This window comes from Streptomyces sp. NBC_01669, from assembly GCF_026339735.1.
Classification (GTDB): domain Bacteria; phylum Actinomycetota; class Actinomycetes; order Streptomycetales; family Streptomycetaceae; genus Streptomyces; species Streptomyces yanii.
The window spans coordinates 6,267,501-6,382,843 of the sequence record NZ_JAPEQG010000001.1; the positions used below are offsets into that span (position 1 = coordinate 6,267,501).

At 70.1% G+C, this 115,343-nt stretch carries 101 protein-coding genes, 1 tRNA gene, 2 pseudogenes and 1 riboswitch (2 of these 105 cut by a window edge); of the genes and pseudogenes, 43 read left to right on the top strand and 61 right to left on the bottom strand.

Going from position 1 to position 115,343, the window contains the following annotated elements:
• Positions 1-523, top strand: the 3' portion of a protein-coding gene (locus OG972_RS28055; RefSeq protein WP_266986021.1) for an aldo/keto reductase. The gene continues 491 nt to the left of window position 1, outside the view; the window shows 523 of its 1,014 coding nt (coding positions 492-1,014); the start codon falls outside the window, past its left edge; the stop codon is at positions 521-523.
• Between the two features lie 73 nt (positions 524-596).
• Here the strand turns inward: OG972_RS28055 and OG972_RS28060 are convergent, their stop codons facing one another.
• From OG972_RS28060 to OG972_RS28090, 7 genes are all read right to left on the bottom strand, one after another.
• Complete coding sequence (locus OG972_RS28060) at positions 597-1,805, bottom strand: acyltransferase (protein WP_266986023.1); 1,209 nt, start codon at positions 1,803-1,805, stop codon at positions 597-599.
• Complete coding sequence (locus tag OG972_RS28065; protein WP_266986025.1) at positions 1,802-2,848, bottom strand: alpha/beta hydrolase; 1,047 nt, start codon at positions 2,846-2,848, stop codon at positions 1,802-1,804. Before OG972_RS28065 ends, OG972_RS28060 begins: the two co-directional genes overlap by 4 nt.
• A 179-nt stretch (positions 2,849-3,027) precedes the next feature.
• Entirely contained in the window at positions 3,028-3,720 is a 693-nt protein-coding gene (locus OG972_RS28070) for a response regulator transcription factor (RefSeq protein WP_266986027.1), read from the bottom strand.
• The gene (locus OG972_RS28075; RefSeq protein WP_266986029.1) at positions 3,717-5,039 is read right to left on the bottom strand and encodes a sensor histidine kinase; all 1,323 of its coding nucleotides are present in this window, start codon (positions 5,037-5,039) and stop codon (positions 3,717-3,719) included. The genes OG972_RS28070 and OG972_RS28075 overlap by 4 nt, the downstream gene beginning before the upstream one ends.
• Positions 5,040-5,184: 145 nt before the next feature.
• On the bottom strand, positions 5,185-6,138 hold the full coding sequence (locus OG972_RS28080) for a DUF4429 domain-containing protein (protein WP_266986031.1): 954 nt from the start codon (positions 6,136-6,138) through the stop codon (positions 5,185-5,187).
• A gap of 85 nt (positions 6,139-6,223) precedes the next feature.
• The gene (locus tag OG972_RS28085; protein ID WP_266986033.1) at positions 6,224-7,435 is read right to left on the bottom strand and encodes an alpha/beta hydrolase; all 1,212 of its coding nucleotides are present in this window, start codon (positions 7,433-7,435) and stop codon (positions 6,224-6,226) included.
• Positions 7,436-7,662: 227 nt separating this feature from the next.
• Positions 7,663-8,355 carry a TetR family transcriptional regulator gene (locus tag OG972_RS28090; protein ID WP_266986035.1) on the bottom strand — a complete coding sequence of 231 codons (693 nt, stop codon included), beginning with the start codon at positions 8,353-8,355 and terminating at the stop codon, positions 7,663-7,665.
• Positions 8,356-8,471: 116 nt separating this feature from the next.
• Here OG972_RS28090 and OG972_RS28095 point away from each other — a divergent pair, with 116 nt between their 5' ends.
• Both OG972_RS28095 and OG972_RS28100 read left to right on the top strand, forming a co-directional pair.
• Positions 8,472-10,082 (top strand): MFS transporter, encoded by a 1,611-nt coding sequence (locus tag OG972_RS28095; protein WP_266986037.1) that lies wholly within the window; start codon positions 8,472-8,474, stop codon positions 10,080-10,082.
• A gap of 197 nt (positions 10,083-10,279) precedes the next feature.
• Entirely contained in the window at positions 10,280-10,702 is a 423-nt protein-coding gene (locus tag OG972_RS28100; protein ID WP_266986039.1) for a peptidase inhibitor family I36 protein, read from the top strand.
• A 56-nt stretch (positions 10,703-10,758) separates the two neighbouring features.
• Here the strand turns inward: OG972_RS28100 and aceE are convergent, their stop codons facing one another.
• Positions 10,759-13,491 carry a pyruvate dehydrogenase (acetyl-transferring), homodimeric type gene (aceE, locus tag OG972_RS28105; protein WP_266986041.1) on the bottom strand — a complete coding sequence of 911 codons (2,733 nt, stop codon included), beginning with the start codon at positions 13,489-13,491 and terminating at the stop codon, positions 10,759-10,761.
• A 481-nt stretch (positions 13,492-13,972) separates the two neighbouring features.
• Between aceE and OG972_RS28110 the strand changes: the two genes are divergently transcribed.
• The 6 genes from OG972_RS28110 (at position 13,973) to OG972_RS28135 (ending at position 18,634) form a co-directional block, all read left to right on the top strand.
• Positions 13,973-14,410, top strand: coding sequence for a DUF3052 domain-containing protein (locus OG972_RS28110; protein ID WP_037696857.1), 438 nt, complete (start codon positions 13,973-13,975; stop codon positions 14,408-14,410).
• Positions 14,411-14,585: 175 nt separating this feature from the next.
• Positions 14,586-15,044 (top strand): peroxiredoxin, encoded by a 459-nt coding sequence (locus OG972_RS28115; RefSeq protein WP_266986044.1) that lies wholly within the window; start codon positions 14,586-14,588, stop codon positions 15,042-15,044.
• Between the two features lie 170 nt (positions 15,045-15,214).
• The gene (locus OG972_RS28120; RefSeq protein ID WP_037696943.1) at positions 15,215-15,790 is read left to right on the top strand and encodes a TerD family protein; all 576 of its coding nucleotides are present in this window, start codon (positions 15,215-15,217) and stop codon (positions 15,788-15,790) included.
• Between the two features lie 178 nt (positions 15,791-15,968).
• Positions 15,969-16,544: a TerD family protein gene (locus tag OG972_RS28125; protein ID WP_266986046.1), complete on the top strand. Its 576-nt coding sequence runs from the start codon at positions 15,969-15,971 to the stop codon at positions 16,542-16,544.
• A gap of 71 nt (positions 16,545-16,615) precedes the next feature.
• Positions 16,616-17,758, top strand: coding sequence for a DUF475 domain-containing protein (locus OG972_RS28130; protein WP_266986048.1), 1,143 nt, complete (start codon positions 16,616-16,618; stop codon positions 17,756-17,758).
• A gap of 141 nt (positions 17,759-17,899) precedes the next feature.
• Positions 17,900-18,634: a Tellurium resistance gene (locus OG972_RS28135; RefSeq protein WP_266986050.1), complete on the top strand. Its 735-nt coding sequence runs from the start codon at positions 17,900-17,902 to the stop codon at positions 18,632-18,634.
• A gap of 24 nt (positions 18,635-18,658) precedes the next feature.
• Here the strand turns inward: OG972_RS28135 and OG972_RS28140 are convergent, their stop codons facing one another.
• Positions 18,659-19,531 carry a TerD family protein gene (locus tag OG972_RS28140; protein WP_266986052.1) on the bottom strand — a complete coding sequence of 291 codons (873 nt, stop codon included), beginning with the start codon at positions 19,529-19,531 and terminating at the stop codon, positions 18,659-18,661.
• 220 nt (positions 19,532-19,751) lie between these two features.
• On the opposite strand from OG972_RS28140, the gene OG972_RS28145 reads away from it, so the two are divergent.
• The 4 genes from OG972_RS28145 (at position 19,752) to OG972_RS28160 (ending at position 25,114) form a co-directional block, all read left to right on the top strand.
• On the top strand, positions 19,752-20,915 hold the full coding sequence (locus tag OG972_RS28145) for an HpcH/HpaI aldolase/citrate lyase family protein (RefSeq protein ID WP_266986054.1): 1,164 nt from the start codon (positions 19,752-19,754) through the stop codon (positions 20,913-20,915).
• Positions 20,916-20,925: 10 nt separating this feature from the next.
• The gene (locus tag OG972_RS28150) at positions 20,926-23,421 is read left to right on the top strand and encodes a phosphoribosyltransferase (protein WP_266986056.1); all 2,496 of its coding nucleotides are present in this window, start codon (positions 20,926-20,928) and stop codon (positions 23,419-23,421) included.
• Positions 23,418-24,281: an HAD family hydrolase gene (locus OG972_RS28155; protein ID WP_266986058.1), complete on the top strand. Its 864-nt coding sequence runs from the start codon at positions 23,418-23,420 to the stop codon at positions 24,279-24,281. The genes OG972_RS28150 and OG972_RS28155 overlap by 4 nt, the downstream gene beginning before the upstream one ends.
• A gap of 173 nt (positions 24,282-24,454) precedes the next feature.
• Positions 24,455-25,114, top strand: a complete 660-nt coding sequence (locus OG972_RS28160; protein ID WP_266986060.1) for an O-methyltransferase — start codon at positions 24,455-24,457, stop codon at positions 25,112-25,114.
• Between the two features lie 44 nt (positions 25,115-25,158).
• Here OG972_RS28160 and OG972_RS28165 read toward each other — a convergent pair whose 3' ends face one another.
• The 4 genes from OG972_RS28165 to OG972_RS28180 form a co-directional block, all read right to left on the bottom strand.
• Entirely contained in the window at positions 25,159-25,383 is a 225-nt protein-coding gene (locus OG972_RS28165; protein WP_266986062.1) for a zinc ribbon domain-containing protein, read from the bottom strand.
• 97 nt (positions 25,384-25,480) lie between these two features.
• A complete protein-coding gene (locus tag OG972_RS28170; protein WP_266990752.1) occupies positions 25,481-26,002 on the bottom strand; it encodes a DUF4383 domain-containing protein in 522 nt (173 codons plus the stop codon).
• 143 nt (positions 26,003-26,145) lie between these two features.
• Positions 26,146-27,513 carry a hypothetical protein gene (locus tag OG972_RS28175; protein ID WP_266986064.1) on the bottom strand — a complete coding sequence of 456 codons (1,368 nt, stop codon included), beginning with the start codon at positions 27,511-27,513 and terminating at the stop codon, positions 26,146-26,148.
• A 71-nt stretch (positions 27,514-27,584) separates the two neighbouring features.
• A complete protein-coding gene (locus OG972_RS28180; protein WP_266986066.1) occupies positions 27,585-28,373 on the bottom strand; it encodes a DUF4097 family beta strand repeat-containing protein in 789 nt (262 codons plus the stop codon).
• Positions 28,374-28,563: 190 nt separating this feature from the next.
• On the opposite strand from OG972_RS28180, the gene OG972_RS28185 reads away from it, so the two are divergent.
• The 3 genes from OG972_RS28185 to OG972_RS28195 all read left to right on the top strand — a co-directional run bounded on the left by OG972_RS28185 (position 28,564) and on the right by OG972_RS28195 (position 31,748).
• Positions 28,564-28,638, top strand: a tRNA-Val gene (locus tag OG972_RS28185).
• Positions 28,639-29,305: 667 nt separating this feature from the next.
• The gene (locus OG972_RS28190) at positions 29,306-29,542 is read left to right on the top strand and encodes a hypothetical protein (protein ID WP_266986068.1); all 237 of its coding nucleotides are present in this window, start codon (positions 29,306-29,308) and stop codon (positions 29,540-29,542) included.
• 766 nt (positions 29,543-30,308) lie between these two features.
• Positions 30,309-31,748 (top strand): NF041680 family putative transposase, encoded by a 1,440-nt coding sequence (locus OG972_RS28195; RefSeq protein WP_266977986.1) that lies wholly within the window; start codon positions 30,309-30,311, stop codon positions 31,746-31,748.
• Between the two features lie 36 nt (positions 31,749-31,784).
• Here the strand turns inward: OG972_RS28195 and OG972_RS28200 are convergent, their stop codons facing one another.
• The 4 genes from OG972_RS28200 to OG972_RS28215 all read right to left on the bottom strand — a co-directional run bounded on the left by OG972_RS28200 (position 31,785) and on the right by OG972_RS28215 (position 34,981).
• A complete protein-coding gene (locus OG972_RS28200) occupies positions 31,785-32,039 on the bottom strand; it encodes an HNH endonuclease signature motif containing protein (protein WP_323135900.1) in 255 nt (84 codons plus the stop codon).
• 75 nt (positions 32,040-32,114) lie between these two features.
• Positions 32,115-32,438: a hypothetical protein gene (locus tag OG972_RS28205; RefSeq protein ID WP_266986070.1), complete on the bottom strand. Its 324-nt coding sequence runs from the start codon at positions 32,436-32,438 to the stop codon at positions 32,115-32,117.
• 651 nt (positions 32,439-33,089) lie between these two features.
• Positions 33,090-33,887 (bottom strand): hypothetical protein, encoded by a 798-nt coding sequence (locus OG972_RS28210; RefSeq protein ID WP_266986072.1) that lies wholly within the window; start codon positions 33,885-33,887, stop codon positions 33,090-33,092.
• A 509-nt stretch (positions 33,888-34,396) separates the two neighbouring features.
• Positions 34,397-34,981 carry a flavoprotein gene (locus OG972_RS28215; protein WP_266986074.1) on the bottom strand — a complete coding sequence of 195 codons (585 nt, stop codon included), beginning with the start codon at positions 34,979-34,981 and terminating at the stop codon, positions 34,397-34,399.
• Positions 34,982-35,250: 269 nt separating this feature from the next.
• Between OG972_RS28215 and OG972_RS28220 the strand changes: the two are divergent.
• A pseudogene (locus tag OG972_RS28220) lies at positions 35,251-36,450 on the top strand (IS4 family transposase); the annotation flags it as partial.
• A 242-nt stretch (positions 36,451-36,692) separates the two neighbouring features.
• Here the strand turns inward: OG972_RS28220 and OG972_RS28225 are convergent.
• Positions 36,693-38,348, bottom strand: a complete 1,656-nt coding sequence (locus OG972_RS28225) for a transposase domain-containing protein (RefSeq protein WP_266986076.1) — start codon at positions 38,346-38,348, stop codon at positions 36,693-36,695.
• Positions 38,349-38,562: 214 nt separating this feature from the next.
• Positions 38,563-39,720, bottom strand: a complete 1,158-nt coding sequence (locus OG972_RS28230; RefSeq protein ID WP_266986078.1) for a hypothetical protein — start codon at positions 39,718-39,720, stop codon at positions 38,563-38,565.
• A gap of 523 nt (positions 39,721-40,243) precedes the next feature.
• Between OG972_RS28230 and OG972_RS28235 the strand changes: the two genes are divergently transcribed.
• Complete coding sequence (locus tag OG972_RS28235; RefSeq protein ID WP_266986080.1) at positions 40,244-40,834, top strand: hypothetical protein; 591 nt, start codon at positions 40,244-40,246, stop codon at positions 40,832-40,834.
• A 94-nt stretch (positions 40,835-40,928) separates the two neighbouring features.
• Here OG972_RS28235 and OG972_RS28240 read toward each other — a convergent pair whose 3' ends face one another.
• Entirely contained in the window at positions 40,929-42,974 is a 2,046-nt protein-coding gene (locus OG972_RS28240; RefSeq protein WP_266986082.1) for a SpoIIE family protein phosphatase, read from the bottom strand.
• 611 nt (positions 42,975-43,585) lie between these two features.
• On the opposite strand from OG972_RS28240, the gene OG972_RS28245 reads away from it, so the two are divergent.
• Entirely contained in the window at positions 43,586-43,714 is a 129-nt protein-coding gene (locus OG972_RS28245; RefSeq protein WP_266986084.1) for a hypothetical protein, read from the top strand.
• Between the two features lie 753 nt (positions 43,715-44,467).
• Here OG972_RS28245 and OG972_RS28250 read toward each other — a convergent pair.
• Entirely contained in the window at positions 44,468-45,157 is a 690-nt protein-coding gene (locus OG972_RS28250) for a hypothetical protein (protein ID WP_266986086.1), read from the bottom strand.
• A gap of 334 nt (positions 45,158-45,491) precedes the next feature.
• Positions 45,492-45,683, bottom strand: a pseudogene (locus tag OG972_RS28255) (transposase family protein); the annotation flags it as partial.
• Between the two features lie 34 nt (positions 45,684-45,717).
• Here OG972_RS28255 and OG972_RS28260 point away from each other — a divergent pair.
• Positions 45,718-45,912, top strand: a complete 195-nt coding sequence (locus tag OG972_RS28260; protein ID WP_266991060.1) for a hypothetical protein — start codon at positions 45,718-45,720, stop codon at positions 45,910-45,912.
• Positions 45,913-46,176: 264 nt separating this feature from the next.
• Here the strand turns inward: OG972_RS28260 and OG972_RS28265 are convergent, their stop codons facing one another.
• The 3 genes from OG972_RS28265 to OG972_RS49290 form a co-directional block, all read right to left on the bottom strand.
• Positions 46,177-47,361 carry an alpha/beta hydrolase gene (locus tag OG972_RS28265; RefSeq protein WP_266986088.1) on the bottom strand — a complete coding sequence of 395 codons (1,185 nt, stop codon included), beginning with the start codon at positions 47,359-47,361 and terminating at the stop codon, positions 46,177-46,179.
• A 1,095-nt stretch (positions 47,362-48,456) separates the two neighbouring features.
• A complete protein-coding gene (locus tag OG972_RS28270; RefSeq protein WP_266986090.1) occupies positions 48,457-49,041 on the bottom strand; it encodes a flavoprotein in 585 nt (194 codons plus the stop codon).
• Between the two features lie 259 nt (positions 49,042-49,300).
• Positions 49,301-49,735 (bottom strand): hypothetical protein, encoded by a 435-nt coding sequence (locus tag OG972_RS49290; RefSeq protein ID WP_323135901.1) that lies wholly within the window; start codon positions 49,733-49,735, stop codon positions 49,301-49,303.
• Between the two features lie 156 nt (positions 49,736-49,891).
• Here OG972_RS49290 and OG972_RS28280 point away from each other — a divergent pair, with 156 nt between their 5' ends.
• From OG972_RS28280 to OG972_RS28295, 4 genes are all read left to right on the top strand, one after another.
• Entirely contained in the window at positions 49,892-50,545 is a 654-nt protein-coding gene (locus OG972_RS28280) for an FxLYD domain-containing protein (RefSeq protein WP_266986091.1), read from the top strand.
• A 222-nt stretch (positions 50,546-50,767) separates the two neighbouring features.
• Positions 50,768-51,202 carry a hypothetical protein gene (locus OG972_RS28285; protein ID WP_266986093.1) on the top strand — a complete coding sequence of 145 codons (435 nt, stop codon included), beginning with the start codon at positions 50,768-50,770 and terminating at the stop codon, positions 51,200-51,202.
• Between the two features lie 161 nt (positions 51,203-51,363).
• Entirely contained in the window at positions 51,364-52,713 is a 1,350-nt protein-coding gene (locus tag OG972_RS28290) for a DUF1254 domain-containing protein (protein WP_266986095.1), read from the top strand.
• A gap of 46 nt (positions 52,714-52,759) precedes the next feature.
• On the top strand, positions 52,760-52,987 hold the full coding sequence (locus OG972_RS28295; protein ID WP_266986097.1) for a DUF2277 domain-containing protein: 228 nt from the start codon (positions 52,760-52,762) through the stop codon (positions 52,985-52,987).
• On the opposite strand, the gene OG972_RS28300 is transcribed toward OG972_RS28295, so the two are convergent.
• The 4 genes from OG972_RS28300 to OG972_RS28315 form a co-directional block, all read right to left on the bottom strand.
• A complete protein-coding gene (locus OG972_RS28300; RefSeq protein ID WP_266986099.1) occupies positions 52,974-53,651 on the bottom strand; it encodes a DedA family protein in 678 nt (225 codons plus the stop codon). The two genes, OG972_RS28295 and OG972_RS28300, sit on opposite strands and share 14 nt — an antisense overlap.
• 212 nt (positions 53,652-53,863) lie before the next feature.
• Complete coding sequence (locus OG972_RS28305; RefSeq protein WP_266986101.1) at positions 53,864-54,322, bottom strand: DoxX family protein; 459 nt, start codon at positions 54,320-54,322, stop codon at positions 53,864-53,866.
• A 113-nt stretch (positions 54,323-54,435) separates the two neighbouring features.
• On the bottom strand, positions 54,436-56,124 hold the full coding sequence (locus tag OG972_RS28310) for an alkaline phosphatase D family protein (RefSeq protein WP_266986103.1): 1,689 nt from the start codon (positions 56,122-56,124) through the stop codon (positions 54,436-54,438).
• A gap of 120 nt (positions 56,125-56,244) precedes the next feature.
• A complete protein-coding gene (locus tag OG972_RS28315) occupies positions 56,245-56,889 on the bottom strand; it encodes an HNH endonuclease family protein (RefSeq protein ID WP_266986105.1) in 645 nt (214 codons plus the stop codon).
• Between the two features lie 301 nt (positions 56,890-57,190).
• Here OG972_RS28315 and OG972_RS28320 point away from each other — a divergent pair, with 301 nt between their 5' ends.
• On the top strand, positions 57,191-57,925 hold the full coding sequence (locus OG972_RS28320) for an ABC transporter permease (RefSeq protein WP_266986107.1): 735 nt from the start codon (positions 57,191-57,193) through the stop codon (positions 57,923-57,925).
• A gap of 19 nt (positions 57,926-57,944) precedes the next feature.
• On the opposite strand, the gene OG972_RS28325 is transcribed toward OG972_RS28320, so the two are convergent.
• Together OG972_RS28325 and OG972_RS28330 are read right to left on the bottom strand one after the other, a co-directional pair.
• A complete protein-coding gene (locus OG972_RS28325) occupies positions 57,945-58,607 on the bottom strand; it encodes an HAD-IA family hydrolase (protein WP_266986108.1) in 663 nt (220 codons plus the stop codon).
• 188 nt (positions 58,608-58,795) lie between these two features.
• Positions 58,796-59,827 (bottom strand): peptidoglycan-binding protein, encoded by a 1,032-nt coding sequence (locus tag OG972_RS28330; protein ID WP_266986109.1) that lies wholly within the window; start codon positions 59,825-59,827, stop codon positions 58,796-58,798.
• A gap of 118 nt (positions 59,828-59,945) precedes the next feature.
• On the opposite strand from OG972_RS28330, the gene OG972_RS28335 reads away from it, so the two are divergent.
• Positions 59,946-61,988, top strand: a complete 2,043-nt coding sequence (locus tag OG972_RS28335; RefSeq protein WP_266986110.1) for an MFS transporter — start codon at positions 59,946-59,948, stop codon at positions 61,986-61,988.
• 63 nt (positions 61,989-62,051) lie between these two features.
• On the opposite strand, the gene OG972_RS28340 is transcribed toward OG972_RS28335, so the two are convergent.
• Entirely contained in the window at positions 62,052-62,528 is a 477-nt protein-coding gene (locus OG972_RS28340) for a GNAT family N-acetyltransferase (RefSeq protein ID WP_266986111.1), read from the bottom strand.
• Positions 62,529-62,609: 81 nt separating this feature from the next.
• On the opposite strand from OG972_RS28340, the gene OG972_RS28345 reads away from it, so the two are divergent.
• Positions 62,610-63,122, top strand: a complete 513-nt coding sequence (locus OG972_RS28345; RefSeq protein ID WP_266986113.1) for a serpin family protein — start codon at positions 62,610-62,612, stop codon at positions 63,120-63,122.
• Positions 63,123-63,155: 33 nt separating this feature from the next.
• Here OG972_RS28345 and OG972_RS28350 read toward each other — a convergent pair whose 3' ends face one another.
• Positions 63,156-64,271 carry a DUF2330 domain-containing protein gene (locus OG972_RS28350; RefSeq protein ID WP_266986115.1) on the bottom strand — a complete coding sequence of 372 codons (1,116 nt, stop codon included), beginning with the start codon at positions 64,269-64,271 and terminating at the stop codon, positions 63,156-63,158.
• A gap of 410 nt (positions 64,272-64,681) precedes the next feature.
• Between OG972_RS28350 and OG972_RS28355 the strand changes: the two genes are divergently transcribed.
• Positions 64,682-66,652 (top strand): bifunctional glycosyltransferase 87/phosphatase PAP2 family protein, encoded by a 1,971-nt coding sequence (locus OG972_RS28355; protein WP_266990756.1) that lies wholly within the window; start codon positions 64,682-64,684, stop codon positions 66,650-66,652.
• Between the two features lie 66 nt (positions 66,653-66,718).
• On the opposite strand, the gene OG972_RS28360 is transcribed toward OG972_RS28355, so the two are convergent.
• Positions 66,719-67,960, bottom strand: coding sequence for an ROK family transcriptional regulator (locus tag OG972_RS28360; protein ID WP_266986117.1), 1,242 nt, complete (start codon positions 67,958-67,960; stop codon positions 66,719-66,721).
• Positions 67,961-68,148: 188 nt separating this feature from the next.
• Here OG972_RS28360 and OG972_RS28365 point away from each other — a divergent pair, with 188 nt between their 5' ends.
• Positions 68,149-70,749, top strand: a complete 2,601-nt coding sequence (locus OG972_RS28365) for an alpha-N-acetylglucosaminidase TIM-barrel domain-containing protein (protein WP_266986119.1) — start codon at positions 68,149-68,151, stop codon at positions 70,747-70,749.
• Between the two features lie 341 nt (positions 70,750-71,090).
• Here OG972_RS28365 and OG972_RS28370 read toward each other — a convergent pair whose 3' ends face one another.
• Together OG972_RS28370 and OG972_RS28375 are read right to left on the bottom strand one after the other, a co-directional pair.
• Positions 71,091-72,059 (bottom strand): AEC family transporter, encoded by a 969-nt coding sequence (locus OG972_RS28370; protein WP_266986121.1) that lies wholly within the window; start codon positions 72,057-72,059, stop codon positions 71,091-71,093.
• A 127-nt stretch (positions 72,060-72,186) separates the two neighbouring features.
• Positions 72,187-73,437: a cytochrome P450 gene (locus tag OG972_RS28375; RefSeq protein WP_266986123.1), complete on the bottom strand. Its 1,251-nt coding sequence runs from the start codon at positions 73,435-73,437 to the stop codon at positions 72,187-72,189.
• Between the two features lie 292 nt (positions 73,438-73,729).
• Between OG972_RS28375 and OG972_RS28380 the strand changes: the two genes are divergently transcribed.
• Positions 73,730-74,908: a steroid 3-ketoacyl-CoA thiolase gene (locus OG972_RS28380; RefSeq protein ID WP_266986124.1), complete on the top strand. Its 1,179-nt coding sequence runs from the start codon at positions 73,730-73,732 to the stop codon at positions 74,906-74,908.
• Between the two features lie 94 nt (positions 74,909-75,002).
• Entirely contained in the window at positions 75,003-76,307 is a 1,305-nt protein-coding gene (locus OG972_RS28385; protein WP_266986126.1) for an alpha/beta hydrolase, read from the top strand.
• 143 nt (positions 76,308-76,450) lie between these two features.
• Here OG972_RS28385 and OG972_RS28390 read toward each other — a convergent pair whose 3' ends face one another.
• From OG972_RS28390 to OG972_RS28420, 7 genes are all read right to left on the bottom strand, one after another.
• On the bottom strand, positions 76,451-76,891 hold the full coding sequence (locus OG972_RS28390) for a transglycosylase SLT domain-containing protein (RefSeq protein WP_266986128.1): 441 nt from the start codon (positions 76,889-76,891) through the stop codon (positions 76,451-76,453).
• Positions 76,892-77,202: 311 nt separating this feature from the next.
• Positions 77,203-78,054 carry an ECF transporter S component gene (locus OG972_RS28395; RefSeq protein ID WP_266986130.1) on the bottom strand — a complete coding sequence of 284 codons (852 nt, stop codon included), beginning with the start codon at positions 78,052-78,054 and terminating at the stop codon, positions 77,203-77,205.
• Between the two features lie 17 nt (positions 78,055-78,071).
• Positions 78,072-79,781, bottom strand: coding sequence for an ABC transporter ATP-binding protein (locus OG972_RS28400; protein ID WP_266986132.1), 1,710 nt, complete (start codon positions 79,779-79,781; stop codon positions 78,072-78,074).
• Positions 79,781-80,950, bottom strand: a complete 1,170-nt coding sequence (locus OG972_RS28405; RefSeq protein WP_266986134.1) for an energy-coupling factor transporter transmembrane protein EcfT — start codon at positions 80,948-80,950, stop codon at positions 79,781-79,783. Before OG972_RS28405 ends, OG972_RS28400 begins: the two co-directional genes overlap by 1 nt.
• On the bottom strand, positions 80,947-81,633 hold the full coding sequence (locus OG972_RS28410) for an SCO2322 family protein (RefSeq protein WP_266986136.1): 687 nt from the start codon (positions 81,631-81,633) through the stop codon (positions 80,947-80,949). Before OG972_RS28410 ends, OG972_RS28405 begins: the two co-directional genes overlap by 4 nt.
• Positions 81,630-82,892, bottom strand: a complete 1,263-nt coding sequence (locus tag OG972_RS28415) for a prenyltransferase/squalene oxidase repeat-containing protein (RefSeq protein ID WP_266986138.1) — start codon at positions 82,890-82,892, stop codon at positions 81,630-81,632. Before OG972_RS28415 ends, OG972_RS28410 begins: the two co-directional genes overlap by 4 nt.
• 107 nt (positions 82,893-82,999) lie before the next feature.
• Positions 83,000-83,134: riboswitch (cobalamin riboswitch) on the bottom strand.
• 31 nt (positions 83,135-83,165) lie between these two features.
• Positions 83,166-84,203 carry an MBL fold metallo-hydrolase gene (locus tag OG972_RS28420; protein ID WP_266986140.1) on the bottom strand — a complete coding sequence of 346 codons (1,038 nt, stop codon included), beginning with the start codon at positions 84,201-84,203 and terminating at the stop codon, positions 83,166-83,168.
• 226 nt (positions 84,204-84,429) lie between these two features.
• Between OG972_RS28420 and OG972_RS28425 the strand changes: the two genes are divergently transcribed.
• Positions 84,430-85,911, top strand: coding sequence for an aldehyde dehydrogenase (locus OG972_RS28425; protein WP_266986142.1), 1,482 nt, complete (start codon positions 84,430-84,432; stop codon positions 85,909-85,911).
• On the top strand, positions 85,911-86,144 hold the full coding sequence (locus OG972_RS28430; protein ID WP_266986144.1) for a ferredoxin: 234 nt from the start codon (positions 85,911-85,913) through the stop codon (positions 86,142-86,144). The genes OG972_RS28425 and OG972_RS28430 overlap by 1 nt, the downstream gene beginning before the upstream one ends.
• A gap of 242 nt (positions 86,145-86,386) precedes the next feature.
• Here OG972_RS28430 and OG972_RS28435 read toward each other — a convergent pair whose 3' ends face one another.
• Positions 86,387-87,862, bottom strand: coding sequence for a PHB depolymerase family esterase (locus OG972_RS28435; protein ID WP_266986146.1), 1,476 nt, complete (start codon positions 87,860-87,862; stop codon positions 86,387-86,389).
• A 233-nt stretch (positions 87,863-88,095) separates the two neighbouring features.
• Between OG972_RS28435 and OG972_RS28440 the strand changes: the two genes are divergently transcribed.
• The 3 genes from OG972_RS28440 to OG972_RS28450 all read left to right on the top strand — a co-directional run bounded on the left by OG972_RS28440 (position 88,096) and on the right by OG972_RS28450 (position 92,077).
• Positions 88,096-89,082, top strand: coding sequence for an aldo/keto reductase (locus tag OG972_RS28440; RefSeq protein ID WP_266986148.1), 987 nt, complete (start codon positions 88,096-88,098; stop codon positions 89,080-89,082).
• Positions 89,083-89,242: 160 nt separating this feature from the next.
• Positions 89,243-90,049, top strand: coding sequence for a 3-hydroxybutyrate dehydrogenase (locus OG972_RS28445; protein ID WP_266986150.1), 807 nt, complete (start codon positions 89,243-89,245; stop codon positions 90,047-90,049).
• 42 nt (positions 90,050-90,091) lie between these two features.
• Positions 90,092-92,077, top strand: coding sequence for a GAF domain-containing protein (locus tag OG972_RS28450; protein ID WP_266986152.1), 1,986 nt, complete (start codon positions 90,092-90,094; stop codon positions 92,075-92,077).
• Positions 92,078-92,107: 30 nt separating this feature from the next.
• Here OG972_RS28450 and OG972_RS28455 read toward each other — a convergent pair whose 3' ends face one another.
• The 8 genes from OG972_RS28455 to OG972_RS28490 form a co-directional block, all read right to left on the bottom strand.
• Positions 92,108-93,013: an alpha/beta fold hydrolase gene (locus OG972_RS28455; protein WP_266986154.1), complete on the bottom strand. Its 906-nt coding sequence runs from the start codon at positions 93,011-93,013 to the stop codon at positions 92,108-92,110.
• The gene (locus tag OG972_RS28460) at positions 93,010-94,155 is read right to left on the bottom strand and encodes a branched-chain amino acid ABC transporter permease (protein ID WP_266986156.1); all 1,146 of its coding nucleotides are present in this window, start codon (positions 94,153-94,155) and stop codon (positions 93,010-93,012) included. The genes OG972_RS28455 and OG972_RS28460 overlap by 4 nt, the downstream gene beginning before the upstream one ends.
• A complete protein-coding gene (locus OG972_RS28465; protein ID WP_037694442.1) occupies positions 94,152-95,039 on the bottom strand; it encodes a branched-chain amino acid ABC transporter permease in 888 nt (295 codons plus the stop codon). Before OG972_RS28465 ends, OG972_RS28460 begins: the two co-directional genes overlap by 4 nt.
• Positions 95,039-95,791 carry an ABC transporter ATP-binding protein gene (locus OG972_RS28470; RefSeq protein ID WP_266986159.1) on the bottom strand — a complete coding sequence of 251 codons (753 nt, stop codon included), beginning with the start codon at positions 95,789-95,791 and terminating at the stop codon, positions 95,039-95,041. Before OG972_RS28470 ends, OG972_RS28465 begins: the two co-directional genes overlap by 1 nt.
• Entirely contained in the window at positions 95,788-96,579 is a 792-nt protein-coding gene (locus tag OG972_RS28475) for an ABC transporter ATP-binding protein (protein WP_266986161.1), read from the bottom strand. Before OG972_RS28475 ends, OG972_RS28470 begins: the two co-directional genes overlap by 4 nt.
• Before the next feature lie 3 nt (positions 96,580-96,582).
• Entirely contained in the window at positions 96,583-97,827 is a 1,245-nt protein-coding gene (locus OG972_RS28480) for a substrate-binding domain-containing protein (protein ID WP_266986163.1), read from the bottom strand.
• Positions 97,828-98,026: 199 nt separating this feature from the next.
• Complete coding sequence (locus OG972_RS28485) at positions 98,027-98,398, bottom strand: DUF4190 domain-containing protein (RefSeq protein WP_266986165.1); 372 nt, start codon at positions 98,396-98,398, stop codon at positions 98,027-98,029.
• A 180-nt stretch (positions 98,399-98,578) separates the two neighbouring features.
• Entirely contained in the window at positions 98,579-99,187 is a 609-nt protein-coding gene (locus tag OG972_RS28490) for a TetR family transcriptional regulator (protein ID WP_266986167.1), read from the bottom strand.
• A gap of 228 nt (positions 99,188-99,415) precedes the next feature.
• Between OG972_RS28490 and OG972_RS28495 the strand changes: the two genes are divergently transcribed.
• The 3 genes from OG972_RS28495 to OG972_RS28505 all read left to right on the top strand — a co-directional run bounded on the left by OG972_RS28495 (position 99,416) and on the right by OG972_RS28505 (position 102,668).
• On the top strand, positions 99,416-100,747 hold the full coding sequence (locus tag OG972_RS28495; protein ID WP_266986169.1) for a glycosyltransferase family 4 protein: 1,332 nt from the start codon (positions 99,416-99,418) through the stop codon (positions 100,745-100,747).
• 68 nt (positions 100,748-100,815) lie between these two features.
• Positions 100,816-101,583 carry a class I SAM-dependent methyltransferase gene (locus OG972_RS28500; RefSeq protein WP_266986171.1) on the top strand — a complete coding sequence of 256 codons (768 nt, stop codon included), beginning with the start codon at positions 100,816-100,818 and terminating at the stop codon, positions 101,581-101,583.
• Positions 101,580-102,668: a prenyltransferase/squalene oxidase repeat-containing protein gene (locus tag OG972_RS28505; RefSeq protein ID WP_266986173.1), complete on the top strand. Its 1,089-nt coding sequence runs from the start codon at positions 101,580-101,582 to the stop codon at positions 102,666-102,668. Before OG972_RS28500 ends, OG972_RS28505 begins: the two co-directional genes overlap by 4 nt.
• A gap of 39 nt (positions 102,669-102,707) precedes the next feature.
• Here OG972_RS28505 and OG972_RS28510 read toward each other — a convergent pair whose 3' ends face one another.
• The gene (locus tag OG972_RS28510; protein ID WP_266986175.1) at positions 102,708-103,001 is read right to left on the bottom strand and encodes a hypothetical protein; all 294 of its coding nucleotides are present in this window, start codon (positions 102,999-103,001) and stop codon (positions 102,708-102,710) included.
• Between the two features lie 150 nt (positions 103,002-103,151).
• On the opposite strand from OG972_RS28510, the gene OG972_RS28515 reads away from it, so the two are divergent.
• On the top strand, positions 103,152-103,703 hold the full coding sequence (locus OG972_RS28515; protein WP_266986177.1) for a hypothetical protein: 552 nt from the start codon (positions 103,152-103,154) through the stop codon (positions 103,701-103,703).
• A gap of 40 nt (positions 103,704-103,743) precedes the next feature.
• A complete protein-coding gene (locus OG972_RS28520; RefSeq protein ID WP_266986179.1) occupies positions 103,744-104,520 on the top strand; it encodes a maleylpyruvate isomerase family mycothiol-dependent enzyme in 777 nt (258 codons plus the stop codon).
• A 9-nt stretch (positions 104,521-104,529) separates the two neighbouring features.
• Here the strand turns inward: OG972_RS28520 and OG972_RS28525 are convergent, their stop codons facing one another.
• The 7 genes from OG972_RS28525 to OG972_RS28555 all read right to left on the bottom strand — a co-directional run bounded on the left by OG972_RS28525 (position 104,530) and on the right by OG972_RS28555 (position 112,304).
• Positions 104,530-105,543: an LLM class F420-dependent oxidoreductase gene (locus OG972_RS28525; RefSeq protein WP_266990758.1), complete on the bottom strand. Its 1,014-nt coding sequence runs from the start codon at positions 105,541-105,543 to the stop codon at positions 104,530-104,532.
• A gap of 116 nt (positions 105,544-105,659) precedes the next feature.
• Positions 105,660-106,448 (bottom strand): hypothetical protein, encoded by a 789-nt coding sequence (locus tag OG972_RS28530; protein WP_266990760.1) that lies wholly within the window; start codon positions 106,446-106,448, stop codon positions 105,660-105,662.
• A 242-nt stretch (positions 106,449-106,690) separates the two neighbouring features.
• Entirely contained in the window at positions 106,691-107,629 is a 939-nt protein-coding gene (locus OG972_RS28535) for an N-acetylmuramoyl-L-alanine amidase (RefSeq protein ID WP_266986181.1), read from the bottom strand.
• A 21-nt stretch (positions 107,630-107,650) separates the two neighbouring features.
• A complete protein-coding gene (locus tag OG972_RS28540; RefSeq protein WP_266986183.1) occupies positions 107,651-108,295 on the bottom strand; it encodes a class I SAM-dependent methyltransferase in 645 nt (214 codons plus the stop codon).
• Between the two features lie 354 nt (positions 108,296-108,649).
• A complete protein-coding gene (locus tag OG972_RS28545; RefSeq protein ID WP_266986185.1) occupies positions 108,650-109,978 on the bottom strand; it encodes a M20/M25/M40 family metallo-hydrolase in 1,329 nt (442 codons plus the stop codon).
• Entirely contained in the window at positions 109,975-111,351 is a 1,377-nt protein-coding gene (locus OG972_RS28550; protein WP_266986187.1) for a cytosine permease, read from the bottom strand. The genes OG972_RS28545 and OG972_RS28550 overlap by 4 nt, the downstream gene beginning before the upstream one ends.
• Positions 111,351-112,304: a DUF1177 domain-containing protein gene (locus OG972_RS28555; RefSeq protein WP_266986189.1), complete on the bottom strand. Its 954-nt coding sequence runs from the start codon at positions 112,302-112,304 to the stop codon at positions 111,351-111,353. Before OG972_RS28555 ends, OG972_RS28550 begins: the two co-directional genes overlap by 1 nt.
• Positions 112,305-112,457: 153 nt before the next feature.
• Between OG972_RS28555 and OG972_RS28560 the strand changes: the two genes are divergently transcribed.
• Together OG972_RS28560 and pepE are read left to right on the top strand one after the other, a co-directional pair.
• The gene (locus tag OG972_RS28560; protein ID WP_266986191.1) at positions 112,458-113,288 is read left to right on the top strand and encodes an IclR family transcriptional regulator; all 831 of its coding nucleotides are present in this window, start codon (positions 112,458-112,460) and stop codon (positions 113,286-113,288) included.
• 87 nt (positions 113,289-113,375) lie between these two features.
• The gene (gene pepE, locus OG972_RS28565) at positions 113,376-114,104 is read left to right on the top strand and encodes a dipeptidase PepE (RefSeq protein ID WP_266986193.1); all 729 of its coding nucleotides are present in this window, start codon (positions 113,376-113,378) and stop codon (positions 114,102-114,104) included.
• On the opposite strand, the gene OG972_RS28570 is transcribed toward pepE, so the two are convergent.
• A protein-coding gene (locus OG972_RS28570) for an MFS transporter (protein WP_266986195.1) crosses the window boundary here: on the bottom strand, positions 114,067-115,343 show its 3' portion. Its footprint extends 526 nt past the window's final position; 1,277 of the gene's 1,803 nt are visible here — the last part of the coding sequence; the start codon falls outside the window, past its right edge; the stop codon is at positions 114,067-114,069. The two genes, pepE and OG972_RS28570, sit on opposite strands and share 38 nt — an antisense overlap.

Here is a 115,343-nt window from a genome sequence, read left to right on the forward strand (position 1 = left end):
GGAGCTGCGCGAGGCGTACGCCGTGCACCCGATCGCCGCCCTGCAGTCCGAGTGGTCGCTCTTCAGCCGGGACGTCGAGCGCAGCGCCGTGCCCGCCGCGGTCGAGCTCGGGGTGACCTTCGTGCCGTACTCGCCGCTCGGCCGGGGCTTTTTGACCGGGGCGTTCACGGACGCGGCCAAGGACCTGTCGGACGGCGACTTCCGCAAGTACCAGCCGCGTTTCACCGGCGACAACGCGAAGACGAACGCCGCCCTGCTGGAGCCCGTCCACAAGATCGCGGCGGCGCACGGGGCGTCGGCCGCGCAGGTGGCGCTCGCCTGGGTGCAGCAGCGGGCCCAGGTGCACGGCCTGACCGTGGTGCCGATCCCGGGCACCCGCAAGAGCAGCCGGCTGCTGGAGAACGTGGCCGCCACCCGGCTCACGCTGACCGCGGAGGAGCTGGCACTGCTGGAGCCGATCGCGGGGCAGGTGGCGGGGGACCGGTACCCGGACATGAGCTCGACGTCCGCGGCGCGCGAGTAGTCGTTTCCGGGCGGCCGGGGCGCCCGGCAATCGCCCGGTCCTCAAGCGCCCCACGGGCTGGATGTGCGCCGCCCTACGCCAGCCCCAGCGCGAACAAGGCGAACCCCGCCGCGAGCAGCCCCGCCGCTGTTCGGCGGGCGTTCGCCGCCCGCGTTCCGGCCTGCCACGGTGCCTCGAAGCGGCGCGCGTACCGGGCGATGAGCACCAGCAGCCCGGCGAACACCGGCATCCACGCCAGCCGCGCCAGGACCCAGCCGATCGTGTCCGGCCCGGTCGTCAGCCCGGGCACCGCACCGGCGAACGACGCCGGGACGGCCGCGGCCAGCATCGCCGTCTGGTGCCAGCACAGGATCGTCATCGCGGACAGATTGATGACGACGACCGGCGCCCACACCGGTGGACGGCGCAGCAGCCGGCCGATCCGGTCGCGCAGCAGGATCGCCGCACCGCTCTGCGCGGCGGCCAGCGCGAGGACCAGCAGCGACGGCGGATGCGAATTGGTGCGAGCCTCGCCCGGCACGCCGACCATCGACGCCGGGTAGTGGAAGGCGAGCAGGAGCGCGGCGAACAGCACGGTCCCGCCGACAAGCAGGAACCGGGCGCCCCGCTTCCCGATCCGGTCCTCGCCCCACGAGACACCGAGCTGGTACGCGAAGAGCCAGCCCGGAAGGATGTTCAGCACGCTCAGCCAGGACGGCATCGCCTCGGCGTACGGTCCGTAGCGCAGGAAGTCGACGGCGGCGACCGCCCCGAGCAGTGGCGCGGCTGCCCAGCCGCCCAGCCGCCGCGCGATCCGCAGGCAGTACGGGGTGAGGGCGGTGACCACCGTGTACACCCCGACGAACCAGAGTGGCTGGATCACCAGCGTCGACCCGGTCCGCAGCGTGTCACCGGGTACCCCGAGCGTGTACAGCACGGGGATCATCGCCGCCCAGACGGCGGTCACCCCCAGCACCGGCCTGCCCAGCCTGGCCATCCGCCCGCGCAGCCAGGCTGCGGTGGTGGACTTCCTGCGCCGGTACGAGAGCACGGAGGCGTACCCGCCGACCAGGAAGAAGATGCCCAGCATCTGGAGGATCCAGCTGACCGGGGCGAGGAATCCGAAGGCGGAGAGCGGGCTGGCGTTGTGAAGAGCGCCGGCGCTGTCCAGCCGGAAGCCGCCGAGCAGCCAGTGCCCGGTCGGCACGGCGAGCAGGGCGAGGGCGCGCAGTCCGTCGACGGCACGGTCGCGGTGAGCGGGGGTACGGGCGTCGATCCGGGCCGCAAGCTGCTTCAGGCTCATCGGCCCGCCCCTTCCGCGATGGCCGCGAAGGCGCGCAGCGAGTCGGTGCCGGGGGCGAAGTAGCCGGTGTGGCCATGCGCGTCCTCGGCGGGCACCCGGCGGGCCCCGAACTCCGGATCGGCAGGATCGGGCCCGTGACCGAGCCCGGCCACCTCGACGTTCGGGACGTCGTCGATCCAGTCGGTGGCGTCCTTGGCCGCCCAGACCCGGGCGGCGGTGTGCAGATCGGCGACGTTGTCGGCGCGCATGCCGGGCGAGCCGAGGACGACCAGGTCGCCGACGTGCAGCCGGGACGCGGCGAGACCGCACACGACGGACCCGTAACTGTGGCAGAACACGGCGGGTTCGGTGATCCTGTCGGCCGCCAGCCCGTCCGCGAACCGGGTCAGCCGATCGGCGCCCGCCTTTGCGAGCGAACCGGTCGCAGCATCGACCCCGACGCCGACGGGAGTGGTGTAACCGGCCCAGGCGATCACCGCACTGCCCGTTCCGGTCTCCGCGTACAGCGACTTCGCCATGCCGGCCGGAGTGCCGTACACGTCATGTGTACGGTCGAAGGTCCCGGCGTCGATGTCCGAACCCGGCACCACGACGGAGACCCGGCTCGCGGTCCTCAGATCCCCGAACACCTCGGCGACCTGTCCGCGCCCGCGCGGATCGAAGGCCAGGATCCGCCGTCCGCGATCCACGGCCAGATGCGTGTACCGGGGATCGTGGCCGGCCTGCAGGGAAAGGGCGTTGGCGCGGTAGCGCAACTCGACGGGCACCCCGTCGAGATTGCCGACGACCGATGGATGCCGCACGACCAGCTGCTGCCGCTCGTCCTTGCTCAACCACCGGAAGAATTGCGCTACTTGGGCGGGTGTGGACCGCTCCGGATCCGGCAGCTTCCGCCCCAGCACATGATCCGACCGCCATGCGGCACTCCCGGGCGGCGGCCCGGTCACGGCCTGCTGAGCATTCCCGGATACCCAGCCGGCGGTCCCGGCCACCACGGTGGTCGCCAGTGCGACCGCGACCAGAGTCCTCGCGTAACGGCGCATCTCGCCCTCCCTCTTCGGCTCGTGCACGCCGTTCGGCGCGACGGGAGGGAAGGTAGGAAGAGGGTGGGTGAGAGGGCGTCACACCGGGGAGCCACGTTCGCAGTGGTACCGGGGTAGGGGGTGTACCGGGGGAATTCCCCACCCCACGCGGCCATTCGAGCCGGCTCGGGGGAAGGCCGTTACGCGCCCGGCGTCACCAACCCCGACTCATACGCAAAGATCACCGCCTGCGCCCGATCCCGCAGATCGAGCTTGGCCAGCACCCGTCCGATATGCGTCTTCACCGTCTGCTCGGCCAGCACCAGCCGCCCCGCGATCTCCTGGTTGGACAGCCCCCGGGCAATCAGCTCCAACACCTCCGTCTCCCGCGGCGTCAGCCCGTTCAGCCGCAGAGCGACGACATCGCTCCGCCCGCCCGCACCGCTTCCGCCCGGCCGTTGCCGCGCGAAGTCCGCGATCAGCCGTCGCGTCACGGACGGAGCCAACAGCGCCTCGCCCGCCGCCACCACCCGTACCGCCGAGATGAGATCGGCGGGCGGCGCGTCCTTCAGCAGGAACCCGGAAGCCCCGGCGCGCAGCGCCTCGTACACGTAGTCGTCCACGTCGAAGGTGGTGAGCATCAGCACCTTCGGCCGGTGGACCACCCCCACCGGCGGGTTCAGCAGCTCACGCGCGGCCGCGAGGCCGTCCATCTCCGGCATCCGCACATCCATCAGCACCACGTCCGGATGGACGTTCCGGCTGACCTCGATCCCCTGCCGCCCGTCCGGCGCCTCGCCCACCACATCGATGTCGCTCTGCGCCGACAGCAGCGCCGCGAACCCCGCCCGCACCATGGCCTGGTCGTCGACGATGATCACGCGGATGGTCACAGGTCCTCCAGGGACGAGGGGGAGGCGGGCGACAGCGGCAGCCGTGCGGCCACCCGGAACCCGCCGTCGGGCAGCGGCCCGGTGTCCAGGCTGCCGCCGGTCAACCGTACGCGTTCGCGCATCCCGACCAGCCCGTGTCCGGTCCCCGTCGGCTCCAGCGGCGAACCGGGCCGTTCCGCCCGGTCGTTGGCGACCACCACGGTCAGATGCTCGCCGTCCGACGCGATCGACACCCGGGTCCGCGCTCCCGGCGCATGCCGGACCACATTGGCCAGCGCCTCCTGCACGATCCGGTACGCGGACAGGTCCACCGCCTGCGGTACGTCGCCCAGGTCCGCGGCGAGCGACAACTCCGCGGGCAGCCCCGCCCGTACCGTCGCCTCGACCAGCTGCTGCACCCGGTCGAGCCCCGGCTGCGGCGCCCGGTCGCCCTCCGTTCCGTCGCTGCGCAGCACCACGAGCAGCCGCCGCATCTCGGCAAGCGACTCCCGGGCGCTCGCCGCGATCGAGCCGAACTCCTCGACCGCCTCCGCGGACAGCCCGCTGATCCGGTACGGGGCGGAGTCGGCCTGGACCGTGATCACCGACATGTGGTGCGCGACCACATCGTGCAGCTCACGGGCGATTCTGGTGCGCTCCTCAAGCAGGGTCCGCTGCGCCCGCTCCGCCTCGCTGATGGTCTCCTGCTCGGCCAGCCGCCGCTGCGCGTCGCCCCGTTCCCGAACCGCCGCGGCGATCACCAGCACCACCGCACCGAGGATGGGCAGCAGCAGGGCGCTGCCGTTGCTGCGCCCGGGCGAGATCACATGCAGCACCACACCGGCGGCTCCTGTGGCCAGCCAGACGGCGATCGAGGTCCGGCGGGTCTCGCGCAGCCCCAGGGCGAGGAGCAGGAAGAGATACCCGACGATGGCGGGTGGTGTCCACGGCCAGACGGTGTACGTCGCCACCGGATACCCCAGGAGCACCAGGGCACCGATGATGTCGGCGGGGAAGACGATCCACCACGCCTGCAACGGCCGGTGCGCCAGCATCAGCAAGGGCGCCGCCTGGGCGACACCGAGTGCGCCCGCCACGCCCCCGGGCACCCCGTACTCCGAGATCAGGAAGTTGATCGTGACCGGGATGAGGGTGGCGGCGAGGGCGAGGACGACACCGTACGGAAGCAGCCGCTGCCACCGTCTCGGTGCGTCGGCGAACAGCGGGGTCGGGGGGTGGGACGCGTGGGTCAGCCCGTGGGCCACCTCGCGCAGATTGCGGCGGGCTGCGCTGAGCAGGCCGTCGGCGGGCGGCGGAGGCTGGGGAAAGGAAGTCGGCATGGCCCGATCAGCGTAGGCAGCGGACCTGCTGCGGGGCGTCATACCGGGGTCTCGATCAGGACCCGGCGCCCCGTACGGGGGTACTACGTGCCCGCCCCTCACGGCCTGCCCACGACAGGGAATGGGGGAGACCGTCGACCCGCCGCTACAGCTCCGCGAGCAGCTGGGCCTTCTTCGCGCTGAACTCGTCGTCCGTCACGAGTCCCGCCCGGTGCAGCTCCCCGAGGTGCCGGATCCGCTCGGCGATGTCCGCCGGATCGCGGCGCCCCGCGCCCGCCAGGACGGCGGTTGCCGTCACGGGTGCGGACTGGTTCCTGCGTACGGACTCCAGGACGGCGGCGGCGAACGGCAGCGACTCGTGCACCGGGCCGTAGCCGAGTCCGAAGATCACCGCGGCCGGGTCCTGATCGGCCTGGGTGGGCCGCGGAGTCATTGCCTGCGGACCGGGTGCGGCGTCCGTACGGGGCGCCCCGCCCTCCGCGGCCGCAGCCGCGCCCGCCAGGGAACCCGCGCTCCCGGCGCCTCGCGGGACCAGCCGCAGGTAGCCGTCGAACGCCTCGGGCGACCGCCACTCGACCCCGCTCAGCTCGGTGACCGGAAACGTCTGGTCGCCCGCCTTCCACTTCGCCGTGGAGGCACCCGTCCAGAACCAGCGGAAGGAGATCCGGTCCCCGTCGAAGCTGGCCCGGCCGTCGTACGCCTTGAACTGCATCGGCGCCTCGGGGGCCGCGACCATGAAACGTTCGGCGGGCTCCCTCGCGTCCGCTCCGAGCAGTGCGCGCAGCTCGTCCGCGTAGTACTCGGCGAGCGTCTCGCGTTCGGCGGGCAGCACCAGCCGGTACGGATCGCAGCCGTCCTTCAGCTGCCCTGCCGCAGCCTCCAGCAGGGGATCGGCACCGGGTCTCGGCACCGCATGCAGCACCACCGTGCCCCGCTTGCCCGGGTTCAGCGTCACCGACGACAACGCCGCGTGCGGAATGCGGCGTTCACGCAGGCTCTGGAAGAGCTTCGGCGTGCGAATACCCCGTTCGAAGCGGATGAGCACGCAGTCGGTGTCGAACTCCCAGGTGGCATGAATTCCGGCCAGCACATCACCCATGTGCCTCATCGTATGCGGCACTTGCCCGCACGTCCCCCCTCGGCGTATGCCGCAATTCATGCTCCCTTGCGGCTCTTTACGCGCGTCACATGCCTTCGGCGCCGGAAATTCCCTTGTGACAGGCGCTGTCGGCGCTCGCACAGGTCACCGAGCCGTAGGCACCCACGCCGATGGCGGCGAAGTTGCTGAGGCTCTCGGTGCCCGGCACGAAATAGCCGCTGTGCCCGTTGGCGTCGCCCGCCGAGACGACACGCGCACCGAAGCCCCGGTCCACCGGATCGGCCCCGTGGCCGAGCCCGCCGACCTCCATGTTCGGTACGTCCTCGATCCAGTCGTTGCGGTCCCGCATGGCCCAGACCGCGGCCGAGGTGTGCAGCTGCGCGGCACGCTCCACCCGCATGCCGGGGCTGCCCGCGACCGCGATGTCGGTGACCCGGGACGGCAGTTCTCCCGCGGCGACACCGCACAGCACGGACCCGTAGCTGTGACAGAACAGCGAGACCTTTGACGTGCCGGGCAGCGCGCCGACGAGCGCACCCAGCCGGACCGCGCCGCGCTCGGCGAGGTTTCCCAGGGCCGCGTCCATACCGATGCCGGCGGGCGCGGTGTAGTCCGCCCAGGCGATGACGGCGGTCCGGGTGCCGGGGCGGGCGGCGCGCTCCGCCGCGTACAGCGACTTCGCCATGCCGACGGGGGCGGCGTTGACCTTCGGCCCGGTCCGCTCCAGCGTCAGCAGATTGGTATCGACACCGGGCACGACCATCGAGATCCGCTCGGCCTTGTCCAGGTCACCGAACACCTCGGCGGCGTGGCCCTTTCCGGATGGGTCGAAGGCCAGGAAATGCCGACCGTGGGCCAGCATCGACCTGAATCGCTCCATCCGGCGCAGCGCGTCGGCGCGGCCGTCCGGGGAGAGCCTGACGTCGTGCATGCGCCGCCGTTCGACCGCCCGCGCCTGAACCAGGGCCCGCCGGTTGGCGTGGTAGCGCAGGGTGACCGGGGCGCCGTTCAAATTGCCGACGACCAACGGGTATCTGTCGGCGAGCGCGGTCCGCTGCGTGGCGGTGAGCATGGCGAAGAACTGCGCCAGCCGGTACGGCGGTGCATCGGCGTCCGGCAGCGGGTGACCCGCTATCCGCCCCCGCGCCCAGGAGGCGAGTGCGATGTCGCGTGGCTCGTGGGAGGGTTGGTGACGTACGGCTGTCCAGCCGGTGGTCGCCAGCATCACGAACACGACCGCGACGGCGAGCAGCGCGCGCCATGCGGTGAGCGTGGGGGAGGAGTCGAAGGTAGTCACTCCGGCCCACACTAGGAGACGCGCGACGACCACCGTGAAGCGGGTGACACACATCACTCGGCTGCGGGGAATTGAGGTGGGTTTCCCTCACGCTCCGTGCGCGCTTCCGGTACGCTCCGACGGATTTCGCGCCGCTCCTGTCTCGCACGGGCCGGTTGTGGTACGGCAGTTGTGAAGTCTGTCATGTTCCGTTATGAGGCGTTCGGCACATGATGGGGTCGGAGCTGTCAGGCGGAAGGCGCAGGCCCTGCGATCACGGGTTCGACCGGCGCATGCCAGTTCCCCGCGAGCGCCGGGCCCAGTTGGTCCAGATAGTTCTCGGTCAGCGTGCGCAGCGACTCCATGCTCGTGTCCCGCCCCTGCCCCCACAGTTGCCCGGTCACCCGCATCACCCCGGAGAACGCGGCGACGGCGACCCGCGGTCGCGGATCCGTCCGGATGTCGAGGCCCTCGCGCCCGGCGATCACCTCGGCTATCTCGGTCTCCAGGTCGATGCTGCGCCGCAGGTGGGCCGCGAGCAGGGAAGGGGTCGACTCGATCATCCGGTACGTACGCATGTGGAGTTCGACCGTGACGGTCTTCTCGATCGCCTCACCGATACTGTTCCAGGCGCACAGGACCGCACTGCGCATTGCCTCGAAAGGGGCTTCTCCGGCGGGCCGTTGGCGCAGCTCGGAGAGGAAGCGCGACTCCACCATCTCCTGGACGGCGAAGGCGGTCTCCTCCTTGCTGGCGAAATAGCGGAAGAAGGTGCGCTGGGAGACCTCGACGGCGTCGACGATCTCGTCGACGGTGGTCTCGTCGTACCCCTGGGTGGTGAAGAGGTCGAGGGCGGCATGCAGCAGGGCGTCCCGGGTGCGTCGCTTCTTGCGTTCGCGCAGCCCGGTCGGTTGCTCTGCGGCGCGCCGGCCATCGGTCACTGAGCGGTCCTCTTTCGATCTCTTTGTCCAGCTCAGGGTACCTGTGAGCTACGTGACAGTTACCGGCTTGTGAAATGGTTTGTCAACTGTCAGTGACTGACACTAATGTCCCCGGCATGACTAGTCAGACCACCGCAGAAAAGGCGTTGCGGGAGCCGCAGGGCACCCCTGCTCCCGCCCCGGCCAAGGGGCTGCGCGGCCACCCCTGGCTGACGCTCTTCTCCGTGGCCATCGGCGTGATGATGGTCGCGCTCGACGGCACGATCGTCGCGATCGCCAACCCCGCCATCCAGCAGGACCTGCACGCCTCGCTCGCCGACGTCCAGTGGATCACCAACGGCTACATGCTCGCACTCGCGGTCTCCCTGATCACCGCGGGCAAGCTCGGTGACCGGTTCGGCCACCGCCAGACCTTCCTGATCGGTGTCGTGGGCTTCGCCGCGGCATCGGGAGCCATCGGATTCTCCAGCAGCGTGGCCCTGGTCATCGCGTTCCGGGTGCTGCAGGGCCTTTTCGGCGCCCTGCTGATGCCGGCCGCGCTCGGCCTGCTGCGCGCCACCTTCCCGGCCGAGAAGCTGAACATGGCGATCGGTATCTGGGGCATGGTCATCGGCGCCTCGACGGCGGGCGGTCCGATCCTCGGCGGCGTCCTCGTCGAGCACGTCAGCTGGCAGTCCGTCTTCTTCATCAATGTGCCGGTCGGAGTGATCGCGCTTCTGCTCGGCGTGGTGATCCTCAAGGACCATCGCGCCGAGAACGCGCCGCGCTCCTTCGACATCGGCGGCATCGTGCTCCTGTCGCAGGCGATGTTCTGCCTGATCTGGGCGCTCATCAAGGGGGCGGAGTGGGGCTGGGGCGACTTCAGGACGCTCGGCTTCCTGGGGGCGGCCGTGGCCCTGTTCGTGGTGTTCGCCCTCTCCCAGAAGAACGTCAGGGAGCCGCTGATCCCGCTGGCGATGTTCCGCTCGGTGCCACTGTCCGCGGGTGTGGTCCTGATGGTGCTGATGGCGTTCGCCTTCATGGGCGGACTCTTCTTCGTCACCTTCTACCTGCAGAACGTGCACGGCATGAAGGCCGTCGACGCGGGTCTGCACCTGCTGCCGCTGACCGGGATGATGATCGTCGGCTCCCCGCTCGCGGGCCTGCTGATCACCAAGCTCGGCCCGCGCGTCCCGCTCGTCGGCGGCATGGTGTGCACCGCGGTCGCCATGTTCGGGATGTCCCAGCTGGACACCGGCACCGGCACCCTGACCATGTCCATCTGGTTCGGTCTCCTCGGCCTCGGCCTCGCCCCGGTGATGGTCGGCGCCACCGAGGTCATCGTGGGCAACGCCCCGATGGAGCTCTCCGGCGTCGCGGGCGGACTGCAGCAGGCCGCCATGCAGGTCGGCGGCAGCCTCGGTACGGCGGTGCTGGGTGCGGTCATGGCCTCGCAGGTCGATGCGAAGCTCGCTGACAACTGGGCTGCCGCAGAGCTTCCGCCGCTCTCGCCGCAGCAGCTGGACCAGGCGTCCTCGGCCGTCGAGGTCGGGATCCCGCCGGTGGCGTCCGGCACACCGGGTCCGGTCGTGGAGAAGATCACGAGCGTCGCGCATGACACGTTCGTGTCGGGCATGGGCACGGCCTTCATGGTCGCCGGCGTGGTCGCGGTGATCGCGGCGCTGGTCGCCACGCTCACCAAGCGCGGTGCGAATGCGGAGGCAGGCGCGGGCGCGGGTCACATCTGAGCCCGCCGCCGGCCCTCGCCGACCCCTCGCGCCGAGGACGCCCGAGCGTCAACACAGAGCCCACGACAGCCCCGTCGGACCCCTTCGGCGGGGCTGTCGCCTATCCGGGTGGTCCGGCCCTGCGACCCTTCCCATGGCGCTGCCCCGCAGGTCAGGGTGCGTGCAAGTGATCCACACCACCACGGGGGTTGACTGATATGCGTACGACTGCGCTTGCCGCCGCACTGACCGCCACCGCGCTCATCCCGCCGGCCGTACAGGCCTCAGAGACCGCACCGGCCACACAGACCACCCGCACCACGCAGGTCGCATCGGCTCCGCGGGCCGCGCCGGTCCGGCTCGGGGCGTGCGGGACGGGGCAGCTCTGCCTCTGGGAGAAGCCGGACTTCACCGGGGCCCGGCAGGTCCACGAACTGTCCACCATCGACATCGAAAGCTGTGTCCCGCTGCCACCGGTCGGCCAGGCCCAGGCGCTCGCCAACCGCACCGGCCGCCCCGTCACCACCTATCAGTCGGCGGAGTGCGCCGAGACCGGCGAGTTCGAGACCTATCCGGGCGGTGGCACCTGGGTGCCGCAGTCCCCGTACCGGGTCAGGGCCTTCAAAGTCTGGGAGAACTGACGCCGAAGGGCGGCGGACCAGGAGGTCCGCCGCCCTTCGGATCTGTCCGGTCGTGCCTACGCGTCGCCGCCGGCCGCGCCCGGGTCGGCCGCGGTCACGTCCAGGAGTTCGTACCGGTCGATCGCCTGCTTCAGCAGCGAACGGTCGACCCGTCCCTCCTTCGCGAGCTCGGTGAGCACCGCGAGGACGATCGACTGCGCGTCGATGTGGAAGTACCGGCGGGCCGCGCCACGCGTGTCGGCGAAGCCGAAGCCGTCCGCGCCCAGCGACTGGTACGCACCGGGAACCCAGCGCGCGATCTGGTCCGGCACCGAACGCATCCAGTCCGAGACCGCCACGAACGGGCCCTCGGAGCCGGAGAGCTTCCGGGTCACGTACGGGACGCGCTGCTCCTCCTCCGGGTGCAGCAGGTTGTACCGCTCCACCTCGACGGCCTCGCGGCGCAGCTCGTTCCAGGAGGTCGCCGACCAGACGTCCGCCTTCACGTTCCACTCGTCGGCGAGGATCCGCTGCGCCTCGACCGCCCACGGGACCGCCACACCGGACGCCATGATCTGGGCCGGGACCGCACCCTTCTCGCCGCTCCTGTAGCGGTAGACGCCCTTGAGGATGCCTTCGACGTCCACGTTCTCCGGCTCGGCCGGGTGCTGGATCGGCTCGTTGTAGACGGTGAGGTAGTAGAAGACGTCCTCGCTGTTCTCGCCGTACATCCTGCGCAGACCGTCCTTGACGATGTGCGCGATCTCGTAGCTGAACGCCGGGTCGTACGCCACACAGCCGGGGTTCGTCGAGGCGAGCAGCTGGGAGTGGCCGTCCGCGTGCTGCAGACCCTCACCGGTCAGCGTCGTACGACCGGCGGTGGCACCCAGCACGAAGCCGCGCGCGAGCTGGTCGGCCATCTGCCAGAACTGGTCACCGGTGCGCTGGAAACCGAACATCGAGTAGAAGACGTACACCGGGATCAGCGGCTCGCCGTGCGTGGCGTACGCGGAACCCGCGGCGATCAGCGACGCCGTGCAACCCGCCTCGGAGATGCCGTCGTGCAGCATCTGACCGGTCGGCGACTCCTTGTACGCGAGCAGCAGATCGCGGTCCACTGCCTCGTACTGCTGACCGAGCGGGTTGTAGATCTTCGCGCTCGGGAAGAACGCGTCCATGCCGAAGGTGCGGTACTCGTCGGGTGCGATCAGCACGAAACGCCTGCCGATCTCCTTGTCCCGCATGAGGTCCTTCAGGATGCGGACGAACGCCATGGTCGTGGCGATCGACTGCTGACCCGAACCCTTCTTCGCGGTCGCGTACGTCTTGTCCTCGGGGAGAACCAGCGGCTTCGCGCGCACCACACGGGTCGGGACATAACCGCCCAGACTCTTGCGGCGGTCGTGCATGTACTGGATTTCTTCCGAGTTGCGGCCCGGGTGGTAGTACGGCGGGTAGCCCTCGTCCAGCTGCTTGTCCGTGATCGGGATGTGCAGCCGGTCGCGGAACCGCTTGAGGTCCTCGACCGTGAGCTTCTTCATCTGGTGGGTCGCGTTGCGGCCCTCGAAGTTCGGCCCCAGGGTCCAGCCCTTGACCGTCTGCGCGAGGATCACCGTCGGCTGGCCCTTGTGGGCCTTGGCCGCCGCGTACGCCGCGTAGACCTTCCTGTGGTCGTGACCGCCGCGGCCCAGGTGCAGGATCTGGTCGTCGGTCATGTCCTTGACCATGTCGCGCAGCCGCGGGTCGTCCCCGAAGAAGTGCTCACGGATGTACGCGCCCGACTCGGTGGCGTACGTCTGGAACTGGCCGTCCGGCGTGGTGTTCAGCTTGTTGACCAGGATGCCCGTGCGGTCCTGCGCCAGCAGCGGGTCCCAGGAGCGGTCCCAGACCAGCTTGATGACGTTCCAGCCGGCACCGCGGAACTGCGACTCCAGCTCCTGGATGATCTTGCCGTTGCCGCGCACCGGACCGTCGAGGCGCTGCAGGTTGCAGTTGACCACGAAGGTCAGGTTGTCCAGGCCCTCACGGGCGGCGATGGAGAGCTGGCCGAGCGACTCGGGCTCGTCCATCTCGCCGTCGCCCAGGTATGCCCAGACGTGGGACCGGGAGGTGTCGGCGATGCCGCGCGCCTCCATGTAGCGGTTCATCCGGGCCTGGTAGATCGCGCCGAGCGGACCGAGGCCCATCGAGACGGTCGGGAACTCCCAGAAGTCCGGCATCAGCCGCGGGTGCGGGTAGCTGGACAGGCCGTTCGGCGCCTTGGACTTCTCCTGGCGGAAGGCGTCGAGCTGTGCCTCGTTCAGCCGGTCGAGCAGGAACGCGCGGGCGTAGATACCGGGGGACGCGTGCCCCTGGAAGAAGATCTGGTCGCCGCCCAGACCGTCGTCCTTGCCCCGGAAGAAGTGGTTGAAGCCCACGTCGTACAGCGAGGCGGAGGAGGCGAACGTGGCGATGTGACCGCCGACGCCGATACCCGGGCGCTGGGCGCGCGACACCATCACGGCCGCGTTCCAGCGGGTCGCGTTGAGGACCTTGCGCTCGATCTCCTCGTCGCCGGGGAAGAACGGCTCGTCCTTCGTGGCGATCGTGTTCACGTAGTCCGTACTGCGCATCTCCGGCACGGCGACGCGCTTCTCGCGCGCGCGCTCGATGAGCCGGAGCATCAGGTAGCGGGCCCGCTCACGGCCGCGCTCGTCGACGGCGGCGTCGAGGGAGTCGAGCCATTCCTGGGTCTCTTCGGGATCGAAGTCCGGGACCTGGCTCGGAAGGCCGCCAATGATGATCGGGTTGCGATCGGATCCGGAAGCCACGCTGTTCCTTCGCTGTTCGGTGCTGCTCTACGGGGCCTGGTTTCGGGAGGCACGCCCCCGGGATGTATGCATGTACGCCAGCACCATCGTGTACCGCGACGACGCATACGTCATCTCTACCGAGGGGTAACCGCCAGGTGGTGAGACATCATGTCCGGTGCGCCAGGGCGGCCCGGCAGACGGGTTGGATCAAACCGCAACCATACGCCCAACCCGTCCAAGCGTTCCCAAAGGCTGTTCGACTCCGATTGGCGGACCGAAACGGCATAAGCTGTGGAAGGACGTAAAGGGTGTGGGCGGTCGTGTGGAGCCCAGTCAGGGACCTGCCGATCGTGCGGCGACGTGGCAGGGAACGTCACCGTTTAGGCGGTCTCGCACGCTGGGTACTTGCGCGATCCGCCGCGCCCGTGTGGACTACGGCCAACGCCCCGCGCACGCGCGTGGCTGAAGCATTTTCCGAAACATGATCAGGAGGCAACCCGTGAGCGCGACCGCGGACCACGCGGAGGAACGGACCAACTCGGCTGCACGGCTGGGGTTCGAGCCCGGACAGGTGGTCCAGGAGATCGGCTACGACGACGACGTCGAGCAGGAGCTCCGTGAGGGCATTGAGGCCACTACCGGCCAGGAACTCGTCGATGAGGACTACGACGACGTCGCTGACGTCGTCCTGCTGTGGTTCCGCGACGAGGACGGCGACCTTACGGACGCGCTGGTGGATGCCATTGGTCTGATCGACGAAGGCGGTGTGATCTGGCTGATGACGCCGAAGACCGGCCGCGAAGGCTACGTCGAACCGAGCGATATCAACGAGGCCGGCCAGACAGCCGGTCTTTCCCAGACCAAGAGCATCAATGCGGGCAAGGACTGGACGGGCAGCCGTTTGGTCACCCCGAAGTCGGCCAAAGCCAGGCGCTGAACCGCACTCACCACGAGGCCCCCGCCGGTCGTGCACCGGCGGGGGCCTTCGTATGCCCGTTCACATGTGCCCCGCCCGCGCACATCCCTGTCCGCGGGCCCGCCGAGGTCTCTGCGTAGGGTGGGAGTCCACCCGGACAGCCCAGCCCGGTGAAGCAGTGAAGGGACGCGTTTCCATGGCGATCGAGGTCGGTACCCAGGCCCCGGATTTCGAGCTGAAGGACAACCACGGCCGGACCGTGAAGCTCTCCGACTTCCGCGGCGAGAAGAACGTGGTGCTGCTGTTCTACCCGTTCGCCTTCACCGGCGTCTGCACGGGTGAGCTCTGCGCGCTGCGCGACGAGCTGCCGCGGTTCGAGAACGACGACACGCAGCTGCTGGCCGTCTCCAACGACTCCATCCACACCCTGCGCGTCTTCGCCGAGCAGGAGGGCCTCGAGTACCCGCTGGTCTCGGACTTCTGGCCGCACGGCGCGACCTCCCGCGCCTACGGCGTCTTCGACGAGGAGAAGGGCTGCGCGGTGCGTGGCACCTTCATCATCGACAAGGAGGGCGTGGTGCGCTGGACCGTCGTCAACGGCCTGCCGGACGCGCGCGACCTGAACGACTACATCAAGGCCCTCGACGCGATCTGATCCGGTTCCGGACGATCCCGCGTCGGTGTTCCGGAGGATCTCCCGGCGCCCCCGGCCAAAAGCCTGTTTTGGCCGGGAACCGGTCACTAGGATCCACTCGTTGATCCGATGCCAACGCAACGTGGAGGCGCCGGCAGTCGTCGGCCCCCAAGAAACCAATGGGAGGACTCGTGGGAGTCAGCCTCAGCAAGGGCGGCAACGTCTCGCTGACCAAGGCCGCGCCCAACCTGACCGCTGTCGTCGTCGGTCTGGGGTGGGATGCCCGTACCACCACCGGTGGAGACTTCGACCTCGACGCCAGCGCGCTGCTGACCAACGCCGAGGGCAAGGTCGGCAGCGACGGTAATTTCGTCTTCTTCAACAACCTCAAGAGCCCCGACGGCTCCGTCGAGCACACCGGTGACAACCTCACCGGTGAGGGCGAGGGCGACGACGAGGTCATCAAGGTGAACCTGGCCGGAGTCCCGGCCGACGTCGACAAGATCGTCTTCCCGGTCTCGATCTACGAGGCCGAGACCCGCCAGCAGAGCTTCGGCCAGGTGCGCAACGCGTACATCCGCGTGGTGAACCAGGCGGACAACAGCGAGCTCGCGCGGTACGACCTGAGCGAGGACGCCTCGACGGAGACCGCCATGGTCTTCGGCGAGCTGTACCGCAACGGCGCCGAGTGGAAGTTCCGTGCCATCGGCCAGGGCTACGCCTCGGGTCTGCGCGGCATCGCGCAGGACTTCGGCGTCAACGTCTGAGTACGGCCCAGAGAGCGCGACCGGGCCGTTCCTGAGAAGGCGCAGCCCGGGCCGCGCCCGAGGGTGTCCGGCCATGATCCGCCGTACACCCCCCAGCACGTCCCCGTCCGGCGCCGCACCCAGTGCGGCGCCGGACGCGCTCAACAGACGGTTCATCGACTCGGGGAGGACTCACATCATGGGCGTCACACTCGCCAAGGGGGGCAATGTCTCCCTCTCCAAGGCCGCACCCAACCTCACCCAGGTGCTCGTCGGCCTCGGCTGGGACGCACGATCCACCACGGGCGCCGACTTCGACCTCGACGCCAGCGCGCTGCTGTGCCAGTCGGGCCGGGTGCTCGGCGACGAATGGTTCGTCTTCTACAACAACCTCACGAGTCCGGACGGCTCCGTGGAACACACGGGCGACAATCTCACCGGTGAGGGCGAGGGCGACGACGAGTCGGTCATCGTGAACCTCAACCAGGTCCCCGCCCACTGCGACAAGATCGTTTTTCCGGTCTCGATCCATGAGGCCGACAACCGCGGGCAGACTTTCGGCCAGGTCAGCAACGCGTTCATTCGCGTGGTGAACCAGGCGGACGGCCAGGAACTCGCGCGCTACGACTTGAGCGAGGACGCCTCCACCGAGACCGCGATGATCTTCGGCGAGCTCTACCGGTACAACGGCGAGTGGAAGTTCCGTGCAGTGGGACAGGGGTACGCGTCGGGGCTGCGGGGCATCGCTCTAGACTTCGGGGTCAACGTTTCGTAAAGCCGCGCACGGCGCGGGGGAGCCCCGTACACATCCGGGGGAGACCCGTTACATACACGATGGGGTAGCCAGTGCTTCTGAAAACCTTCGGCTGGTCGTTCGCGATTACCGCGCTCGGCCTGGTCGCAGCGGTGCTCTACGGGGGGTGGGAAGCATTCGGTGTGGTCGCGATTCTTTCCGTCCTCGAGATCTCGCTGTCCTTCGACAATGCGGTGGTCAACGCCGGAATCCTGAAGAAGATGAATGCCTTCTGGCAGAAGATCTTCCTCACGGTCGGTGTACTCATCGCGGTCTTCGGTATGCGGCTGGTCTTCCCCGTCGTGATCGTGGCCATCACCGCCAAGATCGGGCCCATCGAGGCGGTCGATCTCTCGTTCAGCCAGCCCGAGCGCTACCAGGAACTGGTCACGGACGCCCACCCGGCGATCGCCGCCTTCGGTGGCATGTTCCTTCTGATGATCTTCCTCGACTTCATTTTCGAGGACCGTGACATCCAGTGGCTGCGCTGGATCGAGCGCCCGCTCGCCAAGCTCGGCAAGGTCGACATGCTGTCGGTCTGCATCGCGCTCATCGTGCTGCTGGTCTCGGCCATGACCTTCGCGACCCAGGCGCACCAGCACGGCGGCGCGCACGCGGACAAGGCGGAGACCGTCCTGCTCGCGGGTGTCGCGGGTCTGATCACGTACCTCATCGTCGGCGGTCTCTCCGGCTACTTCGAGAACAAGCTCGAGGAAGAGGAGGAGCGCGACCACGAGGCCGAGGAAGAGGCCAGGAAGACCGGCAAGAAGCTGTCCGCGGTGGCGCTCTCCGGCAAGGCCGCGTTCTTCATGTTCCTCTACCTCGAAGTCCTCGACGCGTCCTTCTCGTTCGACGGTGTCATCGGCGCCTTCGCCATCACCAACGAGATCGTGCTGATGGCCCTCGGCCTCGGCATCGGCGCCATGTACGTCCGGTCGCTCACGGTCTACCTGGTCCGCCAGGGCACCCTGGACGACTATGTCTACCTGGAGCACGGCGCGCACTACGCCATCGGCGCGCTGTCCGTCATCCTTCTCGTCACCATCCAGTACCAGATCAACGAGATCATCACCGGTCTCGTCGGCGTCGTCCTGATCGGCTGGTCCTTCTGGTCCTCCGTCCGGCGCAACAAGGCCCTGGAGGCCGGGGGCGGCGACGACTCGGATTCCAGGGCGGAGGTCCCGTCCGGGGTGTGACCCGGTAGGGATTGAGGAACGCTCTCAGCGGGGCGGTCCGTACGGCGACGGTTCTCCGGGAACACCCGGACCCGGCCCGGGGGCCGCCCCGCAGTGATGCGTGCGGGGCCTGGGCACTACCGAGACGTGTGGGGGTTGGGGATGGCGTTCTGGGACAGCCTGTGGCCGGGGCGGGAAGCACAGTTCGAGTCGGGCAACGCGGCGACCAACTCCATCGTGCTGTCCAAGCGGCACGCCACGGTCTCGCTCACCAAACAGGGCGCGCTGACCGGCAACCTGCGGGTCAACCTCTCCTGGCGGATGCGTACGTCCGACATCGAGGGCAGGTCACGGCAGAGCGGGCGGCTGCTGCGGCCGTTCAAACTCTTCCAGCCCGATGTGGTCCAGGCGCACACCCAGGGTGTGGTCAACGTCGACCTGGACCTGGGCTGCATGTACGAACTGAAGGACGGCACCAAGGGTGTGGTGCAGCCGCTCGGCAACCTGATCGGCGACCTGAACGCGCCGCCGTACATCAGGCTCAGCGGGGACGACCGCTTCGGGGCGCCGTCGGGGGAGACCGTGTACGTCAACCTCGACCAGCGGGACCAGATCAAGCGGCTGCTGTTCTTCGTCTACATCTACGACCAGACGCCGGCCTTCGACCGTACGCACGCCAAGGTGACGCTCTACCCGGGCAACGGCCCGCGGATCGAGATCGAGCTCGACGAGCGGGCCCCGCAGGCGCGCTCGTGTGCCGTGTTCACCGTGGAGAACGTCAAGGACGAGCTGATCGTGCGGCGCGAGGTGAAGTTCGTCTACGGCTTCCAGTCGGAGCTGGACCGGCTGTACGGCTGGGGAATGCAGTGGGGGCGCGGCTACAAGTCCCGGGCCTGAGCGGGCGCCCTGCCGCCGCGGCGGTCAGGAGCGGACGAACTGGGGGCCCTGCGGCGGCAGCACGAAATTCGGGTCCGGGGCGGGCGCGGCGGCCGCCGCGGGCTGCGGATAGCCGTATGCGGGCTGCGGCGCGGCCGGCTGCGGATAGCCGTAGGCGGGCTGAGGAGCAGGGGCGGCCGCTGTGGGCTGCGGGTAGCCGTACGCCGCCGGGGCGGCCGTGGGCTGCGGGTAGCCGTACGTGGGCTGCTGGTGCTGGACCGTGGCCTGCAGGTCGGGTCCGGGTGCCGGTGCCGGGGCAGACACGGGGGCGACCGTCGGCACGGCCGGGGCCGGATCGGGCTCGGCCGCGGCCTCCGCCTCGTCGACCGAGATACCGAATGCGGTCGCGAGCCCGACCAGCCCGGTCGGGTAGCCCTGACCGACCGCCCGGAATTTCCAGCCATCGCCGCGCCGGTAGAGCTCACCGCAGATGATCGCGGTCTCCTCGCCGGTCTCCGGCCGTACATCGAACACGGCGAGCGGGTCGCCGCCCGCCGACGCCGCGTCGTAGAGAAGTATGCGGAGATCGCGGACCTGCTGGAAGGCGGCCCCGTCGGAGGAAGCCGCGATGACCACCTGTTCGACCGACGGGTCGAGCGCGCCCAGGTCGGCCTCGATGGTGTCGGTGAGCCCCTCGGCGACACTGCGCTTCGGTAGCCGTCGTACCAGGCCGGAGGGGTGCCGGGGCTGGTTGTAGAACACGAAGTCCTCGTCCGAGCGCACACGGCCACCGGCGCCGAGAAGCAGGGCCGAGGCGTCCACATCGGGCACCCCGGCGCCCGGAGTCCAGCGCAGCACGGCTCGTACGGCCATGGCATCGAGGGGGACGTTCGAGCCCTTCAGCATCGCGTGCGTCATGGCGGTCATCCTGCCTGCTGGCTGCCTGCGCAGACAACGTGGGGGGCCCGACTCATGTCTCGGCAGCGCGTCGGAACCACGTCCTCCGGGCCTTGCGGAACCGTCGGGAAATGGACGAGTTACCCGAAATTCATGCACGTGGGGAACTGTCGACACCCGTCCATACGTACTATTACCGGCCACACGTTGTCAGGCCGGTCCAGCAGTACGGGGGAATCACATGCGTCATTTCGGGCACGTCTCGCCCGCTGCGCGGGAAGGCCTGTTCTTTCGGCAGCCGTGCGAATTCGGGGCGGACTCCCCCGCCCGGATACTTTCGGCCGCCCTCGGCGCCACTCTGTACTCCCCGGCCACCCGGCCGCGGCTCGCCGATGACGTCCTCAAGCAGGCCGGGCGCGGTGTCGTCTCGATGGTGCTGTGCCTGGAGGACTCCATCGACGACTCCGAGGTGTCGGACGCCGAGGAGAACCTGGTCAGGCAGTTCGCCGACCTCGCTGCGCGCGGCGCCGAGGTGCCGCTGCTCTTCATCCGGGTCCGCGAACCGGAGCAGATAACGGACCTGGTGCAGCGGCTCGGAAGCTCCGTCCGATTGTTGTCCGGTTTTGTACTTCCGAAGTTCACGGAAGAGCGTGGTCTTCCGTTCATGGAGGCGCTCACCAAGGCCGAGACGGCCGGGGGACAGCGCCTGTTCGCGATGCCCGTTCTCGAATCGCCCGAGCTGCTGCACCTGGAGACCCGCGCGGCGGCGCTCCAGGGAATCGTCCGCACCGTCCACACGTACCGGGACCGGGTGCTCGCCCTGCGGCTCGGGGTCACCGACTTCTGTTCGGCGTACGGGCTGCGCAGGGCGCCCGACATGACGGCGTACGACGTCCAGCTCGTCGCCGCGGTCATAGCCGATGTGGTCAATGTGCTGGGCCGGGCGGACGGGACGGGCTTCACGATCACCGGACCGGTGTGGGAGTACTTCCGGCTCCAGGAGCGCATGTTCAAGCCGCAGCTGCGCCGCAGCCCCTTCCTGGAGGGCCGGGCCGACGGGCTGCGTACGACACTGATCGAGCACGACCTCGACGGGCTGCTGCGGGAGATCGAGCTCGACCGTGCCAACGGGCTGCTCGGCAAGACCTGTATCCACCCGTCGCACGTCGCGCCGGTGCACGCACTGTCCGTGGTCAGCCATGAGGAGTTCAGCGACGCACAGGACATCCTGCGGCCGGAGCACGGCGGTGGCGGAGTGATGCGCTCCGCATACACGAACAAAATGAATGAAGTGAAGCCGCACCGCGCCTGGGCCGAGCGCACCCTGCAACGGGCCGAGGTCTTCGGCGTGGCGAAGGAAGACGTCGGCTTCGTGGATCTGCTGGCCGCGGGGCTCGCGGAATGAGCGCGTCTCGATGAGCGAGCGCGCAGCAAGGAAAGAGACGGCGAACGTGGTGTGGTCGGGTAGCTGGGTGGCGGAGCGACTGGGCGTCGAGCTCGTCGGCAACGGGAAGCCCGAAGGCGACGGCGAGCTCCGGGAGCTGCTGGGCCTCGCCCTGCGCCGCAACCCCAAGCGGGCCCATCTGCTCGTCTCCAATGTGCTGGGCAAGCATGTGCCGCAGCGGCCCTCCGTGGTGTACGGCGCGGGGGTCGAGCTCGGCCTGCGCGTGCGCGCGCTCCTCGGGGAGGCGGAGGCCCGCCGGGCGGTGGTGCTCGGGTACGCGGAGACGGCCACCGGCCTCGGTCACGCGGTTGCCGACGGGCTGGGCGTGGCCCCGTACCTCCACTCGACGCGGCGTCCGGTCGAGGGCGTGGCCCGGGCGGGCGGCTTCGAGGAGTCGCACTCGCATGCGACGTCGCATCTGCTGCTGCCGGAGGACCCCGCCCTGCTGGCGCGCGGGAGCGGGGCGCCGCTCGTGCTGGTGGACGACGAGTTCTCCACGGGCAACACCGTGCTCAACACGATCCGCGCGCTGCACGAGCTGTACCCGCGCGACCGATACGTCATCGTGGCTCTGGTGGACATGCGGTCGGCGGCCGACCGCGAACGGCTGACCGGGTTCGCCGCCGAGATCGGCGCCCGCGTCGACCTGGTGGCCAGGGGTACGGGCACCGTGCGCCTCCCGGACGGTGTTCTGGAGAAGGGCCAGGCCCTGGTCGCCGCCCACGAGTCGGAGCGGGAACCCGCCCGGGCCGGTGCGGCAGGGCCCGGCGGCCCGTGCACCCGGGTGGAGCTGGAGTGGCCCGCCGGCGTGCCCGACGGCGGACGGCACGGCTTCACCCCCGCCCACCGCGAGACGCTCGAATCGGCCCTTCCCGCCATGGCTGCCCGCATCGCCGGCGCCCTGGGCGCTGAAGCCCGCCGCATACTCGTCCTCGGCTTCGAGGAGCTGATGTACGCACCGCTCCGGCTGGGCACCGCCCTGGAGGAGCACACCGACGCCGAGGTGCGCTACTCGACCACCACACGGTCCCCCGTCCTCGCCGTGAACGACCCCGGCTATGCGATACGCAGCCGGCTGGTCTTCCCGGCCCACGACAACCCGGCCGACGGCCCCGGCGTCCGCTACGCGTACAACGTCGCGGATGCCGGTTTCGACGCCGTGGTCGTCGTCGTCGACTCCGCCGCCGACACCCCGGAACTGCACGCCGCGGACGGCCTGCTGGCGGAACTCGCCGCGCACACCTCCCACGTCCTGCTGGCCGTCGTCCCCTCGTACGTCCCGTCGTCCGCCCCCGCAACCACCCCCGAACGGCAGGAACCCCCCATGCTGTCCGAGCCCCTCCGCGGCCCAGCCTTCTCCTCCTACGCGCCGGAAGAAGTCGGCTGGCTGCTCCAGGACCTCTCGAACACCGAGCTGGAGGCGCCCACCGAGGAGCGCGAGGAGGCGATACAGAGCGGGGGTGCGCACTACGCCGAGTCGCTGCCCGTCGAGTACCAGCCGTCCGCCGAGTACCAGGACCTGTTCAAGGCGGCCCTGGACCTGTCGGCGGCCCGCATCGCACGGGCCGTCGGAACCGTCACCGAGACGGTCCTCGCCGAGCGCACCCCCCGCCCCGTCCTGGTCTCCCTCGCGCGGGCCGGCACCCCGGTCGGCGTGCTGATGCGCCGCTGGGCCCAGCACCGTCACGGGCTCGACCTGCCGCACTACGCCGTCTCCATCGTGCGCGGCCGGGGCATCGACGCGAACGCCCTGCGCTGGCTGGCCGCCCACCACGACCCCGCCGACGTCGTCTTCGTCGACGGCTGGACCGGCAAGGGCGCCATCACCCGCGAACTGGCCGCCGCACTCGGGGAGTTCGACGGCTTCGACCCCGAGATCGCGGTCCTCGCCGACCCGGGGGGCTGCGTCCGCACCTACGGCACCCGCGAGGACTTCCTCATCCCGTCCGCCTGCCTCAACTCCACTGTCTCCGGGCTGATTTCCCGTACCGTCCTCCGGTCGGACCTGGTCGGCCCCCATGACTTCCACGGCGCGAAGTTCTACCGCGGGCTTGCGGAAGCCGATGTGTCCGGTCACTTCCTCGACACCGTCGCGGCCCACTTCGACGAGGTCGTCGACGCCGTGGACGCCGAGGTCAAGGAGCTGCTCACGGCCGACCGCGCCCCCACCTGGGAGGGCTGGGCGGCCGTCGAGCGCATCAGCGAGGAGTACGGCATCCACGATGTGAACCTGGTCAAGCCGGGTGTCGGCGAGACCACCCGCGTACTGCTGCGACGCGTCCCCTGGAAGATCCTCGCCAAGCGCGGAGCCGGTGCCGACCTCGAACACATCCGGCTGCTGGCCGAGCAGCGCGGCGTGCCGGTCGAGGAGGTCGACGGTCTCCCGTACACCTGCGTCGGACTGATCCACCCGAAGTACACCCGCGGAGCGACGGGCGCGGACGGCAAGGCGGTGGCGTCACAGTGACCCACCCGGCCACTACGACCACCCCCACCACCCCGACCACCCCTGTGACGCTGGTCGCCAGCGACCTCGACCGCACCCTCATCTATTCGACGGCGGCACTCCAGCTCGCCATGCCGGACGCGGATGCCCCCCGGCTGCTCTGCGTCGAGGTGTACGGGAACAAGCCCCTCTCCTACATGACGGAGACGGCCGCCGCACTCGTCGACGAACTGGCCCGCACCACGGTCTTCGTACCCACGACCACCCGTACCCGCGAGCAGTATCACCGCATCCAGTTCCCCGGCCCCGCACCGAAGTTCGCCATCTGCGCCAACGGGGGACACCTCCTGGTCGACGGCGTCTCCGATCCCGACTGGCAGGACCGGGTGGCCCGCCGGCTCGCCGACGAGTGCGCCTCGCTCGCCGAGGTCCGCGCCCACCTCGTGGCCGCCGCCGACCCCGCCTGGCTGCTGAAGGAACGAGTCGCCGAGGACCTCTTCGCCTATCTCGTCGTCGAACGCTCGCTGCTGCCCACGGACTGGGTGAAGGAGCTGGCCGAGTGGGCGGGGCCCCGCGGCTGGACCGTGTCCCTCCAGGGCCGCAAGATCTACGCCGTGCCCAAGCCGCTCACCAAGAGCGCCGCGATGAACGAGGTCGCCCACCGAACCGGCGCCACCCTCACCCTCGCCGCCGGCGACTCGCTCCTCGACGCCGATCTGCTCCTCGCCGCCGACCTCGCCTGGCGTCCGGGCCACGGCGAACTCGCCGACACCGACTGGAGCGCCCCGCACGTCGACGTCCTGACGGAACGCGGTGTGGCGGCGGGCGAGGAAATCCTCCGCCGGTTCATTCGGGCCTCCGTCGCCCGGCGCGGCCTCTGACTCCTGCGCGGCCGTCGCCGAACGGCTGGACCCTGCGCGGAGAAACACGTCGACGCGATCTTCGACAAGCTCGGACCGACAGGGAACAGTGGCTGGCAGCCGACGCGTTCCCCCCGTACTCCGGTACGGGGGGACCTGACCAGCCTGCCCGGCACGCACAGAGAGAGTCTGCGATGTCCAAGGGAAACGAAACCAAGATCACGGACGAGTTGTACGCGTACATGCTGGCGCACAACCCCCCGCTCGACGCGGTGCAGCGGGAGCTCGTCGAGACCACATACGCGCGCCTTCCCGATCAGGCCGGCATGCAGTCCGCCGAGGAGCAGGGGCCACTGCTCGCCTTCCTCGTACGGCTGACCGAGGCCCGGCACATCGTCGAGGTCGGGACATTCACCGGGTTCTCCGCTCTGGCCATGGCGCAGGCGCTGCCCGCCGACGGGCGGCTGATCGCCTGCGACATCTCGGAGGAGTGGACCGCCTACGGCAGGGAGGCGTGGGAGAAGGCAGGCGTCGCCGACCGGATCGAGCTGCGCATCGCCCCCGCGCTCGACACGCTGAGGGCGATGCCGTCCGAACCGCACATCGATTTCGCCTATCTGGACGCGGACAAGGGCAACTACATCCCGTACTGGGAGGAGCTGGTGCCCCGCATGCGGCAAGGCGGCCTCGTCGTCACCGACAACGTGCTGTTCCACGGCGGCGTGACCGACCCGCAGGTGACCGGCGGGGCGGCGGCGATCAAGGAGTTCAACGAGCATGTGGCCGCCGACCCGCGGATGGACAGCGTGATGCTCACCGTGGCGGACGGGCTGACACTCTCCCGCAGGAGGTAGCGCCGCCCGCCCGCCGGGTCGAGCCGTTCGACGCCGCGGCCGGGTCAGCCGCAGCAACCCCCACCGCAGCAGCCCCCGCCGCCACCGCCACCCGACGGGGCGGCGGGCGCGTTCTTGGCCGAACCCCCGCCCACAGCCACGGTGGAGAGGAGCTTCACGGTGTCCTCGTGCCCGGCAGGGCAGGAGGCAGGGGCCGAGGAGTCGGCCATCGGACGGCTGAGTTCGAACGTGTCTCCGCAGGAGCGGCATCGGTACTCGTAACGAGGCATGACCCCAGGCTAACCGGCGGCGCCGGCCGGCAGTGGTATCCGGCAACAGGACCCAGGGGCGGTACGGGGAGGGCGCACCGCCCCGACGGCACCGCTCCTAAGACCGGGCAATCGGCATGGACTGCCGCCGACGGCGGCGCAGCTCCTGAGCTGCCTGTTCGGGATGGCGGGCCTGCCAGTACGGGTTGTCGTGCGGGAGCCCGCCACTGACCCTCCCGTACATCCCGAACATCATCAGCATCAGCCCGACGACAAAGCTGAACAGCACGTTCTGCAGGTGGAAGGCCAGGAAGTTGTAGTCCGTGTCGAGCAGCGCGAGATTGATGAAGCCACTGAGGATGAACGCGATCCCGAGGACCATGTTGAGCGTCGAGGCGAAGTTGCCGCCGATCACCATTCCGGTGAACAGGAGCAGGCCGACGCAGATGGACAGGACGCTGAGCGCGCCATTGGTGTTCAGGCCCGCGACGGTGGCGCCACCCGTGTCGAAAAAGCCGATCTTGTCGATGAGCCCCAGGATGCCGAAGGCGAGCAGCACCAGTCCCATCAGCCCTGCCCCGACACGGTAGACACTGCTGAGCCGGTGATCGACCGGGAGATGTTCGTCGAGCCGGGCCATTCTGCCGGGTCTTGCCGGTCCTCGCGCCGCTCGCTGCGGATGATGAGGGAGCTGCGGGAGACGCGGGGCATGAGTGTGGGCCATGGCGGCCTCCTTCGGACAACCACCATGATCCGCCCCGCCCCGGGCCCCGACAACTCGGCTCAGCCCCCGGCGCCACGCTCCTCCCGGATCTCGGAGACCACCCTCGCAGCTGTCTGCCGCACCGCTTCCGTCTCGGTCAGAAAGTGCCAGTAGTCGGGGTGGCGGCCCTCCAGTCCGGCGACGGCGCGCTCCAGCCTGGCCACTCCGTCGTCCAGCGGTCGGGCATGGCGCGGGTCGGGCGTGTTGCGGCCCGCCATGGCCAGACGCTGCGCGTCCCGGATCGCGAACCGGGTCCGCTGGATCTCCTGCTGCGGATCCTTGGCCACGGCGTCGAGCCGGTGCAGCCGGTCACCGGCCGCGGACACCGCCTCGTCCGTCGCGTTCAGCAGGGCCCGTACGGTGGAGAGCCGCGAGGTCGCATCCGCCCAGCGCTGCTCGTCCCGCGCCTTGGCCGCCTCCTTGAGCTTCTCCTCGGCCTGCCGCACATTGACCGCCGCCTGTTCCGGAACCGGCTGAAGGTCCTGCCAGCACGCGGCCGAGAAACGCCGCCTCAGCTCACTCAGCACCGGCTCCACCGAGCCCGCGCGGGTGGTCAGCGCCTGGGCACGGGTACGCAGCGACACCAGCCGGTGGTCGATCTCGGCGGCACGCTCGGGAAGCTGCGCCGCCTCCGCCCGTATGGCCTCCGCACTGCGCAGCACCTGATCGGCGCGGAGCAGCGTCTCCGGCACGCCGTGCCGGCCGGCGCCCTGGTTGAGTTTGGTCAGTTCGGGGGCGAGGGCCGCCAGGCGCGCGGCGAGATCGTCCGCCCGCAGCCCGGACGCGCGCACCGCGTCGAGAGCATTGCTCGCACCGAGCAGCGCCTGCCGGGCCCGCTCCACGGCGGGCGCGAGCCGGGCGAGCTGTGTCTCCGCGTTTCCCAGGAGCGGACCGAGTCCCTGGGCGAACCGGTCGAGCTCTCCCTTGACCCGTACGAGCTCGTCCTTGGCACCCGTCAGCTCCGTCCTGGCACGCGCCGCGATCGCCGGTTCGAGATCGTCCCGGTCCAGGTCGTGCGCGTCCACCGCCGTGATGTACGCATGGCTCGCCTCGTCGATCCGCCGCCCCAGAGCGGCGAAGTCGTCCACGACCTTGCGCGCGGCGGGCGAACTGTCCACCGCGGTGATCGTCTCGATCGAGATCTGCAGATCGCGCTGAGCGGTGTCCAGCTCGTAGAACGCCTCCGCGGCCGCATCCTTAGCCGCCTGCGCCTCGACACGCTGACTCTCCCCACGGCCGCCGAACCAACGCCGTGTACCTCCACCGGCGAAAGCGGCCGGCACCGTGGCGGCGAGCAACGGCACCGGAAGCAGCATCAATGCGAGGACGTCCCTGACGGCGGAAATGCCACCCGCTCCTGCCCGCGGCCGCGCGTGTGTCGCCGTCACATCCCTCTCCCGTGCCGTTTCGCCCTGCCCGGTTTATTCTCCCACCAGGTAAGGACGAACACACGGGCCGGTTAGTTCGCCGTTCGCACCGTGATCTGACCGTTGTCGCTGTGAGCCTTCACCACATGAGGACTGCCGTCGCTGCGCGGCACCTTCACCGAGGTGCGCCCGTTCCTCGCGGTGGCAGTCACCGCGTACGCCTCCGAACCGCTCGGCAGATCGATGGTCACCCGGCCGTTGTCGCTGACGGCGTCCACCAGATCCGGCACAGCGCTGAACCCGAGCCGGATCCCCCCGTTGTCCGAGCGCGCGGAGACGGACCTGCTGGAGATCCGCTCCGTGACAAGGCCCCCGTTGTCGCTCTCCAGCTTCAGCGGACCGCTGGAGTCACGGACGGTCACCCTTCCGTTGTCGGAGTGGAGCGTGAGCGGAGTGTCGAACCCGGACGCGACGACCCGTCCGTTGTCCCCGTTCACCGTCACCGCGACACCACGCGGCACCCTCACCTGGTGGCGCGACCCGCAGTTACTGATCAACGCGTCGCACTTCACCCGCAGCGTGAGCGTGTCGTCCCGCATGGACCACCGGGCATCGGGCCCGTTCCCGAGCACCACCCACCCGTCGACGCGCCGGGTCACCTCGACCTTGCGCACATCGGCCGGCACGAGCTCCACGGTCGTACCGCCGGATTCGATGGTCAGCGTCTTCCCGCTCAGCGCGAACGACCGGTGCTCGGCCGGCGCGTCGTCCACGTCCGCGCTGCCACAACCGGTGAGGGCCAGGGCGACGAGGACAGCTCCGCCGGACGCGACGAGCGCGCGGGGCCGGCTACGGGCGCCGGTGCGGGTGCGGAGTGCCATGGTGATCGATCCCCCATCCGGTCCGGCGGGCTGTCCCGCCGGTGTGGTTCCACCGTAGGGAGCGCGCCGGCCCGGGGAGAATCCGGGCGGCTACCGTAAGCGGGGTGGGGATATCCCCCGTCTCCCCGTCGGCCCGGACAACCGTTTGTGAGCATGGGCCCTGTGCCATGTACGCTGTTCCTTCATCCACGGGTGCGTAGCTCAGGGGTAGAGCGCTGCTCTTACAAAGCAGATGTCGGCGGTTCGAAACCGTCCGCGCCCACCAGCCATAACGCCCCCGCAGCGAGCCGCTGCGGGGGCGTTGACGGTAGTAGGTGACGGCAGTCCCTCGGGCACGTCGCGTCGCGCTGGATTGCGTGAGTGGAAATCTTCTCTACGGGTTCAAGCACCCGGCTGCGCTCCGCTCCGCCGGGCGGGCTTCCCGGCTCCGCTCGGGGCGCCGCTCCTGCCTTCGGCCCGCTCCGCCCCGGCTGCGCCGACGCCCGCCCACATGTGGATAGGCCCGGTGGCATGAGTCGAGCACCTGACGTACTCGCCCCACGGTCAAGGACGATGCCTCCGGCGGGGGATCGGCCGGCACCGGGATGGAGGGGGCGCCGTTCCCGGCCGCGGGCACATCGTGGCGAGCGTTGGGGGCTCCCATCCCGTCCACCATCGACCCAGGCAGAGCCGAGCAGACGCGGCCCATGGCGTCCAGGTCGTTCGTACAGTGGCGCGCTCCACCTGGACGCCATGAACCACGCCCGCTCCACAGACGTGTGGGCCGACGGCGGACGGGATGGGAGCTGGGGAGAGTGGTGGGTATGGCGAAAGTCAGGGTGCACGTCGCGATTCGCAGCTAATCTGCGTTCGATGCACGCTGGAGTGGCAGCAGTATTGGGAGCGCTGGCGGGGCGGTAGCCACGACGGGTTGTCCAGGCGGAGGGCGGGGAATGATCAACCTTGCGGAAGAAAGTAATACGCAAGTCTTGATGGGGGTTTCGGGGGTTTTCCTGGTACTGCTGGGATGCTTGTTCCTCGGCTTTGCCCTTCTTACTGCCAAAGTGATTCGCGAAGAGCGCGAGAAGGGGAATCACGATGCGGCTCAGAAAGTCCGCCGAACTAGAAAAGGATCGATTGTGATCGGGGTTCTTCTGATCGGCTTCGGCGGGTTTCTTTTCTTCTTCTAGGGAGCTCGTGCACGGTTGTGAGCTGACCCAGTCCCGTCGCTCGCCGTACAAGATCAACTGACCTCGCAATCGCGTTCGGGATCACCGTGCCCACGACTGTCGCCCCAAGCGTCGACCACCGCATGCGCTCCCCTGAAGTCCAGTGCAACCGGCTCTTCTTCTCAGCCAGCAGTACAGCAGCGAAGTACCGCAACTACAGCAGCCGTCAGCGACTTGCACCGCCTCTGTAGGACCTTGATGCAGCCGATATGACCACTGGCGACCGAGCTGCATAGAGCTACGGATCAGAAGGTGCCCGTGCCCGATCCGTGCCCGACTGAGCGGGGAACCACGGTCAACCACGGGGTGCTAAGGCCAGCTCCAGGGTTCCCCTTGGTACCCGTTCCCGCTGGTCAGCTCACCGATGGGGGCCCAAGGCCCGGTGATTCCCAAGCTCAGAGTGTGGGCTACCTGCCAGCGCCCTGCGACGCCGGGCCCAGAACGTGATCGACTTGGACTGGCCAGTCGTGGGCCATGTGTGGGCCAGGCGAGACGCCCGGGGTGCTGCCTCGGGCGTAAGCGCAGGTCAGTGCATCGTCAGTTACTCCCGCTGCCCGGTCTTGATACCCGTTCCCGTCGTGCACAGCCTCCTCGCACGACCTTAACTTGGCTTTAAACCCCACCAAGATCATTTCTTGGTGGGGTTTGTCGTTCGCCTGACAGCTGGGCGGCCTCTGCTTGATCATGTGTTTCCGCCAAGAGACACGTTGATCAACCAAAGGCCGTGATGGACAGTCTGCAAGACGGCGCCGTGCGCGTCGAGGCCCTGGCCGGGTTGTCCCGGTTTCGCCGTGAGCTGTACGAGTGCCTGACGTTGCGGGCGGATGCTCTGTTCGAGCTCATGGACGCGGTGCTGTGCGCCGACGGGCCGGTGACGTCCCTGCCGGAACTCTCGCTGTCGGGGGTGCATCGGCGCGGGCACGGAGCGATGTACGACGCGCTGGCCCAGGGGCACATCAACGTGTCCCGGCTTCGGATGGCCCTGGCGGGGCTCGTACTGCCGCGCGGGGCGGACGGGCAGCTGTCCATCGCGCTGGACGTCACTCCGTGGCCGCGTCCGGATGCCGAGTGTTCGCCCCAGCGGCTGCACTGCCACCGTCCGTGCCGGTGCGACGGGGTGCGTCAGACCATCCCGGGCTGGCCCTACCAGGTCGCGGCGGCCCTCGGCGGCGGCCGCTCCTCGTGGACCGGGCCGCTGGACGCGGTGCGATTGGGGCCCGAGGACGATCCCACCGAGGTCACCGCCGCCCAGATCCGCGACCTTGTCGCCCGCCTGGAGCGGGCCGGGCAGTGGCGACCGGGCGACTTGCCGGTGCTGTTCGTCCTGGACTCCGGCTACGACCTCGTGCGCCTGACCTGGCTGCTGCGCGAGGAGCCGGTGCGGCTGCTGGGCCGCATCCGCGCCGACCGGGTGATGCGCGCCCCGGCCGGCAAGCGCCGCGGAACGAACCCCGGGCGCCCGCCCCGACATGGAGCGGAGTTCCGCCTCGCCGACCCCGCCGCCCACCCGGCCCCGGTCCAGGAGTCGGCCGGCGTCCACGACCGCTTCGGCCAGGTCCTCGCCCGCTGCTGGGGCCGCCTGCACCCCAAGCTGGACCGGCGCGGCTCCTGGGCCCACCACGAAGGCGAACTCCCCCTCGTCGAGGGAACGTTGGTCCATCTGGCGGTCGAGCACCTGCCCGGCAACCGCGCCCCCAAGCCGCTATGGCTGTGGCACAGCGACCCCGACGCCACCGCGCACGACGTCGACCGCCTCTGGCGGATCTTCCTTCGACGGTTCGATATCGAGCACACTTTCCGCTTCTTCAAGCAGACCCTCGGCCTGACCCGACCCCGCCTGCGCACCCCCGAACAGGCCGACCGGTGGGTGTGGCTGATCCTCGCCGCCTACGCGCAACTCCGTCTCGCCCGCCCCCTGACCGAGGACCTCCGGCGCCCCTGGGAAAAGCCCCTGACACCGGATCGGCTCACCCCCGGCCGGGTCCGGCGCGGCTATCCCCGCATCCGGCGGATCCTGGGCACCCCGGCCCGCGCGCCGAAAGCCTCCCACCCCGGCCCAGGCCGCCCCAAGGGCCGCACCTCCACCCCCGCACCCCGCCACCCAGTCGGCAAGAAACAGCGCAAAACGGATATGCCTAGACGCGGCGGGGCCGAGCAGCAGCCTTAAAGATCAAGCTTAAGACAGGGGCCTCTTGCTTAGGCGCTAGCTGAGCTTCGCCGCGTGGAGGCGGCGTGCTGTAGCTGCGAGGAGGTGTCGGAGCTTTTCCCTGTTCTCGCCGTAGGTCTTGAGAGCGTGGCAGCTCGGGCACAGAGCGATCATGTTCCATGGGGCGTCGGGCCCGCCCTTGGCCAGGTCTTTGACGTGGTCGACCTGCAGGATTGGCAGGCCGGCGCTAGCTCCCAGGGCGAGCCCCTCGACCCCGGTTTCCAAGCGGAACTGGGGTCTTCTCGCGCCCACTGCTAGACGCTAGTGCGCAGCTCAACCCCATGATTCGCTACTAGCAGGGGCAATCCTGCGCCTTGCACGCTCTAACTAGCCCTGCTGCTGTTGCTGCTGGCCGCCCTGCTGCTGTTGCTGCCCATCGAAGAAGCACGGCAGGCCGCCCTGCTGTTGCTGCTGGCCGCCCTGCTGCTGTTGCTGCCCATCGAAGAAGCACGGCAGGCCGCCCTGCTGCTGTTGCTGCTGACCCGGGAAACGCGGTTGGTCGATGGTCGTGGGCGCTGCCTTCGCGGGGGCCGATGCCGCCACAGCGGCTGGGGGTGAGGCGCTGGCCGTTTCCGCGGCGAAACCTGCTGGGAACGCCAGAGAAGCGATGAGCAGTGGGCTGAGCCGGACGAGGTACCGCTTGCCACGCATGACTTTCTCCCTTCGACTACCGGAGCGAAAGACAGGCGCTCGTTCACAAACGGTGTTTCAGCACCTCGTAGGGCCGAACGCCGCTCCCAGCAGGAGCTTCACACTCGGCAGAGCGCGCATCAAAAGACCGGCCGTCCTAGGAGTGGAGGTCTCCAATAACAACCATCCACAATAGTCGCCGTGAGGAAGATCGGCTACCGGCAATCTTCGTGACGATCATCGGGGAAGCCGACGAAAAACGGGCTCTCGCCGTGGATCGAAACTACTGACGGCAGAGCGGTAGGCGGATGATGCGCACCTGGGAGAAATCGGGGAGAAGATCTTCTCCCCGCATCTTCCGCCCGCAGTGCCACACCAACTCATGCCAACGCGTTGACCTGGGCCGATGTGTGGCATGCCAGGTGCAGTTCTCGCTCGGACCTTATTCGGGGCGAAGGGGTCGTGGGTTCAAATCCCGCGGCGTTCCCGGGGCCCCTTCCCCCAGGTGTGCCCCAGGAGCATCTAGTGGCTCGGCTCGGATGGTTAACCCGAATTGATCCGCCATCCGTTGCCCGCCAGGCTGCCTCCAAGGGTCGATCTTGGAGATCGTCGTGGGGCGTCGTCCGGGCCGCGAACAAGCTTCGCCGTCGGCGCACTGATCCCGCCCGCCGCCTAAGACCCGCCTTCGAAGAAGCCGGACTTCAGGTCCCCGATGATGACGTCGAGTGGATGCCCACTCACGGTGAGCGGTCCACTCCAGGGCGCGGTGAGTGCGAAGAGCAACGCCAGGCTCAGCCCGACCACACTCGCAACGCCCAGAACGAGCAGTGACGTTCGCAGGCTGCTGCGGAAGGTGAGTGCGCCGGCGTTCACGATCAAGGCCAGTCCGCCGACCACAAGCGTGACAACGTAGAGCGCGGGTACGTCGCGCGAGGCAGCCGCAACGCGTGCGCGACGACTATTGGTGACGCTGTCCAGGGAAACCAGCAGCTCCGTGCTCGCCGGGGTTCCCAGCTCAGGCCGGGCCGCCTCGGCACGCACGCTCCGCTCCAGCCGCGTGATCGCGTGAGCGGTGGCCGGGTCGTCACCGGACGCCGCTGCCGCACCCTCCCATTCCCTGACACGCGTGGCCTGCAGGTAGTCCAGCAGTGCCGAATGGATCGGCTCCGACTGGACTCGCGGACTTGTCGCCGACCACGCCAGGCGGGAGGCTGCGGCCGCCTCGTCGCTCACCAACTGCTCTGCTGCGCGCAGGTAGCTGGCCTCGCTGGCCAGCGAGAGTGCCGCAAAGATCGCGAAGGCGGCGCCGAGTGTAGGCATCAGGGGCATGGCAATCTGGGGCACCCGATCCTGTTCCCCGACCGGTACGAGCGCCCGGACGCCGACCCGCGCCACGGCCGCGACCAGTAGGGCAAGGAAGAGCCAGCCAACAACCAATACCACCGTCGGCAGCGAGGCCAACCAGTTCACCACATCACCTACAGCGCGTTCCCGCGAGCGTCACACGGCGGCGCCCCACGACCTGGACCTTCAACGAACGCTCCATGATCACAGGTCGAAGACCTCCGATGCCCGCGACGCACGGCACCGGCACCTCGCTTCGTTGGCCAATCAGCCGAGTACGGCCCAGTGCGACGCTGTTCGGCCGCCTTGCGATGCACCGCACCGGACGCCTTTTGTTATCCGCCCAAGGTTGCGAGACGCGCTGTTAGCCCGGCCTCTGCCGCCTGTCGAATGCGTGCCGAAGGCCGGTCGACGAGACGCCAAGCACGGGAAGAGGAGCAGGTCAGCAGGGGTATGACACCCAACCCACCAAGCGCCTTCTAAGCGCTTGGCCTCATCGATCAGCAAGGTTGTGGTGACTGCAGTGTCTGACGGCAACGTCAGCGCACTCGATCGCTCCTGAGCGGCTCTTGGGCCACTCACCGTGCTGTGTCATCGGTTTGGCGCCCAGGCGGGCCGTTCAGTTGGTAAAACTCCTAAAGCGGGTGTCGAGCAGCCCTGGCCGTCACGTGCTGGATGGACTCCATGATCGCGGCCCAGGGCAGCTGTCGAACCGCCGGCCCTTCGCGGGGTACATAGAGCGGCCAGACGTCAGGACCGTGGATGAGCTCTACGTCCGCCTTCCGTAGGGCCGCGACATGCCCGTCCCACGCTGGGTGCCGTATGTGTGCTTCGTTGACCCGCGGGAACACCACGACGGGAACGTCGATCGTGCCGAGCGCCTCGCTCACTTGCGTCAGTGCTTGGTTGTCGGCGATGCCCATCGCGAGCTTGGCAACGAAGTTCGCGCTTGCGGGGGCGACGACGTAGCAGTTGGCGACCGGGTGGGGGCGAGCCTCGGTCGGTAGGCGAGGCGTATCCCGGACTGGCAGGCCGGTTACGGCTTCCAGTCGGTCCATCTCGCCATTTGCCCGCAGCCATTGGCCGGCATTCGGGGTCAGGGTCACGGCTACCTGCCAGCCGAGGGCGATTGCTGGCTCGACCAGGCCGGTGCGTAGTTGCTCGACTCCATCGGCTGCCGTGCCCACGACTCCCAGCACTCCGCGACTGCCTGCACTCACGGTTCCACCACCCCAGGTCGGTCCGTCCCCTTGGCCAGCAGTACAGCAGAGAAGTACCGCAACCACAGCGACTATCAGCAACCGCTGTTGGCCCCGAGAGCCCGCGTGGACAGGTCGGCAGCCCTCAGTGACCGTCGTGCCGATAGTTCGCATCGAGAGGCTTACAGTGCTCTACGTGTAGTCGGCGAGGAACTGCGGCCGGTACTGCTGCTGATATCGGTCTAGGGGCAATACCGTTCAGTTAAGTGCTTCTGGGTTATTGTAGGGGGATGCCGCGTTCTGGTTGGGTGAAGCCGTCTTCTGATGTCCGGTTGTCGGATTTGGTGTCTGTGGGGTTGCTGACGCGGGTGTTTCCCGCAGATGTGGTTGACGCGGTGATCGAGGAGGCGGGGCGTACTGAGCGGCGTCACCGGTCCTTGCCCGCGCGGGTGATGGCGTACTTCTCGATGGGGATGGCGCTGTATTCGGATGGCTCCTACGAGGATGTGTTCGCGCAGCTCACGGATGGGCTGTCGTGGGCGTCGGGGTGGTCGGAGTCGTTCACGCCGCCCTCGAAGTCGGCGATCTTCCAGGCCAGGGCTCGTCTGGGGTTCGAGCCGGTGCGGGATCTCTTCGCGCGGGTTGCGCGTCCGCTGGCGGGGCCGGACACGCCGGGGTCGTGGCTGGCCGGGCGTCGTCTGGTGGCGATCGACGGGACGTGCCTGGACGTGGCAGACACGGCAGCCAACGCAGAATTCTTCGGGCGGCCGGCTTCCAGCCGGGGGGAGCAGTCCGCGTTTCCGCAGGCCCGCCTGGTGGCATTGGCGGAATGCGGCACTCATGCCGTCTTCGACGCTGCCACCGGCCCGTGCAGCGTGTCGGAGATCGAGTTGTCCCGGCAGCTCGTCGATCGGCTGGAGCTGGGCCAACTGGTCCTGGCCGACCGGGGCTTCTACGGGTTCCGTCTGTGGCAGCAGGCCGCCGCCACGGGCGCGGATCTTCTGTGGCGAGTGAAAACGAACCTGCGGCCCCGGCATCTGGAAACACTGGCCGATGGGTCCTGGCTGGCCCGGATCGTCCCGACGTCGGGCACGAACCGGGCCACGACGCAGCCGCTCACAGTCAGAGTGATCGACTACACGGTCGATGACGGCCGGGACAACCCCGAGGAATACCGGCTGCTGACCACGATCCTCGACCCGGCCGACGTCGGCGCCGAGGACCTCGCAGCCGTCTATGCCCAACGATGGGAGATCGAGACAACCTTCGACGAACTGAAGACCCATCAACGCGGGCCCCGCGCGGTACTGCGCTCGAAAGCCCCCGACCTTGTCCAGCAAGAAATCTGGGGACACCTGTGCTGCCACTACGCCATCCGCACCCTGATGGCCGACACCGCCGCGCACACCGGCCAGGACCCCGACAGAGTCTCCTTCGTCAAAGCCCTCCGCATCGCCCGCCGTTCAGTCGCGCAGGGCGCATTTTCCCCTCCGAGCGCTGACACGGCCGACGCAGCATGGCGTCACGCCATCCGATGGCTCACCCAACACCTCAACCCACCCCGCCGAAAACGCTCACACCCGCGAGTCGTCAAACGCAAGGTCCTGAAATGGGCCGCGAAACGCTCCCACCACGCACACTGGCCCCAGCCCAAACACAGCCCCCACATCACCATCCGGGTCCACTAACTGAACGGTATTGGGTCTAGGGGGCTTCCCCCAAGGCCGGGTAGTTAACGTTCTCGCAGGTCATGCAAGGGAGTTGATCGGCTCTTGCGTAGCGGCTGTGTAGATGCCGGGGCCGTGCTTTCGGAGGTGGCCGTCCTTGGTCCAGCGGGAGAGTTGTCTGTACATGGTGCCGAGGGTGATGTCGCCGAGGTGCTGTGCGAGTTCGCGGGCGGGCCAGCGGCGTTCGGGGTCAGCCCGGAGCAGTTCCAGGACACGTTCCCGGCGGCTGTGTGGTGACCGGTGAGTGTGCCGGTCGTCTCGTGAGACATCGGGCAGGGGCGCTCTTCGGCAGCGGGTGCGAGGACGGTGACGTCGAGGTCGATGACGGTGCGACTGGTGTCGGGCCTGCCGTCGTCGAGGCGCTCGCTATAGCGGGAGACCGGTGATTTGACCTTGCGGGTGCTGACCCGCTGCCGCCGGGGCGGCAGCAAGGCGGCCAGAACCCGGCGTCCGATGAGACCGACCGGCTCGGCGGCCGTGGTGACAATGTCGGCGGCCTGGACGACCTGGTCACGGGCGGTCTGGAGGGCGATAGTGAACCCGCAGCGGTCCGGATCGGTGCCCGGGACGGATTCGGCAGCGTCGACCATGACCATCCGGAGCGCTTGGTAGAGCGTCAGCAGGGACCACATCTCCTGCTCGATACCGATCGGGTCACCCGAGCGCAGGAGGCGCCCGTCCATGATCGTGTGGCGGAGCGCGTAGTACGCCGATTCGTGTTCCCACCGCTGGTGATAGAGACCCGTCAGCACGGCCGCCGGGTAGCGGCGGGCGTCGGTCAAGGTCGTGACCAGCCGGTAGGACCCGGTGAAGACGGTGCCGTCCGCGCAGGTCACCGTGATCTGCGCGTCGATGACTCGCACCCTCACCGTGCCGATCACCGACAGATACGAACCGTCGAGGAGACGGGACCGGACCGGGGTGCGCCGGTTGTTGCGGAGCCGGCCCAGGACCTGGGCACGGGTAGCGGTCACCGCGGCGAGGAAGTCGTTGCCGTCGAACCCCTTGTCCCACAGTACGAGCATGTCCGGCCTCAGCAGATGCAGCAGACGGCCGGCATAGCTCGTCTCACCCTCGGCAGTAGGACCGAACACCGCGCCGATCAGGGCCCGGGTGCCGGTCTCGACCAGCGTCATCAACTCCAGCGTCGGATAGCCATGATGGGCGGTCCTCCCCAGCCAGGAACGGTTCCGCTCGGAGTCGGGGACCTTCTGCGAACTGCAGCCGTCGAACGACACCGTCCGGTACGGGCCGAACCGCACCCCCGGCGTCCCTGGCTGGGTCAGCGGCCCGGCCAGCACGTCGAACAACGCCCGCACCGGCGCACTACCGAGTCTCCGGCGCAGGTCACGCAACGCCTTCGCGGTCGGACAGACGACCGGCATCCCGACCAGGCCGGCGGTCAGCTTGTCCCAGACCAGTCGGTAGCCGACCTCGGGGAACAGGCACATCGCGAGCAGGAAGTAGACCCCGACCCGTGAGGGCAGATCACGCAGCCGCCGCTGCACGGTCCTCGTCTCCGACAAGACCGCGTCGACGAGCTCAAACGGAACGATCCGCGTCAACTCCCCCAAATGGCCGGGCGCGAACCGGCCCCCGGCCACAGTGACCGTACGGGTGATGGTCGCCAGCGCAGGCGGCAGGACACAATGAAAGGGCAACGGAGCTCCTTGCGGGACAAGCTGTCTTGGACGACTGCCTGTACCAACGAGCTCCGTTGCTCTACATCAGAAACCCGTTAACACCCCTTGCGTGACCTGCGAGAACGCTAACTACCCGGCCTTGGGGGGAGGCCCCGGTTTTCAAGATCGATCAGGGGTTAACTGGCCTATGGAGACCCCATCGACCTCACTGCAGCTCTGCAACGCGGCGATGTCATCCGTCGAAGCGAGACCACTCGACGGTGGCATCAGCCAGCAGAGCCAGAGCGCTGCGGTGAGTGGCACCGGCCCACGCCTCGAACTTGTTATCGCCTGCTTCGCAGACGTGCATGATGAGGCCCGGCGCCACATAGAAACGGGTGGGGCCCCAGGGCCAGAAGGGTCGCAGCGGAACCGGCTCAAGCCGCTTGGTGAGCTGGTCAACCTGGTGTGCCGTGAGTTCAAGGCTGCGAGGCAGCGCCAGGTAGTCCGCGCCCATGGCGGCCTCGAAGAGTGAGAACTGAAGGAGGAAGCCACTGAGCGGCTCCTGTTCGGCGATCGGCCTTTCGCTGTCGTCGCAGAACCAAACGGTCGGATCGGTCTCTCCACCGCCGAGCGTCCACAAGAGTGACCAGACGAATCCTCCTTGGTTCTCGACACCGAAAACCAGCATTTCTCCACGGTCGTCAGTGCGCAGGGCCGACTCGGGATGGATCCTGTTCTGCACTCCAAGAGCCGCCGGCCGCTGCACTGCCAGCCGGTAGAGCTGTCTCAAGCCATCGGGTATGGGTGCCAACGGCAGACCGGTGGAAGGCGTGTCGGCAGTGTCGGTGGTGGGGTACCAGTCCGTGACGAACTGCTCCAGCGCCACGGCACGGTCGCCATTCACGTGCCGGAGCCATTCCAGCCCTGGAAGATTCACCGCAGGCAGTGGCGGACGGACCCGGTCGAGCAGGAACCTGCTCAGGGGCACTTCAAGCCGCACCACGCAGCGGGTGAGTTCGTAGTCGGTGCAGCCGGGCCGCTTAGCCGTCGCAGCACTCACAGTACGGCTGACGCCCAGGTACAGGAGGCCGTCCTCGATACGGACCATGAGGTGCACGGGCAACACCTCGTCATCCGCGCCCCATTTCCATGCCCGCCCCGTGAGCCGTTCAGTGACCGGTGCCGGCGCCGGGCCGAACAGACGGACCTCCTCCGAGTTCCACACCCCGCTCCTGTCCGGGCCCCTGTCACCCGCGTCGGTGACGATCACGGTTCCCGCCGGACCGATCACGACCGTCGCGCCACCGAACGTGAAACGCTCGGTATCCTCAGCACCACCGACCAGCGCAAACGCCTGCGCCTCGTCGGTCAGCACCCCCAGCGGCATTGCAGGAACCTGATCAACCATCCCGATATCTTCCCTGGCCGCCACAACACCCAGCGGCCCGCCCCAGCAGCCGCCACAAGACCGACTGTCAGACCCGCCAGAACTTCGAGGCGGTCGGCGGGGGCAACGAGTACTGCGCCCAGATCCTTCTGGGGCTTCGTAGCGACCGGTATGGCCGTCGTCGAACGATTCGGCTAGAGCAACGGATCAGAGGGTGGCCGTGCCCGATCCGTGCCCGACCGGGCGGGGAACCACGGTCAACCACGGGCGCCAGCGCGGGCCCCAGAGTTCGCCTTGGCACCCATTTCAGCTGGTCAGCTAACCGATGCCGACGCACGGCGCGGTGATTCCCAAGCTCAGCGCTTAGGGGTGCCGGCCGAGCGGGCTAGCAGTCTCATCCGCGGATGTTCGCAGCCGGGCATCGCTCATGGCCAGGGGTGCGAGGCGGCGCGTGTGGAGTGAGGATGAAGAGGTGAGGGCGATGGAGCCTCATATCCGGGCGCTTGGCGACCCTCGGCCCTATCCGTGGCAGGAGAATCTCACGATGGCTGCGACGACAGGTGCAACCCAGCCAGCTCAGCCCGAGCGTCCGGGCAGGACGGATGGGGTGTGTGGCGAGTTCACCGTCTTTACCAAGATCAAGCCGGGCCATGCGGATGCACTGCGTGAGGATCTCGCCGCGCTCGCCAGCGGGTCGGATGACGTGGAGGCCCGTGCGGCGCTGCGCCAGATCGGCACCCTGCACGACGCACGGCACGTGATCTTCGATAACGACACCCGGTTTATGTTCGCCAGCGTCTTCGACGGCTCCTGGGACACCTACATCGACGACTTTGCCAGGACGGTAGTCGGGGCCCACTTCGACAGGGTCTTCTCGCACAGCGAAGGGTTCCCCGGCATTAGCGATCCAGGGGTGAAGGACTGGTTCGTCGCCCACCAGGCGCCCGCGGGGGTCTTCGTCAGCTCCTATCCCGAACTGACCGTTCAGCAGATCTGGAAGGACGAGCGCGTGGACGAGGCGTTCCAGGAGGTGCTGGACACCCCCGAGTTCCGGGCGGCGCTGGACAACCCGGCCAATGCCGAGTTGCTGGCCACGCCTGCCTTCCAGAAGCTGCTGGAGGAAGCCGCGGCCTAGTACTCCAGCGGAACAGCTCCGTCGTTTCCTGTTCTGAGCACAGCGTTACAGCAGCGCAGTACCGCGACCCCCAGCAACGCACGGTCGTGGAGCGTCAGGGCAGGGCCTGCTCAGTCCAGATGGTCTTGCCGCGTCCGGTGCGGCGGGCACCCCAGTGCTGGGCCAGTTGCGCAACCAGGTACAGGCCGCGACCGCCTTCGTCGTCGTCCTCCGCGTGTCGCAGCTGGGGGGCGGCATTGCTGTTGTCGGAGACCTCGCAGATCAGCGCACGGTCGTTGATCAGCCGGAGTTCTGCCGGCCCCGTGGAGTAGCGGACGGCGTTGGTCACCAGTTCGCTGGCGATCAGTTCGGTGCTGAAAGTGAAGTCGTCGAGGTCCCAGTCGGTGAGCTGGCCGGCGACCAGGCGGCGGGCTGCGGCGGCGCTCTCGGGTTCGTGGGGCAGCGTCCAAGAGGCCACCTGGTCCGGGCCGAGTGAGCGGGTGCGGGCCAGCAGGAGCAGGGCGTCGTCGGCGGGGTTGTCGGGGAGCAGTGAGGTCATCAGGGTGTCGCACATGTCCTGCAGGCTGCCGGTCAGGCCCGGGGGTGTACTGAAGGCGGTCTGGAAGGCGGGAAGCCGGTCCTGATCGGTGTCCTGCAGCAGTTCCGCGTTGTGGAGGGTGAGGATGCTGCCCTCGGGCAGGTCCACGCTGGTGGACCGGTAGGAGGCCACGCCGCGTCCCAGGTTCGGCCCCGCCGGGACGTCGATGACGTGGATGCTGCCGTCGGGCAGGGCCAGGACGGGCGCAGGATGTCCCGCCCGGGACAGGGTGCAGGTGCGGGTGACGGGGTCGTAGATCACAAAGAGGCAGGTCGCCGTCAGCTCCGACTGGTCGGAGTTCTCGACGGGCGGGTGTTCGCGGGCGAGCTGCTCGGTCAGGGCGTGGAGGCGTTCGAGGAGTTCGTCGGCCTGCAGGTCTATCGCGGCCAGGGCGCTGGTTGCCGTGCGCAGCCGGCCCATCGTGGTCACGGTGAACAGGCCGTGGCCGGACACATCGCCCGCGACGAGCGCGATGCGTGCACCGGAGAGTGGGATGACGTCGTACCAGACGCCGCTGGAGGTCAGAGGCAGGAAGGTGTACGCGGTCTCCGCAGCGGTGTACGAGGGCAGCCGGTCAGGCACCAGGGCGCGCTGAGTGAGGCGGGCGAGCGTGCGCTCACGGGTGTAGCGGCGGGCGTTGTCGACGCACACCGCGGCCCGGGCCACCACATCGGTGGCGACGCCAAGATCGGCGTCGCCGAAGGGCGGTGACCCGGGGCCGCGGTAGAAGGTCGCCATGCCGAGCACCACGCCGCGCGCGGCCAACGGGACGGCGATCAGCGAGTGCACCCCCGCCTTACGCGCCATCTCGGCATGCACCGGATGCCGGACCAGCCACGGGTCGTCGGCCTTCAGCTGCCGAACGAGCCGGGGCCGCAGGTCGCTGAGGGCCTGCGCGTACGGGCTGCCCCGGAGAATCACCCTGACATTCCCGACCTCGTAAAAGGTCGGAACCGCCGTGATCGCCTCCACCGCTCGGAAGCCTGCCTGGCGCACGGTGACTGGGTCGACCAACGGTCCTGGGTGCGGCGCCTCACCCTGCAGCACGGCATCGAGAACACCGACCGACACCAGGTCGGCCAGCTCGCCCACGGCGACATCGGCGAGTTCCTGCGCCGTACGGAACACATCCAGGCTGCTCCCGATCCGCTCACCGGCCCGGTACAGCAACTTGAGGCGCTGCTCGGCGCGATCCGGCCCGGTGATGTCCACAACCGTGCCGGCCACCCCCAGCGTGCGCCCCTCGGCGTCCTGGAGACGGCACGCCGAGACCGACAGCACCTTCTCCACGCCGCCCAGGACGGCCAGACGGCCCCGGTACCGGAAATCGGTCACCGCCTCGCCCGTCTCCAGCACCGTGCGCAGCATGCTCTCCACATCGTCCGCGCCGAATCCCAGCTCGCGCCAGGTACGGCCGACCGCGTCACTCAGGTCGAGGCCATGGACACCGGGCGCGGCGGAGTTGAAACGCACGATCCGCAGCTCCGGATCCAGTACATGCAGGCCGATGGGTGGCTGAGTGAACAGCGCGTGCAGCACCGCCGCATCGAAGCCAGAGTCCATGCCTACGACAGCCTCCTTCGCGCGATGACAGCCAGCATCAACGCCACGCCGCCCTCCAGCGCGGCGACACCACCGCCCGGTTGCCTGACATCACCCCACCGCCCGTCCCGAGCGTCCGGGAACGAACGTTCGTGCGATGCGAAGATCCATCTGCCGTTCGCGCCTCTCTACGACTCGGACGAGTAATGCTTCGGCGCCGCCGGAGGTCGGTCCGGCACGATGAGCCCGGGTAGCGGCATCTGACATCCACTCTTGACATCAACAAGCGGGGACGACGTTGGACTTGAGCGGCACTCCTCGTCCCAAGCGGGCCGGGAAAGGAGCCCACTTGCAGGCTGGGATCGGGTCCGTGACCGAACTCCTAAAGCGGATGTCATCGACCACGGAGCGCCCTACCGGGGCCGTCTCGGGGCCGTGGAAGGGCGCTCAACGATGACCAACGCTGACAACTGCCGACAGCTCAGCAGCAGGTCACGGCGTCGATCGATGATGTGACCGCAGGTCGGAGACCCGGCATGTCACTTCTTCGGCTACTGATCGCACCCAGCGGCGCTTGACTCGCCCATCAAGACTCCACCGACCTCGCGCTACAGTCTCGCCGGGAGGTGCCGATGACCGAGCGCAATGACAGATGGATCGAGGCGGGGAAGACCGCCGCGGCCATGGCCGTGATCGCGGGGGTTCTACTGCTGGCGCTGATGGCCACGGCCCTGCGTTTCTTCAAGTCGTTGCTCTTGTGACAGTCACCGAATCTCGCCTCATGCAGAGTCCTGCCGGGGCGCGCTATCGCACCAGCCGGTAGCTGTAAGCAGCGACCGAGGGAGTCAAGCGCCGTGGCTCTCGCTGACATCAGCACCTGACACCAACAGCAGCAAACACCGGCGGTTACGGCCGATCCACAGCGACCACCGGGGCCGCTGAACCGGCTGCATCCCCTGGCGTAGTGGGGGTGTGTGACCGACCTGATAAGGATGAGGCCGGGTGGCAAAGTTCAGCGGCTTGCATGCAGGACGGTGACCGATGGGCGGCGCATCCAGCCATACATCGTGACGTCGACTTCTACGTCCGCCACCCCGAGTGGGGACGACTCGGTTACCTCGGCCAGTGCGGCGCTGACGAGGCCGGCCCCGGACTGTCCTGGAAGGAGCTCGCCATACTCGCTGAGGCCGCACAGAACAGCAGTGAAAGCCCGGCCGATAGCTCACAGCGCCTTCTGCTCCTGCTTCCGATGCTCGGCGATGTGGACTTCTTGGTGGTTCTAGCCAGTTCGACCGACTACCGCGAGTGTGGTGTCGGGCGGGACAAAGGAGTCGCTGACGGGAGCGGTCGGCCAATCTCCGGCCAGGCAGTACGCATGCGGATCTTGCTGGACTTGTATGCCCAGGTCAAAGGCTCGTAGTGGCGATAAGCGGACCGGTCTTGAAGACCGTGGCTGCGCGAGCGCGGTAGAACAGCCCGGCCTCCTGTGGGGCACGTCCCGTGCACCACCGCTCTCAGGCACTGCCGCCCGGTGGGGCGACCCTGGCGACCTTCGACGCGCCCCGGCGCACTGGCCACCAGCTGTACAGGACGTACAGCAGCAGGATCGGGGCGGTGGCCCAGGCCATCAGCTTGAGGCTCGTCCCCCCGTCCCCATCGTCGGAACCCATCAGCACAATCGGGAAGCCGCCGAGCGCGAGGGCCAAGCCCGTCACAAGCCCGGCGATGGGCTCCCAGGACTGTGTGGCCCCCTTGGGCGCAGGTCGATACCGCAGCCACCACCAGTACGACAGAAGTCCTAGCCCGGAGGCCAGCGCCGCCACGGCGAACGCCCCGGGCAGCCGCCCGTCGTGGACGGGGGACCGATAGGTCTCCTGCGCAAGGGAACCGAACCGGATCGCACGGAGTTCGTCGTTCCAGTAGATGCCGGTCACACGATCGCCGCGACGCACGGATTCGTATACCTGCAGCGAGCCGGCCATGCGCACCCGGTGCTCGGCCCCTTCGGGACGGTCCGCGTAACGCAGGGTGAGGAAGTATTTGTGGGTCTTCCCGCTGAAATCGGTCTTCTTATCCGTGACGGCCGCCACGACGGCCGCCCGGCATGTGTCGGACCGGGTGCCGACCGGGCAGTCCGGCGCCGCGGCGTACGCCCGGTTGTCCCTCTCGGCGAGCGGTACGAGGGCGAACAGCACTTCCGACACCAGGACGAGCAACAGGCCGACCGCGCGAACGCGCCGCGCCCCTCCTGCGGATTGCCGGATACCTTCTCGTGCCCCGCCCACCACGTCCGTCTCCCCCACTGTTCCGTCGCGCTGGCATAGTCCGCTCTCACAGCATCGTTCACCAGGGGGTGCACCCGGCATCAAGATGCCGTACAGATTGCCGGACACCGACATGGACAGCCGCCCTGAACTCCTGGAGCCGATGCCGGACGGCATTGAGCACTGTGCCTCATGAAGTTGCGGGTCACGGGGCTGGTGTGCGCGGGGCTCGGGATGCTCGTGCAGGTCGTGGGCGGGTGACTTCAGTGAAGACTTCTCGGTTCGTCAGGACCAGCAGGGCTCTGACCAGGGCGGTCGCCCACTTCGGGTCGGTGCGAACCTTGCCGAGGACCCGCCAGTTCTTCAGGCGGGCGAAGCCGTGATCCACCGGTGCCCGGACTGCGGCAAGAGCTCGGTTGGCCAGTTTCTGACTGTAAGTCAGACATCGGTTCCGGGCGGCCTGGTAGCCGGTGATCACTGCCTGGTCGGCGTCAGGACCGGTGTCGTCGAGCCCGACGAACCCCAGGTCGGCGATCGCGCCGAGCCCGGCAGCCCGCCCGCTCGGCCTGGACCTCTTGCAGCTGATCGGCCAACTCCTCGGCGAGTGGGTCCATTTCACCCGGACGAGCCGTGATCCGTTCCAGCTCCCGCACACCCACGCCCTCTCGACCTACCGGCCCGGTGACGGATCGTGAGAGCGGCAGCACGGTCACCGCAGCCGAACCCGACAACGACCCCGGCCGACATGTCAGACGATCTTCACCGTGGACACCGGCCGACGATCAGCGCGAGTATCCCGCCCGCACCTCACACCAGTCCCGCGACCTGCAAACTTCACGATGCACGGGTCTCAGTCTCCCGCTACTGCGCATCCGTCAGTTCGCGTCGCCGCACCATACGACCCACATGCTCAGCGCCGACCTTGATCCAACCACCCAGCAAGAGCCATCAGAAACGACCTAACGGGCTGAGTCGGGAGTGCGCTGCGGAGCAGCCAGGACCCAGGCGGCGAAGGCTTCGACGCCGTCCACGACTGCCTCGAAGCGCGGGGAGTGGAACAGGTCGAAAGCGTGCTGTCCGCCGGGCAGTTCGGCGTAGACCACGGTGCTGTCCGAGACGCGGCGCAGTTGGGCGTCGAAGTTCCGGGCGCCCTCGACGGTCGCCAGCGCGTCCCTGGTGCCGTGGGCGATGAGGAATGGTGGCGCACCGGGGTTGAGGTACGCATACGGTTGGTACGGGGACGGCGTTTCATCGGGCTCCTCGCCGAAGAAGTGGCCGTAGTAGCCATAGAGGCAGATCGCCGCGGTGACCGAGGTGTCGGCCGACTCGAATCCGGGCTGGAACACCGGGTCGTTCGGCGTGAGCGCGCACAGAGACGCCAGGTTGGAGCCGGCGGAGCTGCCCGCCACGAACAGCCTCGACGGATCGGCGCCGTACTCGGGGGCGTGCTCGCGGACCCAGGCAATGACCTTCTTGGCGTCGATCTGGTGGCCGGGGAAAGTGGTCTGGGGCCGCAGCCGGTAGTTGGCGCTGATGCACACCCACCCCTGGCTGGCGAGCCGGTAGAGCAGGGGCCGTGCCTCGCGGTTCTTCGCCCCGCTGGTGTAGTGGCCGCCATGGAAGTAGATCAGGACCGGCGCGTTCTGTGGTGTGTCGAGGCGGCGGTAGATGTCGAGGAGATTCCGGCGGCCGGCGTCCCCGTAGCGGATGTTGGGGATCCGCTGCACGTCACGCCGTCGCATCAGGCCCGGCAGCAGCAGGATGCGGGCCCAGGGCCGGTGGCGCCGCAGCGGTACGTGCACACGATCCCGCCAGCCGGTCCCGAGGCCCTGCTCAAGAGCCCGCCCGACCACCTGATCCGTGCGCAGGCCCCGCCAGGCGGAGACAGCAAGGCCGACGGTGACGACGGCGGCCACCGCGGCCGCCACCTTGGCGCCTGGTGACTCCAGATCGCCCTGGGCGGCGGCCAGTGCCGTGGAGGCCACCAGAACATAGATGCCCACGAACGGCACCTCGTTGAGGCCCAGGCCGAACCAGAAGCTCATGGTCGCCAGTGGCCGGGGCCGGCGTGGCGCGACAACGGCGAAGAAGGTGCACCAGGCGAAGAGCGCGGTCGTCGCCACATATCCCATCGGCATGTCCATGAACGTACCACCGTCAACTTCGGGAAATTTCCTGGGACTTCCCCGCCCAGCCCCGACGCCGCAGGTCACTCGTTCGTGCAGATCCAACGAACCCGGTTCAACATCAGCGCACACACGCGTTCTCGGCAAGGTCCGCACCGAACAGAAGTGGGCGACTGCTCCGGTGAGGACCCTGCTGGTCCTGACGAACCGCGAAGTCTCCCCGAGACCGACGATCTTCGCCGAAGTCATCCGCCCACGACCAGCACGAGCACCATGAACCCCGCGCACACCAGACCCATGACCTGCAACTTCACGATGCACACCACTCATTGAGCTGAAGGGATCCCCGTCCGGGCAGTCCAGCAGTCCCGTCCGCAGCCGTTCAGCTCTCCTGCGAGCAACCCAGTGGCCCGGCCCGCGGACGACCGTGAACCAGGACGAACGGGGCCGTGCAGAGTTGGAAAGCGTGCGCCGCCAGGCACCGATCGGCATCGACTGCGCATCGGTGTGCGCCTTCCGAGGGGCTTGCTCCTCCGCAACGCTTACCTGGTCCGAAGGTTCACCGACACTGGGGGAATCGTGGCTCGGTCGCAGTCCAGGTGTGGGGCGCATACTCAGAAGGGGACCAGGTGTCAGCGGCTTGCGATGGTTGGGGCACCCCGATGTGACCGTCACCGCGGCGACTGGTCCTCGTACACGATCCAGAAGCGGAAGGAAGCCGAGCGTAAGGCGAAGGCCAAGCGGCGGAAGTGAAGCCGTAGGGCCGTCACCGGGTCATTCAAGGAAGGCCGACGGGCGTCTCGGTCATGTGCCACTCCCGTGCCAGACAGGACGGGGAGTAGCGGTAAACCACGGGTGCCACGGGGTGCCGTCAGATTCACCCTGACACCCGTTTTCCCTGGCCAGGGCGCTGCGGGAGGACCGAAGATCGGTGATTCCCAAGCTCAGGTCTTGGACGGGCCAGGGCGCTGGGACGATCCCCTGGAGTCCTGCCCATACCCGCAGTTGTTCCGATTCTGACATCGATGGCTGATCAACACCGGGGTGCAGTGGCAGCCCTGAGCGACTTGGCACAGCAGTAGGGCGGCGTCGGTCAGCGCGTCAGGGATCGAACTAACGCGGGTGTAGAGCAGGCTGGTCGGTCACGTGCTGGATGGATTCCGTGATCGTGGTCCAGGGGAGCTGTCGAACCGCTGGCCCTTCGCGGGGTTCATAGAGCGGCCAGACGTCAGGACCGTGGATGAGCTCTACGTGCGCCTTCCGTAGGGTTGCGACGTGCCCATCCCATGCCGGGTGCCGTACGTGAGCTGCGTTGACCCGCGGGAACAACACGATGGGGACGCCGATCGTGCCGAGAGCCTCGCTCACCTGTGTCAGTGCCTGGTTGTCCGCGATGCCCATTGCGAGCTTGGCGACGTAGTTCGCGCTGGCCGGGGCGACGACGTAGCAGTCGACAACCGGGTGGGGGCGAGTCTCGGCCGGCAGGCGGGGAGTGTCCCGGACCGGGAGGCGGGTCAGTTGCTCCAGGCGGTCCAGTTCGCCGTTTGCCCGCAGCCATCGGCCGGCATTCGGGGTCAGGGTCACTGCTACCTGCCAGCCGAGGGCGATCGCTGGTTCGACCAGGCCAGTGCGTAGTTGCTCGACCCCATCGGCTGCCGTACCCACGACTCCCAGCACTCCGCGACTGCCTCGGCTCACCGTTCCACCGCCCCGTATCGGTCCGTCCTTCGGCCAGCAGTACAGCAGAGAAGTACCGCAGCCACAGCAACCGCTCTCGGTCGGCAGCACCCTCCAGAGGCCTCAGAGTGGCCTGTATGACCGCCATTGACCGATCCGGCTACTAGGCCTCTGACATCCAACGCTGACATCAACGACAGCGAACAGCAGCAACCTTGGGCAGTCGCAAACGGTCGTCCGATACAGAGAACTGGCCTCCACGCGGGCACTCGAATTGAACTTACAAAGCAGATGTCGGCGGTTCGAAACCGTCCGCGCCCACCAGTAGAAAATCGCAGGTGAGAGCCTGAATGGGCCCTCCAGTCATCATCGACCGGAGGGCCTTTTTCGTGATCGAGTCCACATAGCGGCCGCATCCCCCGAAGGGCGAGCATCCGACAGGGTGCCCGCCCGCCGCCGGGCCATCGGGGACCGTGTGCACGCCGCCCGCCAGCACGCCGTGCTCACCCAAGAGGAGCTGGCCGGCTGCGTCGGGCTCGATCGCAAGACCGTCAACCGGCTGGAGCAGGCGACGCATTCGCCGCTTCTCGATCACCTGCTCGTCGGGAACAAGCTGCCAACGCGGCATACCGGCGGGTAAAAGCGCGTTGCGGCGCTGAAGGCGCCGGTGAGCGGACAGCGGCAGCCACACGTGGCCCGCGCGACGATCACGCATCCTGCGTCCCGGATCGGTGCACGGAGCACCCTGCTCGGTGGTGCTGTCCCGGCTGCGGTGAGCCGCCCCGTCACGATTCCGACCCGTCCGGGGTCGCGCAGTCCGGACGGGTCGTACTGTCTTCCCTCACGCCCGCACATCCCATGGGGGGATCTCATGTCGTACGGCTACCCGCCGCCCCATCAGCAGCCACAGCAGCCCCCGCCGCCCGGTCAGCAGCCTCCGCCGTGGGGGCAGCAGGCGCAGCAGCCTCCGCCGTGGGGGCAGCAGCCGCCGTATCCGCAGTGGCAGCAGCCGGGGCCGGGCTGGGGCGGGCCGCCTCGGCCGCCGAAGTCGTCGAATACCGCGCTGATCGTCACGCTGTCCGTGCTCGGAGGGCTGATCGTCATGGGCGGGATCGGTGCCGTGGCCGTGGTGGGGCTCAGTAGTAGGCCCGCGCCGCGGAAGCTGCCGGTTGCCGAGGCGCCGCCCAGTGGGGGGACCGCGAAGGCTGATCCCAAGGAGGAGCCGGCCGCCGAGGAGACGGATGCCGAGGCGGATGTGAAGCTCTCCGGGTGCAAGGTGGATCCGTTGACGACGTGGCCGTCCGTGAATGTGGAGATCGTGAACGGAACCGAGGAGACGGCGAACTATGTCGTGAACGTGGAGTTCGTCGACGGGGACGGTACGCGCGTCGCGGAGGGGCTCGCCGTGGCAAGCGATCTCGCTTCGGGGCAGCGGGCCAAGGCGAAGGCGCAGGGGCTCGGCAAGAGTCCGGCGGGTACGAAGTGCAAGTTGACGAAGGTGACGCGGTACTCATCGGGCGGGTGAGGACGCGGGTCGCCCCGTCGTGTCGGCGAAGCCGCGACAGTTTTTTATGAGCGGGTGAGAGCCTGTTCCGGCCTCCCGGTCGTGACCGATCGGGGGGCTGTTTTCATGGCTGACGCCACGTCGACGTCGTCACCCGTACGGACGCGTCCGAGTGGTTGCGCGGGCGGGTGCCGCGCAGGGTCGGATTCGTTCAGTTGTTCCGCTCCGGCCAAGGAGACTTCCATGGCACAGTCAGCTCCCGCCCCCGGCACCCGCCGTACCTCCGCTCCCATGGGCGAGAATCCCTGGGCGGTCGGGGGAGTCATGTTCGCCGGTGTTCTGCTGATGGTGGACGGCGTCATGGGGGTCATCAAGGGGATCGCCGGCATCGCGTCCGACGAGGTCTACGCGCGCATCAGCAATTACACCTTCAAGTTCGACGTGACGGCCTGGGGCTGGATCCACCTGGTGCTCGGCGTGGTTCTCCTGGTCGTCGGCTGGGGCATCCTCAAGGGTGCCGGCTGGGCCAAGGCGACGGGTGTCGTGCTGGCTGCGCTCAACATGATCGCCAACTTCATGTGGCTGCCGTACCAGCCGATCTGGGCGATCATCTCCATCGCGATCGACGCGTTCGTGATCTGGGCTCTGTGCACGGACCGTTCGGCGGCGGTCATCTAGTGGTGGCCGTGACCGCGGCAGCTGCGCGGGCGACTGCGGCGGAGGGGGTCTGGGCCCGGGGCCGTCCGCTGCTGGAGAACGTCCGGACGGTACCCGCGGGCCATCGATCCGGACGACGCCCGGTCGGTGGCTTCGGGCGCTTCCCGGAGGGTGTGTAGGTGATGGACGAACCGAACGCGCAGGGGGGCGACCTCGTCGCTCTGGCCGCCGAGGCGTACGTGTACGGGTATCCGTTGGTCTCCGGCCTGTCGACGGTCGAGAGATCGATGCAGGAGGGCGTCGGCCCGCTTGCGCCGACTCCGTTCAACCACTTCGCGCACGCGGGGCAGTTGGCGGCTCCCGACACCCACTTCGCCCCCGTCAGCCACGACACCGTCTGCTCGATGGCTCAGCTGGACCTGTCCGGAGGGCCGATCCGGCTGCATGTCCCGGACACCGGCGGGGCTTACTACGTGCTGCAGTTCGTGGACACATGGACCAACAACTTCGCCTATGTGGGACGTCGGGCCACCGGCACGGACGCGGGTGACTGGCTCATCGTGCCGCCGGGCTGGTCGGGCAGGGAGCCCAGCGGGGTGCGTGGGGTGATCGATGCGCCGACCTCCGTCGTCTCTGTCATCGGGCGCAACGTCTGCGACGGCCCGGACGACCTGACGCGGGTGCGGGCGCTCCAGGAGCAGTACACGCTCACGTATCTCGAACCCGGCACGCACCGGACGGGGCTGCCGGCGCCCGACCCCGACGTACCGGCGGAGCTGCGGTTCTTCGAGCAGCTCAGGGTGTGGCTGGCCGACTTTCCGCCGGCCGCCGCCGACTGCGCGTACCAGGACCGGTTCCAGCCGCTGGGGTTGCTGGAGGAGGGGCCCTCGCCGTACGTCTCCGCCGGTTCCGCCCTCGTACACGCACTCACCGAGGGGATGGCGCAGGGCAGGGAGCGGGTCGAGGCGGCCGCCCGGCCGAGCACGGTGACGGGCGGGGGATGGGAGATGGATCCGCATCTCCACGACTACAACCTCGACCACTTCGGGGTGGGGACGATCGACTCCCCGGAGTGGAAGATCGCCGACCGGGAGGCGTCCTACCTGGTCAGATCGGTGGCGGCGCGCGTGGCTCTGTGGGGGAGCCACGGGTACGAGGAGGTGTGCGCCCACACCTCCCACGACGCCGACGGCAATCCGCTGAGCGGTGCGCACTCCTATGTGATGCGCTTCGAGCAGCCGCCGCCGGTGGAAGCGTTCTGGTCCGTGACCATGTACGACGCGCCGGACCACCACCCCGTCGCAAATCCGGCGGGCCGGCACTCGCTCGGGGACCGCACCCCCGGGCTGGTGCGTGGGGCCGACGGGTCGCTGACGGTCCACATCAGCAAGGAGACGCCCACGGACCCTGCCGCTGCTGCGAACTGGCTGCCCGCGCCCGACGGGGAGTTCCGGCCCGTGCTCAGGTTCTGCATGCCGGGGCGCGCGATCATCGACGGCAGCTATGAGCTCCCCGCCATCGAACTGAGCTGACCCGGGTGTTCCGGCCGTTGTCAGTGGGGCGGTCCACACTGGAGTCATGTGCCGCAGTATCAAGACCCTTCGCCCGCCAGCCATCCCCGAGGAGGCCACTGAGGAGGACATCCGGGCGGCCGCCCTGCAGTTCGTGCGCAAGGTGTCCGGCTTCCGGGCTCCGGCCGCGCACAATCAGGAGGTGTTCGACCGGGCCGTGGACGAGATCGCCGCAGCGACCGCCAGACTGATGGACGGTCTTGAGGTGCGGGGGGCGGCCGTCAGGACGCCGTAGAAGCCGAAGCGGGTGCTGGAGCGGAAGCCGTCGCGGCCGCCGCTCCGGGGCGGCGCATGAGGTACGCGGCGAGGGCGCCTGCCACGAACAGGGCCAGGACCGAGACCGCAGTGCTCAGCCATGTCGTGCCCAGCCACTGGCCGCCGAAGTAGCCGAGGCCCACGCTGTAGACCGCCCAGGCCACACCGGCCAGCGCCGACCAGGGCAGGAACTCCTTCACCCTGCGGTGCGCCGCGCCCGCGCCCAGGGAGACGACCGAGCGGCCGGCCGGGGCGAAGCGGGCGATGACGACGAGGATTCCGCCGCCGCGGCTCAGAGCCGCGCCGAGTCGTGCCTGGGCGGTGGTGAGGCGGCGCGAGCGGGCAATCGCCCGGTCGAGGCGGTCGCCGCCGCGCCAGGCCAGCCGGTACGCGACGAGGTCGCCGAGCACCGAGGCGGTGGCCGCGCTCAGGATCAGGGCGAGGAGCGACGGAACCTGGGGGACCTCGCTGGGGCCGCCCGCCGTGCCCACGACCGTGGTCGAGCCCGCGGCGGCGGCTGTCGCAGCGGTGATCACCAGGACCCCGCTGGGGAGGACGGGCAGGAAGACGTCCAGGAGCACCGAGAGGGCGACCACGGCATAGATCCATGGGCTGCCGGTCAGCGCACCCACACTCTCGAGCACCTTCTACTCCCCGATTCGTTTCAACGCCGCGACGTCGCAGGGGAGCGGCAGGAGCGGCAGGGCCAGCTGTACAGCGTACGCCTGCCGTTTACCTGCACATCATTAATGTGCGGAGGATGTCGTGTACCTCACGCGTCACATCTGCACCCTGGGGGAGTGGCGCCCGGCCCTCACTGTCGCAGAGGGCCGGGCATCCGGAACCGGGCCTCGGATCAGGCCGTGACCGCCGACGCCCGTTCGCGGGCGCGGTCGTCACTGCGCTCCGCGTCGTTCCGCGGGGCGAACAGCCGGTCCAGGGCGAAGGCGCCGGGGCCGGTGAAGACCAGCAGCAGGAACACCCAGCAGAAGACCGCTGACGGCTCGCCGCCGTTCTGCAGCGGGAAGAGGGCCTCGGGCTGGTGGACCTTGAAGTACGCGTACGCCATGGAGCCGGAGGAGATGAAGGCGGCGATGCGGGTGCCGAGGCCGAGTACGACCAGGGCGCCGCCGACGAGCTGGATGAGGGCCGCGTACCAGCCGGGCCAGGTGCCGGCGGGTATCGAGCCGCCGCCTATCGCGCCGCCGAGGATGCCGAAGAGCGAGGCGGCGCCATGGCAGGCGAAGAGCAGACCGACGACGATCCGGAACAGACTGAGCGCGTACGGCTGCGCCTTGTTCAGCTGGGTGTACATGGGGGGAGAGCTCCTTCGGTCTGGTGGGGACGTGAACCGATTGAGCGCTTCAGGTTAGGGAAACCTTACCAATGCTTGCAAGTTCAACATTCTGTCGGCTGGCTGAAAACTGCCTACGCGCCGGTGGTCAGGTTCTGGTCCAGTACCGTCTCCAGCTGTGCACCTGCGCTGCTCTCTTTGGCCTGAACCAATGTCAGCGCAGCTTTCCGGCCACGCAGGGTGAGAGTCATCAACTGATTGCCGAACCACGGTCCGCCGGTCTTCCGCCACTGGATCGGTGACGGGCCCGTCCGCCCGTGCCGTGCCAGTACCCGCCCCAGCCGCCGTCCCGTCCGGCTCCAGGCGAAACGGAATCCAGCCCTGAGCACGCCGGGTATCGAGTTGTGCACGGGTGAGCAGGTCAGCTGCAGGATGCGCGCCCCGGGCGCACCTCCCGGCGCGTCGGCCGGCCATGAGGGCTCCGCGATGTACGCGTGGTGCACATCGCCCGACAGCACGCATACCGTCGCCGGAGCGTCCGGACCGCTCCCCGCCTCCCGGATCAGCTCGGTCAGCCGGCGGAACGAGGCGGGGAACGCCGCCCAATGTTCCAGGTCGGAGCGTCGGCGCAGACTCTCGCCGAACCGCGCCCAGCGCCCGCCGGGCCCACCCCGCTCGCCCCGGCACAGCGCGGCGTCCCACTCCTCCGCGGCATGGACGAGCGGCGGAAGCAGCCACGGCAACGACGTACCGATCAGGAGATGGTCGTACGAACCGGGGTCGGCGAGCGCCTCCTCGCGCACCCAGCGCGCCTCCTCGGCGTCGAGCATCGACCGCCGCTCCTCGTCGAGAACGCGAGCCGCGCGGGTGTCCACCATCAGCAGCCGAATTCGGCCGAAAACACGTCGGTAGCTCCACCGTGTACCGGCGGGTTCGGCGTCCGCCTCGGCGGCGAAGCGGCGCAGTGGCTCCGTGCCGTCAGGGACGGCACGCACCTCGGCGTAGAGCGGGTCCGCGGCCAGGGCGGTGGGGGAGAGATTGCCGAGGTGCTGGTAGACCCAGTACGAGGCCAGCCCGCTGACGATCCGCTCGTGCCACCAGGGGGTCGCCCGGACATCGGCGAGCCAGGCGGCGCTGGTGTTCCAGTCGTCCACGACGTCGTGATCGTCGAAGATCATGCAGCTGGGGACGGTCGAGAGCAGCCAGCGCACCTCGGGGTCGCGCCAGGACTCGTCGTAGAGGTGGGTGTACTCCTCGTAGTCCGCGACCTCGGCGCCCGGCGGTTCGCTCAGGTCCCGACGTGCGGCGAGGCGGCGGCGGGTCGCCTTCGATATCTCGTCGGCGTACACCTGGTCGCCGAGCAGGAGCAGTACGTCGGGGCGTGCGGCACCCGGGTCGGCGGCGAGCCGGGCGGCGAGGGCGTCCAGGGCGTCGGGGCCGACGGTGTCGGGCTCGCCGGAGGGGGGAGCCGCCCAGCGGCAGGACCCGAAGGAGATCCGGACGGGCCGTTCCCCGGTGTCATCGGCCGGAGCCGGTGGCGTGGTGATCGTGCTCGCGGGGAAGCCGGAGTTCTTGAGCGGCCAGACCCGGCGGCCGTCGAGCAGCACCTCGTACGCGGTGGTCGAGTCCGGGGTCAGACCGGTCACCACCACCAGTGCGTAGTGGTGACCGGCGATCGCGAACGTCCGGGACGAGCCGGACGCGCCGTCCGCGCATCGCACTTCGGCCGTGGTGGGCCGGTCGGCCTCCACCCAGACGGTCGCGGTGGAGCCCGTCTCCCAGTCGACGTATCGCAGCAGTGGTCCCAGGCGCAGCCCGGCCATGAGGTGCCCTCCTCGCGTCGTCCCGCACGGACGGGGCTCGTCACATACGGACGGGGCCCGTACGGTACAGGCGGCTCCGTACCGTACGGAACGACGGGGAGGGGGCGGGCGGTTCCGGCGTCAGCAGCCGTTCAGGACCGACTGGAGCGCGCTCTTCTCCGCGGAGTCGACGGTCAGGTTGTAGTAGTGCTTCACATGCACCCAGGCGCGCACGTAGGTGCACCGGTACGCGGTACGCGACGGCAGCCACTCGGCCGGGTCCTGGTCGCTCTTGGACTGGTTGACGTTGTCCGTGACCGCGATGAGCTGTGGGCGCGTCAGATCGTTGGCGAACGACTGGCGTTGGGCGGTGGTCCAGCTGCTCGCGCCCGAGCGCCAGGCCTCGGCGAGCGGGACCATGTGGTCGATGTCCAGGTCGGAGGCGGCGGTCCAGGTGGCTCCGTCGTACTCCGAGTACCAACTGCCGCTGACGGCGGCGCAGCTGGAGTCCTGGACCACGTTCGTGCCGTCGCGCTTCAGGACGACCTCGCGGGTGTTGCAGGTGCCCGACTGGGTGATCCAGTGCGGGAACTTGTCCCGGCTGTAGCCGGTCGACGAGCCTTCCGCCGATACCGTCAGCTCGCTCAGGTAGGTGCGGGCGGTGGAGGCGCTGACCGGGGTGGGCATGGCCGCCTGGGCGGTGGGCGCGGTGAGCAGCCCTGTGGTTGCGGCAAGTGCGGCGGATGCGACGACCACACCTATGCGACGCGCGTAGACACCTGACATGCGAACTCCCTCGATGTGGGGGGACCTTGGACGGGCGACCTGTGGAGCCCGGCCATCGTGGCGGCGCCAGGTTTCTGTGGGGTGGGCGCCAGGTAACAGGGTGGCGACATGGGCACGTCACATCAAGGGCTGGGACGGACCGGGCTGCGGTGCGAGGGCGTAGGGAAGGAAATGTGCGGGTGTACGCGGATGTTCGCGGCCTATGGGGGTGTCCGGGCCCGTAGGCGAGGCATATGAGGAAGCGGGAGTTGACGTATCGACAGGTCGCGAATGCCGGGCCGACCGGACTTATGGTTGCCGCGTGCTGCTTCCGGTCAACCTCACGCTCGGCATCGTCCTCGCCGTGCTCCTCGCGGCGGCCGCCGCCGTCGCCGCCTGGGCCTCGCTCGGCCGGTCGCGCGAGATCGTCCTCGCCGGGCTGCGTGCCGCGGTCCAACTCGCCGGCGTCTCCGTGCTCATCGGCTGGGTGGTCCGCTCGCTGCCGCCGCTGCTCTGCTTCGTGGCGCTGATGTATGCCGTGGCGGTACGGACCGCCGGACGTCGGATCACCAAGAACCGCACCTGGTGGTGGGCGGCCGTGCCGATCGCCGCGGGGGTGGCGCCGGTGGTCGCCCTGCTGCTGCTCACCGGGCTTCTGCCGGTCCGGGGCATCGCGCTGATCCCGGTGACGGGCATTCTCATCGGGGGCGCGCTCACCGCGACCGTACTCGGCGGACGGCGGGCGCTGGACGAACTGACCATGCGGCGCGGGGAGGTGGAGGCGGGGATGGCGCTCGGGCTGCTCGACCGCGATGCCCGGCTGGAGATCGCCCGGCCCGCGGCGTCGGACGCGCTGCTGCCGGGGCTGGACCAGACGCGGACGGTGGGGCTCGTCACGCTGCCCGGGGCGTTCGTGGGCATGCTGCTGGGCGGCGCCTCACCGGTTCAGGCGGGGGCCGTGCAACTGTTCGTCCTGGTGGCGCTGATGGCCGTACAGGCGGTGGCTGTTGCCACGGTGCTGGAGCTGGTGGCGCGGGGGCGGCTGCGCCGCGACTGAACCGGGGAGTTTTCCGGGGTCAGACGGCGCGGATGTGCAGACGGATCGAGCCGTCTGCCGACGCCTCCACCCGGATCTGCTTCAGATCCCCGACGTGCGCGTCCGGCGCCAGTGCCGCGGCGCGCGGGCCCACGCCCACGACGCGCATCCCGGCCGCCCGGCCTGCCGCGATACCCGCCTCCGAGTCCTCGAAGACGATGCAGTCGGCCGGGGCGAAACCCAGTTCGGCCGCACCTTTGAGGAAGCCCTCCGGGTCGGGCTTGCTGGCGCCGACGCATTCAGCCGTGACGCGGGTGATCGGCATCCGCAGTCCGGCCGCCGTCATCCGGGCCTGGGCGAGCGCCTCGTCGGCCGAGGTCACCAGGGCGTGCGGGAGCGTGGCGATCGCGTCCATGAAGGCCGGGGCGCCGCCGATCGGGACCACGCCGTCGGTGTCGGCGGTCTCCTCGGCGAGCATGACCCGGTTGTCGGCGTAGTTCTGCTCCATCGGCCGGTCGGGCAGGAGTACCGCCATGGTGGCGTACCCCTGCCGCCCGTGGACCACCTTGAGCGCGGCCTCGGGATCCAGCCCCTCCCGCAGTGCCCAGCGCCGCCAGCAGCGCTCCACCACCGCGTCGGAGTTCACGAGTGTGCCGTCCATGTCAAGCAGGAGGGCACGTGCGGTGAGGACGGTGGCCGGCATCGGCGGGCTCCAGGGCGCGGGGGGAGAAGGGCAACGTGGGGTGAAGAGAACAAGCGGCCCCGCCCGCCGGTCAGGGAGTGCGGGCGAGGACCACTTTGTTCCATCACGATACAAAAACCTGCCCGGGAAAGCGAATCCCTTTCCGAATACGGGAGGAGAAGGCCGGCTCCCCGGGGCCGGCCTTCTCCTCAGGACTGGCCGCGGCCCGTCGTCTCCGCCTCCAGTGCGCTCCGGGTGCTCGGGCCGTAGACGCCCGGCGGGTCGCCCTCGATGGACTTGCGCGACTGGTAGGCGCGTACGGCGCTCGCGACCCGGTCCGAGTAGTTGCCGTTGTCGGGTCCCGGGTAGAGCCACACCTCCTGCAGCCGCCGTTGCAGCTCGGCCACCGCGGGACCGTGGTCGCCGGGCTGCAGCGTGGGGCCGTCCGGTTCCCCGAGCGACGGGGCCGTCGAGGTCCCGGTGGACTGCGAGACCGTCGCCGATGCCGACGGGGCGGACGGGCGCGAAGAGGCAGCGGATGCAGAGGCGGAGGGCGAGGCGCTCGCCGACGCGGAGACGGATGCGGACGGCGACGCCGAAGCCGACGGGGAGGTGGATGCAGAGGCGGACGCGGACGCCGACGGCGATGCGTCCGCTGAAAGGGGCGCATCGGGGACGCTCGACACCCGGGCAGTCGGGAGCGCGCGGTCGCGCTCGGAGTCCCCGTTCCCGTCCCCGCCGAACAGGCCGCCGGCGAACGCCGCGGTGCCCACCACGCCGACCACGGCCGTGCCGACCGCGAGCATCGCGAAGGGCCGTCGGCGGCGTGGCTGCACCGGGTCCACCAGGCCCACCAGGTCCACGGCCGTGGCGTCCGTACGGGGATCATCCGCCCCGGCGCTCTCCTGCGGCAAGGGTGACAGAGGCGGCGGATCCACCGGCGCCGCCCGGTCGAGGAAGAGCGGCATCGTCATGGCGGCGTCCTCCGGGGCGGCGTCCGCGGGTGCCTCGTCGCCCCCCAGCGTCACGTACGGCCGGATCCGCAGTGGATCGAAGTCCTCCGCCGCCGCGCTCTCCGCACGCTCGGCCGCCCGCCGTGCCGCGCGCTCCGCGCACCCGCACCCGGGCCCCGCACCAGGTCTGCCGCCGGGCCCGGCGGCGGGTCTGTCGTGCTGTCCCCCGTCCCATGCTTCCGTCGCTCTGTCGTCCGTGCCGCATTCCGGGCAGACATGTCCGGTCATTGTGGGTCCCTCCCCTTGAACTGCCTGCGATTATGCAGTCCGCCGCAGCGATGCCCCAACAGGCCATAACCGTCCAGAACGGCCAGGATGGGGATGTAGTGGAACCGAGGAGATGTTCATGGCTCACCAGCTGAACCCCCCGGCCCTGGCCCCTGGCGAAGGCCGTTCCCAGCGGACGGTCCTGGTCGCCATCGGCGCCCTGCTCCTCGGCATGCTGCTCGCCGCGCTCGACCAGACCATCGTCTCCACCGCCCTGCCGACCATTGTCAGCGAACTCGGCGGCCTGGAGCATCTGTCCTGGGTGGTCACCGCCTATCTGCTCGCGTCGACCGCCGCGACCCCGCTCTGGGGCAAGCTCGGCGACCAGTACGGCCGCAAGAAGCTCTTCCAGCTCGCCATCGTCATCTTTCTCATCGGCTCCGCGCTCTGCGGCATGGCCCAGAACATGCCGCAGCTGATCGCCTTCCGTGGCCTGCAGGGCCTCGGCGGCGGCGGCCTGATGGTGCTCTCGATGGCGATCGTCGGTGACATCGTCGCCCCGCGCGAACGCGGCAAGTACCAGGGGCTGTTCGGCGCGGTCTTCGGTATGACGAGCATTCTCGGACCGCTGCTCGGCGGCCTCTTCACCGAACACCTCAGCTGGCGCTGGGTGTTCTACATCAACCTGCCGATCGGCGTCGTCGCCCTGCTCGTCATCGCCGCGGTGCTGCACATCCCGGTCCGTCAGGCCAAGCACACCATCGACTACCTGGGCACCTTCCTCATCGCCTCCGTCGCCACCTGCCTGGTTCTCGTCGCCTCGCTGGGCGGATCGACCTGGGCCTGGGGCTCGGCGCAGATCATCGGACTCGCCGTCGTCAGCATGGTGCTGCTGATCGCCTTCGTGTACGTCGAGCGGCGCGCCGCCGAACCCGTACTGCCGCTGAAGCTGTTCCGGATCCGGACCTTCAGCCTCGTCGCCGTGATCAGCTTCGTCATCGGATTCGCGATGTTCGGAGCGATGACGTATCTGCCGACGTTCCTGCAGGTCGTGCACAACATCTCGCCGACCCTGTCCGGTGTGCACATGCTGCCGATGGTGCTCGGTCTGCTGCTCACCTCGACCGTGGCCGGTCAGATCGTCAGCCGTACGGGCCGCTGGAAGGTCTTCCCGATCCTCGGTACCGGCATCACCGCGATCGGCCTGCAGCTCCTGCACCGGCTCACGGAGAACAGCAGTACCTGGCAGATGAGCGCCTACTTCTTCGTCTTCGGTGCCGGGCTCGGTCTGGTGATGCAGGTCCTCGTACTCGTCGTGCAGAACGCCGTCGCGTACGAGGACCTCGGCGTCGCGACCTCCGGGGCCACGTTCTTCCGCTCCATCGGTGCCTCGTTCGGTGTCGCCGTCTTCGGCACGATCTTCACCAACCGGCTCACCGGCAAACTCGGCGCGGCTCTCTCGGGCATCACGTTGCCACCGGGCATCGACGCCGGGCGACTGGCCGCCGACCCGCGCGCCATCTCCCAACTGCCGCCCGCGCTGCGGGCCCTGGTGATCCACGCGTACTCGACCTCGATCACCGACGTCTTCCTGTACGCGGCGCCCGTCGTCCTGGTCGCCTTCGTCTTCGCCTGGTTCCTCAAGGAGGACAGGCTGCGCGGCTCGGTGACGGCTCCCGACAGCACCGAGACCCTGGCCTCGAACCCGGTCGAGCGTTCCTCGTACGACGAATGCGCACGGGCCCTGTCGGTGCTCGCCACCCGCGAGGGGCGCCGAGACGTCTATGTGAGGATCACCGAGCGTGCGGGGTACGACCTGCTGCCCGCGGCCGGCTGGATACTGCTGCGCATCAAGCGGCACGGCACCGTCGAACCCGGGCTGCTCGCCGACGCCACCCCTGTACCGCTGCGCGTGATCAGCGAGGCGGTGCGACAGTTGGAGGAGCGCGGTCTGGCCCGGCGCGAAGGAGTGCAGCTGGTGCTCACCGACCGCGGCTCGGAGGCCGTGGTGAAGCTCGCCGAAGCGCGCGAGGAGTTGCTGGCCGAGCTCTTGGGCGACTGGTGGGGGCCGGAGCGGCCGACCGACCTGGTCGGACTCGTCGCGGAGCTGACCGCCGAGACGACCGGATCGAGCAGGGAACAGCCGCGCTGTCCGGAGCCGAGGCGGGACCACGCGCTCTGACCCGGGCCCGGAGACCCCGGCCGGACTCCGGCCCGGGGACAGCTCCCGGTCGCAGCGTCGGGGTCACAACTCCTTCGCGAACCAGTGCTCCGCGTACTGCCGCCGATGGAACGCGGGCACCTCCCGGTAGCCGTGCTTGGCGTACAGCCCGCGCGCCTCCACCAGGTCGTTGCGGGTGTCCAGCCTGATCTGTCGTACGCCGAAGGCACGCGCCGCGCTCTCGACGGCCGCCAGCAGCAACCCGCCGCCGCCCGTGCCGCGGAACTCGGGGCGCACGAACACGCGGGTGAGCTCCGCGGTGTCCGCGTCTACCACCAGCAGCCCGGCGCAGGACGCGGGCTTTCCGTCGAACCTGCCGACGACGAACGCGCCGGTCGGCCCCGTGAGCAGGTCGGCGCCGTCGCCGGAGAGTCCCTCGTCGATCTCCTCCGCGGTCGCGGGCCGCTGCCAGTAGCGGCTGGCGACCTCGTCGTAGTAGTCGCGACGCAAGGCGCTCGCGTCGGGGGAGTCGAAGCGTTCAGGGGTCACGGTCCAGGTCATGTGCGCCATTGTGACCTGAGCATGACCGGGGAGCCGAATGGTTTCGAGGGAGGGCGACAGTGCAGGACGAGCGAGGCCTGGATGGTCGCGGGCACCTACGTCGTCGAACTGCGCTGTGGGGGCGGGCTCGGCGGCGGGGCTCCGGCGCGCGTCCGACTGGTACTGGGGGAGCCGGGGCGGGGCGCCGAGGCGCTGGCCGACGCCTGGGCACCTGCGCGGATGCGGACCGCGGTGGTGGCGGACGAGGTAAGGACCGCCGTACCGCGGTTCACCCTACGCACAACCGTTCAGATCACTGAGCAGTTGCCCGCATGCGGGGTACGGATCGCCACCAGTGCGCGTGCGGACTTCTCCGGGATCTCGCAGGCGCCTCTTCGGATCGCCCGGGTCGTGCAGGAGGCCGTGGTGACCGTGGGCGAGGAAGGGGTGGAGGCGGCCGCGGCGACCGTCGTGGTGATGGCGACCGGCCTCCCCCGAGAGCCTCTGCGCGTCCAGAAGATCGACTTCGACCGGCCGTTCGGGATCGTCGTCCTGGACGCGGACGGTGAGGTCCCCCTCTTCACCGGCCGGCAGGCGGACTTCCCGCGGCCCTGACGTGCCGCACCGGCAGCACCCACAGCCGCGCGCTCACGCCGGCGGCGATGGGAGCGTGACCGGTGGCGGGGGCAGCACAGGGCGCCGCAGGTGCGCCCGGACGCCCAGCAGCACCGCCACGGCCGTGACCAGCACGACACCCAGGAGCGTCAGCAGCCAGGCCGGGAGGCCGGCCACGGTCAGCAGCTCGTTCCGGTAGGTCATGGTCCGGTACGGGGTGTCGGCGGCGCTCGCCCGCAGCTCGTGATCCCCGTCGATCCGCTCCGGGTGCGGGAACGACTGCTCGATGGCGGTGACGAACACCGGCTTTCCGCCCGCCAGCTCCCGGATCGCCCCCGTAGCCGTGAAGCTCGTCGCAGAGGGTGTCGAATCAGTCGGGTCGACCTTCCCCGCGTACGTCACGTGCGGCGCCTCCCCGCCGATCGGGCCGGCCGGCTCCATCCGGTGGGCGGCCAGCACGTACAGCCCCAGCGACTGCGGTGTCGCGGCGAGCTTCGACAGCCGCATCGGGTAGACGAGCCGGTCGCTCGCGAAGCTCAGCCGCAGCGGGTCGAGCTCGCCCAGCAGGAGCGCACCCTTCTCCCTGGGGACGAGGCGGACGGCCACGTACTCCCACTTCCGGTCGACGTACGGCTGCAGCGCGGTCGCCAGCCGGTCGGGCAGCTCGAAACCGTTCCGCCGCAGCCAGGTCTGCAGCGCCTCGGGGTCGGTCGCCGTCAGCCGCGCCACATCGAACGGGCCGAGCCGCTCCCGCCCGACAACCCCCACCTGCGGTGCGCCGGCCGCGGACGGCGGTGCTGCGGCGTCCACCCCGCCCCCGGAACCGGCGAACGGCCAGTCCCCGGAGCGTGGCCAGAAATAGTGCCGGGTCGCGAGGACCGGCGCGGTGAGGGTTTCCAGCTCCGAGAAGAGCGCCCGATCACCCAGTTCGACGGAGGAGCGGTGCGGTACCGGCATGATCCAGGCCGCCTCCGGGGCGTCCCCGCGCACCGTCAGCTGCATGACGATCTGCTCGGTGCGGCCGTCCCAGCCGACCACCGATGTCTCCCGGTCCACGGTGACGTGCGCGTCCTTGCCGGGGACCATCGCCCCGCAGCCGCATGCGTACGCCGGGCTGATCAATGATCCGAGCTGCAGCGAGACCAGCATCAGCAGCAGCGACAGTGCGCGGATTCCCCACGAACCTCGCTTTCCCCATGGGCTTCGCTTCCCCCGCACCCACCGCATGAACCGCGTTCCCCCCGTGTCCGATGAGCCCCGTCGCGACCGCCCGATCGGTCGATCAGGGGGACAGACGTCGGACCGAACGATCCGGTTCCGGCCACTGTGCCCGGGCTCGACCAGGCTCTCTGGCGTTCTCTCGAACAAAGCGGGATGACAGTCAGGCGAAGAGGGGGTTGATTGTGTCTACCTCATAACGGAATGCGAAGGTTTCACAGCACGTCCCGCGTCGAGGGACGGCGGATGAACGGTGGGAGGGTCGGCGCAGCGTGGCGAATGCGGAGCACAGTGTGCGCGGAAACGCGGTGACGGGGGCGAGGACCGGGGCTGCCCGGGCCGTGCTCTGGCTGGTCGTCGCATTGCTGGCGGGGCGGCAGATGGCGGTGGTGCTGCGGCAGCCACCCGGTGAACGGCTCACCGACCTGGAGACCTGGATCGGCGAGAACGGCGTACTGCATGTGGCGGGCTCGCTGTACGACAGCGACCGGTTCACCGGCACCCCCTTCGCCGGACTGGTACTGAAGCCACTGACCCGTACGGCCGAACAGAGCCTCGGCGTCGCCTGGACCTTCGGTTCGCTGCTGCTCGTCGCCGTCCTCGGCATCGTCGCGGCGCGCGCCCTGCCGGGACCCGTCTCCCGCCGCACCTCGCTGCTGGCCGCCCCCGTCGCGATCAGCCTGCTCATGCTGTCCCTGCCGGTCCGTAACGCCCTCCACCTCGGCCAGACCAGCATTCTGCCGGTCCTGCTGGTGCTCCTGGGCTGCTTCGTGGCCCGTGGGGAACGGGCATCCGGCGTACTGATCGGGATCGCCGCCGCGCTCCAGCCGACCATGCTGCTCTTCGCCGCCCTGCTCTGGCTCACCGGACGCCGTCGGGCCGCCGTGACGGGCGGCGGCGCGTTCGCCGCGTGCACGGCCCTGGCCTGGGCCGCGATGCCGCACGACTCGGTCACGTACTGGGTGCACCATGTCGCGGGCGCCGGGCTCGGAGACGGCGCGGACAGCCTCGCCAACCAGTCCCTGCACGGCGCGCTGCTCCGCTTCGGCCTTTCGGGCCCGCTCGAGATCGTGCTGTTCCTGCTGCTGGCCGCCGCCGTCTGCTACGTCGGGCTGCGCCGCGCCATACGCTACGCGCAGGACGGGCAGCTGCTCCTCGCCGTCGCCGTGACCGGCTGCGTCGCCGTCGCCGTCTCGCCGACCGCCTGGCAGCACCAGCTGCTGTGGGTGCTTCTCGCCGTCGTCGGCCGGGCCGGTACCCGCGCCTCCGAGCGGCTGGTGTGGCCGGCCATCGTGGTGCTCGTGCTCACCCTGCCCGGGAAGGTACTGCTGCCGAACATCGCGGTCGCCCACCCGGTACGGGACAACGTGCTGCTCCTGGCGGCGCTCGGCGCGGCCTGCGCCGCACCGTTCCTGCCGCGCACCTCGCCGTACTGGCAGAACCCGGTCCCCACGGACTACGCGGCCCCGGTTCCGGCCCGCTGGAGCCGCGTACCGTTGCTGCCGTTCTGGCGGCGGGTGCTCAGCCGCCCCAATCCGCTGCTCGAACTTCTGCTGATCCGGGTCGTCTACTCCGCGTACGCACAGGTCAGGCTCGCGGCCACGGCCGGCCGCACCACCGCCGAGGAGCACGGACGGCAGATCCACTCCCTCGAACAGTGGCTGCACATCGACATCGAGCACTGGGCCAACCATGCGGTCGTCCGCATCGGCTGGCTGCAGGACTTCTTCGACTACTACTACTCGACGTTCCACTTCATCGTGCCGCTGACGATCCTGGGTGTGCTGTACGTACGCCGCCCCGCGGACTACCGCTGGGCCCGCTCCACCCTCGGCTTCGCCACCCTGGTCGCACTCCTCGGCTTCTGGCTCTACCCGCTGGCCCCGCCGCGGCTGATGCCGGGGCTCGGCTTCATCGACACGGTCCACGGCGTCCAGGACTTCGCGAAGCCCGACTACGGGACGCTGACCTCGATGACCAACCAGTACGCGGCGATGCCCTCGCTGCACTTCGGCTGGTCGCTCTGGTGCGGCATCATGATCGTGATGCTGGCCCCGAAGGCGTGGATGAAGGCGCTCGGGCTGCTGCACCCGCTGTTCACGGTTTCCGCGATCGTCGCGACGGCCAACCACTGGGTGCTCGACGCGGCGGGCGGGGCGCTGGTCATCGGGACCGGATTCCTGCTGACATACGTCCTGGCGGGGCCGCGGAGACTGCAACCCGTGGCGGGTCCGACGGACGGGGCGGACGGCACGACGTCCGCGGAACACGTGCCGGAGGAGACCGGCGAGGCGGTGGGCAGCAAGCGCTGACCGGGCCGCACCCGGTCCTGCTCCGGCAGGGGTCGGGCCGGTGGGCGGTTGTCGGCCGAGGCCTTTTCAGCCGAGGCCCTGGTACGACGCCGTCACGCGTTCCTCGGCGACGTCGAGGGCACGGCGCACCGCACCCAGGGCGACCGCCCGCTCGCCCGACACAGAGGCGTCCACGACGACCGGTACCAGGGTGTGCGACCGCAGATGCCTGCGCACGGGGTCGAGGAGGACGTCCCCGGCCCGTGACACCCCGCCGCCGATGACGATCCGGCCGGGATCGAGCACCAGCACCAGTGCGGCCAGCCCTCGGGCGAAGCGGGCGGCCACCCGGTCCACCACGCCGACGGCCGCCGGGTCGCCCGCCCGGGCCGCCGTGAAGAGCGGTGCGATGTCGTGGGCGTCACCGACCGCGACACCCGCCTCCAGGGCCAGCCGGTGAATCGCCTCGGCCCCGACGAGCTGCTCGAACGGTCCCATGCCGTCGGCCGGACGCGGTCCCGCAGGGGCGTCCGGATCGCGCACCAGGTCGATGAAGCCCAGCTCACCGGCCGCGGCTGAATTACCCCGGTAGGGCCTGCCGTTGATGACGATGCCGGTGCCGATCCGGCGGCCCCACTGGACGAAGACCAGGCAGTCGGTGCCCGCACGCGCACCGGCGCCGGTATCGGCCGCCGCGCCGCGCCGGCGTTCCGAGAGCACGGCGAGATTCACGTCGTTGTCGATGGTCACGGGGCAGTGCAGCCAGTCGCGCAGCAGCGACACCGCCGGCAGCCCGGCCCAGTCGGGGATGCTGGGGGCCAGCAGCACCTCGCCGCGTTCGCGGTCGACGATGCCGGGGGTGCCCGCACTCACGGCCCACAGGTCCGACAGCGGTACCCCGGCCTCGGCCGCTGCCTCGGTCAGCGCGCTCCGCACCGTGGCGAAGAGCTGGGGCCCGGCCGCGCCCCGGTCCACGGTCGCGCGATGGGAGGCCAGCACCTGGCCCGCCAGGTCCGCGATCATCACCAGCACCTTGTGGGGGCCGATGTCGATTCCCGCGACGTACCCCGACTCGGTGCGGAACCTGGCGTACTGGGCCGGTCGGCCGAGCTGCGGGGACCCGGCGGCCGCGGTGAACTCCACCAGGCCGCAGTCCCTCAGCTCGGTCAGCGCCCTCGTCACCGCGGGCCGCGAAAGGCCGGTGAGCGAGGCGAGGTCGGTGACGCGGGCGGTCGGCGCGTCGCCCTCCCGCAGTGCGGCCAGGACCGCGGCGACATTCATCCGGCGAAGGACGTGCGGACCGGTGGCCGCGGCTCTCCCGACTGGCATATGCGTCAACTCCCTTGCCCCACCGTGCTGTCGGCACTGTATCCAGCACGCCCGGAACCTGGATCGTCCGTCCTCTTGACGGCCGCATGGCGTCCAACTCATATTAACGAATGCTCCGTTACTAAGTCTGATGAGAACCGGTACACGTCCCGGCAACTCCCGCATCCCTTCACCGGACGAGGTCACCCTTGAGAAGCCTCAGATCCTGGGCCGTCGCCTGCACGGCCGCCCTCGCTGTCGTCGCCACGGTCCTGAGCGTCCCCGTCGCCACTGCGGAAAGCGGGCCGGCGTCGGCCCCTCGTGGCACGCCGGCCTTCGCCCCCGAACCGGCCGAGGAGACGCTGGCCCGCCTGCTGCCGCACCATGTCTCGCAGTTCGATCTTGTGCCGGTGAACCGCCCCGCCTCCGGCGACTACTTCACCGTCTCCGGCACCACCGGCAAGGTACGCATCGAGGGCACCACCCCCGCCGTGCTGCTCAGTGGTGTCAACTGGTACCTGAAATACACGGCCAAGGTGGACATCGGCTGGCCCGGTGACAGCACGTCGAAGCTGCCGAAGAAGCTTCCCGCGCCCACCGGGACCATCCGCCAGGACGCCTCGGTGCCGCACCGGTTCGCCCTGAACGACACGGACGACGGCTACTCCGGCGCGTACCGTGACTGGGCCTCCTACGAGAAGCAGATCGACGTCCTGGCCCTGCACGGCGTCAACGAGGTCTTCGTGCAGATGGGCGCGGACGCCGTGTACTACGACACCTTCCAGGAGTTCGGGTACACGAAGGAGCAGCTGAAGTCCTGGATACCGGGCCCGGCGCACCAGCCGTGGTGGCTGATGCAGAACATGTCCGGCTTCGGCGGGCCGGTCACGGACCGGCTGCTGGCGCAGCGCGCCCAGCTCGGCCGCAAGATCGCGGACCGGCTGCGCCGGCTCGGGATGACGCCCGTCCTGCCCGGCTACTACGGCACGGTCCCGCCCGGGTTCACGGACAGGAACCCCACCGGCCCCGTGGTCCCGCAGGGCGGCTGGGTCGGCTTCGAACGGCCGGACTGGCTGGACCCGCGCAGCGAGATGTACCCCAAGGTCGCCGAGGCGTTCTACCGCCACCAGCGCACGCTGTTCGGTGACTCCACCCTGTACAAGATGGATCTGCTGCACGAGGGCGGCAAGCCCGGCAACGTGCCCATCGGGGACGCCGCCAGGGCCGTCATGAACGCCCTGCAGGCGGCGCACCCGGGCGCCACCTGGGTCCTGCTCGGCTGGCAGAGCAACCCGTCCACTCAGCTCATCGACGCGGTCGACCGGAGCAAGCTGTTCATCGTGGACGGACTGGCCGACCGCTACAACGGCCTCGACCGCGAAGCCGCCTGGCACGGAACCCCCTACGCCTTCGGCACCATCCCCAATTTCGGCGGGCACACCACCATGGGCGCCAACACCGCCGTCTGGACCGCGCGGTTCCACGAGTGGCGCACCAAGCCGAACAGCGCGCTGCGGGGGATCGCCTACCTCCCGGAAGGGACCGGCGGCAATCCCGTTGCCTACGAGCTGTTCACCGAACTCGCCTGGCACGCGGGCCCGGTGGACCGGACGGCCTGGTTCGCCGACTACGCGGAGCGTCGCTACGGCGGCGCCGACCCGCACGCAGCAAAGGCCTGGGAACTGCTGCGTACCGGCCCCTACAGCACTCCGTCCGGCAGCTGGAGCGAGTCCCAGGACAGTCTCTTCACCGCACGCCCCTCACTGACCGCCGGTACCGCGGCCAGCTGGAGCCCCACGTCCATGCGGTATGACGCGTCGACGGTGCAGCGGGCGCTCACGGAGCTCCTGCAGGTCGCCCCGGAGCTGCGGAAGTCCGATGCGTACCGCTTCGATGTGGTGGATGTGGCCCGGCAGGCCCTGGCCAACCGCAGCCGCACGCTGCTGCCGCAGATCAGGGCGGCGTACGAGGGGAAGAACCTCACCCTGTACCGGCAGCGGGTCACCGAGTGGAAGCAGGACCTCGCCCTGCTGGACCGGCTGCTGGCCACCGACAGCCGGTTCATGCTGGGGCCCTGGCTGCAGGACGCAAGGTCCTGGGGACGCACCGACGCGGAGCGGGCCGCCGCGGAATTCGACGCCCGCTCGATCCTCACCACCTGGGGCGACCGGTCCGGCAGCGAATCCGGCGGGCTGCGCGACTACGCGAACCGCGAATGGTCGGGACTGGTCTCCGACTTCTACGCCAAGCGCTGGACGGTGTACCTCGACTCCCTGGACGCGGCCCTGGTCACCGGGCAGCCGCCGGCCGCGATCGACTGGTTCGGGCGGGACAACGCCTGGAACCTGGAGCGCACGAGCTACCCGGTGCGGCCCGAGGGTGACCCGGTGCAGCTGGCCGACACCGTACGCACAGCCCTTCCGGCACCCGTCGTACCGGGCCCGATCACCGGAATCGGCGGCAGGTGCGTCGCTCCCGAAGGCGGCTCCTCCGCCGACGGAACCGCCCTGCAGCTCTCCGCCTGCGACGGCGCCCCCGCCCAGACCTGGACCGTGCCGGGCGACGGCACGCTCGTCGCGTACGGCAAGTGCATGGACGTCCGCAACGGCTCGACGGCCGACGGCACCGCCGTCCAGCTCTACCAGTGCAACGGCACCCCGGCCCAGTCCTGGACCCCGTTGCCCGACGGCACCCTGCGCAACGTCAAATCGGCGCTGTGCCTGCACGCCGAGGGCGCCACGGACGGCGCGCGTCTGCTGATCCGAACCTGTGGAACAGCCGCCGAACAGCAGTGGAAACTCCCCGGGTAGCCGGAGCCCTGCCCCTGACAGGCTCTGAGGGCCGAAGGGGTGCCGGGACGAACCGCATCGTCCCGGCACCCCTTCGGCGTGGATCGCCGCGTCTTCCAGCATCCGCCTGTCCGGGGCGGCCCGCCACTCGAACGGCTCAGAGCCTGTCGGGTGACCTCTGATCGGGCGGCCACGCCCTGGCACGCACGCTTCCCGCGTTGCCGAAATGTCCTAGTAGCTCCTTCCCCGAGCTCTCAGCTTCGTTCGAGCAGGGGAGACCCCATCCGAGGACATCCCGCCGCCTTGGAATCGCACGCACCAGACCGCGTCCGCTATCCGATCGAAGGTCACCCGACAGGCTCTCAGGGGTGGGACGGTGCCAGCGCCCACGTGGCCAGAGACAGCGTGGCCATGGACACGACCGTGGACGTCACCACGGAGTTGCGGGCGAGGCTGGTGTCCAGGCCGTACTGGCGGGCGTAGATGAAGGCGTTCTGGGCCGTCGGGAGCGCGGAGCAGAGGACCACGGCGAGCAGCTGGTGGTCCGGCAGGTGCAGCAGCGGGCCGCCGACCAGGAAGGCGATCAGGGGCTGGACCAGCGTCTTCAGCACGACCGCCAGGCCCACTTCCGTACGCCCCGCGGGCACCGTCGTCGCGGTCGTTGCCGGATCCGGGCGGCCGTGCAGGGACAGGCCGAGGGTGATCAGGGCGGTGGGCACCGCGGCCGCGCCGAGCAGATCACAGGAGTGTTCGAGGGCGTGCGGCAGCCGCACCCCGAGAGCGGAGACGACGACGCCGAGCATCGAGGCCATGATGATCGGATTGCGTACGGGCATGGTCACCATCCGCCGCAGCGTGACGCCCTTTCCGGAGCCCGCCCCCGTACCCGTGTCCAGCAGCGTCAGGATCACGGGGGAGACCAGCAGCACCTGGAAGAGGATGATCTGGGCGACGAACGACGCGTCACCGAGCACCTGGACCGCCACCGGGATACCCAGATTGGCGGAGTTGACGTAGCCGGACGCCATGCTGCTGATCGCCTGGTCGGCCGTCTTGCGGCCGAAGAAGCGCCGGGCAAGCACGAAGCCGAGGGCGGACACGAGCGCCGTGCCCGTCCCGAACGCCACCATCGAGGAGTTGGCGAAGGCGTCCAGTCGCGCACCGGAGACCATCGTGAACAGCGCCGCGGGCATGGCCACGTGGAAGACGAACCGGCCGAGCACGGCTTCCGCCTGCTCACCGAGCAGACCGCTGCGGCCGACCGCGTAGCCGATCGCGGTGAGTGTCCAGATCGGAGCGAAGGCGGAGAGCAGGGCATGCATGTACGCCATGATCCTCGGACGGCTGTCCACTGCCCGTACCGGGGTGCGGAGGCCAGGAACGGACGGGGCGCGGACGGTCGGCAGGGGCCGCGGCGTGGGAGGGACGGCCCCCGCCGTCCGGGAATCCGCGCCTCGGTCAGCCGGCGGCGGTACTGACCCGGAGCTGCTTGATTCCGTTCAGCCAGGCGGAGCGCAGCCGCCGCGGGTCCTCGGTCAGCCGCAGATCGGGCAGCACGTCCGCGATCGCGTTGAAGATCAGGTTGATCTCCATGACGGCGAGGGACTTGCCGAGGCAGAAGTGCGGTCCGCCGCCACCGAATCCGAGATGGGGGTTGGGGTCCCGGGAGATGTCGAAGAGTTCCGGGCTCTCGAAGACCTCGGGGTCGTTGTTCGCGGAGGAGTAGAACAGCCCGACCCGTTCGCCCTTCTTGATCTGCTGCCCGCCCAGTTCGACGTCCTGGGTGGCGGTCCGCTGGAAGGAGACCACGGGGGTGGCCCAGCGGACGATCTCCTCGGCGGCGGTCTCCGGGCGCTCGCGCTTGTAGAGCTCCCACTCCTCCGGGTGGGTGAGGAAGGCGTGCATGCCGTGGCTGATGGCGTTTCGGGTGGTCTCGTTGCCGGCGACAGCGAGGAGGATCACGAAGAATCCGAACTCGTCCGAGGAGAGGTTGCCTTCGCCCTCCGCGGCGACCAGCTGGGTGACGATGTCCTTGGCGGGGCACTCCTTGCGTGCCACTGCCAGGTTCATCGCGTACGAGACGATCTCCATGGCCGCCTCGGTGCCGACCTCTTCGGTGATCGCGTACTCGGGATCGTCGTACGCCGCCATCTTGTTGGACCAGTCGAAGATCTTGGACCGGTCCTCCTGCGGCACGCCGATGAGCTCGGCGATGGCCTGGAGCGGCAGTTCGACGGCGATGTGGGTGACGAAGTCGAACGAGCCGTCGTCGGCGGCGGAGGCGAGGGCCGTCTCGACGATCGACCGGGCGCGGCTGCGCAGGGCCTGTTCCAGGGAGCGGATGGCGCGGGGGGTGAAGCCGCGCTGGACGATCTGGCGGACCCGGGTGTGCTCGGGCGGGTCCATGTTCAGCATGATCAGCTTCTGGACGTCGATCTGGTCGCGGCTGATCGTCTCGTTGAAACGGATGACCGCGGTGTTGGTGTGGGAGGAGAACAGTTCAGGGTGTGTGGAGACGTACTTGACGTCCGCATGTCGGGTAACCACCCAGTAGCCCTCGTCGTCGAAACCGGAGATACCGGCCGGCTGGGTGCACCACCAGACCGATGCGGTCTCCCGCATCCGGGCGAACTCGGGGTGCGGGATGCGGGCTTGGAGCAGGTCGGGATCGGTGAAGTCGAACCCTTCGGGCAGATGGGGGCAGGGCATCGGCAACTCCAGGTCGGTCCGAGGGGCGCCCGAACATTGCCTGACGACCCATCAGAAGTTGCCCGCAAGGTAGTAACGAGTTCTACAACTGGCAAGGGCTGCGGCCCGATCTGTTGCGCGAGGGGGCGCATGCGGGCTTCGAGGTGCGCCCATTGTGCGTGCAAGGTACGTGCACGGCTCTTGCGTACCGGGGGTAAGCCTCATAAGACTGCTTGCAGAACTAGAACGCGTACTAGTTCCTTCCGTGGGCGCCGGGACGCCCCCTGCGGAAGCGCGAGGAGAGGACGAGCTCATGGCCGCGGAACCCGTCATCGTCGAAGCCGTACGCACCCCCATCGGCAAGCGCGGAGGCGCGCTCGCCAATCTGCACCCCGCCTATCTGCTGGGCGAGACCTACCGTGAACTTCTCGGACGCACCGGCATCCACGCCGACTGCGTGGAACAGATCGTCGGCGGTACGGTCACCCATGCCGGCGAACAGTCCATGAATCCGGCGCGCAACGCCTGGCTCACCGTGGGACTTCCGTACGAGACCGCCGCCACCACCGTGGACTGCCAGTGCGGCTCCTCGCAGCAGGCCTCCCACATGGTCGCCAACATGGTCGCGGCCGGAGTCATCGACGTCGGTATCAGCTGTGGTGTCGAGGCGATGTCGCGCGTGCCGCTGGGCAGCGGCTCCAAGCACGGCCCGGGGAAGCCCTGGCCGGACGAGTGGAACGTCGACCTGCCCAACCAGTTCGAGGCCGCCGAGCGCATCGCCCGCAAGCGGGGCCTCACGCGGGAGAACGTCGACTCGCTCGGGCTGATCTCGCAGGAGCGGGCGGCCGTGGCCTGGGCCGAGGAGCGGTTCAAACGGGAGACGTACGCGGTCCAGGTGCCGACCACCGAGGAGGAGCAGGCGGCCGGGCAGGGCATGTGGCGCCTCGTCGACCGGGACGAGGGGCTGCGGGACACCACGATGGAGGGGCTCGCCCGGCTCAAGCCGGTCATGCCCACCGCGATCCACACCGCGGGCAACGCCTCGCAGATATCCGACGGCGCCTGCGCGATCATGTGGGCGTCCAAGCGGATGGCGCGGGCACTGGGGCTCAAGCCGCGCGCCCGGATCGTCGCCCAGGCGCTCGTCGGTTCCGACCCGCACTTCCACCTCGACGGGCCGATCGACGCGACCCGCGCGGTGCTGGGCAAGGCCGGGATGACGCTCAAGGACATAGACCTCGTCGAGATCAACGAGGCGTTCGCGTCGGTGGTGCTGAGCTGGGCCCAGGTCTTCGAGCGGGACCTCGACGGGCTCGCGAAGGTCAACGTCAACGGCGGCGCCATCGCGCTCGGCCACCCGGTGGGCGCCACCGGGGCCCGGCTCATCACCACGGCGCTGCATGAACTGGAGCGCCGCGACAAGGAGTTCGCGCTCATCACCATGTGTGCGGGCGGGGCGCTGGCCACCGGCACGATCATCCAGCGGCTGTGAGGAATTCCCCCGGCCGGGGGGTGGTGCCAGGTGCACCCCGGCCGGGGGTCCATGCCGCTGTCGGCGCCGCTCACGGATGCATAGCGTCACGGTCATGGAGAACAAGAACAGCACGACGTGCAGCAACGCCCCTTCTCCCAGGGAAGGTCGGCGTGGTGTCCGGCGGGGACTGGCGGTCGCCGTGGTCATGGCCCTCGCCGCCCTCGGCGCCGCGCCCGCCGTGGCCCAGCAGGCCGGACCGGAGGACGGGGGATCCCACGCCGCCCCCACCGCCGGACGGGGCACGCTCCTCGCCGTCACGCCCGTCGCCACTCTCGACCGCACCGACGTCGGCGCCTTCCTCGCCTCGGCAGGCATGGACACGGGCACCGTCCGCTACGGCGTACGCGCCTACCGCCTCACGTACCGCACGCTCACCCCGCAGGGCGAACCCACCACCGCCACCGGTCTGTTCGTCCTTCCCAGGGGTGGCGCCGACCGCCTGGACCTGGTCTCCGACGCCCACGGCACGATGGTCCACCGCGACTACGCGCCCTCCGTCGGCGAGGACTTCGGCCGGTTCGCCCCGTACCTGCACGCCTCCGCCGGCCGCGCCGTCGCCGCCCCCGACTACCTCGGCCTCGGCAAGGGGCCGGGCCCGCACCCGTACATGGACACCGCGTCCTCCGTCACCGCCTCCCTCGACATGCTGCGCGCCTCCCGCACCGCGGCGCGGGAGCTGGGGCGCCCCCTCACCGGCGAGGTGTACGCCGGCGGCTTCTCCCAGGGCGGCCAGGTCGCGACGGCTCTGGCCAAGGCCCTCGACAGCGGCGCGGACCGGCACTTCAGGCTGCGGGCGCTGGCACCGGTCTCGGGGCCGTACGACCTCCGGGGCGCGGAGACGCCCGCCCTGTTCGACGGCCGGATCAACGACATCAGCGCCGTCTTCTACATGTCGTACTTTCTTACCGCGCAGAACCGGCTGCACCCGCTCTACAAGGACCCCTCGGAGTTCTTCCGCGAGCCGTACGCGGACATCGTCGAGGACCTCTTCGACACCCACCACTTCGAGGAGGAGATCATCCCGGCGCTGCCCGGCACGCTGAAGGAACTCCTCACCGACGAGGCCTATCAGGACCTGCAGCATCCGGCGGGGGCGCTGCGCGACGTGCTGAACGCCCAGGACGGTCAGTGCGACTGGAAGCCCGAGGTGCCCGTGCGGCTCTACTCGTCAGCCGGCGACCGGGACGTGGCGATCGCCAACTCCCGTAACTGCGCAGCCGACTTCGCCGCGCACGGCGCGCGGGTTCCGGTGATCGACCAAGGGGCGACCGATCACAACGGGACCTTCATGAAGTCCGGCCCGCAGATCGTCCGCTGGTTCGACACGATCGCCGCAGCGGGACGGCGTCACCGCTGAACGGACCGGGCCGGACCCGGAGTCGACAGAGGGCCGGCGGCGGCCGGACACCGCGAACCGGGACCTCGTGCCGGCCGCGGGCGCGGGGATGACCCCGACCGGAACCCGGTCGGGGTCATCCCGCACTGCGGCCGGTGGACGGCTCAGTACCAGCTGTTGTTCTGCCAGAACGCCCAGGCGCCGCACGGGCTGCCGTAGCGCGACTTCATGTAGTCCAGACCCCACTTGATCTGGGTCTGGGGGTTGGTCCTCCAGTCGGCACCGGCCGAGGCCATCTTCGAGGCGGGCAGTGCCTGGACCAGGCCATAGGCACCCGAGGACGCGTTGGTCGCGGTGTGGTTCCAGCCGCTCTCGTGCGACACGATGTTGCTGAAGCACTGGAACTGCGCCGCGTCGCCGATCATCGACTTCGCCATGCTCCGAGCACTGGCGGCGGCGGACGTCGGCGCGGACGCCGGTGCGGCCATGGCCGGGGTGACGCCGAGCGCCAGGCCGGTGGCGCCGAGGAGCACGGCGGCTCCGGCGACGGTGGCCTTGCGGCGGGCGGTGCGGGGCTGGGCGAGGACGGTGCGGGCGAACGACACAGAGAAACCTAACGTCGGGTACAGGGGAGTCGCGGACCGGGCCCAATGACGCGGGGACCGGCGCTCGTCGACCGCGGTCCGTTCCCATGGACCATGCGGTGCTCGGCGACGTGACCAGTGTTGGCCGCGGCGTTCAGCCGATGCAACGACCCCCGGTACGACCCCGTCTCGCACTCAGGGCCGAAAGTCCCGAACCGGCATGAATACCTTCATTGCAGGTCGGAGGGGAGGAAGTGCTTCCTGTTCGTCCTCTTCCGGGGTGGAACGGCTACTACTCCCGATGGTGGAGGACCAAGGTCCTGTGGGGGCCTTCACGCCTTCGGGGCGTCGAATGTGACCTGGGCCTCGAAGGCCGCACGCCGCGTGGCCCGGCGCAGCGCCTTCAGCAACGTCCCGCCGACGACGAGGGTCAGCGCCACGGTCAGCACGGCCCGTCCCAGGTCCCAGCCCAGCGAAGTGGCCAGACAGTACGCGAGGAAGCGGACCAGGTTCTCGGGCAGCGGGTCACCGGGATGGAAGGAGATGCCCGAGCCGAGGCCCGGCACGATCGTCCAGCCGTACAGGTTCATCACCGTGCCGTACGCGAACGCCGCCACACCCCCGTAGGCCGCGAGCATCAGCAGCTCGGCCCGCCCGCGCAGCCGGTCCGGGCCCGGCAACAGCCCGGCGCCCATGGTGAACCAGCCCATCGACAGCATCTGGAACGGCATCCACGGGCCCACCCCGCCGGTGAGCAGCGCGGACGCGAACATCGTCACCGAGCCGAGCACGAACCCGAAGCCCGGGCCGAGCACCCGGCCGCTCAGCACCATCAGGAAGAACATCGGCTCCAGGCCCGCCGTCCCCGCGCCGAGCGGGCGCAGCGCGGCGCCGACCGCGGCGAGCACACCCAGCATCGCCACCGCCTTCGCGTCCAGGCCGGAGTCCGCGATCGTCGCGACGACCACCCCGACCAGCAGCGGAAGCAGCGCGGCGAACAGCCAGGGCGCGTCCTGGGAGTGCGCGAGGCCGGAGTCCGCGCCGGCCAGCAGCGGCCAGCCGATGGCGACGACACCGATCGCGCTGATCAGGAGGAGCGCGGCGATCGCACGCGGCCCGAGCCGCACCGCCCGCGCCTGCCGGTCGCCCGTGCGCCGGTCCCTCGGTGTTTCGGTCGCTCGCACGGCCCGTTCCCGGGGCGTCATGCGCCCGCCTCCAGTGCCGCGCGTACCTGCGGCACGGTCAGCCACTCCTGCGGGGCGAGTATCTTCGCGGTCTGCGGTGCGAACGCCGGGGACGAGACCACGACCTGCCGGGTCGGCCCGTCCGCGACGATCTCCCCGTCGGCGAGGATCACCACCCGGTGGGCCAGCTCGGCGGCGAGCTCCACATCGTGGGTGGCCAGGACGATTGCATGGCCCTCGGCCGCCAGACCGCGCAGCACGCGTATCAGGCGGGCCTTCGCCGCGTAGTCCAGGCCACGGGTCGGCTCGTCGAGCAGCAGCAGCGGGGGGCGCGCGGTCAGCACGATCGCCAGTGCCAGGGCGAGGCGCTGCCCCTCGGAGAGGTCGCGCGGGTGGGTGTCGTCCGGTACGTCCGGCAGCAGCTCGGAGACCAGGGCCCGGCAGCTGCCCGCCGCGGCGCCCGCGTCCGTGTCGGCCGCCGCGCACTCGGAGGCGACCGTGTCCGCGTAGAGCAGATCGCGTGGTTCCTGCGGTACGAGCCCGACCCGGCGCACCATGTCGCGCGGCGGCGTACGGTGCGGGGCCCGGCCGCCCACGTGGACGGTGCCGGCCGTGGGCTCGACCGTGCCGACGAGGGCGGCGAGCAGCGTGGACTTGCCCGCGCCGTTGCGGCCCATCAGCGCGACGGTCTCGCCGGGCGTGACGGAGAGCGTCACCCGGCGCAGCGCCTCGACGCGACCGCGCCGCACCCCCAGACCCTCGGCCCGGACGATCGCTTCCCCCACGGGACCCGGAGCGGGCTCCGGCTCGGGTGTGCGACGGAGTCCGAACAGCCCACGCCGTACCGGGGCGGTGGGCAGCGGTGCCGGGGCAGCAGGCGTCGCCGACGGGACGGCCGACGGCGGCTCGGCCGACGCCAGCCGTTCCCGCAGCCCGGTCGCCCGGCGTCGCGCATCGCGCACGGAGAGCGGCAGTGGTGTCCAGTCCGCCAGCCGTCCCAGCGCGACCACCGGCGGGTGGACGGGGGACACGGCCATGATGTCGGCGGGCGCACCCGCCACGGGTGCGGCGCCCGGCGACGGCAGCAGGACGACCTGGTCCGCGTACTGGACCACGCGTTCCAGCCGGTGCTCCGCCATCAGGACCGTCGTGCCCAGGTCGTGCACCAGCCGCTGGAGCACCGCGAGGACCTCCTCGGCCGCCGCCGGGTCCAGGGCGGACGTCGGCTCGTCCAGGACCAGTACCTTGGGGTGCGGGGTCAGCACGGAGCCGATCGCGACCCGCTGCTGCTGGCCGCCGGAGAGCGTGGCGATCGGCCGGTCGCGCAGCCCGGCGAGGCCCAGCAGATCGAGGGTCTCCTCGACCCGCCGCCGCATGACATCGGGGGCGAGCCCCAGCGACTCCATGCCGTACGCCAGCTCGTCCTCGACGATGTCGGTGACGAAATGGGAGAGCGGGTCCTGGCCCACCGTGCCGACCAGATCGGCGAGTTCGCGCGGTTTGTGGGTGCGGGTGTCGCGGCCGTCGACCGTGACCCGGCCGCGCAGCGTGCCGCCCGTGAAGTGCGGTACGAGACCGGAGACGGCCCCCAGCAGCGTCGACTTGCCGACCCCCGACGGACCGACGAGCAGCACCAACTCGCCCTCCGGGACCGTCAGATCGACGCCGGACAGGGTGGGGTGCGCCGTGCCCTCGAACTGCACCGAGACCTGCTCGAACCGGATCATCACTGCCCCTTCTCGGAGTGCGCGACGGGAGCCTCGGCCGGACCACCCACCGGGGGTGGCGCGGGCGCCACCACCGCGGGCAGCAGCCCGATCAGCACCGCCGCCGCGGGCCACAGCGGGAACACCGGTGCGACCAGGGGTACGACCCCGGGGTGCAGCGCCTCCGGGTCGACGCTGCCCGCCAGGATCATCGCCGTCGCGACCACCGCACCCGACCCCGCCACCAGCCAGGCCCGCACGCCCCACCGGTCGGGCCGGTAGCGGGTACGGACCGAGCGGGCGCCGCCGAGCCGCAGTCCGGCCGTCGCGGCGACGAGCCCGGTGAGCAGCAGCGGCAGACCGTAGACCGCACCCTGCGAGGCCAGCAGGCCGTACGTACCGGCGCAGACCCCCAGCAGACCGCCGAGGGTGAGGACGTTCGTGGTGTGCCGGACGGCGGGCGGGACCTGCGCCGTACGCCCGTACCCGCGCGCGTCCATCGACGCCGCCACGGCCACCGACCGCTCCAGCGCACCCTCCAGCACCGGCAGTCCGATCTGCAGAACGGCCCTGATGCCCCCGGTCGGGCGGCCCCGCAGCCGGCGTGTGGTGCGCAGGCGCACCACATCGGCGACCATGTTCGGCGCGAACGTCATCGCGACGACGACGGCGACCCCCGCCTCGTACAGCGCACCCGGCAGCGACTTCAGCAGCCGGGCCGGGTTGGCGAGCGAGTTCGCCGCGCCGATGCAGATCAGCAGCGTGGCCAGCTTCGCCCCGTCGTACAGCGCGAAGAGCAGCTGCTCGGCGGTGACCCGGCCGCCGATCCTGACACCCTGCGCCCAGTCGGGCAGCGGGACTTCGGGGAGGGTGACCACCAGGTGCGTACCGGGGATCGGCGAGCCGAGGACGACGGAGAACAGCAACCGCACGGCGACGACGAACAGTCCGATCTTGATGAACGCCCCGTACGAACGCGCCCACGGCGCGTCCGTCCGGCGCGCCGCCACGACATATCCGGCCACGCACACCAGCAGCCCGAGCAGCAGCGGATTGCTGGTCCGCGACGCGGCGGTGGCCAGCCCGAGCGCCCACAGCCACCAGGCCCCGGCGGGCAGGGCATTGCTGCGGGTCGCCGTGGGCGCCCGCAGTGCATGGCGGAGCCGGACCGCGCCGGGGGAGGCGGTCATCCGCGCCGGCGGCGGGCCTGCAGGACGGCGGCGATGCCGAGCAGCAGGACGGCCCCGAGCCCGACGAGCACCCCGGTGGACGGACCGCTGCGCCCGCTCCCGGGGTGGGAGGACGAGGGAGAGGCGGACGCCGTGTGCCCGCTGCCGGAGACCTGCTCGCCGCAGCCCGATGCGGGGTAGCCGGAGATCGCGCAGAGCAGGGCGTCGCTGCTGTAGCGCAGCGGCTTGGCCACCGAGGCGAGCGCCTCGGCGGTGCTCGCCCCGGGGGCGACCTGCGCACAGGCGGTGCGCAGCGCGGGCGGGGTCTCCCCGGCCGGGGCGTCCGCCGTCGTGCCGGGGTCGATGACGAGCGCGACGCGCTTGGTGCCGTCCTTGGCGGGGGTGTCCGCGCAGACCGTCGCGAAGTCGGGGGTGCGGCGCGGCTTCGCCGAGTCCTGGGAGTCCTCGCTCACGGAGAACCGGAAGCCCTGCACCGCCCCGTCGTCGGGCCGGACGAGCGAGGGTCCCTGGGTGGCGTAGGCCCAGCCGGACCCCTTGCCCTCCCAGAACGACCAGTAGCGGTAGCCGGCCGCATGGGCGGTGCCCGCGCCGAGCACGGTCAGAGCGGCGCCGAGCACCAGCAGCAGCGCGACGGCCACCCGCCCGCCGAACGCATTCCCCGCACGATTCCCCGCCCGGTTCACGGCTGCTTCCGGCGGCTGCTGATCAGGAAACCGATGCCCGCACCGGCGGCGAGACCGATACCGACCAGCCACCACACCCCGAGACCGGCGTCGTCGCTGGTGCCGTCCTCGGCCGAGAAGTCGTCCGGGGTCGCACTGGGCGTGATGACGGCGGCGGGCGCGGGACCGCTCGCGTTCAGCTCCCGGACCAGGTCGACGCCACCGAAGTCGCGGGCGTCGGCGCCGGTCGCGTGAGCTGCCAGGACCAGCTGGGCATAGGCGGCGGGGCCGCTCTCCTCGGCCCAGCTCCTGGAGTTCTTCTGCAGCCAGCCGACCGCGCCGGCCGCCTTGTTCTTGTGGCCCGCGGAGGCCAGGGCGACGACCGCGTCCGCGGTGTTGCCGAAGTCGGGCTGCGGGGTGGTGTCGTCGGAGCCCGGCATCGGCGGCAGGTTGAGATGGTTGCCGTTCTTCGCGAGGGCGCCCGCGAGGTAGAAGGCGCCGTTTTGGGCAGCCTGCTCCGGCTTGACGGCGTCGCTCGTCCGGCAGGCCGGCGGTTTGCCCTCGACCGCGGCGTTGTCCCCGGCGGCCAGCCCCTTGCCCATCGAGCCGAGTACGGCGGCCGCGGTGGCGTCCGCGTTCGCGGCGAGCTTCCCGGCCTTGTCGGGCTGGTACGCGAACGCGCCCCCGTCCTTGCCGCCGCACGGGATCGCGAGCGCGAGCAGTGCGTCGTACGGGGTTTTGCCGCCCGGATTCGTCATGTCGCCGATCCGCTGGCCCTGCCGGGCCAGCGCGCCGATCACGATCGAGGTGGAGTTGGCGTCGCTGGGGGAGCCCGCGTTGTAGCCCCAGCCGCCGTCCTCGTTCTGGATGGACTTCAGCCAGCGGACGCCGTTGTTGACGATGTCGCCGTGCCCGCCGATTTCCGCCAGCGCCTGCACGGCGGCGGCGGTCGCATTGGTGTCCAGCATGGTCTTGGCGTCGCACGGCTCGGAGACATGGGCGCGGTACGAGGCGTAGGCGCCGCTCGCGCACTGCTGGGCGATCAGCCAGTCCACCGACTTCGTCGCGGGCACGACCCCCTCTATGCGCTGGGCGAGGAAGGCCAGCGACTGCCGCCAGACCCCGTCGTACGTCGGGTCCTTGGTGCCGTACAGCCCGGAGGGCAGCGCGACGGACGGGGTGGGGGAGGGGGACGGCGCCGCGACCGCGGCCGGGGCAGCGGCCGCACAGAGCACGGTGGCGGTGGCGGCGAGCGCTGCTGCGCTGCGGCGTACGGTCATGGCGGGCTGAGCCTCTCCTGGTGGGAAACCGGGCACAGGCACACTCAGGCACCAGGCTCCGGCCCCGTATTCCTCGACGGTGCCGGCCACCGGGGTTCCGGTGACGCGAGCCGGTCACGACCGCGGACAGGGCAGCCCGACTCGCCGCTGTGTCAGCGGCTCACGGTTGCGTGGTCAGTGCCGGATTCGCACCGGCTTCCCCCTGAACGGGCATGATGACGACTCGCGCATTCTACCGGGGCGTAGCCCGCCCCTTCCGGGCGGAGGGCTGCCTCACACAGCGACGTACGTCACTGGCCCGCTGCCCGGCACCGCCTCCGCGCGCCCCAGCTTCACCAGCCGGCGCACATGAGCCTCCGCCTCGGAGACGGCAATGTTCCGCGAACCGTACGGGATCTGCTCCCAGGGCCGGTTCCACTCCATCCGCTCGGCCAGTTGCCACGGCGTCAACGGGGTGGCGAGCAGGGCGAGCAGTCCGGTCAGCCGCTCCTCGTGGTGGTCGAGGAGTTCCCGTACGCGCCCCGCCGCGTCCGTGAACGGGTACTGGTGAGCGGGGAGCACTTCGGCGACCCCGAGCCGGCCGATGCGCTCCAGCGAGTCCAGGTAGTCGCCCAGGGGGTCGGTGGCCGTCGCATCGTCCGGGTCCTCGTACAGCCCGATGTGGGGGCTGATGCCGGGCAGCAGATGGTCACCGGAGAAGAGACGGCCGCGGCCGGGCAGACCGGCCGGGTGGTTCTCCTCCAGGTGCAGGCAGACATGGCCGGGGGTGTGGCCCGGCGTCCAGATCGCCCGGAGCCGCCGGCCCGCGAGGTCGAGCAGCTCGCCGGGGACGATCTCGCGGTCCGGGAGGGCGGCGCGCAGTCCGGGGAGCGTGCGCATCCGGCCGCCCGTGCGGGCGGCGCGCAGCGGGGCGAGGTGCTCCTCCGGTGCGCCGACCGCGGCGAGCTTCGCCGCGAGGTAGCTCAACCAGGTGCCCGGTTCGGACTCGCGGGTGCGGCGCACGATCGCGGTGTCCGCGGCGTGCATCGCGATCCACGCCCCCGATGCCTCGCGGACCTGTCCGGAGAGTCCGTGGTGGTCGGGGTGGTGGTGGGTGATGACCACGCCGTGGATGCCTGCGATGTCCACACCGACGGCGGCGACTCCGGCGACCAGGGTGTCCCAGGCGTCGGGGTCGTCCCAGCCGGTGTCGACGAGGACCGGCCCGCGGTCGGTGTCGAGGACATGCACCAGGGTGTGGCCGAGCGGGTTGTCCGGGATCGGGACCTTGATGGACCACACGCCGCCGCCGTGCTCGGTCACCTGTGTCATGGGCTCCCCATCTCTCGCGTCGGCCCCTGGCCGCGCTGTGCCACACCTACTGTAACGAGAACTTGTTCCATTAGTAGCCCAAGTCGACCATCAGCGCCGGGGTGTTGCGGTGCCCCTGTCCGGGGCGTGGACTCCTGGAACTGGAGCTGGTATCAGTTCTGACACAGAGTCAGATATGAAATCAGGTGTGGAGTCGGTACGTGCCGGGTCGCGGGAGGCAGCAGCCATGACCGAGCTTGTGGAACACGGAAAACTGTTCATCGGCGGGGAGTTGGTCGATCCACTCGGCCAGGAAATCATCGAGGTGATATCGCCCCACACCGAGCAGGTCATCGGCCGGGTGCCGCACGCCTGTGAAGCGGATGTGAACCGGGCTGTCGCCGCCGCCCGCCGGGCCTTCGACGAAGGGCCCTGGCCGCGCGCGTCCCTGAACGAGCGGATCGAGGTGATCACGCGGATCAAGGACGCGTTCGCCGTGCGGTACGAGGAGATCGCCCGCGTCATCAGCTCCGAGAACGGAACTCCGTACAGCTCCAGCGTGATGGTGCAGGCCCTCGCCGCGATGATGGTGTGGGACGCGGCGATCACCGTCGCCCGCACCTTCCCGTACGAGGAGCGCCGCGACGGCGTCCTCGGGCCGCTGCTGGTGCGCCGGGAGCCGGTCGGGGTGGTCGCGGCCGTCGTGCCGTGGAATGTCCCGCAGTTCACCGCCGCCGCCAAGCTCGCGCCCGCGCTCCTGGCAGGCTGCTCCGCCGTGCTCAAGGTCTCGCCCGAATCGCCCCTGGACGCCTACATCCTGGCCGAGATCGCCGCCGAGGCCGGGCTCCCCGAAGGGGTGCTGTCGATCCTTCCGGCGGACCGCGAGGTGAGCGAGTACCTGGTCGGCCATCCGGGCGTCGACAAGGTGTCGTTCACCGGCTCGGTCGCGGCGGGCCGCAGGGTCATGGAGGTCGCCTCACGGAACCTCACCCGTGTCACCCTGGAGCTCGGCGGCAAGTCCGCCGCTGTCATCCTTCCCGACGCCGATCTGGACACGGCCGTCGCGGGCATCGTCCCGTTCGCCTGGATGATCAACGGCCAGGCGTGCGTCGCCCAGACCCGCATCCTCGTCCCGTACTCCCGCTACGACGAGACCGCCGAGGCGTTCGCCGCCGCGGCGGGTGCGCTGAAGGTCGGTGACCCGCTCGACCCCGCCACCGAACTCGGCCCCCTGGTCGCGCGACGCCAGCAGCAGCGCTCCCTCGACTACATCCGGATCGGCCAGGAGGAAGGCGCCAAGATCCTTACGGGCGGCGGCCGTCCGGCCTCCCAGGCTCGCGGCTGGTACGTCGAGCCGACCCTCTTCGGATCCGTCGACAACTCCATGCGCATCGCCCGCGAGGAGATCTTCGGGCCTGTCATCTGCCTGCTGCCGTACGGCGACGAGGCGGAGGCGGTGAAGATCGCCAACGACTCCGATTACGGGCTCAGCGGCAGCGTCTGGACCGCCGACACCGAGCGCGGCATCGACATCGCCCGCCGGGTGAGGACGGGCACGTACAGCGTGAACACCTTCAGTCTCGACATGCTCGGGCCGTTCGGCGGCTACAAGAACTCCGGCCTGGGGCGGGAGTTCGGACCCGAGGGATACGGCGAGTACTTCGAGCACAAGATGATCCATCTGCCCGCCGGGTACCGGCCCGCGCAGCCCGGCCCGCAGGAGGCGTGATGGGGGACCGCTGGCATGTGGAGGTCGACCGGAGCGTCTGCATCGGCTCCGGGATGTGCGTGAACCACGCTCCGGACGGCTTCCGGCTGGACTTCGCCCGGCAGTCCCACCCGGGCGATCCGGAGACCGATGCCAACGAGCGGGTGCTCGCGGCGGCGGAAGGATGCCCCGTCGAAGCGATCACGCTGACGCTGGCCGATTCGGGTGAGGTGGTCTTCCCGCCGGAGGACTGAGAGCTGTCCGGTGGAGGTCCATGTGTCTGACGGCCAGTCAAGGATGTGCGGGATCGGCGTGGGTGGTGACTGTCACCACGTACGGCAGCGGCAACTGCACCGGGTCGTCAAATGGATACGTCGAGTGGTATGTCAACGGAGCGGGCGGTTACACCAGTTGGTTCGCCATCATCAACTGGCCGGCAAGCGCGAGGTGCAGCCCGGCACGGACATCCGGGCTGCACGGCGGAGCTCCCGGCCCGTCAGGCGGTACAGCCGGTGTCGGCGATGACGAACCAGCCCGCCGGTGACTCCCGCAGGGTGTGTGTGACGAACACGTTGTACAGCCCCATGTTCTGCTCCGAGCCGTTGGCGTACACATAGCCACCGGTCGTGTGCGCCCTGCCCGCCGCCACCTGCGCGTAATTGGTCGCCGTGTAGCAGGCGCCGGTCGCTCCAGAGGTCGTGGTCGCCGTCACCTGGGACGAGACCCCGCCGACCGCGCCCGAGGCGTTGACCGCGGCCACCGTGTAGTTGTACGCGGTCCCGGCGGACAGCCCCGTGTCGGTGAACACCGTCGACGCGGGCTGGGCGACCTTGCTGCCGTCGCGGTAGACGACGTACGAGGAGGCTCCCGCGACGGCGCCCCAGGACAGCGAGGCGCTGGTCCCGGTGACACCGGTGACCGTCAGACCGGAGGGCGCAGGCAGCGGGTCCTCGCCGCCACCGCCCGGTGCGCCCTGGTCCAGCCCCCAGAAGACGCCCGTGTGGTAGGTCGAGCAGATCGAGCTCAGGAAGTACGCGGCGGTCGTCCCGCACTGATCGGTTCCGGAGCCGGGGGAGACGGCCAGGCCGTGGCCCATGCCGGAGATGGAGTACGTCTCCACGGCCGGCTGCCCGGAGGCGTCGTTGTAGACGCTCCGGGTGGTGTTCCCGGGCAGGGTGGTGGTGCTGGAGGGGGTCTGACCGATGCCCCAGACATCGGTCCACTGGTCACGCAGGGCGGTGGCATTGGCGGGATACACCGTGTAGTCGGATGTGCCCTGCCAGATGGCCACGCGCGGCCACGGACCCGAGTAGCCGGAGTAGGAGCCGCGGACCTTGTCGCCCCACTGGGCCGGGGTCAGCTTCTGCGGGCCGGTCTGGCAGCCGGAAGCGGCCGCCTGGCTGGTTGCGCACTGCGCGGGAAGACCGGAGGCCACGGACCCGCCCGCGAACACGTCCGGGTAGGCGGCCAGCAGATCGGCGGTCATTCCGCCGCCCGCCGAGAGCCCGGTGACGTACACGCGGCGGCCGTCCGAGCCGTACTGCTGCTTCGCGTGCTCCACCATCTGCACGATGGAGGCGGCCTCGCCCTTGCCCCTGGTGTCCTCGGCCGGATCGAACCAGCCGAAGCAGGAGAGCGAGTTGTTCGCGGAGGTGGTCTGCGGGAAGACCACGGCGAACTTCCACAGGTCGGCGTATTTCGGCCAGCCCGAGTGGGTGTAGTAGTCGTTCGCCGTCTGCGTGCAGCCGTGCAGGGCGATCACCAGCGGTGCGCCCGCGGGCAGACCGGCGGGGGCGTACTCGTACATCTGCAGATTGCCGGGGTTCGTGCCGAAGCCGGTGACCTGCTGGAGGCCACCGGCGGCAGCGGCGGGCGGGGCTGCGGCCACGGTGTTCGGTGTCGCCGCGACGACACCGAGGACAGCGGTGGACGCGATGCTCCGGAGCAGGCGTCGCAGGATGGATGGGCGCACGGGGGCCTCCCTGTTCGGAACGTGCGGACGCGCGGACTGCTGCCGGAACCTACGAGTCCGGGCCGCCCCGGCCCATGGGGCGGGCTGACATCCCTCGGACCCCGCTGTGTGCGACGCCGCTCTTGCGTCGCGAGCGCCGGCGGAAAGCCGGGATTGACATCGAGTGCGCTCGAACATACAGACTCCCGGTCATCAACGCCCGCACCGAGACGGGCTGTTGGGAGGGGACAGGAATGCGGTACCGCACGATCGGCACGGACCCGAAGAGCCGCCGCGAGGTCAGCGTGCTCAGCCTCGGCGCCATGCTGATGGGCACAGCCACCGACGAGGCGACGTCCTTCGCCATCCTCGACCGGTACGCCGAGGCCGGCGGCACCTTCATCGACACGTCGAACAACTACGCGTTCTGGGTCGACGGCAGCCAGGGCGGGGAGAGCGAGCAGCTGCTCGGCCGATGGCGCCGGAGCCGCGGTGTCGGCAACGAGATCGTCATCGCCACCAAGCTCGGTGCCCGGCCGAACGCCCCCGCCGCCGGCTTCACCCACGACATCGAGGGGCTCTCGCCGAAGGTGATCCGGGAGTCCGCGGAGCGGAGCCGGGAACACCTCGGTGTCGAGAAGCTGGACCTGCTGTACGCACACGTGCAGGACCGGAGCGTGCCGATGAGCGAGACCGTCGAGGCCTTCGGTGAGCTGGTGACCGAAGGGGCCGTCGGCCTGCTGGGCGTGAGCAACCACTGGGCGTGGCAGGTGGAGCGGGCCCGGACCCTCGCCGCGGCCGCCGGACTGCCGGGATACGAGGTCCTCCAGCACCACCACAGCTATCTGCGGCAGCGCACGGACCTGCCCGGCCTGCGGTCCCCGGACGGTCAGGAGGGCGTGCTCTCCGGGGATCTGCTCAGCTATCTGCGGGCCGAACCCGCCCTCGTGCCGGTCGCCTACTCGCCGCTCCTGGCCGGTGCCTACGTCCGGGCGGACAAGCCGCTGGGCCCGGAGTTCGACCACCCGGGCACACCGGCCCGGCAGGCGGCGCTGCGGGTGGTGGCCGAGCAGACCGAGGCGACCGTCAACCAGGTGGTCCTGGCCTGGCTCATCGGCGGCGACGTCCCGGTCGTCCCGCTGGTCGGCGCTTCCTCGGTGGCACAGCTGGACGAGAGCCTGGCCGCGGTGGACCTGGAGCTGACGGCGGAGCAGCGGGCGACGCTGGACGCGGCCCACTGAGTGCCCGTCGTCGAACCCGGGCCCGACCCGGGCTCGACGACAGGCGCTGACGGCTTCCGCCCCCTGCCTCGCACCATGTACGCCGCCACCATGCCGACACGCGGCGGTGTGTGCACCGACCCCGTGTGACGTGGGCTTCCGCCTCCTTACGGTGACGACCATGGAGACTCCCCAGCGCCCGGAACCCGGGCCCGCACCGCTCACCGTCCCCCCGCCCGCAGACCGGTCCCTCGCCGGCCGTACCGCCCTGGTGACCGGTGCGGCGAGCGGCATCGGACAGGCCTGCGCGCAGGCTCTCGCTGCCGCGGGCGCCCATGTGTACGTCGTGGACAAGGCAGCCGACGCGGCGAAAGAACTGGCGGAGCGGATCGGCGGAACTGCCTGGGTCGTCGATCTGTCCGTGCCCGAGGCGGTGGACTCCCTGCCGGACGACGCCGACCTGGTGGTCAATAATGCCGGGCTGCAGCATGTGGCCCCCGTGCACGAATTCCCGCCGGACCGCTTCGCCCTGATCCACCGCGTCATGGTGGAAGCACCGTTCCGCATCTTGCGCCGCACCCTGCCCGGCATGTACGAACGCGGCTGGGGGCGCGTCGTCAACATCTCGTCCGTCCACGGGCTGCGCGCCAGCCCGTACAAATCGGCATACGTATCGGCCAAGCACGCACTGGAGGGACTCAGCAAGGTGGTCGCCCTGGAAGCAGCACCGCACGGGGTGACCAGTAACTGCGTCAACCCCGGCTACGTACGCACGCCCCTGGTCGAGAACCAGATCGCGGCACAGGCCCGTACCCACGGCATCACGGAGGAGGAGGTGGTGGGCAAGGTGATGCTGGAACGCAGTGCCATCAAGCACCTGATCGAACCCGAGGACGTTGCCGGAGCGGTGCTCTGGCTGTGCGGACCGGGTACCTCACACATCACCGGCACCTCCCTTTCCATGGACGGCGGCTGGACCGCCAACTGACCCTCCCGGCTCCCCGCCCCTCCCGACGAACGATGGCCGCCCATGTCTGCACCCACCCCCTCCGCCGCGCCCCACCTGCGTCTCCTCCTCGACCTGCTGGCCGAGGACGCCCCCGCCGAGGCGCTGGGAGCCGTGTCCTCCCAGGCGCGGGCGGCCGGTGTGCCCGCGGGCGAACTCGCCGAGGTGGAGGCGGCCACCGCCACCGCCCTGCGGATCAGGGGCGCCCTGCGCCAGCACCGGCGCCGCGAGCTCCAGCTCACCGCGCTCTTCGACACCGCGGGCGATCTGGCCGCCTCCCGGGATCTGGACGACGTGCTCAAGGCGATCGTCCGGCGGGCCAGGATGCTGCTCGGCACGGACACGGCGTATCTCACGCTCCCCGACGAGGAGGCGGGGGACACCTACATGCGGGTGACCGACGGGTCGGTGTCGCTCCTCTTCCAGCGGCTGCGGCTGGAACTCGGCGAAGGGCTCGGCGGGCTGGTCGCGCAGACCGCGAGCCCGTACGCCACCCCCGACTACCGCACCGACGACCGCTTCCGCCACACCCGCAACATCAACGCCGGGGTCCTCGACGAGGGGCTCGTCGCCATCCTGGGCGTGCCCCTGCTCCTCGGCTCCAGCCGCGGCGGTACGGGGAAGGTCATCGGCGTCCTCTTCGCCGCCGACCGCGCACCCCGCGTCTTCAGCCCCGACGAGGTCGCCCTGCTCTGCTCACTCGCCGCGCACGCTGCGATCGCGATCGACACCGCGCGCGCCCTCGCCGACACCCGGTCCGCCCTCGCCGAACTCGCCGAGGCGAACGCCGAGCTGGCGGAGGCGAACGCGGCGGTACGCGAACACTCGGCCGCCATGCAGCGGGCCGAGGAGGCACATGACCGGCTGACCGACCTGGTGTTGCGCGGCGGTGACGTCAAGGACGTCGCGGCGGCCGTCGCCGGGCTGCTGGACTCCCCGCTGACCATCCATGACCCGGGCGGGCGCCCGCTGGCGGCCGTCCGGCCCGACGGTGCGGGTCTCGCCGCCGACTCCATGGACGCCGGATGGCTGGTCGAGACCGCCGAGGAGTCCCGCACCGGAGCGCGCGCCGTGCACCGCGACGGCCGGTGGATCTGCGCCGTGCTCGCCGGGCAGGAACTCCTGGCCAGTCTGGTCCTGCACCAGCGCGGTCGGCTCGACGACTCGGACCGGCGGCTCTTCGAACGTGCCGCCGTGGTCACCGGCCTCCTGCTGCTGCTGCGGCGCACGGTCGCGGAGACCGAGAACCGGATCCGCGGCGAGCTGATCAGCGATCTGCTGACCGACGCGGACCGCGACCCCGCCGGACTGGCCGAACGCGGCCGACGCCTCGGCATCGACCTGGACCGCCCGCATCTGCTGCTCGTGGCCGAGGCGGGCGCCCGGGAGAAGCTCTGCGCCGCAGCCCTGCGCTATCTGTTCGGCGGGGACATCCGCGGCGTGAGTGCCGAACATGCGGGAACCGTGGTGCTGTTGATCGGCTGCGAGGCGGACGCGGACCCCGGACCCGATGCGGGGGACGCGGCGCGGGCGGCGGCCGCCCAGCTCGGCCAGCTGGTCCAGGCCCCCGTCACCGTGGCCGCCACCGGTCCGGCCCGGGGGCCGCGGCAGCTCGCCGCCGCGTACGCCGAGGCGGCACGCTGCCTGCGGGCCATGCGGGTCCTCGGCCGTACCGGAGAAGGCGCCTGTGTCGACGAACTCGGCTTCCTCGGCGTGGTGCTGGGCAACGCGCAGGATGTCGACGGCTTCGTCACCGCGACGCTGGGACCCCTGCTGCGGTACGACGCCCAGCGCGGCACCCACCTCGTACGCACGCTGAGGGCCTACTTCGGTTCCGGCGGCAGCCTCATCCGCGCCAAGGACGAACTCCACGTCCACGTCAACACGGTGGTGCAGCGGCTGGACCGGATCCAGGTGCTGCTCGGCCGCGACTGGAACGAGCCCGACCGGGCGCTGGAACTTCAGCTGGCGCTGCGGCTGAACCTGTTGTCGGGCGGTCAGGAGCGGTGACCGGCCGGTCGGCCGGCCACCGCTCCTTCCTCAACCGCCGCACGGGCTGGGTATGTTCGAGAGTGCCACCAGTCGTGTGGCGATCTCCTGTGCGCCGGTGTCCCCGGTGAGCACGGTGTAGTGGTTGACGTCCGGCACCGCCACCGGCTCCAGCAGGGTGCCGGAGAGGTCGGCGGCCGCCAGCCGCTGCTCGTCGTACAGTCCCTGCGGCTCGTCCATGAGACCGCGCGCCGCCCACAGCAGCGTCGCCGGCACCGGCAACTTTCGTACCGCCGAAAGCACGTCGTCGTCGAAGAGACCGATCCCGTCGGTGCGCACCGCCTCGATCCGGCACGTCGAGTGCATCGCCGGTTCGTCGCCCGTCAGATCGCGCTGGATGTACGCGTCCACCTCGGGCGACCAGGCGTCCCCGGCGAACGCGGGATGCGCCTGCCAGAAATCCCGGTAGGCGGCCCGGTCGGGGAACGTCATCGACAGCCGGTCCATGGCCGGACCGATCACTGCCGTCATCAGTTCGTCCGGGGAGAGATGGGTGGGGGCGGGGAAGCCGATCCCACCGTCGACGAGCAGCAGCGGACCGAACCGGTCAGGATGCCGTACGGCGGCCAGCGCCGCCACGAACGCGCCCATCGAGTGACCGGCCAGCACCACCCGGTCCAGGCCGAGCGCCCCGGTCAGGGCCGCGATGTCATCGGCGTGCGCCGCGATGCCGTACGGTCCGGGCAGCCCGGAGCTTCCGGCCCGGCCGCGCAGGTCCGGGGCGACCAGCGTGACCTGGCCGGCCAGCAGCCGCGCCACCGTGCCCCAGGAGAGCGCGTTGGCCGTGATGCCGTGCAGGGCGACGACCACCGGCGCGTCGGGCTCCCGGGCCGGCCAGCGCAGGGCGGCCAGTTCGCCGCCGGCCACCGGGACACGTATCTCCTCGTACGCGGTCATGAGTGCCGGTCCTCCTTCTGGGCGGGTGCGCCCTCACTGGTCGCACGGAGTACGGAACGTATCCGGGACGGCAGCCGTGCCAGCCCGCCCGGCAGGAGATGGACCACGGCCACGAACACCACACCGAGCAGGAACAGTGGCTGGGAGAGCGGTACCCGCAGTACCGCGGGAAGGTCGGCGACCGCACCCGATCCGGCGAGATCGCCGAGCCGGTGGTCGGCCCACGTGTAGAGGATGCCGCCGACCATCGGTCCCCAGCGGGTGCCCGAGCCACCCAGCACCACCATCACCAGCAGCGACAGCGTGAAGTCCGACGTCGTCGTCTGTGGGGTGGAGCCGCCGGTGAGCAGCAGATGGACGAGCCCGCCGAGCGCGGCCAGCGCACCGGCCAGGACGAACGCCGAAAGTTTGAACCCGTACGGCTTCAGCCCCAGCACCTCCACCCGGCGCTCGTTCTCCTTGATGCCCTCCCAGACCCGCCCCGTCGGGGAGCGGACCGCCCAGTGGACGACGGCCAGCGTGAGGACGAGATAGCCGAGCGCGACCCAGTACAGGTTCGCCGTGTGCTCGATGCCCACGAGCCCGGACGGCAGCAGCTCGGCGGGCGCGGCCCGGCCCTCCTCGCCGCCGGTGAAGCCGCCGGGGTTGCGGGAGACGAGGATCGAGCCCGCCTGGGCGAAGGCCAGCGTCACCATGGAGAAGCCGATGCCGGTGACGCGCAGGCTCACCGATCCCAGCACCAGTGCGAGCGCGATCCCGAAGCAGACGCCGACCGGAGCGGAGACGGCGAACGGCAGTCCGGCCTCCAGCATGATGGTGTTGGTGGCGTAGCTGCCCGCCGCGAAGTACAGGGCATGCCCGAAGGAGAGCAGCCCGGTCCGGCCGAGCAGCAGGTCGTACCCGGTGGCCAGGGCGCCGAACAACAGGCAGGTGGCGAGGAGTTGCAGGCTGCCCGGACTGCCCAGCGGGCCGTCGAGCAGTCCCGGCAACGGCAGGGCGCTGTACGGTGCGACGATCAGCAGCACCAGCACCACGGCCGGCCACCAGCGCAGCAGCCGCGCCGTGTTCGCGCGCACCGGTGCGTCGGACGGTGCCGCCGGTGTTCCGCTCGTGCGGTCGGGTGTCCCGGTCACGGTGCTCACGCGAGCCTCCCGGTCAGTCCGCGCGGCCGTACGAGCAGCAGCGCGGCGAGCAGGACGACGACGGCCAGGTCGCCGAGGCCCGCTGCGGTGTAGTAGTTGGCGAACTGCTGGACCAGGCCGATCACGACGGACGCCACGGCGGCGCCGGTCACCGAGCCCATGCCCCCGGTGACGACCACGACGAACGCGAAGATCAGCAGCGACGTGCCCTGTCGGGGGTCGACCGAGCCGAAGTACAGCCCGCCGAGCGCCCCGCCGAGCGCGGCGGCGCAGCCGCCGATCGCGAAGACGAGCGTGAACGCCTTGCGGACGTCGATGCCGAGCGCCGTCACCATCGCCCGGTCCTCGACCCCCGCCCGTACGACCAGTCCGTGCCGGGTCCGTCCGAGGAAGAGCCGCAGCGCGATCAGCACCACGACCGCCGCCGCGATCAGCACCAGCCGGTTGACCGGTACCTCCGCGCCCAGCAGGGAGAACGTGCCGGACAGCGCCTCGGGCCCGGGGAAGGTCCGGGCGTCCGAGCCCCAGATGCCCGACAGCAGGGCCGGGACGGCGAGCCCCACCCCGACCGTGGCGAGCACCTGTTCGCGCGGCCGGGTGTAGAGCGGGCGGACGACGGTGAGCTCCAGCAGTACCGCGGCGGCGGTGCCCACCGCCGTACCGAACAGGACCGCGAGGACGAAGCCCGCACCGCCGGGGCCCGCGCCCGGCAGATTGCCGGACGCCGCCCACCAGGTGCCGTACGCGCCGATGGAGAGCAGCGCCCCGTGCGCGAAGTTGAGCACGTCCATCAGACCGAAGATCAGCGAAAGCCCCGACGCGATCAGGAAGTAGAGCGCCCCCAGACCGAGTCCGGTCATGGTGAGCAGCACAAGGGTGGACATCAGGAATCTTCCTCCGCGTTCCGGGAAGGCACGTGGGCGGCCGGACCGTGCCCCACGCCCAGCAGCCGGCGCGCCGCCTCCGCGTCGCCCAGCAGCTCACCGGCCGGTCCCTGATGGGCGGTCCGGCCGTCGGCGAGCACCGTGCAGTGCGCGGCGAGGCGCCGTACGACGGCGAGGTTCTGCTCCACGAGCAGCACCGGCACCGCCTCGGCTGCCCGCTCCAGCACCTCGGCGACCTCGGTGACCACCCTGGGCGCCAGACCCTTGGTGGGTTCGTCCGCGATGATCAGTCGGTTTCCGTTGAGGAGCGTGCGTCCGATGGCGACCATCTGCTGCTGCCCTCCGGACAGCGTCCCGGCCAACTGGCGCTCCCGGCGTTTCAGTTCGGGGAAGAGCTCATGGACGAGGGGGTAAGCCGGTGCGCCCGCCCCGCGCCGCTCGGCCAGCCGCAGGTTCTCCGCCACGGTCAGTCCGGCGAAGATGCCGCGGTCCTCGGGGGCGTAACCGATGCCCCGCCGCACCAGCGTGTGGGTGGGCAGCGCCACGGTCTCCTCACCGTCCAGCCGGACGCTTCCGGTGCGCGGGACGAGGCCGAGGACGCCGCGCACGGTCGTGGTCTTCCCGGCACCGTTGCGGCCGAGGAGCGCGGTCACCCCGTGGCGGGCGACATCGAGGTCCACACCGTGCAGGATGTGCCGTCCGCCGATGAGAACCCGCAGGTCCCGTACGGCGAGCAGGGTCTCCGTCGTCACAGCCCCTCCCCGAGGTATGCCTGCTGCACGGTCGGGTCGGCGGTCACGGCCTCCGGGGTGTCCAGCGCCAGGAGCCGGCCGTGGTGCATCACGGCCAGCCGGTCGGCCAGCCCCAGCAGTACGTCCATGTGGTGCTCGACCATGAGGACGGTGCGGCCCTCGTCCCGGTGCAGGGTGCGGATCAGTTCGGTGAGTGCGGGGACCTCCTCCGCGCTCACCCCGGCCATCGGTTCGTCGAGCAGCATCAGCCGCGGCTCGCCCACGAGCAGCACCGCCAGCTCCAGCTTCCGCTTCTCGCCGTGCGACAGCTCGGACGCCAGCGCCCCTGCGCGGTGGCCGAGTCCGGTGCGCTCCAGCACGCCGCGCACCTCGTCGGTGTACGGGGAAGCGCGCCGCCACACGCGGTACGAGCCGCCCCCGGCGGCCTGGGCGGCCAGCCGGACGTGGTCGGCCACGCTCATCCCCGGCCACAGACTGGACGTCTGGAACGTCCGGCCGATCCCGCGCCGGGCCCGGACGTGCGCGGGACGGCCGGTCAGGTCCGTACCGTCCAGCGCGAGGGTGCCCGAGGTGGCTGTCGTCAGCCCGCTGATCAGATTGAACAGCGAGGTCTTGCCGGCCCCGTTGGGGCCGATGAAGGCCAGGAACTCGCCCTCGCGGACATCCAGGGTGATGTCCTCGACGATGGTCGCCCCACCGACGCCCCAGCTCAGTCCGGCCAGTTGAAGCACGGGGGCGGCGGAGTGCGCCGCGCTCCCGTGATCCGTCGTGATGTCAGGTGCTGCCACCGGTCAGCCCGCCGAGGGCTTCGCGGGCGGCGCCACCTTGTCCATCGGCTCGGTGGTCACCAGCTCCGGCTTCGCGGTGGCGCCCTTCCCGGTCAGCTTCGCCACGAACATCGGCTGCAGCAGCGCGTGGTCCCCGGCGCGGACCTGCTCCCTGCCCTTCACCCCGTCGAAGCTCCAGCCCTCCAGGGCCTTCGCCATGGCGGCGGGATCGGTGGCGCTGCCCTCCTCCACGGCGTGCACGATCATCTGGGCCGCGGTGAAGCCGTCGGGGGTGAACAGATCAGGGGTGCCGCCCGCCTTGGCCACCGCGTCCAGCATGGCCTTCTCCACGGCGTTGCCGCCGCCCGCGCCGGGGAAGTAGTGCGCCAGGAACGAGACCTTGGAACCCGCCGCACCGAAGACCGGGTACGAGGCGGTCCCGGCCAGCCCGGTGACCACCTTGGAGGCGCTCGGCACCCCCTGCTGGTCCAGGGCGGTCCACAGCGCGGGGGCGGTGGAACCGGCCCAGGCGACGAAGACCAGATCGGGACCGGCGGCCTTCACCTGCCGGGCGAACGGGGTCAGGTCCGTGGCGCTCGGCGGGGCCAGCACGGAACCCACCTTCGCACCCTGGCCGCCGAGCACGGCCTTCACCGCGGCGACGTTGGCCTGGCCGAACGTGGAGTCCTGGGCCAGCACGGTGACCTTCTTGCCCTTGGCCCCGCCGAGCATCGCCCCGGCGGTGAGGATGTCCTGGTAGGACTGCCGGCCGGAGCGGAACGTGTAGGCGTTGATCCCGGTCACGGCGTCGGTGGCGGCGGGCCCGCTGACGTACAGCACTTTGTTCTGCGCGGCGAGCGGCGCCATCTGCAGGGCGACCCCGGAGTCCGTGGTCCCGGCCAGTACCTTGTAGCCCTTGCCGATCAGGTTCTTCGCCGCGGCGACCGCCTTGCCTGGGTCGCCCGCGTCGTCCTGCTCGGTGACCTCGATGCGGTGCCCGGCCACTTTGCCGGTGCCCTTCGTCGCGTAGTCCAGACCCGCCATGAAGCCGTCGCGGTACTGCTTCCCGTAGGCCGCGAGCAACCCGGTCCGGGAGTAGACCAGCCCCACGTCGACGGTCTGGTCCTTTGCGCCCTTGCCGGACGCGGTGTCAGCCTCGCCCGCCTTGCCGGCGGCGGTGCAGCCGGTCAGCAGGACGCCGGCGGCGGCCAGCGTGGCGAGTGCGGAGAGGGATCTGCGGTGGGCGGTGCCTGTGGCTCTGCGACGCATGGTGACCGGCTCCTCGGCGGGATTCCTGTGATGTCGCCGAACCGTATGAAGCCCGCGCCGCCGTCGACATGGTGCAGGGGCCCCCACCTGAGGCGGTGCACATGTGGGGGTCGCACATGTGCCGAAACCGGGGGCAGGGTGGCGCGGCCCGGGAGGACCGCGCCCCGTCGTCCGCCCGGGCGGACGACCGTCGGCGATGTCAGACGCCGCTGACCGCCTGGATCGTGGCCACGAGGAACCCGAGGCAGGCGAAGGCGCAGCCGATGATCCCCATCACCATTCCGGCGGTCGCCTGGCCGCGGGCGCCGCCCTCGCCCCGGTCCGCCATGCGGCGGGCCGAGATACCCAGGCACAGGGCGATGATCGGCGCCACGATCGGGATGAGCAGCAGTCCGACGATGCCGAGCACCATCGAGGCGGTCGCCTTGCCGGTGGGCAGCGCGGCGCCCGTGGGGTACGCGTAGCCGTAAGGGGCCTGGGCGCCGACGCCGTACCCCGGCGTCGTCCCGGGGTGAACGCCCAGGTTCTGCCCGCCTGCCGTGCCGCCTGCCGTGCCTGACTCGTCAGTCATGTCTTCCTCTCCATCGGTGCTGGTCAGGTTCATGCTAGGAGAGATTCGAGGGCACCCGGCACAGAGATGTGAGGGGTATGTGGCCGACAGGTGACGCCTCGGGGTAGGTCCGCCAGGGGCTGTCCGCGGCGAGGTGCCGTAGCCGTCGTCGTGCGCCCGGCAGGGATGACGGGCCGGCCCTCAGGGGGCGTCCGGCGTCGTCACGTCGATCAGCCGGCACACCGTCTCGATGTCTATCTTCACCTGCGCGATCGACGCCCGCCCCGACAGCCAGGTGATCAGCGCCGAGTGCCAGGTGTGCTCGATCACCCGGACCGCGGACAGCTGTTCCGGCGTCGGGTGCTGGAGCCCCATCGAGTCCAGGATGATTGCCGTCGTGATCCGCGAGACGGTGTCCACCTCGGGACTGACGCTGCGGTCCGCGAAGGTCAGCGCACGCACCATCGCATCCGCCAGATGCGGTTCGCGCTGCATCGCGCGGAACGCCCGCATCAGGGTGTCGGCGACGCGCGCCGCCGCGTCGTCCCCGGCCGGGGGGCGCTTGCGCAGCGTCCCGTGCATGTGCTGGAGCTGGTCCTGCATGGTGGCGACCAGGAGGTGGATCTTGGAGGGGAAGTACCGGTACAGCGTGCCCAGGGCGACCCCGGCGGCCTCCGCCACCTCACGCATCTGCACCGCCTCGAAACCGCCCCTGCTGGCGAGCTGGGCGCTGGCGTGCAGAATGCGACGACGGCGAGCCTCCTGCCGTTCCGTCAGGGGCGGCGATGCCGGCTTGGCTTCCGCTGTCATGTGTCCCCATCCATGGCTTCTGTCCGCGACCGGGGGAGGCGTCTGGGCCCCGGCGGCGCACAGCATGCCAGGGTGCCCGGTGGTGGCGCGAATCACCTGATCCGGCCGTTGCGCCGACGCTACCTGCCGGTAGATTCGTAGCTCATTGAACGATCCAGTCTGAAACTTGTTCTAGATTAGCGCGAGCGGTTACGCTCCGGCGAACACGCAGTGAGAAGGGGGCCGAGTGTGACCGCTGAGGCCATAGAAGCGGGCCCCCGCACGGGCGGCCACGCGTCGGGCAGCACCGACGGGCGACCCCTGCGCATCGCACTTCTCACCTACAAGGGCAACCCGTTCTGCGGCGGTCAGGGTGTGTACGTACGCCACCTCGGCCGCGAGCTCGCCCGCCTCGGCCACAGCGTCGAAGTGATCGGCGCCCAGCCCTATCCCGTACTCGACGAGGGCGTCCCGCTCACCGAGTTGCCGAGTCTGGACCTCTACCGCCAGCCCGACCCGTTCCGCACCCCCGGGCGCGGCGAGTACCGGGACTGGATCGACGCCGCCGAGGTCGCCACCATGTGGACCGGTGGTTTCCCGGAACCGCTCACCTTCAGCCTCCGCGCCCGCCGCCATCTCGCCGCGCGCCGCGGCGAGTTCGATGTCATCCACGACAACCAGACCCTCGGGTACGGGCTGTTGGCGGATCTCGGCGCCCCGCTCGTCACCACCATCCACCACCCCATCACCGTCGACCGGCAGCTGGAACTGGACGCCGCAGACAGCCGTCGCCGCCGCGCCTCCGTGCGCCGCTGGTACGCCTTCACCCGCATGCAGAAGCGGGTCGCGCGCCGGCTGCCGTCGGTCCTCACCGTCTCCGGCTCCTCCAAGCAGGAGATCGTCGACCACCTCGGGGTGCGGCAGGACCGGATCCATGTCGTGCACATCGGTGCGGACACCGACCTGTGGTCGCCCGACCCGAAGATCGCCGAGGTGCCGGGCCGGATCGTCACCACCTCCAGTGCCGACGTCCCCCTGAAGGGCCTCGTCCACCTCGTCGAGGCGCTCGCCAAACTCCGTACGGAGAACCCGCAGGCGCACCTCGTGGTCGTCGGCAAGCGGGCCGAGGACGGACCGGTCGCGCAGGCCATCGAGCGGTACGGACTCCAGGACGCCGTCGAATTCGTCAAGGGCATCAGCGACACCGAACTCGTCGACCTGGTGCGGAGCGCCGAGATCGCCTGTGTCCCGTCGTTGTACGAGGGGTTCTCACTGCCCGCCGCCGAGGCCATGGCCACCGGCACCCCGCTCGTCGCCACCACCGGCGGGGCGATCCCCGAGGTGGCCGGCCCGGACGGCGAGACCTGCCTGGCCGTGCCGCCCGCCGACGCCGGGGCACTGGCCGCCGCACTCGCCCGGCTGCTGGGCGACCCGGAACTGCGGGCCCGGCTCGGCGCCGCGGGCCGCGAACGGGTGCTGTCCCGGTTCACCTGGAAGCAGGCGGCCATCGGCACCGCGGAGCTCTACCGGCAGGCGATCGCCGCTCGCGCAGCCACCACGCACTCCGTCGGCCGTCGGTGACCCCGACGCCCGTTCCCGCCGTCCCTGCTCCCTGACCCCTCGACCCCCGACCGCGAAAGCAGGCATTCGTGCTGACCGTGGACTTCACCCGCTTCCCGCTCGCCGCAGGCGACCGAGTGCTCGATCTGGGCTGCGGCGCCGGACGCCACGCCTTCGAGTGCTACCGGCGCGGCACCCAGGTGGTGGCACTCGACCAGAACGGCGAGGAGATCCGCGAGGTCGCCAAGTGGTTCGCGGCGATGAAGGAGGCCGGCGAGGCCCCCGAGGGCGCCACCGCCACCGCGATGGAGGGCGACGCGCTCAACCTGCCGTTCCCCGACGAGTCCTTCGACGTCGTCATCATCTCCGAGGTGATGGAGCACATCCCCGACGACAAGGGCGTGCTCGCCGAGATGGTCCGGGTCCTCAAGCCGGGCGGCCGGATCGCGATCACCGTGCCGCGGTACGGTCCCGAGAAGGTCTGCTGGACACTCTCCGACGCCTACCACGAGGTCGAGGGCGGCCACATCCGCATCTACAAGGCCGACGAACTCCTCGGCAAGATCCGCGGCGCCGGTCTCAAGCCGTACGGCACCCACCACGCGCACGCGCTGCACTCGCCGTACTGGTGGCTCAAGTGCGCGTTCGGAGTCGGCCGCGACGGCAAGGACGCAGCGCTGCCGGTCCGTGCGTACCACAAGCTGCTGGTCTGGGACATCATGAAGAAGCCGGCCGTCACCCGGGTCGCCGAGCAACTGCTCAACCCGGTCGTCGGCAAGAGCTTCGTCGCCTACGCCACCAAGCCGCACCTGCCCAGGGCCGCTGCCGCGGACGACCTTTCGAAGGCCGAGGCGTGACCACTCCCGAGCAGACCGAACACCTCGTGCTGCCCGGAGTGCTCACCGCCGAGCAGGCCACCGAGACCGTCGAGGCGCTGCTCGCCGTGCAGTGCGAGGACGGCGCGCTGCCCTGGTTCCGCGGTCACCACCTCGACCCGTGGGACCACACCGAGGCCGCCATGGCCCTCGACGCCGCGGGTGAGCACGCCGCGGCGGAACGCGCCTACGACTGGCTGGCCCGGCACCAGAACGAGGACGGCTCCTGGTACGCCGCCTACCACGACGGCGACCCGGACCGGCCGACCGACCGGGGCCTGGAGTCCAACTTCTGCGCGTACGTGGCGGTCGGCGTCTGGCACCACTACCTCGCCACCGGCGACGACGCGTTCATCGACCGGATGTGGCCGACCGTCTACGCGGCCGTCGAATTCGTCCTGCGGCTCCAGCAGCCCGGCGGCCAGATCGGCTGGAAGCGCGAACCCGACGGCACCCCGGTCGACGACGCCCTGCTGACCGGCTGCTCCTCCATCCATCAGGCGTTGCGCTGTGCACTCGCCATCGCCGAGCAGCGCGAAGAGCCGCAGCCCGATTGGGAGTTGGCGACCGGTGCGCTCGCGCACGCGATCCGCAACCACCCCGAACGCTTCCTCGACAAGAGCCACTACTCGATGGACTGGTACTACCCGGTCCTCGGCGGCGCGCTCACCGGAACGGCCGCCAAGGAACGGATCGAGGAAGCCTGGGACCGCTTCGTCGTCCCCGGCCTCGGGGTCCGCTGTGTGCTGCCCAACCCCTGGGTGACCGGCGGCGAGAGCTGCGAACTCGCCCTGGCACTCTGGGTGATGGGTGAGTCCGACCGGGCGCTGGAGATCCTCCAGTCCATCCAGCACCTGCGCGCCGAGGGCGGCATGTACTGGACCGGTTACGTCTTCGAGGGCAACCGGGCGTTCTGGCCGGAGGAGCACACCACCTGGACCGCCGGCTCGCTGCTGCTCGCGGTGGCCGCCCTGGGGGGCGATGAGGCGACCACCGCGGTCTTCAGCGGCGAACGGCTGCCGAACGGGCTGGAACCGGACTGCTGCGACGAGGCTTCGCGCACCTGATGGTCTGCTCGGACCACTGAACGCGTCCTCGCCGGCGGGTCAGTAGCGGCGGATGCGGCCCGCCACCGCATGTCCGACGAATAGGTAGACGACGGCGGCGAGGCCGTATCCGGCGACGACCCGCGCCCACGCCTCGTCGAACGTGAACAGGTCGTACGACCAGCCGGCCAGCCAGTGGGCGGTGCCCCTGACGAAGTCCACCAGGTCGTTGGCCCGGTTCGCGTCCAGCAGGTACATCAGGATCCACAGGCCGATGATGGCGGCCATGACATCGGCCACGACGGCTATGACACGTGCGGCGGTGCTGCTTCTCGTGCCTTTTCCAGAAGACATGGACATCGGGTTGCCGCTTTCCGTGGCCCGAAACCCGGACGGCGCCTCCTGAGTGGCGCGGATCCCGGGCCGGGATGAGCCTGGCCGGGAGTGCCGGACCGCGTCACTCACCCGTAGAACCCACCGTGTGCCCGTTCAGGGAGGCCCGCTGTGCCCAGTTCCGTACCGCTCCGCCGTCTGTTCGTGGCGTTGCTGCTGTCCTGCACCGTGCTGGTGGGCGCCACCGGGTGCGGCGGGGGCTCCAGCAGCAGTTCGAGCTCCTCCCCGACCCCGAGCGGTACGGCGTCCCCGGAGAAGCAGAAGCTCGCGAAGACGCGGTTCGTCGCCAATGCGGGGCTCGCGGCAGGTGCCACGTATCAGTGGATCGTCAAGCCGTACCGTGCGGGCAAGTTCAAGAAGGGCGCCGACGGGCGGAAGACCGCGCTGGTCAAGGCGGGGCTCGCGGGCGGGTTCGCGTACAACCGGCTCAAGGCGGCGGCGGAGAACGCCAAGGGCGACCCGCTGCTGTCGAAGGCGGTCGCGCCGCTGACGGCGGGCATCGCATCACTCAAGGGGCTCGGGACCAAGCTCCGCACGGGCGAGGCGGGCGCGGGGGACGTCGGTGCCTTCGAGAACGTCATCAACGGCATCAAGGACGCGGGCAAGAGCGCGGGCGCCGAGGTGAAGGACAAGGTGCCGTCCACGTCCCAGCTCGGCGGATAACCGGATGTGGGCTGCGAGGCGGCCGCAATAGGGTGCCGCCATGACGCTTCTGGCACATGATCGCTACTGCGACGAAATCGTCCGGCAGACCGATGAGTTGAGGGCGACGCTCAAGGGCGCGGATCTCGCCGCGCCGGTCCCGACCTGCCCCGACTGGACGCTGCGCGATCTCGCCGTGCACGTCGGCGGCGCCCACCGCTGGGCCGGCGAGATCGTCCGCACCCGGGCGACCGGGCAACTCCCGGACGAACAGGTGCCGGAGTTCACGCCGGACGGCGACGACCCGGCCGTGCTGGACGCCTGGCTGGCCGACGGGGCGGCGAAGACGGCTGACGTGCTGCGCGACGCAGGTCACGACCGGCAGGTCTGGAGCTGGTCGTGGGACAGGAGCGCCGGTTTCTGGGCGCGGCGCATGGCGCACGAGACGGTCGTCCACCGCGCCGACGCGGTGCTCGCCGTGCGGGCCGACTACGCGGTGGCGCCCGAGCTGGCGGCCGACACGATGGACGAGTGGCTGGAGATCGTCGCCTTCGCCCAGTCCCAGGGGGACCCGGAGGCCGCGGAGCTCCGGGGGGCCGGCCGGTCCCTCCACTTCCATGCCACGGACGTGCCCGGGGCGGAGTGGCTGATCGAGTTCGGCGAGGACGGGTTCACCTGGCGGCGGGCGCACGAGAAGGCGACCGTCGCGGTGCGCGCGCCGCTGACGGACCTGATGCTGCTGATCAACCGGCGGCTGGACGTGGACAGCGGGCGGGCCGAGGTGCTCGGGGACCGGGAGTTGCTGGACTTCTGGCTGGAGCGGGCGACGTTCCGCTGAGGCGGGCTCTCAGGCGCTGTTGAGGTCTGCCAGTACGCGCAGGGTGTGCGGGTCCGGTGCCGTGACCAGCAGGTCGGTCACCGGGCCCTTCCGCCACAACTCCAGCCGTTCCGCGATCCGTTCGCGCGGGCCGACGAGCGAGATCTCATCGGCGAACGCGTCCGGCACGGCCAGTACCGCCTCCTCCTTGCGGCCCTGCAGGAACAGCTGCTGGATCCGCCGTGCCTCCTCCTCGAAGCCCATCCGTGCCATCAGATCGGCGTGGAAGTTACGGGCGGCGTGTCCCATCCCGCCGATGTAGAAGCCGAGCATCGCCTTCACCGGCAGCAGGCCTTCCGTGACATCGTCACAGACGTGCGCGCGGGCCATCGGCGCGATCATGAAGCCGTCGGGGAGCTCGGTCAGCGACGCCTCGTACACATCGGTCCGCAGCGGCGACCAGTACAACGGCAGCCAGCCGTCCGCGATCCGGGTCGTCTGCGCGATGTTCTTCGGGCCTTCGGCGCCCAGCAGTACGGGCATCCCGGCCCGCAGCGGATGGGTGATCGGCTTCAGCGGTCTGCCGAGCCCGGTCGCGTCCGGACCGGTGTACGGATGGGAGTGGAACCGCCCGTCCAGCTCAACAGGGGCCTCGCGCCTCAGTACTTGCCGGATGACCTCGACGTACTCGCGGGTGGCGGTCAACGGGCTCCTCGGGAAGGGGCGCCCGTACCAGCCCTCCACCACCTGGGGCCCTGACAGCCCGAGCCCGAGCATCATGCGGCCGCCGGAGAGATGGTCGAGGGTCAGTGCGTGCATGGCCGTCGCGGTCGGGGTGCGTGCCGCCATCTGCGCGATGCCGGTGCCCAGCCGGATGCGGGAGGTGTGCGCCGCGATCCAGGTCAGCGGGGTGAAGGCGTCGGAGCCCCAGGCCTCCGCCGTCCACACCGAGTCGTAGCCCAGCCGTTCCGCCTCGCGGGCGAGGTCCAGGTGGGCGAGGTTCGGGCCGCGGCCCCAGTAGCCGAGAGCGAGTCCGAGCCGCATACCGGTCCCTCCAGCCATATCGAGCTGACGATACATCAGATCGCTTTGTACGGACGGAGAGTACGGCAGCGGCCCCCCGCCCGGAAGGGGCGAGGGGCCGCGGAGCGGGAGTGCTGTCAGCCGCGCTGGATGCCCGTGGTGTCCTGCAGAACGCCACGACGGCCGTCCTGCGTCTGGGCGATGAGGCTCGGACCGCGCTGCTCGACCGCGAGGTACCAGGTGCCCGGCGCCAGTTCGGCGATCGGGCTCGGTGAACCGTCCTCCCCGTACAGCGGGCGGGCCACCGGCACGGCGAACCAGAACGGCGTGAAGTCACCGGCCGGCGCGGCGCCGCCCTGCGGGGCCTGCTGCGCCTGCGCCTGGGCGGGGTCGGGCTGACCGGGCTGCGGCTGGGCACCGTACGGCTGGGGCTGACCCGGCTGCGCGCCGTACGGCTGCTGCTGGGCACCCGGGTAGCCGTACCCCTGGCCGGGCTGCGGCTGGCCGCCGTACGGCGCCTGCACGGGCTGCGGGCGCGGGGCGCCCATCAGGGGCGCCTTCAGCGAGGGAACCAGCGGGGTGGCGACCGCGCCGCCGGCCAGCACGAGCGAGGCGATCAGACCGAGGACGAGACCGGCACCGGCGTCGACCTGGCCGAGGTCGGTGATCGTCCAGAAGATGTTCCACGCGGTGAAGACCGTGGCCGCGACACCGAACTGGGCGAGGTCCAGGCCGACGACCTTGCGGGGCTGGGGCTGCGAACGGGAGAGCACGATCAGTGCCGCACCGATCACCCCGACCAGGTAGACGCCGATCGCATTGCCCAGCGAGTCCCAGGCGTTCGGCGCGTCGACGCCGAGGCCGTTGTAGGAGAAGAATTCGAGGAAAGAGGCGATGAACAGCACCACCGCTGCTCCGATCACCACGCCATCGCCTCTAGTGAGCGAGCGGATATTCACGTGAAGGTCCTTAGTCGGTCGTCTCGTCGGGGCGGTCGTCGCTGCCGCCGGTACGGCGGGCACGGCACGAAGCTCGGGGGCGGCTCCCCATCGTACGGATGAATCTATCGTCTGCCCGGGCGGGTTGTGTCCTGGCCCGGACCTTGGACGGTCATCCCCCTGAATAACCCTGCATAACCACCGCACAACCACCGCATAACCAGGGGTGCTTACCCGCGCAGGTAGGAACTGATGCCATCCGCAATGCCCTGTGCGGCCTTCTGGCGCCAGCCCGCGCTGGTGAGCAGGGCGGCGTCCTTCGGATCACGCATATTGCCGCACTCGATGAACACCTTGGGTACCGTGGACAAATTGAGTCCGCCCAGATCCTTACGGGTGTCCAACCCCGTATTAGCGCCCACGTAATTGGAAGGTGCACTTCCGGTAGCCCGGACGAAGAGGCCGGCGATCCGGGTGCCGAGTTCGCGAGACGGTTCGACGATTTTCGAGGTGTCCGCAGCCCCGCCGCGCACGAGTGCGGGAAGGATCACATGGAAGCCGCGGTTGCCGACCGCGGAACCGTCCGCGTGCACCGACACGACCGCATCGGCCCCGGCGTTGTTGCCGATCCGGGCCCGCTCGTCGACACACGGCCCGTACGGGCGGTCGTTGTCGTACGTGAGGACCACCTCGGCGCCCTGCGCCTGCAGCAGCGCCCGCAGCCGGTGCGACACATCGAGGGTGAACTCGGCCTCGGCGTAACCCGAGTCGGTGGACGTACCGGTGGTGTCGCACTCCTTGTGCGCGGTGCCGATGTCCACCTGGCGGCCGATCTCGCGGGTGTGCTCGTGGTTGCGCGGATTGTGCCCGGGGTCGATCACGACCGTCTTCCCCGACAGCGGCCCGGACATCGTGCGGCTCGCGGACTTCGACGGGGAGGGCGGCACCGAGGTCGTCCTCGCCGGGCTGCTCTTCGCGGGCGAAGGCGACAGGGAGGGTGTGGACGACGCGCCACCACCGCCCTTGCGCGGCTGCGCCGCCGCTCCACCGTCGCTGCCACCCCCACAGCCCGCGATCAGGCACACGCAGCCCAGCGCGGCAGCGGCGAGCAGGGTCCGGCGGCGCCGCGCGGGGCGCGGGGTGGGAGAAACGCTGGTGTCGTACGGCACGTCGCGATGCTATCCGGCGGCTCAGATCCCCGATCCGGTACGGCGCAGGACGCGCAGCGAATCCGTGACCGACACCTCGGTGAACGCCCCGGACTCCAGCGCCCGCAGATACACCCGGTACGGCGCCTGACCACCGTGCGCGGGATCGGGGAACACGTCGTGGATCACGAGCAGCCCGCCCTCGGCGACATGCGGCGCCCAGCCCTCGTAGTCACCGTTCGCATGCTCGTCGGTGTGCCCGCCGTCGATGAAGACGAAGCCGAGCTGCCCGCCCCAGACGGCCGCGACCTGCGGGGACCGCCCGACGAGCGCCACGATGTGGTCTTCGAGGCCCGCCGCGTGCAGCGTGCGGCGGAAGGTCGGCAGCGTGTCCATCCGGCCGACCTCTGGGTCCACGACGGTCGGGTCGTGGTACTCCCAGCCGGGCTGCTGCTCCTCGCTGCCCCGGTGATGGTCGACAGTGAGTGCGGTCACACCGGCCGCCCGGGCGACGTCGGCGAGCAGGATCGTGGACCGCCCGCAGTACGTCCCGACCTCCAGCAGCGGCAGACCGAGCGCGGCGGCGTCGGTGGCGGCCGCGTGGAGGGCGAGCCCCTCGACCACCGGCATGAAGCCCTTGGCCGCCTGGAAGGCGGCGAGAATCTCCGGCTCGGGCTCGGCGGCCACGGGGTTCCTCCTGGTCGTACGGGAATGAAACGGCGCCTCATCGTGCCGTACGGGCCGGTCGGCGCTGTCGGCGGGGTGGCTTGTGCCGACAGGGCCGACACCTGATGCGGCCGCAGGAGCGGGGGCCCGGCGGCCCACCGCTCCAGGGGGTGTCCCGGCGCGTCAGCGGGTGAACGTCAGCGTCGTGTTGATCTGCTGGTTCGTCGAGCCCTTCGAAGCGGTCGTGAACGTCCGTGTACGGCTCGCGCAGGGGTTGCGCGCCATGCCGTACGCCCCCGCCGGACGTGTTCCGGCGGGGGCGTACGAGGGGTGGGCCCGGGTCGGGGCGGCCCCCGGCGGAGCTGCTGGATCGGCTCAGCAGCTCTGCCAGAGTCGGGTCATGACGCGGACCCCGAACCGCAGCCCCTCCAGCGGGACGCGCTCGTCCACGCCGTGGAAGAGCCGGCCGTAGTCCAGGTCGTGCGGCAGCTTCAGGCCCTTGAAGCCGAAGCAGCGGATGCCGAGGTGGGTGAAGGCCTTGGCGTCCGTGCCGCCGGGGTTGCAGTACGGGACCGGGTGTCCGTCCGGGTCCTCGGCGCGTACGGCCTCGCACATCGCGTCGACGAGCGGGCCGTCGAACGTCGTCTCCATCGCGATGTCGTGGTTGACCCACTCGCGGCTGACCGACGGCAGGAGCAACTGGTCGATGGTGTCGATGAGTTCCTGCTCGTGTCCGGGGAGGAACCGGCCGTCGACGCGGGCCGTGGCCTTCCCCGGGATGACGTTCGTCTGGTAACCGGCGCTGAACATGGTCGGGTTCGCCGAGTTACGCAGGACGACCTGCATGAAGTCGGAGACCGGGCCCAGCTTCGCCAGGCTGCCCTCGATGTCGTCCTCGTCGAAGTCGACCCCCTGGAGGCGGGCGGCCTCTTCGAGCAGCGCGCGGACCGGCTCGATCAGGCGGATCGGGAACGTGTGGCGGCCGATCCGGGTCAACGACTCGGCGAGGTCGGTGACCGCGTTCTCGTCGTTGGGGGACGAACCGTGGCCGGCCCGTCCGGTGGCGGTGAGCTCCATCCAGGCCATGCCGCGCTGGGCGTTCTCGATCGGGTAGAGGCGCCGGGTGTCGTCGATGGCGAAGGAGAAGCCGCCGCCCTCGCCGATCGCCTCGGTCACCCCGGAGAACAGTTCCGGACGGTGCTCGACCAGCCAGTGGGCGCCGAACCTGCCGCCCGCCTCCTCATCGGCGAGGAAGGCGAGGACCAGGTCGCGGGAGGGTTTCGTGCCCGTGCGGGCGAAGTGCCGGGCGGTGGCGATCATGACCGCCACCGTGTCCTTCATGTCGATCGCGCCGCGGCCCCAGAGGTAGCCGTCGCGGATCTCGCCGGAGAACGGCGGCACCTGCCACTCGGACGCGTCGGCCGGGACCACGTCGAGGTGACCGTGGACCAGCAGGGCGCCGCGCTCGGGGTCGCGGCCGGCGATGCGGGCGACGACGTTGGCCCGGCCCGGGGCGGACTCGACCAGTTCGGAGTCGATGCCCACCTCGGCGAGGCGGCCCACCACCCAGTCGGCGCTCGCGCGTTCGTTGCTGGTGGGGTTGGAGGTGTCGAACCGGATCAGTTCGGCGCAGAGGTCGATGACCTCGGCCTGAGCCTGGTCGGACGCCGGGACGAGGGGGGCGGCGGGGCCGGGGGTGGTCATGCTGCTCCCACGGAGGTTGTTGCGCGGGCGGCGGGGACAGCGCTGTCCTCGTCGCCCAGGGTGGAGGTGCCGTACGGCTTGACCCAGCCCAGCAGGCCGAGCACCGCGTACAGCACGAAGGCCGTGCCCAGCGAGTTGAGCGCCGGGATGCCGCCGTCGTAGAACTTGCCGACGCAGAACGCCACGATCCAGATGGCTATGGACATCGGCACCCAGGTCGGCGAGGTCCTCGGCAGCGTCTCGGCCTCGCGGGTGTCGTCCAGCGGCTTGCGCATCCTCTTCACGACCCAGTACTCGGCCACGATGATGCCGCCGATCGGCGGGATGGCCACACCGAGGATCGAGAGGAACTCGGTGAAGTGGGTCATGATCCCGATCGCGGACAGGACCGTGCCGGCGATGCCGAGGACGATCGTGACCGCGCCGCGGTGCAGCCGCTTGCCGAAGACGACCTGGAAGAAGTTGACGACGCCGAGCGAGGAGCCGTACAGGTTCCAGTCGTTGATCTTCGCGGTGGACATCAGGACCACGATGACGCCGAAGGCGCCCGAGGTGGAGAGCACGATGTGCGACACCTCGTTGCTCTTGACCAGGTGGCCGAGGAGCACACCGGTCATGCCGACGATGTACTCGGAGAGGATCATCGACGAGGCGCTCTGGATGAAGACGTGCGAGCCCTTGCGGTTGTAGCGGGTCATCTCCGGGGCCACGATCGCGCCGGTCATGAAGCCGCCCGCGATGGCGGTGGCGGCGACGGCGAGCGGGATCGTCTGGCCGGGCGGCGGCGAGTCGATCAGGTCACTGATCGAGTGGTCCTTGAGCGTCGAGACGACGGACCAGGCGACCATCGCGAAGAAGAGCGGGGTGACGATCTTCGCGAAGACCGCCATGTAGCGGAAGCCGAAGATCACCAGGGCGGTGATGGCCATGCCCGCGAGCACACACCACATCCAGGACGGTCCGCCGACCAGCGCCGAGACGCTGTTGCCGAAGATCGTGTTCTGGACCCCGAACCAGCCGACCAGGCTGACCGCGATGACGAAGCTCACCAGCGCCGAGCCATTGCGGCCGAAGCCGACCCAGCGGGTCAGCATCGGGGTCGCCAGACCCTCGCGCATCCCGGCCAGACCGATCGCGAAGATGACGATCTCCAGGATCACCGCGCCGAGCGTGAAGGCGAGGAAGGCGTTCCCGAAGGTCATGCCGACACCGATAGTGGCGCCGAGCGTGAACTGCGAGATCGAGCCGGACTGGGCCAGCCACTGCAGCAGCATGGACCAGAATCCGAACCTCTTGTCGCGCGGGACGCGCGAGAGGGAGTAGTCGTCGCTGCCGATGCTCTTGGCCTCGGCCTGCGGGGCGGCGGCTGCCATCAGGACTCCTGGGGTGTACGGCCGAAGGTCTGCAGGTGAGCCAGCGACCCGTAGCGGTTGACGAGGTTGTCGAACTCCACCGCGTCGTGGAAGTCCAGGTGGCCACTGCCGTAGGCCTTGGCGACCTCCACGGCGTAGCGGGCGGCGGACGCGATGTCCGTCTCGTGGCTCGCGCCCGTCTGGCAGCCCGGCACCGCGGCGGCCGAGGTGACCGCGAGGCCGACGACCGGAGCGGCCGTCGCGGTGGAGGGCTGCAGGATGGAATTGATGTGATGTGCACCGTTACCGTACGGCGTGATGTCCTGCGTGGTCACCGGGTAGGTGACCAACGGCTCACCGGTGACGACGGCGAGCAGCTCACCGAGCTGCTCGCTGACCCGGAGCACCCACCCCTCCTTGACGGTGGGGGAGAGGGCCAGGCCCTTGTGGTTGATGATCCGGTTGCCCTTGGTGGTGTCGATGGAGAGCACGGCCTCCATCTCGCCGGTCACCTCGTGCCGGTTCATCGTGGCGATGTCCACGGGCGAGCCCATGAACGGCACCGGTTCGTGGGGCTCGGTCGGTGCGTCCGGGCAGATGTGGGTGGCGACGATCACGTCTCCGGGCAGCACATCGCCGCGGCGGCGCATGTCGAGCAGCTTGGCCGCGGTGGCCACGGCGGCTGCCGCGCCGTCGGCGTCGGAGACCAGACCGGTCACCTCGGGCCGGGCGCCGATGCCGCCGAGGCGGCCGACCACACCGAGGGTGCGGGCGCTGCCGCCGGAGGTGCGGCCCTGGCTGCCGGGGATCCTCACGAGCACGAAGTCCGTGGAGCCCCGTTCGCCGGCGACCGTGGTGACCTGCGCGGACGAGCCCTCGGTCCCCGCTACGGAGTCGAGGTACTCGACGACCGTCTTGCCGTTGACCTGGGGGTCGTCGAGCAGGTCAAGGATGTCCAGCACGTACTTCAACATGGGGGGCCTTTCTCACGCATCCATCACCCGTCCGGCGCCCGGCAGGGAGTCACGGACGCCGGACGGGGTGCTGAGAGCAGATTCGGGATCGGATAGCGTTGAGCGCAACTGTTTCCCGTTATTTGCAATTCAGGTCTGAATGGTGAGATGACGATGGCGGACTTCGATCTGGACCGGCGCACCCCCGCCGGGGCCCTGCAAACCGTCGACCGGGCGCTCCTCGTGCTGCTCGCGTTCGAGCGAACCAGGCCGGACTGGGGTGTGACCGAGGTCGCCGAGGAGTTCGGCTGGGACACCTCGGTGGCCCAGCGGCTCCTCGCGACGCTCGCCGGCCGCGGCTTCCTGGTCTCCGACCCGGCCACCCGCCGCTACCGCATCGGCCCCGCCGTGCTGCGGCTCGGCCGGCTCTGGGAGCGCTCCGGATCGCTGGAACTGCTCGCCGGGCCGGTCCTGGAGGAGCTGCGCCGGGCCACAGGTGACACCGTCCTGTTCTGCCTGCCGGACAGCTTCCACATGCGGTGCGTGGCCGCCGAGGAGGGCGAGACCGGACCGCTGCGCTACTACCCGCTGGTCGGCGAGCTCTACCCGGCGCACGCCGGGGCGACCAGCAAGTCGTACTACGCCTACCTGCCCGATGAGCAGCGCCACCGGCTGTTCCGAGGCCGCCCCATGGCCCGCTTCACCGAGCGGACCGTCACCGACCCGGACCAGCTGGAACAGGAGTTCCTGAAGGTCCGTGCCCAGGGGTACGCCTGCACCGTCGGCGAGTACGACACCGGGATCGCGACCGTCGCCGTTCCGGTGTTCCTGGGGCGCGAGCCGTACGGGAGCCTCAGCCTCGGCGGTGGCGAGGAGCGGTTCCGGGGGGCGCCCGAGGACCGGCTCGACGCCCTGCGCCAGGCGGCCCAGCTCCTGGAGCAGAGGCTCACCCACCCACCGCAGCGCCCGAAGCCGCGGGCCCGCCGCCCCCGTACCACCGACTGACCCGCCCGAACGTCCGGGTCACCGGGATACCGGTGCCCCCCGAGTCACCCGAACCGTCTGAATCACCTGAGTCGTCCGAGGAACCCTGTGAATCTGCTTCTGCTCTCCAACTCCACCCAGCACGGCCGTGGTTACCTGGAACACGCCCTCGACACCGTCATCGGATTCCTGCCCTCCGGTGCCCGACTGGCCTTCGTTCCCTACGCGCTGGCCGACTACACCACGTACACCGCACGCGTCCGTGACGCCCTGGAGCCGTCCGGCATCACCGTCCGCGGTGTCCATGAGAACGCCGACCCGTCCGCCGAACTCGCCGCGTCCGACGCCGTGTTCATCGGCGGCGGCAACTCCTTCCGGCTGCTCAGCGCCCTCTACCGCACCGGGTTGCGCGACGCCGTCATCGAGGCGGTGCGCGCCGGGCTGCCGTACATGGGGGCCAGCGCCGGTACGAACATGGCGGCGCCCACCCTCCGTACCACCAACGACATGCCCATCGTCCAGCCGCCGTCCTTCGAGGCGCTCGGCCTCGTCCCGTTCCAGATCAACCCGCACTACCTGGACCCGGACCCGGCCAGCACCCACAAGGGCGAGACCCGCGAGGAGCGGCTGACCGAGTTCCTGGAGGAGAACGACGTGCCGGTGCTCGGCCTGCGCGAGGGATCCTGGCTGCGCGTCAACGGCCGCCAGGCCCGGGTGCAGGGCGCCCGCCCCGCCCGGCTGTTCACCCGCGGCGCGCAGCCGCAGGAACTCCCGGCGGGGTCGGACGTCTCCCATCTCCTCATGACGGCGCCGCGGTTCGACGCTCCGGTGCGCTGACCGTCAGCACGAGGTCGATCTCGACGGGCAGTCCGCTCGCCGGGTACGCCGCCGGGCAGGCGCGCGGCGCGTACCCGGTGGCGGACCCGGCCAGCACGAAGCTGCTGCCGGAGGACGGGGCGGTCAGGGCGTACCGACCGGCCTCGTCCGTGACGGTGAGCCCCGCCTGCCGGCCCGTCCGGTCGATCAGTGTGACGTTGGCGCGGGCCACCGGTGTGCCGTCCGCATCCAGCACCCGGCCGCGGAAGCCGCCCGAACCGGCGACGGCATGCGACGCCTCCCGGACGGGCGCCGCCTCGTCCGCGCTGCTCGCCAGCAGCACCGGCCGCATCGCGTCGCGCTGCGAAGGCAGGAACGCGGCCAGCACCAGACCGATCACCACCGCACCCGTCGCGATCATGAACGAGGTCCGGAATCCCTCCATCGAGGGAACCGGCACCGGTCCCATCCGCACCGAGGTGTTGGCGAGCACCATGCCGATCACAGCACTCGACACCGACGTACCGATCGACCGCATCAGGGTGTTCAGGCCGTTGGCCGCACCCGTCTCGGACGGATCGACGGCCCCGATGATCAGCGCGGGCAGCGAGGAGTACGCGAGCCCGATACCGGCCCCGAGTACCACCGCGATCACCACGGTCTGCCAGGCGGCACTCATCAGACCGAGCCCCGCCCCGTAACCGATCGCGATGACCAGCAGGCCGAGCATCAGCGACACCTTGGGCCCGCGGCGGGCGGACAGCCGGGCGTACAGCGGGGCGACGAACATCATCGTCAGACCCAGCGGCGCCACGCACAGCCCCGCCACGACCATCGACTGCCCCAGGCCGTACCCCGTCGACGTCGGCAGCTGCAGCAGCTGCGGCAGGACGAGCGAGACCGCGTAGAACGCGACACCGACCATCACCGATGCGAGGTTGGTGAGCAGCACCTCGCGGCGGGCCGAGGTCCGCAGATCGACCAGCGGCGCCGGGCTGCGCAGCTCGAAGAGCCCCCACAGCACCAGGACCAGCAGGGACGCGGCGATCAGACCGAGCGTGGTGCCCGAGGTCCAGCCCCAGTCGCTGCCCTTGGTGATCGGCAGCAGCAGACAGACCAGACCGAGCGAGAGCCCGAGCGCACCGGGCAGATCGAACCGGCCGGGCGCGCGCAGCGAGGTCTCCGGTACGACGAGGACGGTCAGGGCCATCGACAGCACCCCGAGCCCGGCGGCGCCGAAGAACAGCGTGTGCCAGTCGG

Coding starts and splice junctions, on each gene's coding strand:
- OG972_RS28195 (WP_266977986.1), top strand. CDS start 30,309: ATGGACAGTCTGCAAGACGGCGCCGTGCGCGTCGAGGCCCTGGCCGGG.
- OG972_RS28100 (WP_266986039.1), top strand. CDS start 10,280: ATGCGTACGACTGCGCTTGCCGCCGCACTGACCGCCACCGCGCTCATC.
- OG972_RS28350 (WP_266986115.1), bottom strand. CDS start 64,271: ATGCTGGTCTCGCTGCAGCTCGGATCATTGATCAGCCCGGCGTACGCA.
- OG972_RS28295 (WP_266986097.1), top strand. CDS start 52,760: ATGTGCCGCAGTATCAAGACCCTTCGCCCGCCAGCCATCCCCGAGGAG.
- OG972_RS28380 (WP_266986124.1), top strand. CDS start 73,730: ATGGCCGCGGAACCCGTCATCGTCGAAGCCGTACGCACCCCCATCGGC.
- OG972_RS28240 (WP_266986082.1), bottom strand. CDS start 42,974: ATGGACTCTGGCTTCGATGCGGCGGTGCTGCACGCGCTGTTCACTCAG.
- OG972_RS28245 (WP_266986084.1), top strand. CDS start 43,586: ATGACCGAGCGCAATGACAGATGGATCGAGGCGGGGAAGACCGCCGCG.
- OG972_RS28230 (WP_266986078.1), bottom strand. CDS start 39,720: ATGGTTGATCAGGTTCCTGCAATGCCGCTGGGGGTGCTGACCGACGAG.
- OG972_RS28560 (WP_266986191.1), top strand. CDS start 112,458: ATGGCGGACTTCGATCTGGACCGGCGCACCCCCGCCGGGGCCCTGCAA.
- OG972_RS28445 (WP_266986150.1), top strand. CDS start 89,243: ATGGAGACTCCCCAGCGCCCGGAACCCGGGCCCGCACCGCTCACCGTC.
- OG972_RS28080 (WP_266986031.1), bottom strand. CDS start 6,138: ATGGGTGATGTGCTGGCCGGAATTCATGCCACCTGGGAGTTCGACACC.
- OG972_RS28315 (WP_266986105.1), bottom strand. CDS start 56,889: ATGTCAGGTGTCTACGCGCGTCGCATAGGTGTGGTCGTCGCATCCGCC.
- OG972_RS28150 (WP_266986056.1), top strand. CDS start 20,926: ATGAGCGAGCGCGCAGCAAGGAAAGAGACGGCGAACGTGGTGTGGTCG.
- OG972_RS28075 (WP_266986029.1), bottom strand. CDS start 5,039: ATGCCGACTTCCTTTCCCCAGCCTCCGCCGCCCGCCGACGGCCTGCTC.
- OG972_RS28190 (WP_266986068.1), top strand. CDS start 29,306: ATGATCAACCTTGCGGAAGAAAGTAATACGCAAGTCTTGATGGGGGTT.
- OG972_RS28140 (WP_266986052.1), bottom strand. CDS start 19,531: ATGACGCACGCGATGCTGAAGGGCTCGAACGTCCCCCTCGATGCCATG.
- OG972_RS28335 (WP_266986110.1), top strand. CDS start 59,946: ATGGCTCACCAGCTGAACCCCCCGGCCCTGGCCCCTGGCGAAGGCCGT.
- OG972_RS28545 (WP_266986185.1), bottom strand. CDS start 109,978: ATGACCACCCCCGGCCCCGCCGCCCCCCTCGTCCCGGCGTCCGACCAG.
- OG972_RS28375 (WP_266986123.1), bottom strand. CDS start 73,437: ATGCCCTGCCCCCATCTGCCCGAAGGGTTCGACTTCACCGATCCCGAC.
- OG972_RS28525 (WP_266990758.1), bottom strand. CDS start 105,543: ATGCGGCTCGGACTCGCTCTCGGCTACTGGGGCCGCGGCCCGAACCTC.
- OG972_RS28490 (WP_266986167.1), bottom strand. CDS start 99,187: ATGACAGCGGAAGCCAAGCCGGCATCGCCGCCCCTGACGGAACGGCAG.
- OG972_RS28480 (WP_266986163.1), bottom strand. CDS start 97,827: ATGCGTCGCAGAGCCACAGGCACCGCCCACCGCAGATCCCTCTCCGCA.
- OG972_RS28340 (WP_266986111.1), bottom strand. CDS start 62,528: ATGACCTGGACCGTGACCCCTGAACGCTTCGACTCCCCCGACGCGAGC.
- OG972_RS28555 (WP_266986189.1), bottom strand. CDS start 112,304: ATGTTGAAGTACGTGCTGGACATCCTTGACCTGCTCGACGACCCCCAG.
- OG972_RS28135 (WP_266986050.1), top strand. CDS start 17,900: ATGGCGTTCTGGGACAGCCTGTGGCCGGGGCGGGAAGCACAGTTCGAG.
- OG972_RS28520 (WP_266986179.1), top strand. CDS start 103,744: ATGACGCTTCTGGCACATGATCGCTACTGCGACGAAATCGTCCGGCAG.
- OG972_RS28285 (WP_266986093.1), top strand. CDS start 50,768: ATGGCACAGTCAGCTCCCGCCCCCGGCACCCGCCGTACCTCCGCTCCC.
- OG972_RS28235 (WP_266986080.1), top strand. CDS start 40,244: ATGGCTGCGACGACAGGTGCAACCCAGCCAGCTCAGCCCGAGCGTCCG.
- OG972_RS28330 (WP_266986109.1), bottom strand. CDS start 59,827: ATGACCGGACATGTCTGCCCGGAATGCGGCACGGACGACAGAGCGACG.
- OG972_RS28180 (WP_266986066.1), bottom strand. CDS start 28,373: ATGGCACTCCGCACCCGCACCGGCGCCCGTAGCCGGCCCCGCGCGCTC.
- OG972_RS28065 (WP_266986025.1), bottom strand. CDS start 2,848: ATGCGCCGTTACGCGAGGACTCTGGTCGCGGTCGCACTGGCGACCACC.
- OG972_RS28095 (WP_266986037.1), top strand. CDS start 8,472: ATGACTAGTCAGACCACCGCAGAAAAGGCGTTGCGGGAGCCGCAGGGC.
- OG972_RS28455 (WP_266986154.1), bottom strand. CDS start 93,013: ATGACCGCGTACGAGGAGATACGTGTCCCGGTGGCCGGCGGCGAACTG.
- OG972_RS28425 (WP_266986142.1), top strand. CDS start 84,430: ATGACCGAGCTTGTGGAACACGGAAAACTGTTCATCGGCGGGGAGTTG.
- OG972_RS28485 (WP_266986165.1), bottom strand. CDS start 98,398: ATGACTGACGAGTCAGGCACGGCAGGCGGCACGGCAGGCGGGCAGAAC.
- OG972_RS28060 (WP_266986023.1), bottom strand. CDS start 1,805: ATGAGCCTGAAGCAGCTTGCGGCCCGGATCGACGCCCGTACCCCCGCT.
- OG972_RS28325 (WP_266986108.1), bottom strand. CDS start 58,607: ATGCCGGCCACCGTCCTCACCGCACGTGCCCTCCTGCTTGACATGGAC.
- OG972_RS28305 (WP_266986101.1), bottom strand. CDS start 54,322: ATGTACACCCAGCTGAACAAGGCGCAGCCGTACGCGCTCAGTCTGTTC.
- OG972_RS28160 (WP_266986060.1), top strand. CDS start 24,455: ATGTCCAAGGGAAACGAAACCAAGATCACGGACGAGTTGTACGCGTAC.
- OG972_RS28370 (WP_266986121.1), bottom strand. CDS start 72,059: ATGGCGTACATGCATGCCCTGCTCTCCGCCTTCGCTCCGATCTGGACA.
- OG972_RS28420 (WP_266986140.1), bottom strand. CDS start 84,203: ATGACACAGGTGACCGAGCACGGCGGCGGCGTGTGGTCCATCAAGGTC.
- OG972_RS28145 (WP_266986054.1), top strand. CDS start 19,752: ATGCGTCATTTCGGGCACGTCTCGCCCGCTGCGCGGGAAGGCCTGTTC.
- OG972_RS28510 (WP_266986175.1), bottom strand. CDS start 103,001: ATGTCTTCTGGAAAAGGCACGAGAAGCAGCACCGCCGCACGTGTCATA.
- OG972_RS28125 (WP_266986046.1), top strand. CDS start 15,969: ATGGGCGTCACACTCGCCAAGGGGGGCAATGTCTCCCTCTCCAAGGCC.
- OG972_RS28550 (WP_266986187.1), bottom strand. CDS start 111,351: ATGGCAGCCGCCGCCCCGCAGGCCGAGGCCAAGAGCATCGGCAGCGAC.
- OG972_RS28280 (WP_266986091.1), top strand. CDS start 49,892: ATGTCGTACGGCTACCCGCCGCCCCATCAGCAGCCACAGCAGCCCCCG.
- OG972_RS28415 (WP_266986138.1), bottom strand. CDS start 82,892: ATGACCGTACGCCGCAGCGCAGCAGCGCTCGCCGCCACCGCCACCGTG.
- OG972_RS28205 (WP_266986070.1), bottom strand. CDS start 32,438: ATGCGTGGCAAGCGGTACCTCGTCCGGCTCAGCCCACTGCTCATCGCT.
- OG972_RS28345 (WP_266986113.1), top strand. CDS start 62,610: ATGGTCGCGGGCACCTACGTCGTCGAACTGCGCTGTGGGGGCGGGCTC.
- OG972_RS28450 (WP_266986152.1), top strand. CDS start 90,092: ATGTCTGCACCCACCCCCTCCGCCGCGCCCCACCTGCGTCTCCTCCTC.
- OG972_RS28165 (WP_266986062.1), bottom strand. CDS start 25,383: ATGCCTCGTTACGAGTACCGATGCCGCTCCTGCGGAGACACGTTCGAA.
- OG972_RS28465 (WP_037694442.1), bottom strand. CDS start 95,039: ATGTCCACCCTTGTGCTGCTCACCATGACCGGACTCGGTCTGGGGGCG.
- OG972_RS28170 (WP_266990752.1), bottom strand. CDS start 26,002: ATGGCCCGGCTCGACGAACATCTCCCGGTCGATCACCGGCTCAGCAGT.
- OG972_RS28115 (WP_266986044.1), top strand. CDS start 14,586: ATGGCGATCGAGGTCGGTACCCAGGCCCCGGATTTCGAGCTGAAGGAC.
- OG972_RS28440 (WP_266986148.1), top strand. CDS start 88,096: ATGCGGTACCGCACGATCGGCACGGACCCGAAGAGCCGCCGCGAGGTC.
- OG972_RS28310 (WP_266986103.1), bottom strand. CDS start 56,124: ATGGCCGGGCTGCGCCTGGGACCACTGCTGCGATACGTCGACTGGGAG.
- OG972_RS28405 (WP_266986134.1), bottom strand. CDS start 80,950: ATGACCGCCTCCCCCGGCGCGGTCCGGCTCCGCCATGCACTGCGGGCG.
- OG972_RS28385 (WP_266986126.1), top strand. CDS start 75,003: ATGGAGAACAAGAACAGCACGACGTGCAGCAACGCCCCTTCTCCCAGG.
- OG972_RS28290 (WP_266986095.1), top strand. CDS start 51,364: ATGGACGAACCGAACGCGCAGGGGGGCGACCTCGTCGCTCTGGCCGCC.
- OG972_RS28430 (WP_266986144.1), top strand. CDS start 85,911: ATGGGGGACCGCTGGCATGTGGAGGTCGACCGGAGCGTCTGCATCGGC.
- OG972_RS49290 (WP_323135901.1), bottom strand. CDS start 49,735: ATGCGTGATCGTCGCGCGGGCCACGTGTGGCTGCCGCTGTCCGCTCAC.
- OG972_RS28360 (WP_266986117.1), bottom strand. CDS start 67,960: ATGCCAGTCGGGAGAGCCGCGGCCACCGGTCCGCACGTCCTTCGCCGG.
- OG972_RS28400 (WP_266986132.1), bottom strand. CDS start 79,781: ATGATCCGGTTCGAGCAGGTCTCGGTGCAGTTCGAGGGCACGGCGCAC.
- OG972_RS28265 (WP_266986088.1), bottom strand. CDS start 47,361: ATGGACATGCCGATGGGATATGTGGCGACGACCGCGCTCTTCGCCTGG.